The 114,509-nt window shown below is 67.9% G+C and carries 107 protein-coding genes (2 of these 107 cut by a window edge); 60 read left to right on the forward strand and 47 right to left on the reverse strand.

Annotated elements, in window-relative coordinates:
- The 4 genes from D0C15_RS03130 to D0C15_RS03145 form a co-directional block, all read right to left on the reverse strand.
- Positions 1-1,724 carry the 5' portion of a GmrSD restriction endonuclease domain-containing protein gene (locus D0C15_RS03130; protein WP_116040798.1) on the reverse strand. The gene continues 550 nt to the left of window position 1, outside the view, so 1,724 of the gene's 2,274 nt are visible here — the first part of the coding sequence; its start codon is at positions 1,722-1,724; its stop codon lies off the left edge, out of view.
- Between the two features lie 336 nt (positions 1,725-2,060).
- Positions 2,061-3,308, reverse strand: a complete 1,248-nt coding sequence (kynU, locus tag D0C15_RS03135; RefSeq protein ID WP_116040799.1) for a kynureninase — start codon at positions 3,306-3,308, stop codon at positions 2,061-2,063.
- Between the two features lie 23 nt (positions 3,309-3,331).
- A complete protein-coding gene (locus tag D0C15_RS03140) occupies positions 3,332-4,171 on the reverse strand; it encodes an MBL fold metallo-hydrolase (RefSeq protein ID WP_116040800.1) in 840 nt (279 codons plus the stop codon).
- A complete protein-coding gene (locus tag D0C15_RS03145; protein WP_116040801.1) occupies positions 4,168-5,538 on the reverse strand; it encodes an APC family permease in 1,371 nt (456 codons plus the stop codon). Before D0C15_RS03145 ends, D0C15_RS03140 begins: the two co-directional genes overlap by 4 nt.
- Positions 5,539-5,704: 166 nt before the next feature.
- Here D0C15_RS03145 and D0C15_RS03150 point away from each other — a divergent pair, with 166 nt between their 5' ends.
- Positions 5,705-7,333, forward strand: a complete 1,629-nt coding sequence (locus D0C15_RS03150) for a PucR family transcriptional regulator (RefSeq protein WP_162829881.1) — start codon at positions 5,705-5,707, stop codon at positions 7,331-7,333.
- A gap of 68 nt (positions 7,334-7,401) precedes the next feature.
- Here D0C15_RS03150 and D0C15_RS03155 read toward each other — a convergent pair whose 3' ends face one another.
- Genes D0C15_RS03155 through D0C15_RS03180 form a run of 6 tightly spaced genes read right to left on the reverse strand, consistent with a single transcriptional unit; the run spans position 7,402 to position 12,621 of the window.
- Complete coding sequence (locus D0C15_RS03155; RefSeq protein ID WP_116040803.1) at positions 7,402-8,436, reverse strand: amidohydrolase family protein; 1,035 nt, start codon at positions 8,434-8,436, stop codon at positions 7,402-7,404.
- Between the two features lie 34 nt (positions 8,437-8,470).
- Positions 8,471-9,049, reverse strand: a complete 579-nt coding sequence (locus tag D0C15_RS03160) for a 3-hydroxyanthranilate 3,4-dioxygenase (RefSeq protein WP_116040804.1) — start codon at positions 9,047-9,049, stop codon at positions 8,471-8,473.
- Positions 9,050-9,054: 5 nt separating this feature from the next.
- On the reverse strand, positions 9,055-9,489 hold the full coding sequence (locus D0C15_RS03165; protein ID WP_116040805.1) for a RidA family protein: 435 nt from the start codon (positions 9,487-9,489) through the stop codon (positions 9,055-9,057).
- Positions 9,486-10,280 (reverse strand): 2-keto-4-pentenoate hydratase, encoded by a 795-nt coding sequence (locus D0C15_RS03170; protein ID WP_116040806.1) that lies wholly within the window; start codon positions 10,278-10,280, stop codon positions 9,486-9,488. The genes D0C15_RS03165 and D0C15_RS03170 overlap by 4 nt, the downstream gene beginning before the upstream one ends.
- Positions 10,277-11,092 carry a 2-keto-4-pentenoate hydratase gene (locus tag D0C15_RS03175; protein WP_116040807.1) on the reverse strand — a complete coding sequence of 272 codons (816 nt, stop codon included), beginning with the start codon at positions 11,090-11,092 and terminating at the stop codon, positions 10,277-10,279. The genes D0C15_RS03170 and D0C15_RS03175 overlap by 4 nt, the downstream gene beginning before the upstream one ends.
- Positions 11,089-12,621, reverse strand: a complete 1,533-nt coding sequence (locus D0C15_RS03180) for a 2-hydroxymuconic semialdehyde dehydrogenase (protein WP_116040808.1) — start codon at positions 12,619-12,621, stop codon at positions 11,089-11,091. The genes D0C15_RS03175 and D0C15_RS03180 overlap by 4 nt, the downstream gene beginning before the upstream one ends.
- 114 nt (positions 12,622-12,735) lie before the next feature.
- On the opposite strand from D0C15_RS03180, the gene D0C15_RS03185 reads away from it, so the two are divergent.
- The 3 genes from D0C15_RS03185 to D0C15_RS03195 all read left to right on the forward strand — a co-directional run bounded on the left by D0C15_RS03185 (position 12,736) and on the right by D0C15_RS03195 (position 16,149).
- Entirely contained in the window at positions 12,736-13,551 is an 816-nt protein-coding gene (locus tag D0C15_RS03185; protein WP_245975536.1) for a lipase family alpha/beta hydrolase, read from the forward strand.
- 266 nt (positions 13,552-13,817) lie between these two features.
- Positions 13,818-14,897: a hypothetical protein gene (locus tag D0C15_RS03190; protein ID WP_116040810.1), complete on the forward strand. Its 1,080-nt coding sequence runs from the start codon at positions 13,818-13,820 to the stop codon at positions 14,895-14,897.
- Between the two features lie 124 nt (positions 14,898-15,021).
- The gene (locus D0C15_RS03195) at positions 15,022-16,149 is read left to right on the forward strand and encodes a glutathione-independent formaldehyde dehydrogenase (protein WP_116040811.1); all 1,128 of its coding nucleotides are present in this window, start codon (positions 15,022-15,024) and stop codon (positions 16,147-16,149) included.
- Between the two features lie 25 nt (positions 16,150-16,174).
- Here D0C15_RS03195 and D0C15_RS03200 read toward each other — a convergent pair whose 3' ends face one another.
- From D0C15_RS03200 to D0C15_RS03220, 5 genes are all read right to left on the reverse strand, one after another.
- Entirely contained in the window at positions 16,175-16,972 is a 798-nt protein-coding gene (locus tag D0C15_RS03200) for a class I SAM-dependent methyltransferase (RefSeq protein ID WP_116040812.1), read from the reverse strand.
- On the reverse strand, positions 16,969-18,249 hold the full coding sequence (locus tag D0C15_RS03205; RefSeq protein ID WP_425455357.1) for an RNA polymerase sigma factor: 1,281 nt from the start codon (positions 18,247-18,249) through the stop codon (positions 16,969-16,971). The genes D0C15_RS03200 and D0C15_RS03205 overlap by 4 nt, the downstream gene beginning before the upstream one ends.
- Entirely contained in the window at positions 18,246-18,593 is a 348-nt protein-coding gene (locus D0C15_RS03210) for a YciI family protein (protein ID WP_116040814.1), read from the reverse strand. The genes D0C15_RS03205 and D0C15_RS03210 overlap by 4 nt, the downstream gene beginning before the upstream one ends.
- Positions 18,594-18,762: 169 nt before the next feature.
- Complete coding sequence (locus tag D0C15_RS03215) at positions 18,763-19,923, reverse strand: hypothetical protein (protein ID WP_116040815.1); 1,161 nt, start codon at positions 19,921-19,923, stop codon at positions 18,763-18,765.
- A gap of 230 nt (positions 19,924-20,153) precedes the next feature.
- Entirely contained in the window at positions 20,154-20,786 is a 633-nt protein-coding gene (locus D0C15_RS03220) for a TetR/AcrR family transcriptional regulator (protein ID WP_116040816.1), read from the reverse strand.
- Between the two features lie 215 nt (positions 20,787-21,001).
- On the opposite strand from D0C15_RS03220, the gene D0C15_RS03225 reads away from it, so the two are divergent.
- The 3 genes from D0C15_RS03225 (at position 21,002) to D0C15_RS03235 (ending at position 24,621) form a co-directional block, all read left to right on the forward strand.
- Positions 21,002-21,805 (forward strand): SDR family NAD(P)-dependent oxidoreductase, encoded by an 804-nt coding sequence (locus D0C15_RS03225; RefSeq protein WP_116040817.1) that lies wholly within the window; start codon positions 21,002-21,004, stop codon positions 21,803-21,805.
- Positions 21,806-21,841: 36 nt separating this feature from the next.
- The gene (locus D0C15_RS03230) at positions 21,842-22,963 is read left to right on the forward strand and encodes a DUF5938 domain-containing protein (protein ID WP_116040818.1); all 1,122 of its coding nucleotides are present in this window, start codon (positions 21,842-21,844) and stop codon (positions 22,961-22,963) included.
- 80 nt (positions 22,964-23,043) lie between these two features.
- Positions 23,044-24,621, forward strand: coding sequence for an acyl-CoA synthetase (locus tag D0C15_RS03235; protein ID WP_116040819.1), 1,578 nt, complete (start codon positions 23,044-23,046; stop codon positions 24,619-24,621).
- Between the two features lie 20 nt (positions 24,622-24,641).
- On the opposite strand, the gene D0C15_RS03240 is transcribed toward D0C15_RS03235, so the two are convergent.
- Both D0C15_RS03240 and D0C15_RS03245 read right to left on the reverse strand, forming a co-directional pair.
- The gene (locus D0C15_RS03240; RefSeq protein ID WP_116040820.1) at positions 24,642-25,910 is read right to left on the reverse strand and encodes an HNH endonuclease signature motif containing protein; all 1,269 of its coding nucleotides are present in this window, start codon (positions 25,908-25,910) and stop codon (positions 24,642-24,644) included.
- 184 nt (positions 25,911-26,094) lie between these two features.
- Positions 26,095-27,255 (reverse strand): type I restriction enzyme HsdR N-terminal domain-containing protein, encoded by a 1,161-nt coding sequence (locus tag D0C15_RS03245; RefSeq protein ID WP_116040821.1) that lies wholly within the window; start codon positions 27,253-27,255, stop codon positions 26,095-26,097.
- Positions 27,256-27,429: 174 nt separating this feature from the next.
- Between D0C15_RS03245 and D0C15_RS03250 the strand changes: the two genes are divergently transcribed.
- Together D0C15_RS03250 and D0C15_RS03255 are read left to right on the forward strand one after the other, a co-directional pair.
- Entirely contained in the window at positions 27,430-27,936 is a 507-nt protein-coding gene (locus tag D0C15_RS03250; protein WP_116040822.1) for a DinB family protein, read from the forward strand.
- Between the two features lie 363 nt (positions 27,937-28,299).
- Positions 28,300-28,839, forward strand: a complete 540-nt coding sequence (locus D0C15_RS03255; protein ID WP_116040823.1) for a hypothetical protein — start codon at positions 28,300-28,302, stop codon at positions 28,837-28,839.
- Positions 28,840-28,878: 39 nt separating this feature from the next.
- Here the strand turns inward: D0C15_RS03255 and D0C15_RS03260 are convergent, their stop codons facing one another.
- The 3 genes from D0C15_RS03260 to D0C15_RS03270 all read right to left on the reverse strand — a co-directional run bounded on the left by D0C15_RS03260 (position 28,879) and on the right by D0C15_RS03270 (position 32,461).
- On the reverse strand, positions 28,879-29,637 hold the full coding sequence (locus D0C15_RS03260) for an AraC family transcriptional regulator (RefSeq protein ID WP_116040824.1): 759 nt from the start codon (positions 29,635-29,637) through the stop codon (positions 28,879-28,881).
- An 80-nt stretch (positions 29,638-29,717) separates the two neighbouring features.
- On the reverse strand, positions 29,718-31,427 hold the full coding sequence (locus D0C15_RS03265) for a prenyltransferase/squalene oxidase repeat-containing protein (RefSeq protein WP_116040825.1): 1,710 nt from the start codon (positions 31,425-31,427) through the stop codon (positions 29,718-29,720).
- Positions 31,424-32,461 (reverse strand): UbiA family prenyltransferase, encoded by a 1,038-nt coding sequence (locus D0C15_RS03270; RefSeq protein WP_162829882.1) that lies wholly within the window; start codon positions 32,459-32,461, stop codon positions 31,424-31,426. The genes D0C15_RS03265 and D0C15_RS03270 overlap by 4 nt, the downstream gene beginning before the upstream one ends.
- A 126-nt stretch (positions 32,462-32,587) precedes the next feature.
- Between D0C15_RS03270 and senA the strand changes: the two genes are divergently transcribed.
- Both senA and senB read left to right on the forward strand, forming a co-directional pair.
- Positions 32,588-33,877 (forward strand): selenoneine synthase SenA, encoded by a 1,290-nt coding sequence (senA, locus tag D0C15_RS03275; protein ID WP_116040827.1) that lies wholly within the window; start codon positions 32,588-32,590, stop codon positions 33,875-33,877.
- The gene (gene senB, locus D0C15_RS03280; protein WP_245975538.1) at positions 33,874-34,839 is read left to right on the forward strand and encodes a selenoneine biosynthesis selenosugar synthase SenB; all 966 of its coding nucleotides are present in this window, start codon (positions 33,874-33,876) and stop codon (positions 34,837-34,839) included. Before senA ends, senB begins: the two co-directional genes overlap by 4 nt.
- Before the next feature lie 67 nt (positions 34,840-34,906).
- Here senB and dxs read toward each other — a convergent pair whose 3' ends face one another.
- From dxs to selD, 3 genes are read right to left on the reverse strand one after another with little or no spacing between them, the layout of a single operon-like run.
- The gene (dxs, locus tag D0C15_RS03285; RefSeq protein ID WP_116040828.1) at positions 34,907-36,811 is read right to left on the reverse strand and encodes a 1-deoxy-D-xylulose-5-phosphate synthase; all 1,905 of its coding nucleotides are present in this window, start codon (positions 36,809-36,811) and stop codon (positions 34,907-34,909) included.
- A gap of 15 nt (positions 36,812-36,826) precedes the next feature.
- On the reverse strand, positions 36,827-37,888 hold the full coding sequence (locus D0C15_RS03290; protein WP_116040829.1) for a polyprenyl synthetase family protein: 1,062 nt from the start codon (positions 37,886-37,888) through the stop codon (positions 36,827-36,829).
- A gap of 31 nt (positions 37,889-37,919) precedes the next feature.
- Positions 37,920-38,993, reverse strand: coding sequence for a selenide, water dikinase SelD (gene selD / locus D0C15_RS03295; protein WP_116040830.1), 1,074 nt, complete (start codon positions 38,991-38,993; stop codon positions 37,920-37,922).
- 242 nt (positions 38,994-39,235) lie between these two features.
- Between selD and D0C15_RS03300 the strand changes: the two genes are divergently transcribed.
- On the forward strand, positions 39,236-39,901 hold the full coding sequence (locus D0C15_RS03300) for an ArsR/SmtB family transcription factor (RefSeq protein ID WP_116040831.1): 666 nt from the start codon (positions 39,236-39,238) through the stop codon (positions 39,899-39,901).
- 3 nt (positions 39,902-39,904) lie between these two features.
- On the opposite strand, the gene D0C15_RS03305 is transcribed toward D0C15_RS03300, so the two are convergent.
- From D0C15_RS03305 to D0C15_RS03320, 4 genes are read right to left on the reverse strand one after another with little or no spacing between them, the layout of a single operon-like run.
- Complete coding sequence (locus D0C15_RS03305) at positions 39,905-40,489, reverse strand: TorD/DmsD family molecular chaperone (RefSeq protein WP_116040832.1); 585 nt, start codon at positions 40,487-40,489, stop codon at positions 39,905-39,907.
- The gene (locus D0C15_RS03310; protein ID WP_116040833.1) at positions 40,486-43,032 is read right to left on the reverse strand and encodes a molybdopterin-containing oxidoreductase family protein; all 2,547 of its coding nucleotides are present in this window, start codon (positions 43,030-43,032) and stop codon (positions 40,486-40,488) included. Before D0C15_RS03310 ends, D0C15_RS03305 begins: the two co-directional genes overlap by 4 nt.
- A 10-nt stretch (positions 43,033-43,042) precedes the next feature.
- Positions 43,043-43,951 carry an NrfD/PsrC family molybdoenzyme membrane anchor subunit gene (nrfD, locus tag D0C15_RS03315; protein ID WP_116040834.1) on the reverse strand — a complete coding sequence of 303 codons (909 nt, stop codon included), beginning with the start codon at positions 43,949-43,951 and terminating at the stop codon, positions 43,043-43,045.
- A gap of 9 nt (positions 43,952-43,960) precedes the next feature.
- On the reverse strand, positions 43,961-44,572 hold the full coding sequence (locus D0C15_RS03320) for a 4Fe-4S dicluster domain-containing protein (protein ID WP_116040835.1): 612 nt from the start codon (positions 44,570-44,572) through the stop codon (positions 43,961-43,963).
- A 262-nt stretch (positions 44,573-44,834) separates the two neighbouring features.
- On the opposite strand from D0C15_RS03320, the gene D0C15_RS03325 reads away from it, so the two are divergent.
- The 3 genes from D0C15_RS03325 (at position 44,835) to D0C15_RS03335 (ending at position 48,587) form a co-directional block, all read left to right on the forward strand.
- The gene (locus tag D0C15_RS03325; RefSeq protein WP_116040836.1) at positions 44,835-46,013 is read left to right on the forward strand and encodes a cytochrome P450; all 1,179 of its coding nucleotides are present in this window, start codon (positions 44,835-44,837) and stop codon (positions 46,011-46,013) included.
- 91 nt (positions 46,014-46,104) lie between these two features.
- Complete coding sequence (locus D0C15_RS03330) at positions 46,105-47,409, forward strand: cytochrome P450 (protein WP_116040837.1); 1,305 nt, start codon at positions 46,105-46,107, stop codon at positions 47,407-47,409.
- Complete coding sequence (locus D0C15_RS03335) at positions 47,406-48,587, forward strand: cytochrome P450 (RefSeq protein ID WP_116040838.1); 1,182 nt, start codon at positions 47,406-47,408, stop codon at positions 48,585-48,587. The genes D0C15_RS03330 and D0C15_RS03335 overlap by 4 nt, the downstream gene beginning before the upstream one ends.
- A gap of 18 nt (positions 48,588-48,605) precedes the next feature.
- On the opposite strand, the gene D0C15_RS03340 is transcribed toward D0C15_RS03335, so the two are convergent.
- The 5 genes from D0C15_RS03340 to paaI form a co-directional block, all read right to left on the reverse strand.
- On the reverse strand, positions 48,606-49,646 hold the full coding sequence (locus tag D0C15_RS03340; protein ID WP_116040839.1) for a flavin-containing monooxygenase: 1,041 nt from the start codon (positions 49,644-49,646) through the stop codon (positions 48,606-48,608).
- 115 nt (positions 49,647-49,761) lie between these two features.
- Positions 49,762-50,331: a helix-turn-helix domain-containing protein gene (locus D0C15_RS03345; protein WP_116040840.1), complete on the reverse strand. Its 570-nt coding sequence runs from the start codon at positions 50,329-50,331 to the stop codon at positions 49,762-49,764.
- 141 nt (positions 50,332-50,472) lie between these two features.
- A complete protein-coding gene (locus D0C15_RS03350; RefSeq protein WP_116040841.1) occupies positions 50,473-51,087 on the reverse strand; it encodes a TetR/AcrR family transcriptional regulator in 615 nt (204 codons plus the stop codon).
- A gap of 22 nt (positions 51,088-51,109) precedes the next feature.
- Positions 51,110-52,447, reverse strand: coding sequence for a phenylacetate--CoA ligase PaaK (gene paaK, locus D0C15_RS03355; protein ID WP_425455358.1), 1,338 nt, complete (start codon positions 52,445-52,447; stop codon positions 51,110-51,112).
- 5 nt (positions 52,448-52,452) lie between these two features.
- On the reverse strand, positions 52,453-52,848 hold the full coding sequence (gene paaI, locus D0C15_RS03360) for a hydroxyphenylacetyl-CoA thioesterase PaaI (protein ID WP_116040910.1): 396 nt from the start codon (positions 52,846-52,848) through the stop codon (positions 52,453-52,455).
- Positions 52,849-52,959: 111 nt separating this feature from the next.
- On the opposite strand from paaI, the gene D0C15_RS03365 reads away from it, so the two are divergent.
- The 7 genes from D0C15_RS03365 (at position 52,960) to paaE (ending at position 59,912) form a co-directional block, all read left to right on the forward strand.
- Complete coding sequence (locus D0C15_RS03365; RefSeq protein ID WP_116040843.1) at positions 52,960-53,868, forward strand: 3-hydroxyacyl-CoA dehydrogenase family protein; 909 nt, start codon at positions 52,960-52,962, stop codon at positions 53,866-53,868.
- Positions 53,869-53,966: 98 nt separating this feature from the next.
- Positions 53,967-56,003, forward strand: coding sequence for a phenylacetic acid degradation bifunctional protein PaaZ (gene paaZ, locus D0C15_RS03370; protein ID WP_116040844.1), 2,037 nt, complete (start codon positions 53,967-53,969; stop codon positions 56,001-56,003).
- The gene (paaA, locus tag D0C15_RS03375) at positions 56,000-56,959 is read left to right on the forward strand and encodes a 1,2-phenylacetyl-CoA epoxidase subunit PaaA (protein WP_116040845.1); all 960 of its coding nucleotides are present in this window, start codon (positions 56,000-56,002) and stop codon (positions 56,957-56,959) included. The genes paaZ and paaA overlap by 4 nt, the downstream gene beginning before the upstream one ends.
- Entirely contained in the window at positions 56,952-57,248 is a 297-nt protein-coding gene (gene paaB / locus D0C15_RS03380; RefSeq protein WP_116040846.1) for a 1,2-phenylacetyl-CoA epoxidase subunit PaaB, read from the forward strand. The genes paaA and paaB overlap by 8 nt, the downstream gene beginning before the upstream one ends.
- Positions 57,249-57,263: 15 nt before the next feature.
- Positions 57,264-58,133, forward strand: a complete 870-nt coding sequence (gene paaC, locus D0C15_RS03385) for a 1,2-phenylacetyl-CoA epoxidase subunit PaaC (RefSeq protein WP_116040847.1) — start codon at positions 57,264-57,266, stop codon at positions 58,131-58,133.
- A 5-nt stretch (positions 58,134-58,138) separates the two neighbouring features.
- Positions 58,139-58,639, forward strand: coding sequence for a 1,2-phenylacetyl-CoA epoxidase subunit PaaD (paaD, locus tag D0C15_RS03390; RefSeq protein ID WP_116040911.1), 501 nt, complete (start codon positions 58,139-58,141; stop codon positions 58,637-58,639).
- 190 nt (positions 58,640-58,829) lie between these two features.
- Positions 58,830-59,912, forward strand: a complete 1,083-nt coding sequence (paaE, locus tag D0C15_RS03395) for a 1,2-phenylacetyl-CoA epoxidase subunit PaaE (protein WP_116040848.1) — start codon at positions 58,830-58,832, stop codon at positions 59,910-59,912.
- A 51-nt stretch (positions 59,913-59,963) separates the two neighbouring features.
- Here the strand turns inward: paaE and betT are convergent, their stop codons facing one another.
- Positions 59,964-62,075, reverse strand: coding sequence for a choline BCCT transporter BetT (betT, locus tag D0C15_RS03400; RefSeq protein WP_116040849.1), 2,112 nt, complete (start codon positions 62,073-62,075; stop codon positions 59,964-59,966).
- 272 nt (positions 62,076-62,347) lie between these two features.
- On the opposite strand from betT, the gene D0C15_RS03405 reads away from it, so the two are divergent.
- Positions 62,348-62,782 carry a DUF6314 family protein gene (locus D0C15_RS03405; protein ID WP_116040850.1) on the forward strand — a complete coding sequence of 145 codons (435 nt, stop codon included), beginning with the start codon at positions 62,348-62,350 and terminating at the stop codon, positions 62,780-62,782.
- Between the two features lie 15 nt (positions 62,783-62,797).
- Here the strand turns inward: D0C15_RS03405 and D0C15_RS03410 are convergent, their stop codons facing one another.
- From D0C15_RS03410 to hisD (D0C15_RS03420), 3 genes are read right to left on the reverse strand one after another with little or no spacing between them, the layout of a single operon-like run.
- A complete protein-coding gene (locus D0C15_RS03410; RefSeq protein WP_116040851.1) occupies positions 62,798-63,631 on the reverse strand; it encodes a nitrilase-related carbon-nitrogen hydrolase in 834 nt (277 codons plus the stop codon).
- A gap of 25 nt (positions 63,632-63,656) precedes the next feature.
- Positions 63,657-64,871, reverse strand: coding sequence for an ester cyclase (locus D0C15_RS03415; protein ID WP_116040852.1), 1,215 nt, complete (start codon positions 64,869-64,871; stop codon positions 63,657-63,659).
- Positions 64,872-64,885: 14 nt separating this feature from the next.
- A complete protein-coding gene (gene hisD, locus D0C15_RS03420; protein ID WP_116040853.1) occupies positions 64,886-66,205 on the reverse strand; it encodes a histidinol dehydrogenase in 1,320 nt (439 codons plus the stop codon).
- 72 nt (positions 66,206-66,277) lie between these two features.
- Between hisD (D0C15_RS03420) and D0C15_RS03425 the strand changes: the two genes are divergently transcribed.
- The gene (locus D0C15_RS03425; protein WP_116040854.1) at positions 66,278-67,186 is read left to right on the forward strand and encodes a LysR family transcriptional regulator; all 909 of its coding nucleotides are present in this window, start codon (positions 66,278-66,280) and stop codon (positions 67,184-67,186) included.
- Positions 67,187-67,214: 28 nt separating this feature from the next.
- Here the strand turns inward: D0C15_RS03425 and D0C15_RS03430 are convergent, their stop codons facing one another.
- The 5 genes from D0C15_RS03430 to D0C15_RS03450 all read right to left on the reverse strand — a co-directional run bounded on the left by D0C15_RS03430 (position 67,215) and on the right by D0C15_RS03450 (position 72,831).
- Positions 67,215-68,219, reverse strand: coding sequence for an ester cyclase (locus D0C15_RS03430; RefSeq protein WP_116040855.1), 1,005 nt, complete (start codon positions 68,217-68,219; stop codon positions 67,215-67,217).
- A 39-nt stretch (positions 68,220-68,258) separates the two neighbouring features.
- On the reverse strand, positions 68,259-69,599 hold the full coding sequence (locus D0C15_RS03435) for an ABC transporter substrate-binding protein (protein WP_162829883.1): 1,341 nt from the start codon (positions 69,597-69,599) through the stop codon (positions 68,259-68,261).
- 53 nt (positions 69,600-69,652) lie between these two features.
- Positions 69,653-70,546 carry a carbohydrate ABC transporter permease gene (locus D0C15_RS03440; RefSeq protein ID WP_211323070.1) on the reverse strand — a complete coding sequence of 298 codons (894 nt, stop codon included), beginning with the start codon at positions 70,544-70,546 and terminating at the stop codon, positions 69,653-69,655.
- On the reverse strand, positions 70,543-71,463 hold the full coding sequence (locus tag D0C15_RS03445; RefSeq protein ID WP_116040857.1) for a carbohydrate ABC transporter permease: 921 nt from the start codon (positions 71,461-71,463) through the stop codon (positions 70,543-70,545). Before D0C15_RS03445 ends, D0C15_RS03440 begins: the two co-directional genes overlap by 4 nt.
- 345 nt (positions 71,464-71,808) lie before the next feature.
- Positions 71,809-72,831: a LacI family DNA-binding transcriptional regulator gene (locus tag D0C15_RS03450; RefSeq protein WP_116040858.1), complete on the reverse strand. Its 1,023-nt coding sequence runs from the start codon at positions 72,829-72,831 to the stop codon at positions 71,809-71,811.
- A gap of 227 nt (positions 72,832-73,058) precedes the next feature.
- Between D0C15_RS03450 and D0C15_RS03455 the strand changes: the two genes are divergently transcribed.
- The 12 genes from D0C15_RS03455 to D0C15_RS03510 all read left to right on the forward strand — a co-directional run bounded on the left by D0C15_RS03455 (position 73,059) and on the right by D0C15_RS03510 (position 85,198).
- Complete coding sequence (locus tag D0C15_RS03455) at positions 73,059-74,198, forward strand: cupin domain-containing protein (protein WP_116040859.1); 1,140 nt, start codon at positions 73,059-73,061, stop codon at positions 74,196-74,198.
- Positions 74,195-74,884 (forward strand): alpha/beta fold hydrolase, encoded by a 690-nt coding sequence (locus D0C15_RS03460; RefSeq protein WP_116040860.1) that lies wholly within the window; start codon positions 74,195-74,197, stop codon positions 74,882-74,884. The genes D0C15_RS03455 and D0C15_RS03460 overlap by 4 nt, the downstream gene beginning before the upstream one ends.
- 31 nt (positions 74,885-74,915) lie before the next feature.
- Entirely contained in the window at positions 74,916-76,238 is a 1,323-nt protein-coding gene (hisD, locus tag D0C15_RS03465; protein WP_116040861.1) for a histidinol dehydrogenase, read from the forward strand.
- Entirely contained in the window at positions 76,235-76,990 is a 756-nt protein-coding gene (locus tag D0C15_RS03470; protein WP_116040862.1) for an SDR family NAD(P)-dependent oxidoreductase, read from the forward strand. Before hisD (D0C15_RS03465) ends, D0C15_RS03470 begins: the two co-directional genes overlap by 4 nt.
- A 2-nt stretch (positions 76,991-76,992) precedes the next feature.
- Positions 76,993-77,745: an HpcH/HpaI aldolase family protein gene (locus D0C15_RS03475; protein WP_116040863.1), complete on the forward strand. Its 753-nt coding sequence runs from the start codon at positions 76,993-76,995 to the stop codon at positions 77,743-77,745.
- A 124-nt stretch (positions 77,746-77,869) separates the two neighbouring features.
- Entirely contained in the window at positions 77,870-78,817 is a 948-nt protein-coding gene (locus D0C15_RS03480; protein WP_116040864.1) for a threonine ammonia-lyase, read from the forward strand.
- A 53-nt stretch (positions 78,818-78,870) separates the two neighbouring features.
- Positions 78,871-79,545: a TetR/AcrR family transcriptional regulator gene (locus tag D0C15_RS03485; RefSeq protein WP_245975539.1), complete on the forward strand. Its 675-nt coding sequence runs from the start codon at positions 78,871-78,873 to the stop codon at positions 79,543-79,545.
- A gap of 46 nt (positions 79,546-79,591) precedes the next feature.
- Positions 79,592-81,160, forward strand: coding sequence for an ArnT family glycosyltransferase (locus D0C15_RS03490; RefSeq protein ID WP_162829884.1), 1,569 nt, complete (start codon positions 79,592-79,594; stop codon positions 81,158-81,160).
- Positions 81,161-81,179: 19 nt separating this feature from the next.
- On the forward strand, positions 81,180-81,716 hold the full coding sequence (locus D0C15_RS03495) for a PH domain-containing protein (RefSeq protein WP_116040866.1): 537 nt from the start codon (positions 81,180-81,182) through the stop codon (positions 81,714-81,716).
- A gap of 80 nt (positions 81,717-81,796) precedes the next feature.
- Complete coding sequence (locus tag D0C15_RS03500) at positions 81,797-83,251, forward strand: PH domain-containing protein (protein WP_116040914.1); 1,455 nt, start codon at positions 81,797-81,799, stop codon at positions 83,249-83,251.
- Positions 83,252-83,313: 62 nt separating this feature from the next.
- Entirely contained in the window at positions 83,314-84,375 is a 1,062-nt protein-coding gene (locus D0C15_RS03505; protein WP_116040867.1) for an aminotransferase class V-fold PLP-dependent enzyme, read from the forward strand.
- Between the two features lie 37 nt (positions 84,376-84,412).
- The gene (locus tag D0C15_RS03510; RefSeq protein ID WP_245975541.1) at positions 84,413-85,198 is read left to right on the forward strand and encodes a hypothetical protein; all 786 of its coding nucleotides are present in this window, start codon (positions 84,413-84,415) and stop codon (positions 85,196-85,198) included.
- Between the two features lie 20 nt (positions 85,199-85,218).
- Here D0C15_RS03510 and D0C15_RS03515 read toward each other — a convergent pair whose 3' ends face one another.
- Entirely contained in the window at positions 85,219-86,157 is a 939-nt protein-coding gene (locus tag D0C15_RS03515; protein ID WP_116040868.1) for a ferritin-like domain-containing protein, read from the reverse strand.
- Positions 86,158-86,497: 340 nt separating this feature from the next.
- On the opposite strand from D0C15_RS03515, the gene rimP reads away from it, so the two are divergent.
- From rimP to rbfA, 6 genes are all read left to right on the forward strand, one after another.
- Positions 86,498-87,028, forward strand: a complete 531-nt coding sequence (gene rimP / locus D0C15_RS03520; protein ID WP_116040869.1) for a ribosome maturation factor RimP — start codon at positions 86,498-86,500, stop codon at positions 87,026-87,028.
- Complete coding sequence (gene nusA, locus D0C15_RS03525) at positions 87,025-88,074, forward strand: transcription termination factor NusA (protein WP_116040870.1); 1,050 nt, start codon at positions 87,025-87,027, stop codon at positions 88,072-88,074. Before rimP ends, nusA begins: the two co-directional genes overlap by 4 nt.
- Positions 88,075-88,097: 23 nt before the next feature.
- The gene (locus D0C15_RS03530) at positions 88,098-88,391 is read left to right on the forward strand and encodes a YlxR family protein (RefSeq protein WP_162829885.1); all 294 of its coding nucleotides are present in this window, start codon (positions 88,098-88,100) and stop codon (positions 88,389-88,391) included.
- Positions 88,392-88,566: 175 nt separating this feature from the next.
- Entirely contained in the window at positions 88,567-91,569 is a 3,003-nt protein-coding gene (infB, locus tag D0C15_RS03535; RefSeq protein ID WP_116040871.1) for a translation initiation factor IF-2, read from the forward strand.
- 85 nt (positions 91,570-91,654) lie between these two features.
- On the forward strand, positions 91,655-91,948 hold the full coding sequence (locus D0C15_RS03540) for a DUF503 domain-containing protein (RefSeq protein ID WP_116040872.1): 294 nt from the start codon (positions 91,655-91,657) through the stop codon (positions 91,946-91,948).
- Between the two features lie 24 nt (positions 91,949-91,972).
- Complete coding sequence (gene rbfA / locus D0C15_RS03545) at positions 91,973-92,485, forward strand: 30S ribosome-binding factor RbfA (protein WP_116040873.1); 513 nt, start codon at positions 91,973-91,975, stop codon at positions 92,483-92,485.
- Positions 92,486-92,541: 56 nt separating this feature from the next.
- On the opposite strand, the gene D0C15_RS03550 is transcribed toward rbfA, so the two are convergent.
- Together D0C15_RS03550 and D0C15_RS03555 are read right to left on the reverse strand one after the other, a co-directional pair.
- Positions 92,542-93,249 carry a GAF and ANTAR domain-containing protein gene (locus D0C15_RS03550; protein WP_116040874.1) on the reverse strand — a complete coding sequence of 236 codons (708 nt, stop codon included), beginning with the start codon at positions 93,247-93,249 and terminating at the stop codon, positions 92,542-92,544.
- 64 nt (positions 93,250-93,313) lie between these two features.
- Positions 93,314-94,399 (reverse strand): TRM11 family SAM-dependent methyltransferase, encoded by a 1,086-nt coding sequence (locus D0C15_RS03555; protein WP_116040875.1) that lies wholly within the window; start codon positions 94,397-94,399, stop codon positions 93,314-93,316.
- A gap of 25 nt (positions 94,400-94,424) precedes the next feature.
- On the opposite strand from D0C15_RS03555, the gene D0C15_RS03560 reads away from it, so the two are divergent.
- From D0C15_RS03560 to D0C15_RS03615, 12 genes are all read left to right on the forward strand, one after another.
- Positions 94,425-95,420: a DHH family phosphoesterase gene (locus D0C15_RS03560; RefSeq protein ID WP_116040876.1), complete on the forward strand. Its 996-nt coding sequence runs from the start codon at positions 94,425-94,427 to the stop codon at positions 95,418-95,420.
- Positions 95,417-96,766: an MATE family efflux transporter gene (locus tag D0C15_RS03565; protein ID WP_211323072.1), complete on the forward strand. Its 1,350-nt coding sequence runs from the start codon at positions 95,417-95,419 to the stop codon at positions 96,764-96,766. Before D0C15_RS03560 ends, D0C15_RS03565 begins: the two co-directional genes overlap by 4 nt.
- Before the next feature lie 166 nt (positions 96,767-96,932).
- Positions 96,933-98,255, forward strand: coding sequence for an MFS transporter (locus D0C15_RS03570; RefSeq protein ID WP_116040918.1), 1,323 nt, complete (start codon positions 96,933-96,935; stop codon positions 98,253-98,255).
- 68 nt (positions 98,256-98,323) lie between these two features.
- Complete coding sequence (gene truB, locus D0C15_RS03575) at positions 98,324-99,238, forward strand: tRNA pseudouridine(55) synthase TruB (protein ID WP_116040877.1); 915 nt, start codon at positions 98,324-98,326, stop codon at positions 99,236-99,238.
- A 64-nt stretch (positions 99,239-99,302) separates the two neighbouring features.
- Entirely contained in the window at positions 99,303-100,280 is a 978-nt protein-coding gene (locus tag D0C15_RS03580) for a bifunctional riboflavin kinase/FAD synthetase (RefSeq protein WP_116040878.1), read from the forward strand.
- Positions 100,281-100,460: 180 nt separating this feature from the next.
- Positions 100,461-100,940 carry a helix-turn-helix domain-containing protein gene (locus D0C15_RS03585; RefSeq protein ID WP_116040879.1) on the forward strand — a complete coding sequence of 160 codons (480 nt, stop codon included), beginning with the start codon at positions 100,461-100,463 and terminating at the stop codon, positions 100,938-100,940.
- Positions 100,941-101,150: 210 nt separating this feature from the next.
- Complete coding sequence (gene thpR, locus D0C15_RS03590; RefSeq protein ID WP_245975542.1) at positions 101,151-101,681, forward strand: RNA 2',3'-cyclic phosphodiesterase; 531 nt, start codon at positions 101,151-101,153, stop codon at positions 101,679-101,681.
- A gap of 215 nt (positions 101,682-101,896) precedes the next feature.
- A complete protein-coding gene (gene rpsO / locus D0C15_RS03595; RefSeq protein WP_091676530.1) occupies positions 101,897-102,166 on the forward strand; it encodes a 30S ribosomal protein S15 in 270 nt (89 codons plus the stop codon).
- Between the two features lie 246 nt (positions 102,167-102,412).
- Entirely contained in the window at positions 102,413-104,704 is a 2,292-nt protein-coding gene (locus D0C15_RS03600) for a polyribonucleotide nucleotidyltransferase (protein WP_116040881.1), read from the forward strand.
- Positions 104,705-104,792: 88 nt separating this feature from the next.
- Complete coding sequence (locus D0C15_RS03605; RefSeq protein WP_116040882.1) at positions 104,793-106,154, forward strand: M16 family metallopeptidase; 1,362 nt, start codon at positions 104,793-104,795, stop codon at positions 106,152-106,154.
- Complete coding sequence (dapB, locus tag D0C15_RS03610; protein WP_116040883.1) at positions 106,151-106,960, forward strand: 4-hydroxy-tetrahydrodipicolinate reductase; 810 nt, start codon at positions 106,151-106,153, stop codon at positions 106,958-106,960. The genes D0C15_RS03605 and dapB overlap by 4 nt, the downstream gene beginning before the upstream one ends.
- A complete protein-coding gene (locus D0C15_RS03615; RefSeq protein WP_116040884.1) occupies positions 106,957-107,403 on the forward strand; it encodes a hypothetical protein in 447 nt (148 codons plus the stop codon). The genes dapB and D0C15_RS03615 overlap by 4 nt, the downstream gene beginning before the upstream one ends.
- Positions 107,404-107,455: 52 nt before the next feature.
- Here D0C15_RS03615 and D0C15_RS03620 read toward each other — a convergent pair whose 3' ends face one another.
- Complete coding sequence (locus tag D0C15_RS03620; RefSeq protein WP_116040885.1) at positions 107,456-107,935, reverse strand: hypothetical protein; 480 nt, start codon at positions 107,933-107,935, stop codon at positions 107,456-107,458.
- A gap of 84 nt (positions 107,936-108,019) precedes the next feature.
- On the reverse strand, positions 108,020-108,541 hold the full coding sequence (locus D0C15_RS03625) for a YqaA family protein (RefSeq protein WP_116040886.1): 522 nt from the start codon (positions 108,539-108,541) through the stop codon (positions 108,020-108,022).
- Between the two features lie 146 nt (positions 108,542-108,687).
- Between D0C15_RS03625 and D0C15_RS03630 the strand changes: the two genes are divergently transcribed.
- Positions 108,688-109,215: a GtrA family protein gene (locus D0C15_RS03630; RefSeq protein ID WP_245975543.1), complete on the forward strand. Its 528-nt coding sequence runs from the start codon at positions 108,688-108,690 to the stop codon at positions 109,213-109,215.
- Here D0C15_RS03630 and D0C15_RS03635 read toward each other — a convergent pair.
- Entirely contained in the window at positions 109,181-109,741 is a 561-nt protein-coding gene (locus D0C15_RS03635; RefSeq protein WP_116040887.1) for a GNAT family N-acetyltransferase, read from the reverse strand. The genes D0C15_RS03630 and D0C15_RS03635 overlap by 35 nt on opposite strands.
- Positions 109,742-109,855: 114 nt before the next feature.
- Here D0C15_RS03635 and D0C15_RS03640 point away from each other — a divergent pair, with 114 nt between their 5' ends.
- The 5 genes from D0C15_RS03640 to D0C15_RS03660 form a co-directional block, all read left to right on the forward strand.
- Entirely contained in the window at positions 109,856-110,812 is a 957-nt protein-coding gene (locus tag D0C15_RS03640) for an EamA family transporter (RefSeq protein WP_116040888.1), read from the forward strand.
- Positions 110,809-112,035, forward strand: a complete 1,227-nt coding sequence (locus tag D0C15_RS03645) for a winged helix-turn-helix domain-containing protein (RefSeq protein ID WP_116040889.1) — start codon at positions 110,809-110,811, stop codon at positions 112,033-112,035. The genes D0C15_RS03640 and D0C15_RS03645 overlap by 4 nt, the downstream gene beginning before the upstream one ends.
- 80 nt (positions 112,036-112,115) lie before the next feature.
- Positions 112,116-112,892 carry an IclR family transcriptional regulator gene (locus tag D0C15_RS03650; protein ID WP_116040920.1) on the forward strand — a complete coding sequence of 259 codons (777 nt, stop codon included), beginning with the start codon at positions 112,116-112,118 and terminating at the stop codon, positions 112,890-112,892.
- 271 nt (positions 112,893-113,163) lie between these two features.
- On the forward strand, positions 113,164-114,438 hold the full coding sequence (locus tag D0C15_RS03655; protein WP_116040890.1) for a hydroxyacid-oxoacid transhydrogenase: 1,275 nt from the start codon (positions 113,164-113,166) through the stop codon (positions 114,436-114,438).
- 24 nt (positions 114,439-114,462) lie between these two features.
- Positions 114,463-114,509, forward strand: the start of a protein-coding gene (locus D0C15_RS03660; protein WP_116040891.1) for an MFS transporter. The gene runs 1,324 nt beyond the window's last position; the window shows 47 of its 1,371 coding nt (coding positions 1-47); the start codon lies at positions 114,463-114,465; its stop codon lies beyond the right edge, outside the window.

Raw genomic sequence — 114,509 nt, forward strand, 5'->3', positions numbered from 1 at the left:
ATCACCTTGGCCATCAGGCTGCGGCGCTTCTCCAGGAAGGTCGCATAGTCCAGCTGCTCCCAGCCAATCGGCAGGGCATGCCAGTAGTTGTGTTGCTTCCATCGTCCGGGCGAGAGCTGTGCCCGCATCCCTGGCAGGTACTCGAGCGGATCCTTCGCGGCGGCCCCGGCGTTGTCCGGCCAGTCCAAATAGGCCATATTCGCTATGGCGTTGACCTGCCTCGACTCGGTGTAGCCAAGGCCGGCGAGATGTTTCTTGGGGAACAGGTGGTGGCGTTCGATGGATCGAGGGGCACTCGTGCCGGGGGAGGTGAGGTCGCGAATCCGCTGGTCGCTGAAGAGCAGTTCCGCGTCCAACAGGTTGAGTGCAGCCCAGTAGGCGTATAGCGCTGGCGAGCGCGACGCCGAGGTGTCGAGGCTGCCGGGGAGCTGGATCTCCCAGAAATCACCGGTGAGGTTGGCCCGCACGATCCGATCGAGTTCGGCGCAGAACGCCTCGCCGTCGCCGGCAGGCAGGTCGCCAATCCTGGCCAGGTCCGATTCGATCTGGCTCTCCGGTGAGGAGGTGTAGCGCCTCGTGGTGTGCGCCATGAAGAACCAGCGAGCGATGACCTTGCGGAGGGTCTTGACATCGAGGCGGAAGTCGCGGCGCCCGATCAACCACAGGATGTAGGTGTACACGAGGGCGTTCTCGGACGTGACCATGCGCTTGTTGCGGAACCCTGAGTGCGCGATGGCCTTGAGAAACTCGTGCCAGTTGGTGAGGTCGAGAACCTGATCCTGCGCCTCACGGAGGCGCTCGAACTGTTCGGCACGACGCTCGGTGCTCACCGTTGCGGTGTCGAGGTCCTTCCCCCGCAGGATGTTGTAGATGTTGCTGAGACGCCCGCGGCGGAAGGCGAGACCCACCCCCGCGCGCAGCAACTGGTCGGGGCTGGGGTCGATGAACGGATTCGTCGGCGAAGGTCCGGGAATGCTCCGGTCGACCGCCGCGCGTGCGAACTGCTCCAGCTGCCGGCGCCCTGACTCCCAATGCACGGACATCAGGGTGAGGATGAAGTCCGCCTGGTTGAGCTGCACGCCCTCGGAGTTGATCCGGACGAAGATCTCCGCGACGTTCTCCTCGTTGGCGATATCCGTCAGTTCGACTACCTGGAAACGGAAGTTGGCGAGGTTGCTGACCCGGTGGATCCTCCCTTGGAGGAGGTCGTCCTCCTCATCCGTGAGTGGCGCAACGCGGGCGGTTTCGAGGCGAGCGACGTAGTCCTTGATTGATCTGAGGAGGCTTCCCTCGAACAAGGCTGTGATGTCGGGGATGAGCTCGGGATCGCGCTTTGAGGTGGCGTCAGCGACCTCGAATGTCTCATCGGAGGGCCGGAACGCGATCTGGATCCGCTTCTCCTCGAAGTTCTTGGTCAGGATTTTCCGACCGGTCAGCACGGCGTACAGGGACGTCAGTCGCTGCTGGCCGTCGACGATCAGAAGTTTGGGAACCCGGTCGTGCTTATCCCCGCCGACCGGCTTGGTCCCGACCTCCGCACCGGTTTCCCACAGCATCAGGGTGCCGACCGGGTACCCCCGGTACATCGAGTCGAAGAGGTCACGGACCTTCGTCGACGACCACACGAATGGGCGTTGGATGTCCGGCAGCGCCAAGTTCCCGTGCTTGATGTCTTCGACGAGATGAGTCAACGAGTAGCCGGTGTCGCGGTACAGGGTCGTCATGCCCGGTGATCCTAGATTGCAGCCCGACTGACTGGGACCGCCGCCAGCGTGTTTCTGGCGGACCCGCGACAACTCGGAATCAAAACGCACGGACACCCTATTGACCTAATGCAGGAGCTCATCCGCACCGGGTGACGTGTCACCGTGGGTTGGTTGCTGGCTTAACCCGGACCAAGCGAATCACAGAGTCGTTCAGTGTTGTCGGCAGCAGTTCCCGGCTCGCGCTCGATCGTCGGCTGGAGCAGGTCCTCGCTCATCCATCACCCCCATGAATAGGGCGGAAGCCTAGCAACAGGCGCAGGGCGTAAGTCCACTCCGGACGGCCGCCTGTCTGGCTCAGGTGACGGCGGCGCGGACCTGGTAGCGCTCGTCGCGCCAGGCCTGCGTCGCCAGGACCTCGCGGAGGACCTGCACGGCGTCCCACACGTCGGTGAAACCCACGTACAGCGGGGTGAAACCGAACCGCAGCAGGTCGGGGGCGCGGAAGTCGCCGATGATTCCGCGCTCGATCAGCGCCTGCATCACCGGATAGCCATCGGCGTGGCGCAGCGCGACCTGGCTGCCCCGTTCCCGGGCATCCCTCGGCGACACGACCTCGACTCCGTGCTCGGCGCACTCCCTGTCGACGAGTGCGATGAACAGTTCCGTCAACGCCTCGCTCTTGGCGCGCAGCTCGGCGAGGTCGACCCGGTCCCAGACGTCCAGGCTCGCCTGCAGCGGCGCGTAGGAGAGCAGTTGCGGTGTGCCGGCCCGGAACCGTCCGATACCCGGCGCGGGTTCGTAGCCGCCGACGAACGCGAACGGGTCGGCGTGCCCGTGCCAGCCGGACAGTGGCTGCCTCGCCTCGTTCTGGTGCTTGGTGGCGACGAACGCGAACGCGGGTGCTCCCGGCCCCCCGTTGAGGTACTTGTAGGTGCACCCCACCGCGAAGTCGGCCGCACAGTCCTCGAGGTGCACGGGTAGCGCTCCCACGCTGTGGCACAGGTCCCATACGACCAGCGCCCCGTGCCGGTGCACCTGCTCGGTCACCGCCGCCATGTCGTGCAGCCGCCCTGTGCGGTAGTCGACGTGGCTCAGGACCACCACCGCCACGTCGTCGTCGAGCACATCGTCCAGCCCCGGTTGCCCATCACCGATGAGCCTGCGCTCGTAACCCTCGAGCAACCCCGTCGCACCCTCCATCACGTAGAGGTCGGTCGGGAAGCTGCCCGCCTCGGCCACGACCACCTTCCGGCCAGGGCGCATACCCAGCGCCGCTGTGAACACCTTGAACAGGTTGACCGAGGTCGAGTCGCACACCACCACCTCACCGCTGCCCGCGCCGATCAGCGGCGCCAGCCGGTCGCCGAGCGTGAGCGGCAGGTCGAACCAGCCCGCCTCGTTCCAGCTGCGGATGAGGCCCTGCCCCCACTCGACGTCGACCATCTCCCGCACCCGGGCGCGGGCCCGCCGCGGCAGGGCCCCGAGCGAGTTGCCGTCGAGATACACCACACCGTCGGGCAGGACGAACTCGTCCCGCAGCTGCCGGAGCGGGTCCGCCTCGTCGAGCTGCTCGCACTCCGAGCGGGTCCTGGGAACGTTCACACCGATACCTTTCACGTCAGCGATCAGATTGTCAGCAGGTCGTGTCCGACGACGACCTCACCGTCGAACCCGGCGGCAGCGCGTTCGCGCCAGGTCTCGTCGGGGATGTCGGCGTCGGTGGGCACGAAATGGGACAGCACCAGCTTCTGCACGCCCGCTGCCCGCGCGAGCCCGCCCACCTGGTCGACGTCGGTATGGCTGGCGAGGAGGTGTTCGCGCAGCGTCCGGCCGTTGAATCGCGACACCATTTCATCGACAGCGGGCAGGTACATCACCTCGTGCACCAGCACGTCCGCACCCTGTGCGAGACGGACCAGGTTCTCCGAGGGGGCGGTGTCGCCGGAGATGACGATCGAGCGGTCGGCGGTATCGAACCGGTACGCCAGCGCCGTCCTGATCGGCGGGTGGTGCACCAGCGTCGCGGTGACCCGGACGTTGTCGTCCTCGTGCACGACCCCGCCCAGTTCGACGTCATGCGGCACCACCAGGTCGTCCAGCGGGGGTAACCCCTCGTCGCCGATCCGGGTGTCGATGTCGAACCGGTTCATGGCGAAGAAGTGCTTCGTCATCTCCGCCAGTGGCGGCGGCCCGTACGCGTCGACGGGGTGCTCGAGGTTGGCCGCCCAGGCGAGCAGGAACAGGTTGCCGTAGTCGGCGTTGTGGTCGGAGTGGTGGTGGGTGAGGAACACGCCCCGCAGCGAGCTCAGCGGAACTCCGGCGTGCACCAGCTGGCGCGCGACCCCGTTCCCGCAGTCGACGACGTAGGCGGCGCCGTTGACGACGACGACCTGTGCGGGGGCGCTTCGGGTTCGTTTCGGGGCGGGCCCGGCGGCGGTGCCGAGCAGGATCAGGTCGGTACTCACAGTGCTCCTTCCATGGTGGCCGGCTGGGCGTGGCGGGCGCGCAGGACCGCGGCGACGTGGCGCCGCCTCGCCAGCCACAGCCCGAGGCCGAGTGCCAGCCACACCACCAGCGCGACGGCGATCGACGTGGTCACCTTGGTCACCAGCAGGTAGGTCTGCGCCGCGAGCACGCCGGTACCCAGCACGGCGATGACGAGGTGGGTCCTGGCCCCGAGCTTGAAGGGGGCCGCGGCGTGCAGGTCCGGATAGCGGCCGCGCAACCGGTACGAGGCGATGATGATGATCGCCAGCATCGGGCCTGCCGCGATGGACGACGCCTTGGCGATGCCTTCGAGACTGAGCCCGAACAGCACCGGCAGCACACCGATCACATACAGCAGGAACAGTAGCCAGTGCGGCGTTCCGAACCGTTGGTTGACCGCCCCGAGCCGCTTCGGCAGCCAGCCGTCTCCCACTGCCGCCAGCACGGGTTTGGTCGCCGTGAGCAGCAGGGCGTTGAGCGCTCCGACGACCGCGACCACGGCCCCGCCGAGGACGAAGAACGCGAACCCGCCCGAGGGCAGCAGGTGCTGGGCGACCACCGACATCGGCTTGCCCGCCACCTCGGAGACCGGCAGCACGCCGGTCGAGACGATCGCCATGAACACGTAGAGCAGGCCGGCCATGGCGGTACCGCCGATCACCGCCAGCGGGATGTCTCTGCCCGGCCGCTTCATCTCGTGCCCGATCTCGGCAACATAGCTACCACCGGTGGCGGCGAAGGTCAGCAGTGCGGCCGCCGCGACGAAGTTCTCGATTCCGTTTGGTGCGACATCGGCGAGAACCTCCCAGTGCACCTGGGGCACGCCGACGAAACCGTAGAGCAGGAACGCGGCCAGCATGACGACGGAGAGGCCGATTCCCAGCCGGTTGGAGAAGGTGGCGCCGAAGAGGTTGGCGAGGAAGAAGATCGTCATCACCGCGAGCGCCATGGGCGCGACGGGAACCGAGGGCAGCAGCGCGTGTACCGAATTGGCCGCGGCCAGTGCGAGCAGGCTCAGCTGGATGGTGACGAGGATGGACAGCCACATGGTGGCGAACCCGGTCGACGGTGAGAGCAACCGCGCCGCATAGCTGTAGCGGCCACCGACCAGGGGCATGGCGCTGCCGAGCGCGACGATGGGTAGCGAGTAGACGATCACGGCGACGGTCGCCAGCGCGTAGGCCAGCGGTGTACCGCCCCCGGTGAGTCCGATGGAGATGCCGGTCAGGGCGACTACCCCGGCGCCGACGACGCTCTGGAAGGAGACGCCCAAAGCTTGCAGCAGTGTGATGTCGCGTTTGAGATGTCGCTCTACGCCCAGCGGGGATTGTGCGGGAGATGCCATGTCGACCTCACTGTCCTGTGGCGAGTGTCCGCAAAAGGTGTGCCTCAGCGTGGTCGGCGAGCAGCCGTGGCGAAACGTGGGAGAGCACGAAGGCGCGGCACTCCTTTCGTTGCAGAACACCAACACGTCCCATTATCCGGGAAGGTCGGGGGGTTAGGCTGACACCGTGCCCGAAGCAAACCAGGACCACGTGCGGCTTGACCGGATAGTGGACACGCTCGGACAGTCCCTGGTGTCCCTGGCGGCGCCCCCGGACGGTGAGTTCGCCGAGGTGACGACGATCGTCATCCATGACCCGCATGATGCCCCCGACTGGCCCGCGGGCGCGCTCCTGTTCGCGGTCGGTCTGCGCGGGCCCGTCGCCGTGGCGGAACTGTTGCGGCGGGCAGGAGAGCGGAACCTCGCAGGCGTCGTGGTGAAGGCGCCCGCCCCGGTCGACAGGACCGTTCGGGCCGCGGCCGCCGAGAGCGGGGTGGCTGTCGTGGAACTCGCGCACGACGCCTCGTGGGCCTACCTGTCCGACGCAGTACGGGCACTGCTGGCAGCGGGGCGGCTCACCCCGGCCGACACCCAGCTGTCCGGGCTCGCGGCGGGGGACCTGTTCGCTGTGGTCAACGCGGTGAGTGCGCTCCTCGGCACGGCCGTGTCGCTGGAGGACCGCACCTCACAGGTGCTCGCGTGGTCCGCCCGCCAGGAGGAGGTCGACCAGGCGCGGATCGAGGGCATCGTCGGCAGGCAGGCTCCGCAGTGGCTCACGCACTCGCTGAACTCTCGCGGCGTCTTCCGCGCGCTCGACGCCAGCCAGGAGCCGATCTACGTCGAGTCGATCTCGCCGGGAATGCTGCCGAGGATGGCGATCGCGGTACGCGCCGGCGCCGAGGTGCTCGGTTATCTCTGGGCGGCCGTGCGCGAACCGTTCCCGGCAGCTGTCGCGCGGGAGTTCCTGGAGATCTCCAAGGTCGTGGCGATCCACCTGCTGCACTACCGGGCCCGCCTGGACGGCCAGAACACGTTACGCGCCGACCTCGCCGCGAGTGTGCTGCACGGCGGCGAACAGGCGGGGGACGCCGCGGCACGGCTAGGCCTCGCGGGCGGCAAGATCAGCGTGCTCGCCGCACAGACCGTCCAGGAAGGACTCGATGTGGCCGGCGAGGTCGCCCTGCGACGCATCGCGGACTCGTTCACCGTGCACCTGGCCGCATTCCATTCCAGGGCGGCCGGAACCGTCGTCGGTGAAGTGGTCTATGTCCTGCTGCCGTGGCCGTCCGCCATGACCGTCGCCGAGGTACGGACTCGCTCGGCGCAGCTGGCGACCGACTTCGCCGCCCGCCTCGGGGAGCGCGGTGACGTGGTGCTGGCCGTGGGTGGAGTGGCGGACGGCCCCGACCAGGTCGAGTACGCCCGGATCGAGGCCGAGCGCGTTTTGCGGGTCCTGCGCGAACAACCGGACGCGCCCCGGGTCGCGGCCCTGGCCGATGTGCAGCTACCCGCCCTGATGCTGCGGCTGGCCGACCTGTTGCGGGCCGACGGGCAGCGGCTACGGGGCCCTGTCGAGACACTCGCCCGCCACGACGCCGAGCAACGAACGCGGTTCACGGACTCGCTGCGGGCCTACCTCGACGCCTTTGGCGACGTCAACGCCGCGGCCCGTCGGATGCACGTGCACCCGAACACCTTTCGCTACCGGTTGCGCAGGCTGTGTGAGCTCAGTGGCCTGGATCTCGCCGATGCGGACGCCCGCCTGCAGGCCCACGTGCACCTGCGCATGATCCAGCTGGCGGGCGAGGACATCTGACGAAGATCGAGTTCACTGTGGATCGATGACCTCGTGCACCGGGACGTCCGAGTCCTGCGCCAGCGGTCCTACGTGCTGGTCGCGGCGGTGGCCGGTCGTGGTGCGCGGTCCTCGATACCGAAGAACCGCAGGGCGTTCTCTCCGAGGATGCGGTCCCGGTCCGCGCGGGTGAGGTGGTCCGCGGCGCGCACCAGCTCCCCGGGGTGCTCTTCGCCGAGCGGGAACGGATAGTCGCTGCCGAGCATGATCCGGTCGGTGCCCATCACCTCAGCGAGCAGCCGGAAGGCGCGCGCGTCGAACACCGCGGAGTCCAGGAAGAAACGGTCCAAGTAGGACGAAGGTGGTTGCGCCGAATCCGCCCGGACGATGTCGCGGCGCCGCCACGCGTTGTCCGCCCTGCCCAGTAGGTAGGGGAAACTGCCGCCGCCGTGGGCGAAGCAGAGCCGGAGGCTGGCGGGCAGCTGCTCGAAGGCGCCGGACAGGATCAGGCTCAGGATCGTCAGCTGCGTTTCGGTGGCCATCCCCACCAGCCAGGGCAGCATGTAGCGGGACATGCGGTCGCCTTCCAGCATGTCCCACGGGTGCACGAAGACGGCCGCCTCCTGCTGTGCGCAGTGGGTGAGGAACTCTCTGATCGCGCCGTCGTCGAGGCCGCGGGTGCCCACGTGGTTGCCCAGGTGCACCCCGACATGGCCCGTGGCGAGTGCCCGGTCGAGCTGCTCGCAGGCCCGTTCGGTGTCCTGCAGCGGAACCTGGCACAGCGGCACCAGCCGGGTGGGGGCCTGTGCGCAGAAATCGACGATGCGCTGGTTGACCAGTTCGCACCAGTCCGCCGACCGGGCGGGGTCCTCGGCGTAGCCGAACATGATCGGGGTCGAGGACACCACCTGGATGTCGACACCGGTGCGGTCCATCTGCGCCACGCGCACGGCCGGGTCCCACAGCGGCGCGTCCACCGGCCGGTAGTCCGCCGCACCGCTCATCATCATGCCGCTGCCGCCCGGGTCGACGCGCAGCCAGGGGCCGTCGGTGTCGTGCAGGATGCGGGACTCTTCCTGCGAGAGCGTGGGAAAAACGTGGGCGTGGACGTCGACAACAGTCACTGGAGTGCTCGGTTTCCTTCCGCTATGGGATTCGTCAGCGCCCAGCGGCGGGTTCGGGTACCGGCCGCAGCGCCTCCGGCCATTCCCGGCCGGGATGCACCACACCGCAATGCGGGCAGGTGCGCTGTTTCTCGTCGGAGTAGAAGGCCGAGAACACCGGCGGCAGATCGTCCACGATGGACTCCAGCTGCAGTTCCGAGCGGTGCACGAGGTGATGGCAGGACATGCAGTACCACTCGACTCCGTCGAGCGAGCCCTGCGGCCTGGCGTGCTCCACCACCAGGCCGATGCTGCCCGCCTCCGGCCGCTGGGGGGAGTGGCGCACGTGCGGCGGCAGCAGGAACACGTCGCCCTCCCGGATCTGGATGTCGACCGGCGGCGTCCCGTCCTCCTCCATCACCCGCAGCACCATGTTGCCCTTGAGCTGGTAGAAGAACTCCTCCACAGGATCGTCGTGGAAGTCGGTGCGCTGGTTGGGGCCACCGACGACGGTCACCATCAGGTCGGCGTCCTCCCAGATCTGCACGTTGCCCACCGGTGGCTTCAGCAGATGCTCGTGTTCGGCGATCCAGGCCGTGAAGTTGAACGGTGTGAGCACGTTTTTCGACACCATGGTCGTCATCCCTTCCGATGCGCAGGAGGCAGGTACGCCACACACGCGATCTCGATCAGCAGGTGTGGGTGGGGCAGCTGGTGGACCGCCACGGTCGTGCGGGCGGGACCGGTCTCGTCGAAGTAGGCGGCGTAGACCTCGTTGTAGCCGCCGAAGTCGTTCATGTTCACCAGGTAGGTGGTCACATTGACCACATCGGACAGATCCCCGCCCACGGCGGCGAGCACATCGCGGATGTTCCCGATGACGGCTCTTGTCTGCGCGCGGATGTGCAGATTGGTGGTTCCCAGCTCGTCGACCTCGACACCGTCGAAGCTGTTGTCGGGGCGGCGCGAGCTGGTACCGGAGAGGTAGACGAAGTCGCCCGCTCTGCACAGATGCGGGAAGCGGCCACGCGGGCGCGCCTTTCCGGCCACCGTGACGGCCTGCGATTCGGTCATGTCCTGCCTCCTTCGGTCGTCACCTCGACGTCGCCGAGCCTGCCTGTGCGGACGGCGATGTGCCTGCCCGGTTCGAGCGGGACTGCCGCGGTGGCCGCACCGGCGAGGATGACCGAACCGGCTTCGAGTGTCAGGCCGGCAGCGCCCGCCAGGCGCGCGGCCGACACCACGGAACGCAGTGGATGACCGAGGATGGCCGCGGAGCTGCCGACCTCGGCGATGCGACCGTCCACCTCCAGCACCATGCCGACGTTGGCGAGGTCGCCTGCGAGATCCAGTCCCGTCGCCGCCCGCCATGGTCCGACGCCGAACGCGGCTGACGACGAGTTGTCGGCGACGACGTCGGCAAGGGAGAAGCGGAAGTCGCGGTACCGCGAGTCGATGATCTCGTAGGCCGGGGCGACCGCCGCCACCGCGCGAGCGGCGTCGGCAGTGCCCACCAGCCCGTCCAGGGTGCGATCGAGAAGGAAGGCCACCTCCGGCTCGATCCGGGGATGCACGAAATCCGCGACCGCGACGACATCGCCGTCGGGCCGTCGCATCGCGTCGGTGAGCCTGCCCCAGATCAGGTCGTCCACGCCCATCTGGCGCATCTTGGCCTTGCTGGTGAAGCCGAGCTTGACGCCGGCCATCCGCTCACCGCGGTCCAGCCGCCGCCGCACCAGGCACTCCTGCACCTCGTAGGCGCTCGCGACGTCCAGCGGCGCACGCTCGGTGAGCTGCGGGACGGGACTCGCGTTGAGCATCGCCTCGTCCAGCACGGCCGCGAGCTTTTCCCGATCGTCGGTCATGATGTGGCCTCCTCTCGGGCGAAGGCGGTGCGTACGCTGCCCAGCCCCTCGATCCGGGCTTCCAGAACGTCGCCGGGGCCGACCTCGACCATGGGGCCGAGGGCTCCGGTCAGCACGGTGTCGCCCGCGCTCAGCGGCCGCCCGACCCGCACGAGGGTGTCGGCGAGCCACAGCGCCGCGTTCAGTGGGTGACCGAGGCAGGCCGCTCCCGCGCCCGTCGCCACCTGGTCCCCTCGCCGGTGCAGCGCCATGCCTGCCAGCCGCAGGTCACCTGCCCGGTGCAGCGGAGTCGGGGTGGAGCCGAGTACGTAGAGACCGCAGGAGGCGTTGTCGGCGACCGTGTCGACGAGGCTGATGTCCCAGCCGCGGATTCGGCTGGCCACGATCTCGATGGCGGGCAGCACGAAGGCAACGGCCCGCAGCAGGTCCGCCACGGTATGCCGCTCGTGGGTCAGGTCGTCCTGCAGCACGAGGGCCACCTCGGCTTCCGCCTTGGGCTGCAGCACGGCACCGAACGGGACCTCGGCCCCGTCCGGCACGGCCATGTCGGCGAACAGCATCCCGAAGTCGGGGGTGTCCACGCCGAGCTGGCGCTGCACGGCCTGTGAGGTCAGCCCGATCTTGCGGCCCACGAGCCTGTGTCCCTCGGCCTGCCTGCGTGCGGTGAGCCGCTCCTGCACCGCGTATGCGGTGTCCACATCGGACACGATATCGCGCACGGGGTCCACCGGCTGGTACTCACGGTGGGCCCGTTCCAGTCGGCTCACCGCCTCGGAGACGGCATCGTCCGCGTGATGGGTCCCGGTCGTCACAGTTTCACACACACATTCACTGGTTCGGAGAAGAAGTCGAGAGAGTGCTCGCCGCCCTCGCGGCCGATACCGGAGGCCTTCACGCCGCCGAAGGGAGTGCGCAGGTCACGCAGGTTCCAGCAGTTGACCCAGACGATCCCGGCCTCCAGTTGAGGGGCGACGCGGTGTGCCCGGGACAGTGAGGACGTCCAGACTGTGGCGGCGAGACCGTACTTACTGTCGTTCGCCAGCCGCACGGCCTCGACCTCGTCGTCGAAGGGAGCCACGTGGCATACCGGGCCGAAGATCTCCTCGCGGACCGCGCGGGCATCGGGCGCGAGCCCGGTGAGCACGGTCGGCTCGACGAAGAATCCCCTGTCACGCTCGTCGCCGAAGCGTGGTGCCGCACCGCCGGCATGCGTTTTGGCGCCCTCGCGCTCGGCGAGCCGGTAGTAGTCGAGAACCTTGTCCCGGTGTTCGGCGGAGACCAGCGGGCCCATGTCGGTGCCGTCCTGCTCCGGACGCCCCACCCGTAGTGCCCGGGCGCGCTCGGCGAGCGCGGCGACGAAGTCGTCGAAGATGGCGCGCTCCACGTAGACCCGTTCGGTACACAGGCAGACCTGACCGGCGTTGGTGAACGCCGAACGGACCGTGCCGTCCACGGCCGCGTCGAAGTCGGCGTCGGCGAAGACGAGGGCGGGGTTCTTCCCGCCGAGTTCGAACGACACCGGAGCGAGTCGCTCGGCGACCGAGCGCATGATGGCGGTTCCGGTGGCGGACTCGCCGGTGAACGCGACCGCGTCGACGCCGGGATGGCCGGTGAGCATGGCCCCGGCGCTGCCCTCGCCGAAACCGTGCACGAGGTTGAACACTCCCGGCGGTACGCCGACCGTGTCCATCACCTCGGCGAGCAAGGTGGCCGTGGACGGGGTGAGCTCCGAGGGCTTGGCCACCACGGCGTTGCCCGCGGCGAGCGCGGGAGCGACCTTCCAGGTCAGCAGTAGCAGCGGCAGGTTCCACGGAGCGACTACGGCCACCACGCCCAGCGGGCGGCGGACGGTGTAGTTGAGTGCTCCCGCACCGTCCGGTGTCGGGGAGGTGAAGCTGCGCTCGGGTCGCCCCCACACCAGATCCGCGTAGGCGCGGAAATTGGCCGCCGCACGAGGAATGTCCACCGTGCTGGCCAGTGACACCGGCTTGCCGGTATCGGCGACCTCCGCGGCGACGAACTCGTCGAACCGGTCCTCGATGCCATCGGCGATCCGGCGGAGGAGGGCACCACGCTCCTCAGCCGTGCTGCGGCCCCAGTCGCCGGTGACAGCATCCCTGGCGGCCCGGACCGCGCGGTCGACCGTACCGGCGCCCGCCTCGGGAACCGCCCCGACGACGGTGCCGTCGACCGGGTTCACCAGCGGAAATGTCGTGCCTTCCCGATCGAACCGGCCACCGATGTAGTGTGCCGGCCCGCTCCGTGGCGCGGCCTCGGCTTCCCGCACGCCCACCACCTCCTTCTCAACGCTCGTGCTGACGATCCTGACGGCGAAGGGCATGTCTGGGAAATACTTTCCTCGCCTGCGGACATGCCCATATGGCTATATCTCAAGATGGAGAGGGCCGACTGCGCTTGATGCGAGGAGAACCGGAAGCGCACGAGGTGTTTCTCGATGGGCGACAGTTACTTATGTTGCTGCATTCGTGCCACTCTCGGTAACGATAAGATAACAGGCAGAACCGTGAATCCGGGTGATCGTTGGGATCGGCAGGGCTGTGATCGACGTCATGGCCTGATGGATAAAATCGACCGAAGGAATGATATGCGCAGAGTTCGCACCACTGTAGTTGGCGTACTGGCTGCCATCTTTTCGTTGACAGCAGCTGTGGTCCCAGCCGCCGCTGCCCAGCACAATCCTGTGATTTTCGTGCACGGATGGATGGGAAGCAGTTCGAACTGGGATGCGATGATCGCGGATTTCAAGGCCGACGGATACTCCGACAGCGAACTATACGCTTGGGATTACGACACGGCGCAGTCGAACAAGAACACGGCTGATGAGTTCATCGCCGTCGTGAACGACATGCTCGCCCGGACCGGGGCCAGCGCCGTCGACGTCGTCTCACACTCGATGGGCGGGCTGAACACCCGCTGGTACCTCAAGTTCAACAACGGCACGGCCAAGGTCGACGACTGGGTGTCCCTGGGTGGTCCTAACCATGGCACCACTTCGGCGGACGCCTGCTACACCACCTCCTGTTACGAGATGCGAATTGGATCCGATTTCCTGAGCGATCTCAACGCGGGCGACGAATCGCCGAGCGGTACTGTTTACGGGACCTGGTGGTCACCCTGTGATGAGACCATCAACCCCGACGAAAGTGTCGTTGTCGATGGCGCCAAGAACACCAAGACGGCCTGCATTTCTCATACGGGACTGCTTAGTGATGAAACTGTCTCTCGGCAGGTGCGCGACTTCGTGGCGTAACGGTGGAACGATCCAGTTGATATCTTCCGGGATCATTCTTCGGTAGTTCCTGTTTCGGGTTTGGTCGTCGATAAAGCGCGAGGAGCGCGTGGGTCACGGGTGTCTTGAAAATGCCCTGACGTCACGCGCTCCTCGGTTTCGTCGAATCCAGAAATGGCCTAGGTGAGAGAAACCGGCGCTGAGCCGGCGGTGAGCGAGATATGCTGGTTCTCCACTGGGGGCTCGCCGGACGGGCCTGAGCTTGACCTCCGCCCGAGAGGAGAGCGATGAGTTATTCCGTTCCCGGTCCAGGGCACGAAGGCGGCTTCTTTCGCAGGAAACGGGAGCAGACCGAATCAGTGGTCGCACAGGCCCGTCAGTCCGCCGACCAGCTCTCGGCCGGAACGCGTCCGCCGGACAGGGAGGCGGTCAGCCATCGTCCGGCACGGGAGGAGGAGCGCCGGACCTTCCGCGAACCGCCTGTGCTGGATCGCCTGCTCGAGCACGAGGGGATCCGGTCGGCCGCGCACGCTGCTGGCGATCTCCGGCTCGCCGACCGTGCGCTCGTGGACGTCGTCGGCGATCTTGACGAGCTGCTCGACAGCGCGGCCACCCACCTGCGCGGGACCGGGCGTGGCAGGTCGCGGCAGCACGTGCAGGAAGCACTGCCACATCTCGTGGCGATGTCCGGGGTGGCCGCGCTGCCGCTCGCGGACGTGGCCGAGTTCCTCGGCCTGCCCCGTGAACAGGTCGACGAGGTGTTGCGGACGCTGGCACGAAACGGGGGTATCAGTCCAGCGGAACGGCACCAGGCGCTGCGAAATGTGGAGTGGCTGCGCGAGCAGTTGCGGCAGGTGGAGGTCACCAAGAACCACTCGCTGCTGGAGCGGGTGCTCGAATTCGTCTCGAAGTTCGTGTTGTTGTGGGTGGTCACGATCGCCTCGGCGGCGTCTGGTGCGTTCGCCGTCGAGGAGCCGGTGGTCAAGGAAGTCATCAAGACCGCCGTTGTGGGACTGGTCGCCGCGGCACTGCAACTCGCGGCCAACCACGCACTCGGCGAGCGCGCTAAACGTGACCGGGCGACTGTGGCCGGCAACGCTCACGCCGCACTGCTGGCGGACCTGCCCCAGGCGCACGCCTTATGGGACGCCCCTGCCTACGACGGTGAGCACGTTGTCCTCCGAACCAGGATCGGGATCCGCTGCTGCGTCGCCCGAGTCGCGTCGATCCCGCTGGACTGGCCGGACAAGCGGCGATACTGGGACCTTCTGGACGCGGTCAACGCCGCACTGAACGAGGAATCGCCCGCAGACCTGGCGCGGTTGCTGCGCACCCTCGCCGCGCTGCGCCCGCCCGCGCCACGCTGAACCTGAAATCGCAGGTGTGGCAGGCCCGATCGGGGCGATCAGACGAAGCAGCAGTGTTCATGCATGTTTACTCCCACTCCGGGGTAGCCGGATCAGAACAATTCCGACATCTGAGGAGTGTGCGATGCGAGCGGTGGTGTACCAGGGGCCCAACGACATCCAGGTGCAGCAGGTCGAGGACCCGCGGCTGGAAGATCCTACGGACGTCATCGTGCGGATCACGACGACCGCCATCTGCGGTTCTGATCTGCACATGTACGAAGGGCGCACCGTTGCCGAGCCGGGCATCGTCTTCGGCCACGAGAACATGGGTGTCGTCGAGGAGGTGGGCTCAGGTGTGGCGAGCGTGCGTAAGGGCGACCGCGTCTGCCTGCCGTTCAACATCGCGTGCGGCTTCTGCCGAAACTGCCTCGCCGGCAATACGGGTTTCTGCCTGACCGTCAACCCCGGCTTCGCCGGTGGTGCATACGGTTACGTCGGCATGGGCCCGTACAAGGGGGGACAGGCCGAGTTCCTGCGTGTTCCCTTCGCGGACTTCAACTGTCTCCAGCTGCCCCGCGGCGAGGAGCACGAGGACGACTTCGCGATGCTCGCCGACATCTTCCCGACCGGGTACCACGCGACGGAGCTCGCGCACGTGTCACCGGGGGAGACCGTGGCTGTCTATGGAGCCGGACCGGTCGGCCTGATGGCCGCGTACTCGGCCATGCTGCGCGGCGCGTCCGAGGTGTTCGTGGTGGACAAGGTGGCCGACCGGCTGCGCCTCGCCGAGGAGATCGGTGCGATCCCGATCGACTTCAGCAAGAGCAGCGCGCCCGAGCAGATCCAGGAGCGCACCGACGGCGGTACCGACAAGGGCATCGACGCTGTCGGTTATCAGGCCACTGTTTCCGGTGGCGAGGAGCAACCCGCCGTGGTGCTCAACGATCTGATCGAGACCGTGCGACCCACCGGCACCCTGGGCGTGGTCGGGCTCTACCTGCCGAACGATCCCGGCGCGCCGAGCGAGGACGCCCAGCAGGGCAAGCTGCTGATCAACATCGGCCGCTACTTCGAGAAGGGCCTGCGGATGGGCAGCGGCCAGGCCAACGTCAAGTCCTACAACCGGCACCTGCGTGACCTCATCATCGCCGGAAGGGCGGAGCCGAGTTTCGTGGTGTCCCAACGCAAGCCGCTGGATGAGGCCGCCGACGCCTACGCCCGCTTCGACCGGCGCGAGGAGGGCTACTCCAAGGTGGTTCTCACGCCGTGATCGATCACCAGGGCCAGCTGTCCAGTCATCCGCGGGCGACGATGTGACGCGCGGATGGCCGGTGATGCCATTCGCCGGCCGGAGACTCGCGGAGGAACTCCGCGCGCAGCCGGCTGACGAACGCGTCCCCGCGTTGGTCGGCCAGTGGGCGCAGCGGCCCGGAGCGCGTGTGGGCGTCGAAAAAGGTCGCCGCGTCCGGGTGTGACATCGGGAAGGACAGCTGCTCGTCCCGTTCGATCACGGTTCCCAGCGCGGCCAGGGACGGTACGAGCCGGTCCTCCCAGGAGCTGTCGCCGGAGGAGGGTTCGTGGCGCCGGACGACCTCCGACAAGCGCGCGAACGGTCCGTCGGCCTCGATGGACCGGGGCCAGAAGAGCACGGACAGCCGTCCGGTCGGACGCAGGTTCCGCGCCCACGCCTGGATGGCCATATCGGGTTCGGGAAGTTGCTGGAGACCGAACACCGACACCACGGCGGCGCTCCTGCCCAACCCGTGGGCCGCCGGTGTCGACGCGTCGCCCTCGACGACACTCACCCTCGGGTACCGAGTGGCTCGCTCCCGAGCCCGGCGGACCATACCTCGGGACAGGTCGATACCGATGATCTCGCGGTCGGGTAGGTGCTCACTCAGTGCGTCCAACTCGGGCAACGTGCCACAGCACGGCACCAGGACCGGGCCGTCGGGCAGGGGGCGCGCGGTGATCGCCCGGACCGCCGCGTCAACCCAGGGAGCGAAACGTGGGACGTAGTAGGCCTCGTAGCCCTTGGCCGCTTCGTCCCAGCCCTGTGCCAGTCGCGCGAGCCGCTCGCTGTGGCCGGTCACAGCGCGGCCGCCAGCTTTCGTCGCAGGAGTGCGCGTTCAGGTTCGGTGCCGGCCAGTTCGATCGCCTGGCGATAGGCCGAGGCGGCCTCGCCGTCCCGGCCGAGCCGGTGCAACAGATCGGCGCGGGCCACGGCGAAGGGGTAGTAACCGCGCAGCAGTGGTTCGTCGGCCAGTTCGTCGAGCAGCGCGAGGCCAGCCAGCGGTCCATCGCGCATAGCGATGGCCGCCGCCCGGTTCAGCGCGACCACCGGGGACGGCGCGAGTGTGAGCAGCACGTCGTAGAGTGCCACGATCTGCGGCCAGTCGGTGGTCGCGAGATCCGCGGCCTCGTCATGCAGGGCGGCGATGGCGGCCTGCACTCCGTACTCGCAAGGTGGACCTCCGGTCAGCGCGACGGACACCAGGCCACAACCCTCCTCGATCATCGGGCGGTCCCAGCGGCCGCGGTCTTGTTCGTCGAGCAGGACCAGCTCACCATCCGGTCCGGTGCGGGCGTCGCGCCGGGCGTGGATGAGCAGCAGCAGCCCGAGCAATCCGGCGACACCGCGCTCCGCCGGCAGCAGACGGCGCAGGATCCGAGCCAGCCGGATGGCCTCCTCGGCCAGGTCGAGCCGCTGTAGGTGCGGACCTGAGCTGGCCACGTAACCCTCGTTGAAGATCGAGTAGACCACCTGGAGGACTCCGGGCAACCGCTCCGGCAACTCGTCCGCGCCGGGCACCCGGAACGGGATCCTGGCCTCGCGGATCTTCCTCTTGGCCCGCGTGATCCGCTTGGCCATCGTCGCGGGCGGAACGAGGAAGGCCCGAGCCACCTCGGGCGTGCTCAACCCGGCCAAGTAGCGCAGGGTCAGTGCTCCGCGGTCCTCGTCCGCGAGCGCGGGGTGGGCGCAGGTGAAGAACAACTGCAGCCGCTCGTCCGGCAGATCGCCGCCCGCATCCGCGGCCGGCACCGCGCCCTCCCGGTCAGCCTCGACCTGCAGGATGGCCAGGCGCGCGGCGTAGACCTGGTCTCGGCGCAGCCGGTCGACGGCTTTGCGCCGTGCGGTGGTCATCAGCCACGCGCCCGGCTGAGGTGGTACGCCGTGGACGGGCCAATGCGACAGCGCAGCCTCGATCGCCTCCGACGTCACCTCCTCGGCGAGGTCGAGATCGCCGAAGCGTCGGACGAGGGCCGCCAGCAACCGGCCGCGTTCCTCGCGGAACACCTCCTCGACCGACGCCACCGGTGTCGCGGCCGGTACACCGGCGCCGGCGGTCCCCTCGCCCGGCACGCTCAAGCCCCGAAGTCGGCGATCGGCCGGACGACGATGGAGCCGCCACGTGCGCCCGGGCAGCGAGCGGCCCAGTCGAGCGCCTCGTCGAGGTCCGGCACATCGATCACGTAGAAGCCACCGAGAACCTCGCGAGTCTCGGCGAACGGCCCGTCGGTCACGGTCCGCTTGCCGTCCTGGCCGACCCGCACGGCCGTCGCGGTGACCAGATCTGCCAGCGACTCCCCGGAGACATGGATCCCTGCCTCCCGCACTTCCTTGTCGTAGGCCATCCAGTCCTCGACACCGCAGCCGGCCGCGCCACCGTTCTCGTCGACGTCATCGGCCATGATCAGCAACATGTACTTCATGGTGGGCTCCTGTTGTCTCATTGTCGCTGTGCGGCAGGTCCGCCGCACGACATAACTACGAACGGGAGGCAGCCGAATGGACATGCGCCCGAGAATTTCTTCCGCGGCCTGGTGGCGGCGATTCCGGCGTGACCTCGGTAGGCGCCCGGCCGGTGACCGTGCCCGTCCCTCAGATCGCGTAGCTCCAGCCGGTCAGTGCATAGGCGCTGTACCAGGATCCGAGCGCGATCGCGGCCGCGACACCGGCGATCATCGTCGAGCGTCTGCGTCCGGCGAGTTCGAGCGCGATCGGTATGAGCAGGACGAACATCGCGGGTAGCAGGAACCGGGGCTTGGCGAACGGCAGACCCGCCGTTCCGGCGACCAGCAGGACTACACCTGCTCCGTAGACGATCAGCGGCCAGGGAAGTCGCAGCCGGACGGCGGCCACGGCCAAGCCCACGGCGCCGAACAGGACAAGCACCGAGCCGACGTCCATAACGGACTCACCCGTCGCCAGGGTGCGTGTCACGAATTCCGCGGTTTCCCGGCCCCAGTCCCAGCGGGTGTTCCAGCCACGCGCCTCGATGTCCTGCCAGCCGGTGACGCTGGCCGTTCGCTGCGCGACGTAGGCCCAGAATCCCAGTAGACCGAGCGGGGCGAGTGCGGCTCCCGCCAGTGCCCTGCCGCGGTCCTGTCCACGCCACGCGGCGACGAGCGCTGCCAGTACGACCGCGACGATCAGCACGGTGGCGGTCGACCGGACCAGACCCGCGAGCAGACACAGGCCGCCTGCGGGCAGCCATTGGCGTTCGAGCAAGAACACCAGGCACCACACAGCACAGGCCGCGAACAGCGCCTCGGTGTAGGCCATGGACAGGGTGATCGCCAACGGCGCACCGGCCCACAGCGCCACCAACAGCAGTCCTACCCGCGGCCGTGGATCGATCTGCCGCGCAAGGCGGACGAGCCCGCAGGCGGCGACCACTCCGGCCCCGGTACTGACGAGCAGTGCGGCGAACTCCAGACCGACACCCGGCAGGGTGCCTACGCCCGCGACGATGGCCGGATACAGCGGGAAGAACGCGAGCGTCGCGGCGGGGAACACCCGCCCTTCCGCATCCAGCACCGGCTCCGGGAACCGGTCGTAGCCGTACTGCGCCAGCTGGAGGTACCACTGGCCGTCCCACGCGGTCAGCCGTTCGAGGAGGTCTCGGTCGTGCCAGGCTGCCGCCATTGCGAGTACTGCCACACCGACGAGTCGCACCAGCAGGTAGAGCGCGATCGCCCGCGTGTAGTCGCTGCCGAGTACCGCACGTAACCGTGTCGGTTCGGCCGTACTGACGGTCACCGGCAGCTGGTATCCAGGAGGACGGCGGGGATGGCCGTCAAACCGGCACCGGTCGTCGCCGTCGGCAGCGTCGTTGTCGCTCGTTGCATTGCCTTCTCCCCGTTCATCGCCGTCCGAGACGCGCCCGCACGACACTCGTGGGCTGCGATGCTCGCGTCCGAAGTTATCACCAGTAGTCACCTGGACGGTGGACACGGCAGGAGTGTGGCCAGGGCGACGGGCCGCGGCCCTCAGGCCGCGACGAAGCGCTCGAGCAGTTGTTCCACGTTCGATCTGAGGTCGCCGGGAGCTGCCGGATCCCCGGCCACATGCTTGAACAGGGCCCGCTGGAAGACTCCGTCGAAGATGGCGTACGCGGTCGCGGGGGACACCGTGCAGGGGGTTCCGGCCAGTTCGGCGTACCGACTGACGACGTTCCAGATCATTCTTTCGAGGTTCTGGTCGATCTCCACGACGTCGTCGCGAAACGACTCCTCGAACAGGCTCTGGTTGCGCAGGTCGTACCACAACTTGTGCAGCGGACCCTCGTGTAACAGCGTGTCCGCCATCGCCGCGCCGAAGCCGAGGCGAAGTTCGTCCGTGGAACTCGCCGTTTCGACGATCTCGTCGTATCGCGTGACGCATTCCGCCTTGTACTGCCGGACGGAGTACGTGATCAGGTCGACCTTGTCCCGGAAGTAGTAGTGCAGGACCCCATGGGAGAACTCCGAGTTCTGCGCGATCTCACGCAGGCTCGTCCTGGCATAGCCGAGGTCGGACAGCGTCTGCAGGGTGGACGCGGCCAGCTGCGCACGCCGGTCGGCGAACTTGTCGACCTGCCTGCGTGCGATCCGGTCGTGGCTCCTGCCGGCTACCTGGGTCACTTGCCGTCGGCCTTTCCGCTCGCACCCTGCGAGCCCGCCCGGAGAGTCTATCCCGCCGAGTCCCTCCCTACGGTAGCAAGTCTTGACAGTCGTCCAAGAAAGTCTTGACGACTGTCAAGATATCGCGCACGCTATGTCCCACGCCACATCGGCGACGGGGTCGGCGGCAGCGAATTCGCGCACCTCGGTCAGCCATCTCAAGGAGGAGATGCTCGATGAACGTTCACGATCTGACCGGGCGCACCGCGCTGGTGACCGGAGGAGCGTCGGGACTCGGCGCCGGAATGGCGCAGGCGCTCGCCGATGCGGGAGCCGCCGTCGCGATCGCGGATCTGCAGGCCGAAGCCGGCAAGGCGACGGCGGACGCGATCACGGAAGCTGGCGGCACCGCCAGGTTCGTTTCGCTGGACGTCGTCGACGACGCGGCCTGGGAGTCGGCGATCAGCCAGACGGTCAGCGAACTCGGCGGCCTGGACATCGTGGTCAACAACGCCGGTGTGGAGATCTCCGGGCTGGTCGTCGATCTGGATCCGGACGATGTACGCCGAATGCTCGAGGTGAACGTCCTCGGTACGGCGCTGGGACTCAAGCACGCGTTCCGGGCCATGCGCCCGGAAGGTGTGGCGGGCAACGGGGGAGCGGTGGTCAACATCTCCTCGGTGGCCGCGACGATCGCCTTTCCGGCGATCAGTGGCTACTCCGCGACGAAATCGGCGGTGGAGCGGCTGACAAAGGTCGCGGCCGCGGAGTCCGGCAAGCTCGGCTACGGCGTCCGCGTCAACTGTGTCTATCCCGGACTCGTGCCCACGCGCATGGGCATGCGACTCGCGCAGGACATGGCGGACATCGGCCTGTGGCCCAGCCCGGAGGCGGCGGTCGGAGACGTCATCGGACTGACTCCGCTCGGCAGGCTCGGCGAGGTCGCCGATATGGCCGACGCGGTCGTCTTCCTGGCCTCGGATGCCGCCCGTTTCGTCACCGGCGCCGGTCTTCCGGTCGACGGCGGAATGGGCATGTGAACCACACCTCCGGCACTCTCCTCGAAAGGCTTCCCAATGAGCACCAGTAAGCCCGTTGTCGTCTACGGAGCCTCCGGTTACACCGGCAGGCTCGTGTGTGAGTACCTCCGCGAACTCAACGTCCCGTTCATCGCGGCAGGAAGGGACAAGGCCCGGATCCACGATGTGCTGAGCAGGATTCCCGGCATCGAGACGGTCGATCACGAGGTGGTCGAGGTCGAGCACGCGGTCGGGCCGCTGACCGAACTGTTCAGTGGCGCCAAGGTGGTCAGCAACATGGTGGGCCCCTTCATCAAGTACGGACCCGAGGTGGTTCAGGCGAGTCTGGACGCGGGCTGTCACTATCTCGACACCACCGGCGAACAGGACTGGGTTCTCGACGCGCAGAACCGGTGGAGCACGGCGTTCGCCGAGCGGGGGCTGTTGCTTTCGCCCGGAGTCGCGCAGATGTACACGACAGGTGAGATCGCGGCCAACATCTGCCTCGAGACGCCAGGTCTGGACACATTGGACATCGCGGTGCTCTGGAAGGGGTTCCCCACCTACGCGTCGACCCAGACGATCTTCACCATCCTCAAGGCGGACTGGTTCTATCTCGAGCAGAACGAGTACCGGAAGTGGGACCCCTCGACCGCGAGAGAACTGTGCGTACCCGGCGCTCACGAACTCGCCGTCGCGGTGCCGTGGGGTGGAACGAGCCACCCCGTGTGGTTCAAGGATGATCCGCGAGTGGCCAACGTCAAGGTTCTCGGTGGCGTTCATGACCGGGCCGTGATGCAGGGCGTGATCGACACGGTGGCGATGTTCGAGGAGAAGATCAGGCCCCTGCCACCGGAGCAGCAGGAAGCGGCGCTCGCCGACATCGCGGGCTCGGTACAGGCGGGTATGCCGCCACGGGAGAACCCGCGCATCAACACCTCGATGGACTCCGTCCACGCCTCGGGCCCGCTCGGCCGCGCGCACTGTGTGATTCACGGCAACAGCAACTACAAACAGACCGGCCTGCTACAGGCACACGCGGCGTATTCGCTGATCCAGCAGGCGCCGAAACGAGCCGGTCTCGCCTCCGCGTGCCAGGCATTCGGTCACCGCGAGCTGCTGGGCGTGCTGAAGAGCTTCGGACTGGTGCTCGACCCGGTGCTCACCGTCCACAACTGACCTGTCGACGGCACTCGCACAGCGGCGATGCTGTGCGAGTGCCACATTCTCCCGCCAGTACTCGAGCCGAGGAGCTCCCGGTGCGTCTGACCGACTATCTCGACAAGGGCGCCTCGCTCGGCGCGGACGCCCCATGCCTGACGACAGAGGGACACTCCCTGTCCTACGGTGAGGTTCAGGAGCTCTCCTGGAAGGTCGCCCGAGCGCTGGAGCGGTCCGGCGTGCGGCAGGGAGACAAGGTCGCGATCCTGTCCGGGAACGACCCGACGGCCTTCTCCTGTGTCTTCGGGATCGCTCGTGCGGGTGCCGTCTGGTGTCCGGTCAATCCACGCAACGAGGCGGTGGAGAATCGGGACCTGCTCGACCTTTTCGACTGCACCTGCCTGATCTTCCAAGGAACGTTCGCCGCGCTGGTCACACAGATCATGCCGTGGTTGCCGAAACTGAAAACCCTCGTCTGCCTCGACGACCAGGTGCCGGGAGCGACCTCCTTCGGCCACTGGCTGGACGGTGTCCCGGGAACGCCGTGGGAGCGCGTGCCGGTGGACGACATCGCGATGATCGTCGGGACCGGGGGCACCACAGGCAAGCCCAAGGGCGTGATGCTCTCCGGGCACAACCTCGAGACGATGTCCGCGCTGACCCTGATGAGCTATCCGTTCCCGGACCGTCCGGTGTACCTGGCGATCGCTCCACTCACCCACGCGGCGGGCGTGCTCTGCTTCCCGATCATGTCCCTCGGCGGTGAGATCGTCATCATGCCGAACCCGCGGCTCGACACCTTCCTCACGCTGATCGAACGGCACAGGGTCACGCACACCTTCCTGCCCCCGACGCTGATCTACCTGCTTCTCGGGCACGAGGGACTCGACTCGGCGGATCTCGGTTCCCTGCGGTGCTTCTGGTACGGAGCGGCACCGATGTCGGCCAGCAGGCTCGAGGAGGCCATCGAGCGGATCGGGCCGGTGTTCGCGCAGCTGTTCGGCCAGACCGAGGCGCCGATGATGATTTCCACCATGGCACCGGCGGACCACTTCCTCGCCGACGGTTCCCTCGCGCGGTCGCGGCTCACGTCGGCCGGGCGGCCCACTCCGCTGGTAACCGTCGCGATCATGAACGAGCAGGGCAGGCTGCTGCCTGCCGGGGAACGTGGCGAGATCGTCGTACGGGGCCCACTGGTCATGGCCGGCTACTACAAGGACACCGAAGCATCCGAGGACGCGGCGCGATACGGCTGGCACCACACCGGCGACATCGGTTACCTCGATGAGGACAACTATCTCTTCATCGTCGACCGCGCCAAGGACATGATCATCACCGGCGGGTTCAACGTGTACTCGGCAGAGGTCGAGCAGGCACTGCTGGCCCATCCGGCCGTGCAGGACTGCGCGGTCATCGGGCTGCCCGACGACAAGTGGGGCGAACGGGTGACCGCCGTCGTGCAGCTGTATCCGGACCGGCCCGCGACCGACGACGAGATCCGCCGCTTCGTGCGGGACCGGGTCGGTGGTGTCAAGGCTCCCAAGCAGGTCGAGTTCTGGCCGGACCTGCCGCGGTCGAAAGTGGGCAAGGTGCTCAAGAACGACGTGCGGACAACGCTTCTCGGCTCAGGTGTGTCTGCGCAGGATCGCCAGCCGCATGACGATGAAGACCAGTAGCAGGGCGCCGAGTCCGTGCCCTAAACCGACGGTATGCGTTCGCGGCTTGCGTGGCGTTGGCTCGGTACGCCTGGACCGCGTCGGCTGGCTGGATGGTGTGCGGTGTTGCGGATGGGTCGTTGCTCGGGATCCAGCCATTCCGGTGGGATGAACTCGGGGGTGCCGTGGCGGATACGGACGGTCCAGCCGGTGTGGTGGAGTTCGCGGTGGTGCTTCGCGCAGACAAGGATCATATTGTCCAGATCCGACGGTCCATTGTAGAGCCAGGATATGACGTGGTGAACCTGGCACCACTTTGGGCCGCGTGTGCATCCCGGCCGGACACAGCCCCGGTCGCGGATCGCCAGCGCTCGGCGTTGGGCGGCATTGGCTAGGCGTGCACTGCGCCCGAGGTCGAGCACCTCGCCCTGGGTGCCGAGGACCGCGGGCAGTACTTTCGCTTCACAGCACCAGCGGCGGAGCTGGCTGATGCTGGTGTAGCCGGAGGCATTCAGCATCGCGGTTTCGGCACGCTGTTCGAGGTCCGCGAGCGACACGGTGACGGTCACGATGGCGCGTTCGCCGCCGGTGGTGGGCAGGTCGTCGGCGCGGGCGGTGCGGCTGATGATCTCGGCGAGGGCGTCTCCCTGCCGCTGCGCGGTACTGCGCGGGTCCCTTGTGCCGTCGGTATCGGCAGAGTCGGGCTTGGCCAACGGGTGCATCACGCCTTCGAGCTCGGCGGCGGATTCGGCGTCCAGCTGGCCGGTGAACATGTACTGCCCGTCGCGGCGGTAACGGCCGTGGAACTCCCGATACGGCCCCGCCCGGCGTTCCCCGTCCTTCGGTGGAGCCTTCTCGACATCCCAGTGACCCAGGATCTGTTGTCCGAGTTTCTCCACGGCGACGGCGTTGGCCTGGCGGGCTAGTTCGACCAGGGTGTTCTCGGTGGTGAGCCGCTCGGCTTCGGGGAGGGTGTCCGGGGCTTGGGCGAGGACCTTCTGGATCTGCGTCACCTGCGCGACACCGAGTTCCCCTGCCCGCAGGGCCTCGTCCACCAGCGGCATGGGAGTGATCGCCTGCGCAACACGCGCTTTGGCCTCTCCGCGAGTCAGGTGCAGTGCCATCATCAACAACGACACCGTGCCGGCATACCCCTGCGCCGTGGCCGCGCCACGCTTCTCCGTCTCGGCCACCAGCTCCAGGATGCGTCCGTACTGCCGACGCAACACTTTCTCGGCCGCGAGCAGACCACCGAGCAGCTCCCCCTCGGAGAGCCGCCACGCGGGAATCACCTGCTCGTCAACGTCCATGCCATCGACGCTACTCGAACACCCGTTCTACCGGCGGCTTCGTAGGCAAGCGGTCGTCAAGGCTCGATAAGCGGCAACTTCTGATCGCCTCCACTGCGCACCTCGCGTCACCGCCCGTCGCACTTTCCCGGGAAAGTGCCCTATTCAACCGGCATAGACGGTCGGGTAGAGAAGGACGGTTGGGCTACAAAGCGGGCGAGTCAACTGTTGTAGGTGCAGGCATGTCCTTGCTCATGTACCGCGAAACGGTGGCTCGCAAGTAGTCGGCATGCTTGTATATATCCTCGATAGCGGTGATCGAAATGCGAGTTTCGACCTTGTTCTCGTCGAACACACCTATGTATTTTTGTGAGCGGTTGAACCAGAGTCGGGCGATTGGCTTCCGGTTGTTGTCGTCGAGGAGAACGCCAAAGTAGGTCTTTGTGTCGCGAGACGTGATCCGGGCGGCGGAAGTTTCGCTGCAAGTGATCGCGCGAACGACTCGATATCCTTCGAGTTCCTCCTCGGTGGTTTTGACGCCATCGCTTCTGTCGATCGTTGTGGCTTCGTCTGCCGCCGTAGTTCCTGACTCTTGTTGGATCGATCCGCCACTTGGGTTCTCGTCGTTGGAGACGCTGACGTACGCGTCAGGGCCGCCAAGGGCGTTCTTCAATCGATCATTCACTTGTTCGTTTAGAAACTGCCTTGCGGCAATTGTTACGAGTGGAAGAAATTGGTCACGTACACGCTGCGTAAACGATCCCTCGTATACTCGGGTAGTAAGAAATCTTACCCAGTCGTCCTCGGGTTGCTTGAATTGAGATCCAAGAATCTTCTTCAATTGGCCGATGTACTTGAGTTCCCCTGCGGCACTAATGACCGATTCCAGGTCAAATGACTCCTTTGTGAGCTTCGCCAATTCCGGCAGAAGCGTGTCGTCAATATCAGAAAAATTCAGGACGAGAAAGGGTTTGGCGTCCATTCTGTTGGGCGCGTCGATGTCGGTGTAGAACTCATAGATCTCGCCATTGGTGAGTACTGCGATCCTTGCATTTGTTACCGAGAAATATCGGTACAACTGCGAGGCGTGTTCAATTCGGAGCGGGTCATTAACTTTTTTTACTTCGACCAGTACTTGAACCTGTCCTTCGTGTGCGATGGCGTAGTCTATTTTCTCTCCCTTTTTTGTTCCGACATCCGCCGTGAATTCCGGGATCACCTCGGCGGGGTTGAAAACGTCGTACCCTAGTACGGTGCTGATGAAGGGCATGACAAAGGCATTCTTCGTCGCCTCCTCTGTTTCAATAGTTGCCTTGTGCTTCCGAATCTTCAGGGCTAGCGCTTGCGCGCGCTCCGCGATGTCCACGTCGAAGCCTTTCTGTCCGAGCGTTGGGCCTGTGCATCCTGCAGAAAGAGACCGACCGTCCCGGTAGGCTTCTCTATGCTCTTCGATGTCAGATCGGCCACGTGCGATCAGGTGTTACCTGAGTCGGTCCTGGCCTGCCCGTAGCGGTATCGCGTTACCTCAAAGGAGTCGTCCGTGACAACAGAACGTGTCGGCCCGCCGTTGCGGGCGGGGGAGCGGGAGACGCTGCGTGCCTATCTCGACTTCCATCGGGCCACGCTGGCGATGAAGTGCGACGGACTCTCCGACGAGTGCCTGCGCAGGCAGTCGATGCCACCGTCGACGTTGTCCCTGCTCGGCCTGGTGCGGCATATGGCCGAGGTGGAACGCACCTGGTTCCGCCGGGTGATCAACGCGGAGGACATCCCGTTCGTCTGGTCGGACAACCGGGATTTCCAGGCGGCGTACGACGCGAGCGCGGCCACCCGCTCGGAGGCCTTCGACGCCTGGCAGGCCGAGGTCGAGCACTCGCGCCGGATCGAGCAGGCGGCGGTGTCGCTCGACGTGACCGGTCATTTCCCGAACTGGGGCGAGGATGTCTCGCTGCGACTGGTGATGCTGCACCTCATCCACGAGTACGCCCGGCACAACGGGCACGCCGACTTCCTGCGCGAGGGCATCGACGGCACCGTGGGCGCCTGAAGCAGGTCGTCGCGCCCGGTACGGAACGTGAACTCGTTCAGCCTGCGATGGGGACGTCGTCCGGGAGCAGGTCCCGCTCGAACTCGGTCGCGAACCTGGAGTCGCCGAGGGCCTTGCGCGCCGCTCGGGTAATCCGGTCGACGTCTCCACGCTCGACGCGGGCCGTGGGACGCAGGGGTGGCCCAGCCTGTTCGAGACGATCAGGAAGCCGGCGTAGGTACCGCGCCGGGCGCAGGGTGACTGCCGGGCGTACCGAGCGGTGCGTAGACGAGGTGTCGTGTCAGGGCGGACGACCATCCGGACGGCGAGGCGAAGACTCGTTGCCGGATGAGTTGTCCGCCCACGACGCGAGGGATCACCGCCATGCGACAGCAGATCGCCGCCCCACACGCGCCTCGCATGCCCCGGCTCACGCCAGGGGTGCGTAAGGCCGTGGTCATCCTGCACGTCATCTCGTCGGTGGGCTGGCTGGGTCTCAACCTCGGCACGCTGACCTTCTCGGTCATCGGGCTGACCACCTCCAGCGCGGACCGTCAGCACGCCGCCTTCGGGGCCCTGGCGATGCTCGGGGAGTCGTTGCTCATCCCGATGAGCCTCACCGCGTTCGGTACCGGCCTGGTGCTCGCGTTCGGTACGCGGTGGGGACTGGTGCGGTACTGGTGGGTCCTCGTGAAGTTCGTGCTCACCCTGATCGCGGTGGTGCTGATCCCCCTCTCGCTGCTGGCGGGAATTCGCGAGGTCGCCGACACCGTAGGCGGTGCGAAACCGGGTGAGTTGATCGACCTCGGCGCCGGAGCCGCCGATCTCGTCGTCGCCGGTTGTGTCTCAACGGCCATGTACACCACCAGCGTCGTGCTCTCGGTCCTCAAACCCCGGCGACGCACCCGGTGGGGACGAAACTGATGTCGCGCGCTTTCCCGGGAAAGTGCGCGGGGGGAGGGGTCAGCGGTGGGTGCGGTGGGTGCCGGGGGTGTGGCCGAAGGCTCGGCGGAAGACGTCGATGAACGCGCTGGCCGATGCCCAGCCACATTGGTGCGCGACCGTGGTGACCGGTATGTCCTCGGCCAGTAGGCGCAGGGCATGGTGCAGTCGTAGTTGTGTGCGCCATTGCGGGAAGGACATGCCGAGTTCGGCCCCGCAGAGCCGGATGAGTGTGCGGTCGCTGACGCCGTTGGCGGAGCCGAGCTGTGCCAGGGTGCGGTCGTCCGCCGGATTCTCGCGCAGGACGGCGCAGACGGCCACCAGACGGGGATCCTTCGCCGCGGGCACGTGAACCGGTTGCAGCGCCGAATGACGGAGCCGATCGAGCAGTACGGCTCGAAGTCTCCGGCGTTCGGCGGCGGGGCCGCCGGGATCCGTGGTGTAGGCGATGACCAGTTCGCGCAGCAGCGGGTCGACGTTGATGACCGCGGGCTGGGTCAGGCGCAGTGGATTGTCGCGCACCGGGAGTCCGACCAGGTGCAGATCGGTCTCACCGTAGGCGCGATGTTCGTGGACGGTATGGGCCGGTATCCAGATCGCTCGCGAGGCCGGCACGACCCAGCTGCCCGCGCTGGTGGTCACCGAAAGGACACCGCGACCGGCGTACACGATCTGGTTCTCATCGTGCCAGTGCGCGTCCACTTCCGTGCCCGCCGGCATCGGGCGGATCCCGGTCGTAGCACTCGGCGAATGGCGGATTATCGACACGATAATCGACATTAGCGCAATCGCGACGAGCCACCACCGGGCGGTTTTCAGGCCGGCGAAGGGCGTCCATGTCCACGTCGACGATCAGGGGTTCATGCCCGGACACTCGAGTTCCGCAGCCAGCGGGCCAGAGCCCGCAGTGCGTAGGCGTGTGCGATGAGGTCGTCGCTGTAGTAGAGGGTGTCGTAGTAGAGGCCGACTCCCTGCGGCCGCCAGGTGCCTTCGTCGTTCTGCTGGTCGACCAGCCAGCCGACGGCCGCGGTCAGCTGCCGGTCTTCGGCTGGGAATCCGGCAGTGAGCAGCGAGAACAGCGCCCACGCCGTCTCCTCCACGGTTCCGCCGTCCGGCGGGCCTTCCACCACCTTCGACGGCCAGGCGCCGTCCTCGCGCTGGTGATCAAGCAACCACCGTGCAGCCGCTCGTGCGACCGGGTGGCCGGGCATGCCGAACTGGGCATAGGTCTCCAGCACTTTCGCCGTGCCGTGTGTTCGATCGCGGAACCACAGTGACGAGAAGGAACCGTCCGCTGCCTGGTTCCCCTCCAGGTACGCCGTGGCGCGGTTCAGCGGCGAGCGCCCGCCAAGGCCCGCACCGTAGTCGTGGAAGGCCATCAGTACGTGAGCGGTCACTCCAGGACACGGTCCATCGTGGATCATCGTCGAGTTGCGCATCCACTCCGACCATGAGCCGTCCCGGTTCTGCATACCCAGTAGCCAGCGCAGTCCATCCGCCGCGGCGCGGTCGTCGCGTTTCGCGCCGAGCCGGGCGAGCGCGGACAGCACCACCGCCGTGTCCTCCGATTCCGGCCAGCCGGACGGTGCCGCCCACGCCCAGCCGCCAGGCGGCATCCGCAGCGGGCGAAACGGCGTCTGCCACTGGGTCGAGAGCAGCCAGTCCCTGGTGGGGGCCAGCCGTGGTTCGGCCGCGACGTCCTGGCATTCGGCCAACGCGAGGACCGAGTACGCGGTCACCGAGATTTCCAGGTCCCGATCGATGGGCCAGGAGCCATCTGGCCTGATCGTGGACAGCAGGAAGTCGAGGCAGCCACGCTGGATGTCGGCGCCGACGTTCTCGCCCGCGATGCGTAGCCCACTGAACACGAGCGCGCACATCAGCGCGCACTCCTCGATTCCGCCATTGGGGCCCATGACCTCGCGCAACCAGCGCAGCGCCTTCGGTTCGGCGAGCCTGCGCGCCAGCGTGCTCAGCCTGCCGGTCCGTAGCACCCGAGACTGTGCGATGCCGATGCCGAGCACGCCGGGCAGGACGATGGAGGCCCGGTTGCGCAGGGCGCTCGGCAGCAGCATCACCTCCAGCGGCTGAGCAGGTTGGGTGTCCACGGGGCGAAGGCCCTCCATCGCCCACACGATCGGGACTATCTCCCGCCAGGTACGCGGTCCTCCGTCATCCAGCGGCGGAGTGATCACCGACTCGCCACCGTGGCGCTCGATGAACGCCATCCCTTCGTCGATGCAGCGGCGTGACCCTTCCGGGTCCAGTACGGAGAAGGCGGCGACGGCGAACGCGGTGATGTGCTCGTTACTGGGCGGATCGGCGTCGACCAGGCTCCATCCACCGTCCGGCCGCTGGTTCTTCCGTAACCACGCGAGTCCGGCCTCGATCTGATCGCGGTAGGCGTCGCGGCCCGCGCGCCCGAGCGCCAGTAGCCCGATCGCGGTGGAGATGGTGGACGAGGACATTCTGTCGGTCCAGCCGCCGTCCGCGCGTTGCCTGCGATACAGGTAGTCCCTCGCGTTGTCGACGGCCGTCACGGCCCGCGCGTGCAGGCGTTCGGCGTTCACGCCGCACTCCGTGCGCGCCAGCGCCTGCTCGGTTCATAACTCCCGCGCATCAGCAGCAGCGATGAGGCGATCGTCGCGACGACGAACGGCACCAGCAGACCCACGCCCCACCAGAACCCCGCCGCACCCGCGACGACGGCGCAGCCGAGGACGAGCCGCTCGATCACGAGCACCTCGTGTGATTTCAGTGCCGGAATGCGGGCGATCGGCCGCGAAGCGCGCAGCAGCATCGCGGCGGAGAACAGCGCCATGCCGATCGCGATCGTGAGCAGCGGTGCGTACGCGCCGGTCGCGAATCCTGGCAGTAGCGCGGCTGGGTGACCGATCGCGAGTGCCATCCAGGCCAGGTGCAGCGCTGACATCAGCCACAGCGACGCCTTCTCCCCGTGCCGGACCGGGAAGGTGCGGTATCCGCCTTCCCGGTCACCATCGGCATCACAGATCGCGCCGACGACGTTCGAGGCCGCGTCATGCAGACCGAACACCAGCGCGACCGGGAGCAGTACCCACGAAGGTGAGTCGGTGGTGGCGAAAGCCCCGACGCCGAAGGCGCACATGGTGATGGCGCCCCGGGACAGGTTGCCCCAGACTCCCCGCGTCTTCAGGAACTTGCTGTAGGCCAGCCCGAACGACCAGGCGAGTGCGACCAGCGCCAGGTTCACCGGGTTCAGTGCCACCGCGATGACCATGCCCAGCAGTGCCCAGACGACCATGCCGTTGCGCGCGGTACCGGCGCTCATCCGGCCGGAGGGAATGGGCCGTTGTGCCTTGGTCACCTTGTCGAGTTCGCGGTCGAAGTAGTCGCCGCCGTACATCGCGGCGAACCAGCCGAAAGTAGGTGCCGCCCACGCGCCGAGCAGTTGCCAGCCGGACCACGTGCCGGAGGCCAGTACTGCTCCCGCGACACCCACCAGTCCGGAGTAGAAGACGAGGTCGGGCCTGCCCACCTCGAGGTGGGTGAGCAGGCGGTCCCTGAGCCGATGTTGGTCCACAACCGACGAGTCCATCCGCACCCCAGGTTCTCGTTGCGTCATCGGACCTCGACGAGCAAACCATATCAACCTCCCTAATTCCATAGAACTATGAAATTTTCGAGGAGGGCCTGACAGGTGCCGCTCGCTGTGCTTTCATCACAGCACCGACAAGGAGGGGATCTGGCGATGACAGCTCTCGAAAACGACGTCCTCGCGGGCTGGGCAGTGGATGCGGCAAACCGCGTCGTCGAGCTTGTCGACGACCTGACCGATGAGCAGATGATCGGGCCACTGTTGCCGACCGTGAACCCGCTGATCTGGGAGATCGGGCACATAGCCTGGTTTCAGGAGATATTCGTGCTCCGGCGGGCCTGCGGGCACGAACCGATCCTGCCGTTCGCGGACGCGATTTACGACTCCGGCGCGATCCCGCACGACACCCGCTGGCGACTGATTCTGCCCTCGCGGGAGGAGACCGTCTCCTACGTCCGAACCGTTGCCGAACGGGTGGCCGACGCGGTGCTCACCCGGGATGCGACCGACGTCGCCCGGCACTTCGCCCGATACACCGTGCACCACCACGACACGCATACCGAGGCGCTCACGTACACCCTTCAGACGCTCGGCCTGCCGTTGCCGAAGCTGGCCGGGCTCACCGACTCCGCCGTGGCTACGCCGATCGAACAGGCCGAGGTGGCCCACGGCGACGTGCAGCTCGGTGGTGGAACGTTCGTTCAGGGTGCGTTGCTGGCCGATCCATTTGCCTACGACAACGAGAAATGGGCTCATCCGGTCCGGGTGGAGCCCTTCGCCATGGCCAGATCGGCCGTGACCCAGGCCGAATTCGCGGAGTTCGTCGAGGCTGGCGGTTACCGGACCCCGTCGGTGTGGTCCGACGGCGGAGCCTGGCTCACGGAAACCGGTGCGGCGCACCCGCTGTACTGGCGACGCGCGGCCGACGGCCGGTGGCAGCGCAGGCACTTTGACCGATGGGTGGACCTCGAACCGGACCTGCCGGTGAGCAATGTCTGCTGGTGGGAGGCCGACGCATTCGCCAGGTGGGCAGGAAGGCGGTTGCCCTCGGAGTCGGAATGGGAGTTCGCGGCCACGACGAAACAGCCGCGGACCGCATATCCGTGGGGGCGGGCACTTCCCGAACCGGACCAGGCCGCGACGGACTGGCGCTCGCGTGGTCCCGTGCCGGTGTCGGCCTGCGCGGCGGGGGACACACCCGAAGGCGTTCGCCAGCTGTTCGGCAACGTGTGGGAGTGGACGGCCAGTGACTTTCTGGGCTATCCCAACTTCGAACGCGATGCCTACCACGAGAACTCCGAACAGTTCTTCGGCGCCCGGAAGGTGCTGCGCGGCGGGTCGTGGGCGACCAGAGGCCGGTACTTGCGCTCCACCCTGCGCAACTACTTCATCCCCGAACGCAGGGACGTGTTCGCCGGCTTTCGTACCTGCGCGCTCCGGTGACCTCGATCCTGCTGGTGAGCCCGGCGGCGCCGGACACCACGCTGGGCAACGGTGTCACCGCGCGGCGCTGGGAGCACATACTGCGCGATCTCGGCCACGGCGTGACGACAGGCGAGGGCTATCTGCCGGGCCGCTACGACGCACTGGTGGCGCTGCACGCCGGAAAGAGCGGCGCCGCCGTGCGGGCGTTCCACGCGGAGAATCCCGGATCGCCTGTCGTGGTGGCGCTGACCGGGACCGATCTGTATCCCGACCTCGCCAGTACCGGGGTCGATCCCGAGGTGCTCCGGCTCGCGAGCCGGATCGTGGTGCTGCAGGCCAACGGTGTTCGCCAGCTCGAAGAGGAGCTGCGTCCCCGTGCGCGAGTGATCATCCAGTCGGTGCCGCCAGTCCGGCATGTTCCGGTCGGCGGGGCTGAGTTTCCCGTCGCGGTCCTGGCTCACCTGCGACCGGTCAAGGACCCGTTGCGTGCGGCGGCGGCTACTCGGCTGCTGCCCGAGGGATCGCGCGTCCGGGTGCGGCACGCGGGCCAGGCGCTCGATCCCCGGCTGGGTGCCGAGGCGGAGGCCGAAACGGCGGCCAACCCGCGCTACCAGTGGCTGGGCCCGCTGCCCCGGCCACAGGCGCTGGACCTGTTGGCGGGCAGCAAACTGCTGGTCCTCACCTCCCGGCACGAGGGCGGCGCGAACGTGGTCTCCGAAGCGCTCGCCGCCGGAGTTCCGGTCGTTTCCAGCGATATTCCTGGATCCACGGGGCTGCTCGGTGAGGACTACCCCGGCTATTATCCCTGCGGGGACACCGCCCGGCTCGCCGCACTGCTGGCGAAGCTGGAAGCCGATGAGGACGGCAGCTACCGGGAGCTCACCAGCCGGTGCGAGCGGTTACGCGAGCTGGTCGACCCGGAGCGGGAACGTCGCGCGTGGGCCGAGCTGCTCGCCGAGCTCGCAGCCGGTGATGGCTGAGGGGACCGCCACGAGACCATCGAAGTCGAGAACGAGCCCTTGGGCCGCCCCTGGATCAGCGGACATCTCATGCGGACTGAGCGGGTGACCGCTCTGCGTCCGTCGTTCTGCCGAGCAGGTCGAGCAGTTCGGCGGCGACGGATTCGGCGGTGAGCCCGAAATCGGCGAGCAGTTGCGCCCGCTTACCGTGCTCGGGAAACTCGGCCGGGATGCCGAAGTTGCGCACTGGCGTCTGATCGTGGTGGTCCCGCAGGAATCGGGCAACGGCGTCACCAACCCCGCCCGCCCGGCTGTTGTCCTCCACCACGGCAACGGCGTGGTGGCCCGCGACGGCCTCCAGTAGTGCGGGATCCAGTGGGCGCACCCAGCGTGGATCCACGACCGTGCACTCGACGCCCCGGGTCCTCAGCCGTTGCGCGGCCTCGACGCACAGCCCGGCCATCGGGCCGATACCGAGCAGCAGCACGTCACCGTGAGCCGAACCGGCGAGGACATCCATCCCGCCAAGCCTGCCGATCGCGTCGAGGTCGGTTGGGACGGGGCCCTTCGGGTAGCGCACCACAGTCGGCCCTTCGTCGACGGCGACGGCCTCTCGCAACAGTTCCCGGAGCCTGGTCCCGTCCCGGGGAACGGCGACGGAGAGGCCGGGAACCACCTGCAGCACCGACAGATCCCACATGCCGTTGTGGCTGGGGCCGTCGTCCCCGGTCACGCCAGCGCGGTCGAGTGCGAAGGTGACGGGCAACCGGTGCAGCGCCACATCCAGCAGGACTTGGTCGAACGCCCGGTTCAGGAACGTGGCGTAGAGCCCGACCACCGGGTGGAGCCCGCCCATGGCAAGCCCTGCGGCGGACGTGACCGCATGCTGCTCGGCGATGCCTACGTCGAACACCCGGCCGGGAAACCGCTGGGTGAACGGGGCGATCCCGGTGGGGTGCAGCATCGCCGCGGTGATCGCGACGACATCCTCGCGCCGTGCGCCCAGTTCGACGAGTTCCGCGCCGAACACCGAAGTCCAGGAGGTACCGGGTTTGCGCAGCTGCGCGCCGGTTTCCGGATCGTACGGCCCGGGCCCGTGCAGGCAGTCCTCCGTGTGGTTCTCGGCAGGGGCGAACCCACGTCCCTTGCGCGTGACACAGTGGACGATCACGGGCTCGCCGAACGCGCGTGCGCCGCGTAGCGCCCGTTCCACCGCATCGAGGTCATGGCCGTCGACCGGCCCGACGTACTTGATTCCGAGGTCCTGGAACAACGACTGCGGAACCAGCAGGTCCTTCAGTCCCCGTTTCGCCCTGCGCAGCAACTCGTAGGCCGGCCTGCCGATTCGGGGCGCCCGCGTCACCGTCGAACGCACGGTGGCCAGCGCGCGTTCGTACCGGTGGGACAGACGCAGTGCGGCCAGATGTTCGGCGAGCCCACCGGCGGTGGGGGAGTAGGACCGGCCGTTGTCGTTCACCACGACGACGACCGGACGGTCCCGTGCGGCGGCGATGTTGTTCAGCGCCTCCCAGGCCATGCCGCCGGTGAGCGCGCCGTCGCCGATCACGGCGACGACCGCGCGGTCGTGCTCGCCACGAAGCTGGTGCGCCTTGGCGAGACCGTCCGCGTAGGACAGTGCGGTGGAGGCGTGGGAGTTCTCGACAAGGTCATGCGGGGACTCGTCCCGGCTCGGGTAACCGGACAGCCCGCCCCGCTGACGTAGCATCGCGAAGCCGGCGCGGCGCCCGGTGAGCAGCTTGTGCACATAGGTCTGGTGGCCGGTGTCGAAAAGGATCCGGTCCCGGGGAGACGCGAACACCCGGTGCAGTGCGATCGTGAGTTCGACACAGCCGAGATTCGGTCCGATGTGGCCGCCGGTCCGGGCGACCGCGGAGATCAACTCTGTCCTGATCTCCCCGGCCAGTGCCGCGAGTTGGTCGCCGGTCATGTTCCGCAGGTCTTCCGGGCCGCGCACCGCGTCCAACACCGTCATCGGCTCCGATCCTTGTCAGTGGTCGCGGGAGACGACCAGATCAGCCACCCAGCAGAGGGTCTCGCGGCTCGCGGTCGCGGCGAGACCGTCCAGTGCCGCGCGCGCCCGGAGCGCGTGATCGCGGGCGATCGCCGCCGCGGAATCGATGGCTCCGGTGCGCCGCAGGAGATCCTCGACGAGCACCATCGCCTCCTGTGGATCGGCGGCGGAGGTCATACATCGGCGGATCATCTCGCGCTCGTTCCCGGTCGCCCCGTCGAAGGCGAGAATGATCGGCAGTGTCATCCGCGCGTTCTGCAGGTCGCTGGTACCGGGTTTCCCGGTGGAGCCGGAGTCGCTGAGATAGGCCAGCAGATCGTCATGGATCTGGAAAGCCATCCCCAGGTGGTCACCGTAGGCCGCGAGTCTCGCCACCTGCTCCCGGCCACCGCCGCCCATGATCGCTCCGCTCTCGCAGGCGCCCCTGAAGTACGCGGCCGTCTTGAGCCGTGCCACTCGCAGGTACGCCTCCGCGTCGAAGCGCAGGTCCCTGGACAACTCCGATTCCAGGCTCTGGCCCCGGCAGAGGTCCAGGCCGGCCCGCGCGACGGCAGCCAGCGCGGAGACGACCCGGTCGTCGGGTACACCTGCCTCCCGGCAGTCCGCGAGGCTCGCGAACAGGTCGAAGATGAGCGCGTCCCCGGCGACGATTGCGTCCGAGGTACCGAACTTGTGCTGCACCGAAGACCGTCCGCGCCGGAGTTCGTCACGGTCGATGATGTCGTCGTGGATGAGGCTGGCGACGTGGCCGCATTCGGCACCGACGGCCGCGGGCAGAACGCGGCCGACCTCGCCGCCGACCGCCAGTGCCGACTCGAGCAGCAGCATTGGCCGGAACAGTTTGCCGGTCGGGACGAGCGCGTAGTGACAGATGGTGCCCAGCAGGCCCTCTTCCGACGCCCAGCGCTTCGACAGCGCGGTACCCACGAGGGTGCTCAGCCGCCTCAGGCCTTCGGTCTGCGGAAGTTCTCGATAGGCGGAGCGGGGCGCCTCGGTCGTGGTGTCCCGCCTGCTCGCCTCCGGCAAAACTGTGCTCATCGTCGCCCTCGCTTCGGTCGGTACCGCCGCGCTACGGCGCGGCTCTCACGGTGATGCGCCCTGGTGTCCCTTCGGTGACCCTGCCGATCACGGCAGCAGGCAGGTCCTTCGCGCGCAGGCTCGCGACCACGGGATCGGTGTCGACTCCGGCGGGCACGGCCATCAGAAGCCCACCCGAGGTCTGGGCGTCGTGCAGCAGGATGGCCGCCTCGGCGGAGACCCCTGCCTCGACGTCCACGTGTTCGGCGAGATGGCTCGCGTTCGCCTGGGTACCGCCCGGAACGAATCCGTGTGCCACGGCGTCCGCGGCCCCGGGCAGCAGCGGCACAGCGGACGCGTCGATCGTCGCGGACACACCACTGGCCCGCGCCATCCGGTGCAGATGGCCGAGCAGCCCGAAACCGGTGACGTCGGTGGCCGCTGCCACACCGGCGGCCGCGGCGATCTCACTGGCGGCCGCGTTCAATGTGGTCATCGAGTCGACAGCGCCCTTCATGACGTCCGCACTCGCACCGTCGTTCTTGATGGCGGTCGAGATGACGCCCGTGCCGATCGCCTTGGTCAGTACCAGGCTGTCGCCCGGGCGGAGAGAATCGATCTGGAAAAGCCTGTCTGGATGGGCGATCCCGATGACCGCCATGCCGTACTTGGGGATCGGGTCGTCGATGGTGTGCCCGCCGACGACGAGACAGCCGGCGTTCGTCGCGACCTCCGCGCCACCGCGCAGGACGTCGGCGAGCAGTTCCATCGGCAGGTCCGCGCCCGGCCAAGCAGCCAGGTTGACGGCCATGATCGGTCGTCCGCCCATGGCGTAGACGTCGGAGAGCGCGTTGGCCGCGGCGATCCGGCCCCAGTCGCGGGGATCGTCGACGATGGGCGTGAAGAAGTCCGTGGTCAGGATGAGCGCACGGTCCTCGTCGAGCCGGTAGACCGCCGCGTCGTCACCCTCCACGGCGCCGATCAGCAGGTCACCCGAGGCGGGTACCAGGTCGGTGCCGAGGGAGGCGAACATGCCTTCCAGCTTGTCGAGCGGGAGCTTGCACGCACACCCCGCTCCACGCGACAGCGACGTCAGTTTGACCACGGGCTGGATAGATGCGCTCATTTAAACTCCACTACTGCATGGAATATCGTCTCACTTCGAGACGCTAGCAGCCTCGTGCCGCTGACGTAAGGATGCACGGGATTCAACTTCTTCCCGTCTGTCACGTGGCGCATCCGGCCAGCCGCAAGCAGTTATCCCGCAGGTGCGGCAGCCGGTGGATAACGCGACTGTCCTAGTCTCCTTAACCCGGATGGGTGCTTGTCGCTCTGTCAACCGGGACAAGTCCATGAGAAACTGGAGTAATGTCCAGTAGCGCACGGCCAAAGGACGCGGTGTTCGAGCAGTTCGCCCGCGTCGGAAAGGCGCTGGCCAGTCCCAAGCGCCTCGAACTGATCGACATCCTGGCCCAGGGCGAACGCAGCGTCGAGTCCTTGGCGCAGGCGACCTCGCTGAAGCTCACCACCGCCTCCGCGCACCTGCAGGCATTGCGCGGCGGTGGACTCGTGGCCAGCCGCAAGGAGGGCACTCGCGTCTTCTACCGGCTTGCCAGTGACAAGGTGATCGAGGTCTTCGCCGCACTGCGCGCCGTAGCCGTCGAGCATCTCGCCGAGACCGACCGGGCGACCCGTGAGTTCCTCGGCGAGGACGGTGTCGAGGCTGTGGGCAGGACGGATCTGCTCGACCGCGTGCGAACAGGACGTTACGTGCTGCTCGACGTCCGTCCGAGGGCGGAATTCGAGTCGGGACACATCGACGGCGCGGTTTCTGTTCCGCTGGAAGAACTCTCCGACCGTCTCGCGGACCTTCCTGCCGATCTCGAGATCGTGGCGTACTGCCGCGGGCAGTACTGCGTTCTCTCCTACGACGCCGTGCGGTTGCTGCGCGCGAAAGGGCGACCGGCTCGCAGGCTCGACGGTGGCATGCTCGAGTGGTTGCTGGAACGGCGGCCGGTCGCGGCCGGAACCTGAGGCTCAGCAGTTCTTCGCGTCCTCCTCGAGCAGGGACCCCAGTACGGGCAGCACCGACGTGTAGGGAGCACACCGTGCCTCGGCACCGAGACGATGCAGCACTGCCGGGGCCCAGGGCGCGATGTGGTCCAGCAGCAGGCTTCGCACCGCCGGATCGCTGTGCGCGTCACCCGGCCCGGCCGCATCGCGCTCGACACGGCGATAGAGGCAGCTGAGGGCGGCGAGTTCGACGGCGAGGTGATCGTGGCCGAGCAGCCGTAGCGTGCCGATCGACCCGACCTGCAGGCCGTTCTCTGCCAGGAACCGCTCCAACTCGCGCTCCGAGGTGGAGCGCAATCTGGCCGTGCTGCGGTGCGCGGAGGCGTACGGCAGGCAGACCGGCTCCGGTCCGATGAGGAGCCTGCAGTACTCGGCGGCCAGATCCTCGATCGCCTGGTGCAGTGCCTGCCCGTCGCATCGCTCGGTAAGGCCGCGCCCGGCGAGTCGTTCGTACAGCGGAGCGTCGATCTCCACCGCCAGCAGCCTGGCTCCGAGGGTGTAGATGTCGGCCTTCGCGAGCAGTTCGCGACGCGTTTGCCCGCCGATCATCGGTCCACCTTCCGGATGCGCACGAGGGTGTCGTTGAAGGACTGTTGTCCGGTCGTCGGATCGGGGTAGATGGGGATGAGGTCGTTCTGCGGCACACTCAACGCGTCCTGCCACCACGGCAGGCCACCCTGACTGCCGGGAGCGTGTCCTGGCAGCACCGCCGTGTCCGCGCCGTTGGTGGCGATGGGACCACCTCGCGAGCGTCCGTTGTTGTGCCCGATCGCCAGTACGACTGGATGCACGCCCGCGGTCAGGTGGACACGTGTGCGCAGTGAGCCGAACTGGCTGCCGTCGCCGTTGGGAACGAACGGGTCCTGCGGCCGGAAGCTGGTCACGTCGATCCAGTCGCCTTCGGCGAGTCCGAGCGCACTGGCGACGTCCCGGTTGATCCAGGCCGGGTTGCTGTGCTCGATCTCCTGCAGCCACGCCGACTGCCCCGTGCGGTGACCGTTGTGCACGTTGTACTTGTAGCTGATCATGATGAACTCGTCGTCGGCGAAGTCCCGGCGGTGATCGGGAATCGGGTCGTAGACCGGCAACGGCTGCACCTCGACCCCGGCCTGTCTGCCCTTGTCGGCCGCGAACTCGCTGTACACCTCGATCTTGCGTGACGGTGTCTCGAACCCGCGTTTCACCACCCCGTTCACCATGACACCGACGGTGTTGGGTTCGCCCGTTCGCCGGTCCACGCCCCGGTGGACGATCCCGGTCAGCCGGTCGGTGGTGGTGCCCTCGAGTTCGGTGGAGTCGAGCTCGCGCTCATAGGGCTGGTAATTGGGCAGTTTCGCGGGATCCTGCCAGATGCCGTTGGTGCGCATGTGCTCGAAGCCGCCGGGCACCGGGGCGAAGTACTCGCGGAAATAGTCCTCCACCGTGTCCCAGGGGAAGTACGCCTCCATTCCGCCACCGATCCGGCGGGCGAGCTCGGGGAAGATCTCCCGTAGATCCTTGGCCTCGCCCATGGGCGGGACCACCGGCTGCCGCAGGCCCACGTAGTCCACCAGGCCCTGGGGCGGGCGCGAGTCGATGTCCCATCGTTCCAGGTAGGTGGTCCACGGCAGCACGATGTCAGCGAGGTGGGCGGTCTCGGAATTCATCACGTCGATGCAGACGTGGAACGGAATCAGCTCCTCGTCGGCCAGCACGTCCCGGACGAGGTTGGCCTCCGGCCAGGACCAGGCCTGGTCACAGTTGTAGCTGAGCAGGGCGGATACGCGTTGCCTGCGCTCCTTGATCCACAGGTAGACGATCTCGCCGACCTTCATCTTCTTCCACGCGTTCGCGAGCGGCCAGTCCTTGGCCTCGGCGATAACGCTGCGGGCGGTCGGCTTCGGCGGCACCGGCTCCGGCTCGGGCAGGAACTCCTTGTCCCAGGAGGAATACGCCGACCAGCACCAGCCGCCGGGCTTGCCGACGTTGCCCACGAGCGCGTTGAGCATGGTGATCGCCCTGTCGTTGTAGTACCCGTTGCGGTGCGCGGACGAGCCACGATTGCTGATCGTGGTGCAGCGCGGTGCGGCCGCGGCGAACTCCCGCGCGATACGCCGGATGGTTTCGGCCGGTATCCCGCTTTCCTGTTCCGCCAGCTCCGGCGAGTACTGCTGTACGTGCTCCGCATAACGTTCGGCCGGGATGTTGCACCACGTGTCGAACCACCGCTTGTCCCACAACCGCTCGGAGCAGATGACCTGGGACATGGCGAGCGCGATCAGACCGTCTGTGCCCGGCTTGACGCAGAACCACTCGTCGGAGAGGGCCGCGGTGTTGGACAGCCGGGCGTCGAAGGTGACGATCCTGGCGTCGTTGCGTTTACGGGCCCGCATCATCCGGATCGCGACCGGAATATGGCCCTGGTGTGCCTCCGCCCAGTTGCTGCCGAAGTTGAGTACGTACTTGCTGTTCTCGTAGTCGCCGAGGTCCCAGTCCGATTCGCCGATCATCGTGGAAATCGCGGCCCGCCGATTACTTGAGCAGAGCGCACGGTGATTGAAGGCCGATGGCGTGCCATAGGCGTTGAGGAATCGGGACACGATGTCGGTGGAGCGGTTGCGGCCCTGTTGGAAGACGAACTCCTGTGGCCTGCCGCTCTTCCTGATGTCGCCGAGTCGTTCGCTGATCTCGCTGTACGCCTCATCCCAGGAGATCCGGCGCCATCGGCCTTCCCCTCGGCGGCCGACGCGTCTCATCGGGTAGAGCAGCCGGTGCGGATCGTACAGAACGGATGGGCCCGCGACCGCTTTCGCGCACACTGACCCCTGGCTGTTGGGGTCCTGCGGGTTCCCGGTTATACCGGTGAGCCTGCCGTCGCGGACCGTCGCGATGATGCCGCATGCGGTGGTGCACATCTGACACATCGACGCCACCGTATGCGAGTCCGTCGGATCCGCGGTCGCGCTCCCCGCAGTGCTGTCCTGCGCCTCGTGGACGAGGTCCGCCGCCGTCAGCCCGGCGACGGCGGCGCCCGCGAGACCACCCAGACGAAGCACGTCCCGCCGGTTCACCGTCCACTGGTGCGGATTTTCGGTGCGAGACTGCTGGTTCATCGCGCTCCTCTCACGGGCCGGTGGCGAAGATCAGGTACCGGACGGCGGCCATTCCCACGATCACGGACGCGGCGCTGAACAATCGAATCGTTCTGCCTGCTCTCGGCAGCGCCAGCCCCGGCGCCGCCAGCACCAGGCCGGCTCCCACGGCGCCGCCCCAGAGAAGCACCGCGCCGGAACCGCTCGAAAGGTAAGTGCCGACCTGCTGGCTCAGCACGGGATTCTGCGCGACCGCGAGCCATTCGAACAGCCCGGCGACCAGATACAGACCGAGCAGGGCCAGTATCGCGGCCCGCGATCCGGCCAGCGGCCCCGCGGAATCAGCCGGCGGTGCGTACAGTTGCAGCACCAGAAATCCAGCGGCACCTATGAGCAACGTGGTCGTGAGGTAGATCAGCGCCGCACCACTACTGCTCGCCAGCGGCGCGACCCACGTCATGGACAACACCGAGACCGGGTACAACGCCAGCGCGAGACTGGTCAGCACGAGTGCGACGCGGAGTGCGCCTTCGACCCCCCGGGTGAGGCGATCCGCCGGTACCGGGCCCTGACCATCGCGTGGCAGGTGCCGGGTCAGGTAGAGGTCGGCGATCAGCAGGAAGATCTTCACCGCGAGAATCTTCCCGCCGAGCGCGATCGGTGAGCCGAGGTTGTCGAATCTCGTGAGCATCAGGAAGAAGCGTTCAGGCCTGCCGAGATCCACCACCAGCAGCAGGCCTGCTCCGCAGGCGGCGGCGAGCGCGATCCACGAGGTCCTGCGCAGCACGCCGCGGTCCAGTCCCGGGTAGGTGGCCCTCGACCACTGCGCGGCCAGCGTCAGTCCACTTGGGACCGCGACGAGCACGAAGTAGATCGCCAGCAGCGGCCCCCACGGGGAGTCCGGCAATGGGTGATTGAGCTGCTCGCCCAGTCCACTCATCGTCGTTCGCTACTTGCCGGAAAGATCGTTGTCTTGTACCACCTGCACGCCGTCGGCCTCGATCAACGGAAGCGCCCGGCGCGGATCGACGTAGAAGACCCGCGGTTTCGTGTTGGCTGCCGGCTTCCACACCTCGACGTCCTCGGTCGCGACCCTTCTGCTGATCTCGCTGTCCTCGGCATCGAGATCGCCGAAGACCCGGCATCCGGTCGGGCAGGCGTCGACGCAGGCGGGTTGCTGCCCCTGCGAGGTGCGGTGTTCGCAGAACGTGCACTTCTGCGCCACGTTCTTGTCCGGGTCCTCGTAGATCGCGCCGTATGGACAGGCGGACATACAGAAGCGGTTGAGGTTGCAGTCGCCCTCGTCGATGGTGACCTCCCCGTTCGGGAGGCGGACGATCGCGTCGGTGGGGCAGGCGTCCAGGCAGGGCGCATCCTCACATTGGTTGCATAGCACCGGAATGAAATGCCGGGTAGCCGTGGGGTACTCCCCGTCCTCGACGTATTTCACGGTGTCCCGGAAGGCGCCGAGCGGGACGTCGAATTCCGCCTTGCACGCGACGGAGCAAGCGTGACAACCGATGCAGGTGCTGAGATCGATGAGCATTCCGAAGCGCGCCACGTGCACTCTCCCCAGAGCCGTAGTCGACAGCGGTGTCCGAACCCGTGCCCGAGAACCAGGACGATGATCGAGTACTCCACTGCCGAGTGGAATTCAGACCGTAACCGGGTGCTCGCTGTGTGTCCAGGCCTCGTCAGAGGGCTGTCGGTAGTGGTATTGACGTCCGCCGCGTTCTCCAACGTTCTATCGAATTATGGGCGACTTGTGTTCTACTTCCTGCCAGTTGGTGTGATCTGTCCAGGCCCGTCCCGGAGGAGTCGCGTTGACCGCAGCCGGAGCAGTTCGCTTTCCCCGCCCACTGACACCGGCGGGTGCGCCGGCGCCGCAGCTGCTCGAACTGGCCAGACAGCGTCCGGTACTACGGGTCGTCGGCCCTGGTGGTGGCGCGGCCTGGCTCGTCGCCGGCGACGCCGAGGTGCGTGAGGTCCTCGCCGACGCCGCCCGGTTCACCAGCGTCACCGATCCTGGTGTCGACGAGCGAGCAGGCTCCGCGGCACTCATGGTCGGGATGGATCCGCCGGAACACAGCCGGCTGCGCAAGTTGGTGGTGAAGGCGTTCAGCGCCCGTCGCATCCAGGCGATGGTGCCGGAGATCGAGCGGATCGTCGCGGGCCTGCTCGACGAGATGACGGCGAGCGGGCCACCGGCCGACCTGGTGACCTCGCTGTCACTTCCCCTGCCGTTGGCGGTCATCGGGCGAATTCTGGACATCCCCGAGGCGGATCACGGCCGGCTGCACGAGTGGTCCAGTGTGTTCATCTCGCTGACTGCGCACACCTCGGAGGAGATAACGACAGCGCTGGAGCAGATGAACTCCTACATCGCGGATCTCGTCCGAGAGAGGCGTGCGGTGCCGGGCAACGACCTGGTGTCCGACTTGATCCGGGCGCGCGACGGCCGCGATGCCCTGTCGGAGAGCGAACTCGCCGGGACCATCCTGCTGCTCGTGCTCGCGGGGCACGAGACCACAGCCAAAGCGATCACCCGCGCAGGCGTCGTGCTCGGGCCCTCGGGGGCGCTGCGCCAGGTCGCCGAGGGACATGTGCCCGCGGCGCAGGTGGTGGAGGAGGTGTTGCGGTGCCAGTCGCCGATCGACACCGGGCTGTTCCGGTGGGCCAAGGTCGACACCGTGCTCGCTGGCGTCCAGATCAAGGCGGGAGAACAGATCTTCGTCAGTCTGCAACTGGCGAATCTGGATCCGTCAGCCCGCGTGGAGCCCGATCGGTTCGATCCGTCGCGGCCCGACGCCCGGCACCTGACGTTCGGCCATGGCATTCATCTCTGTCTCGGGGCGGCGCTCGCCAGAGCCGAGCTGACCACCGTTGTCAGCGCGCTCGCGCGGCGGCTGCCGGGTCTGCGGCCCGCGGTGCCGGTGGAGGAGCTGTGCTGGTCGGTCGGGGCCATGCTCAACGCCCCGGTTTCGCTGCCGGTCACCTGGTAGCGGCGGATTCGGCGGTTGACGACGTTCAGAGGCGGCCATACTCTGACGTTCCTCCATAGAATAATAGATAATCTGGGTGGGAGTGGTTCGGATGAGCCTGATCGAGCAACGGTTGTACCCGGGCAAGAAGGTCGAGGACATCCCCGAGTTCGTCAACGCGGGCCCGTCCGCCGTTGACATATTCGCCGACGACGCGAAGATGGCCGATCCCTATCCGCTGTACCGCCAGGTGCTCGCCGAACGCCCAGTGCACCGCACGGGACAGGCGCTCGTCCTGACCAGATATGCCGATGTCGCGGCGGCCCTGCGGCATCCGAAACTGAGTACCGACGACCGGCACGGCACCGTGCAGCAGGATGTCATCGCCGCTGGCGAACTGGCGCCCGAGATCGTCGCGTCCATGGAGGATCACTCGTTCCTGCACCGGGATCCGCCCGACCACACGCGGTTGCGCGGCGTCATCTACGACTCCTTCACGCCACGGCGCATCGAACGGCTACGGCCGATGGTGCAGAGGTTCGTGGACGACTTCCTCGAGCGGGTGGCCCCGGCCGGCGGTAGCGAACTGATCGCCGATCTGGCGTTTCCGTTGCCGATCACCCTCATCTGCGAGATTCTCGGGATTCCCGCGGCGGATCACCTCAAGGACGTGGCGTGGAAACGGGCCCAGCTCTGCTGCGACTTCGAACCACCGGCGATCGCGGGCGCCTGCGCGAGCTACAGCCACGGTGTGCAGGTGGATATGAGCGCCTACTTCGACGCACGCATCGCGGAGAAACGCATCGAACCGGGCGACGACCTGCTCTCCGCGATGATCGAGGCGGAACGCCGAGGTGAGCTGACCGCGGAGGAGATCAACTCCACGTGCAGGTTGCTGGTGATCTCCGGGCACGAGACCACGGTCGGCCTGATCGCGAACGGGATGCTTGCGTTGCTGCGCAACCCGGACCAGTTGCGGCTGCTGCGGGAGCACCCGGAACTCGCCGAGTCGGCCGTGGAAGAGGTGCTACGTTTCGACCCGCCGATCCAGTTCACCCGCAGAGTGGTCGTCGACGACGCTGAGGTCAACGGTATTCCGGTCACCAAGGGCCAGATGGTGCTGCTGTTCCTGGCCGCGGGCAATCACGACTCCGCGCGTTTCGCCGCACCGGAACGCTTTGACATCACCAGGACCGAGAACCACCACCTCAATTTCGGTGGGGGCATCCATTTCTGTCTCGGGGCTTCACTGGCCCGGCTGCAGGGTCAGGTCGTGCTGGAGACGCTGACCCGCAGGCTCATCGACCCGGCGCTGGCCGCGGATCCGCCCCCGTACATGCCTAACGCGGTGCACGCGCTGGAGACCCTGCCGATCACCTTCGGTGGCGTCGCGCCGATCGGCGAGGACCACGGATGAGTCGCACGGCACAGGAACTGGTGTTCCCACGGCCGTTGACTCCGGAGGGCGCGCCGGACCCACTGTTACTGGAGATGGCGCGCACCAGCCCGGTTCTGCGCGTCATCGGTCCTGGAGACAGCCCGGCGTGGCTGGTCGCCGGCGAGGCGGAGGTGCGTATCGCACTGTCCGAACCGGATCGGTTTACCAGTGTTCCGCCCGCGAATCTGGACGATCAGCGTGCCTATGCTGTTCCGCTGGTCGGTATGGATCCGCCGGAACACACCAGGCTGCGCAAACTCGCGACGAAGGCGTTCAGTCCACGCAGGATCGCGTCGATGCAGCCGACGATCGACAGCCTGGTGGCCTCGCTGCTGGACGACCTGGTAGCGGCAGGGCCACCGGCGGACATCGTGTCGGCGCTGGCGTATCCGCTTCCGCTCGAGGTGGTCTTCGGGATGCTCGGCGGGATTCCCGAGGAGGTCCGGGCCGATCTTCGCCGTTGGACCGACATCTTCACCTCGTTGGACAGCTCGTCGTTCGAGGACATCGGCTCCGCGGTCGCGGAGTTCCACGCTTGTATGCGTGAGCTGATCCTCCGGCGCCGTAGCGAGCTCGGCGACGACCTCATGTCGGATCTCATCAGGGCGCGCGACGAGCGTGGCGCGCTCAGTGAGGAGGAACTGATCGGCACGATGGGCCTGCTCATCGTGGCCGGGTACGAGACCACCGCGAAAGTCATCAGCAGGGCAGTGATGACACTGCTCGTATCCGGTACCTGGCGGGAACTCGCGGCGGGCACCCTTCCCGTGGGCGACGCCGTCGAGGAGGTGCTGCGGCACCAGTCGCCGAACACCGCGATCTGCCGTACGGCGAAGGTCGACACCGAACTCGGCGGCGCGCGGATCACCGCGGGCGACGCGGTTTACATCAGCACTCACCTGGGCAACTTCGATCCCACGACACGCGCCGATCCGGGCACGTTCGATCCCGCGCGTACCGATACCGGGCACACCACATTCGGCTACGGACTGCACTTCTGTCTCGGTGCGGCCCTGGCCAGGGCGGAGTTGTCCACAGTGTTCACCGCCCTGCCCGCGCGACTACCGGGGTTGCGCCTGGCCACCGGACTGGCCGAACTCGAGTGGAACGTGGGTTCCTGGCTCAACGCACCGAACTCGGTGCCCGTCACCTGGTGACCGGCACCCACGCCAGGGTCAGGCGAGATGGCGCATGAGCTGCCGGGTCTCCCTGTCCACGCCGTTGATCAGTGCTGAGTTCAACCGGTTCTGCCATGGCAGTCCAAGCCAGTACAGGCCGGGCACTGGTGAGATCCCCCGGGTCTGTTGTGGACCGCCCTGCTCGTCCAGGGCATTGTCCACTTTGAGCCAGTCGTAGTGCGGGCGGAAGCCGGTGCACCAGAGGATGTTGTCGAAGGTATCCCGCGAGCCGTCCGCGAAGACGACCTCGCGCCCCGCGCAGTCGGTGACCCGGTGCGGAACGTGCCGGACGACGTCCTGGTCGACGAGCTTCTTCAGGTTGAATCCGATGACCGTGTCGGCGTAGGGGCGCGCGTACCGGGAGACCCAGGCATCCTTGTCCGCGCGCAACATGCCGGTCAGGTGCATGAACCAGAACAAACTCACGCCGGCGATCGTCTTCGGGGCGTACGCGATCGGTCCGCTGCTGGCGATCGTGACGCGGCGACCGGTGGACAGCTCCTCCGCGATCTGCGCGGCCGAGTTGCCTCCGCCGACCACAAGGACGTTGCCTGGTCCCAGATCGTCCGGACGGCGATAGTCCTGGGAGTGCAACTGGCGCACCTCGGGGCCGAGTTGCTGGGCGCAAGCGGGTACCTGCGGTGTGTGAAACGGCCCTGCCGCGATGACGATCGCTCTGGCGGAAAGGATCTCCTCGTCGCCGGTGACGACGAAGACGCCGTCCCGCGATTCGAGGTTCTGTACCCGGAAATCGTTGCGGACCGGGAGGTCGAACTGGTCGCGGTATCGCTGGAGGTAGTCGGCGATCTCGTCTTTCGCCGGGTAGTACCGCATCTCGCCCGGGGCTTTGAGGCCGGGAAGGTTCACGAAAGGGCGAGGGGTGAACAGTTCGAGGGAGTCCCAGCGGTCACGCCAGACGTCGCCGGTTCGCGATCGCTCGTCGAGGATCGCGAACTCCAGTCCCGCCTGCCGCAGCCGGTACCCCATCCCGAGGCCGGCCTGTCCACCGCCGATGACGATGACGTCCAGTGGCTCCATACTCCGTTCGTGCCCTTCCGGTCGAGCGGTGCTGACGGTCTCCACTGGCGAATCTAGACCACGGGGAAAATCTATTCCAGTAATTCGAGGAATAGTGTACTTTCGGCCCGTTTGGCTATCGGCCGACCGCGGGCTTCGCCCGCACGTGCATGCGTTCCCCCTGCGGGCCGAACAAGCTGAGTATCTCCACCGGGGCGTCGCCCGTGCTGCCGAACCAGTGTGGCAGCCGGGTGTCGAACTCAGCGGCTTCGCCGACCTTGAGCACGATGTCGTGCTCGGCGAGCACCAGGCGTGCTTTCCCGCTCAACACGTACAGCCACTCGTAGCCTTCGTGCGTTCGCGGGTCGGGTTCGCACCGGGTGCGGTCGAGGACCATTTTGAACGCCTGCAGCCCGCCGGGCTGCTGAGTCAGGGGCACCACGGTCATACCGGTGCGTTTGACCGGCTTCAAGCGGACGCGTGGATCGCCGACTGGCGGCGCGCCGACCAGTTCGTCCAGTGGTACCTGGTGTGCGTGGGCGATCGGGAGCAGTAGCTCCAGGCTGGGCTTACGCTGTCCGGACTCCAGCCTGGACAGCGTGCTGACCGATATCCCGGTGATCTCGGACAGTCTGGCGAGCGTGCACTCGCGCTGCTGGCGGATGTGTTTGAGTCGTGGCCCAACCGCGGCCATCACGTCTTCCATGATCCTATTGCAGAAACGGCAACGGGATTTGTCAAGTCTGGACCCGGAACTGCCAACTCGGGCCCGGGAACTGCCAACTCGGGCCCGGGAACTGCAAACTCGGGCCCCGGAACTGCCAAGTCGGGCCCGGGAACTGCAAAGTCAGGGATGGGGGGTGCGGATGCCGTGGAGGGCGATGGTGGTGACGGTGTCGGCGATCTGGGTCGGGTTGGTGCCGCGGCGGGGGCGGTACCACTCGACCAGGGAGTTGATCATGCCGAAGAGGAGGCGGCTGGTGGTGGCCGGGTCGATGTCGGGGCGGAGGTCACCGTCCGCGGCGGCCTGGGTGACGAGTTCGCTGACGAGGTGGTCGATATGCCTGCGCCGGGTCAGGGCCGCGCGCTCGACCGGGGTGTTGCCGCGGATGCGCAGCAGGAGGGTGACGAAGGGGAGCTGGTCGATGAGCACGGTCACACTGCGATGGATGAGGTGCTCGAGCCGGTCGATGGCCGGGCCCTGGGTGGAGTGGGCCTCGGTGGCGACCGTGTAGAGGGTGTCGAGTGCGCGGTTGGTGGCGAGCCGGAGTAGTTCCTGTTTGCTCGGCACGTGGTGGTAGATGGCGGATTTGGTGATGCCGAGCTTGCGGGAGAGGTCTTCCATGCTGGTGCCGTCATAGCCGCGTTCGTTGAACAACGTGACGGCGACCTGGAGGAGTGACTCCAGGTCATAGCCAGGACGGCCACGGCGGGCCGGTCTGCTGGACGGGGCGGCGGTCATGTCAGGAGTATCCAGAATCGGTTCAGGCTTCGGTACGCCGGTCGACGACCCTGCGCATTTTGCCCATCGACCGCTCCAGGCTGTCCGGGTCGACGACCGACACCTCGACGGACACTCCGACGCCGTCCTTGACCCTTGCCGCGATTTCCTCGGCCGCGGCGGCCCTGCGACCTGACGGGGTGTCCGGCCGGGCCTCGACCTGCACGGTCAGGTGGTCCATCCGCCCCTTGCTCGTCCGCACCAGCTGAAAATGTGGAGAGAGTCCCTCGACCCGCAGCACGATCTCCTCGATCTGCGTCGGGAACACGTTGACCCCTCGCAGAATGATCATGTCGTCGCTGCGGCCGGTGACCTTCTCCATGCGCCGGTAGGCGGGCCGTGCCGTGCCGGGCAGTAGCCGGGTGAGGTCCCGGGTGCGATAACGGATGATCGGCAGCGCCTGCTTGGTGAGCGAGGTGAACAGGAGTTCGCCGCTCTCGCCGTCCGGCAGCACGTCCTCGTCGATCGGGTCGACGACCTCCGGGTAGAAATGGTCCTCCCAGATGTGCAGGCCGTCCTTGGTCTCCACGCATTCCTGGGCGACGCCGGGGCCCATCACCTCGGAGAGTCCGTAGATATCGACCGCGTCGATATTCATCCGGTCCTCGATCTCGGCCCGCATCTGCTCGGTCCAGGGTTCGGCACCGAAGATGCCGACCTTGAGTGAGTTCGCCCTCGGGTCGACGCCCTGGCGTTCGAACTCGTCCAGCAGGGTGAGCATGTAGGAGGGAGTCACCATGATGACCTCGGGTTCGAAGTCCGTGATGATCTGCACCTGACGCGCGGTCATGCCACCGGACGCGGGAATCGCGGTGCAGCCGAGCTTCTCCACCCCGTAGTGCGCACCGAGTCCTCCGGTGAAGAGGCCGTAGCCGTAGGCGACGTGCACCTTCTGGCCGGGACGGCCACCCGCGGCACGGATCGAGCGCGCCATCACCGTCGCCCAGGTGTCGATATCGCCCTCGGTGTAGCCGACCACGGTCGGTTTACCGGTGGTACCGCTGGAGGCGTGGATGCGCCTGACCTGGTCCTGCGGCACAGCGAACATGCCGAACGGATAGTTGTCCCGCAGATCCTGCTTGGTGGTGAAAGGGAACTTCGACAGGTCCTCCAGTGACCGGCAGTCCTCCGGCCGCACTCCGGCCGCGTCGAACTTCCTCCGGTAGAAGGCAACGTTGTCGTATGCGTGCCGCAGTGTCCACTGCAGACGCTCCAGTTGCGTGGCTCGCATCTCGTCCCGGCTGAGCCGCTCCGCTGGTTCGAGTTCGGCAGGGGACGGCGCCGCACCGAGGCGCCGTGTCGTCGAGGCTTCGCTGTCGATGGTGGTCACCTGGTATCGCCTTCTCGTGCAATCGTGCGGCTGCGTCCGCGGAACTCCGCGACCACTTCCCGGCCTGTCGCGGACTCTCGGTACACGGTCACGTCGTAGATCCCGTTGCGCCCGTATCGGGTGCGTTCCTCGGCCACGGCGGTGAGTTCGTCGCCCAGCCGGGCGGCGGCGACGAACGAGATCTCGGCGCCGGAGGCCACGGTCATCGGCCCGTGACTGTTGCACGCACAGGCGAACGCGGTGTCGGCCAGCAGGAAGAGATAGCCGCCGTGGGCGATGTCGTGCCCGTTAACCATGCTCGGGCCGACCTGCATACGTGCGCTCGCGCTGCCGTCGCCGGCGTCGAGCAGTTCGATCCCGAGCGATCGGGATGCGGAGTCGGCCGCGAACATCACCTGTGCCGCGCCACGGACATCGTCTGGCACCCGCGCAACCCTCCCTTGCCGACTGACCGAATGGACGGTTAATAATGTTGCCGCTCAGTAAAGGCAGCACCGGTAGTGATGTCAAGAGACGGCCGGCGACTCGGTCTACGCCGGAATTGGAGGGGCAACGTGAGTTCAGTAGTGCCGGAGAAGGTCGGCGTCGTCGGCGGTGGCCGGATGGGTGCGGGGATCGCCCAGGTCTTCGCCGCCACGGGAGCGAAGGTGTCGGTGGTGGAGGGAGACACCGCGTCCGCCGATGCCGCGTTCGAGCGAATCCGGTCTGGACTGAACAGGGCGGCCGAGCGGGGCAAGCTCGATGTTCCCGTCGAGGAGGTTCTCGCGCGGGTCGAGATCATCACCGATCCCGAGTCGCTGCCCGGTGATGCCGGTCTGGTCGTCGAGGCGGTTCCCGAGCGGGCGGACGTGAAGGTGGCGGTCCTGACGGCGGTGGAGCGGGTGGTCGGGCAGGACACGGTGCTGGCCACGAACACCAGTTCACTCTCGATCGCCGAACTGGCCGCGGCCCTGAGTCGTCCGCAGCGGTTCCTCGGCATGCACTTCTTCAACCCGGTTCCCGCGTCGCGACTGGTCGAGGTGGTCACCGGTCCGGAGACGGCCGAAGGCGCCAGGGAGGACGTCCTCGGCTGGGTCGGCGCGCTCGGCAAGACCGCCGTCACCGTGCGCGACTCGCCTGGCTTCGCCACCAGCAGGCTCGGGGTGCTGCTCGGCCTCGAGGCGATCCGGATGCTGGAGGAGGGTGTCGCCGACGCCGAGTCGATCGACACCGCGATGGAGCTCGGCTACCGCCATCCGATGGGCCCGCTGCGGTCCACCGATCTGGTCGGCCTCGACGTGCGGCTGGCGATCGCCGAGTACCTCCACCGCACGCTGGGTGAACGGTTCGCGCCGCCGCGGTTGCTGCGGGACAAGGTCGGCCGCGGCGAGCTCGGTCGCAAGACGGGGCAGGGTTTCCATCGCTGGGAGTAGCGCCGCGCATGCGATTGCGGCCTTCCGTCGCCGGCGTACTGGCGTTACCATGACTTCCTGAACGTTCGGTTGGTAATTAATCTGGGAGGTCGGATCCGATGGCAGCAGTACTCTCGAGCTATGTCTCCGGTGGCTGGCAGGCCGCCGGGAACGAGGGCTCGCCGCTGCACGATGCGGTGACCGGTGAGGAGGTCGCCCGGATCTCCTCGGCCGGTATCGACATGGCCGGCGCACTGGAGTACGGGCGCCGCGTGGGCGGACCCGCGCTGCGCGAGCTGACGTTTCATCAGCGCGCCGCGCTGCTGAAGGCGCTGGCCTCCCACCTGCGCGAGCATCGGGACGAGCTGTACGAGCTGTCCGCCCGTACCGGCGCCACACCCGGGGACTCCAAGTTCGATGTGGACGGCGGGATCGGCGTCCTGTTCGCCTACTCCAGCAAGGGCAAACGCGAGCTGCCGAACGACACGGTCTACGTCGAGGGCGCGGTCGAGCCGTTGTCCAAGGGCGGGACGTTCGTCGCCCAGCACATCGCGACACCGCTGCACGGCGTCGCGGTGCAGATCAACGCCTTCAACTTCCCCGTGTGGGGCCCGCTGGAGAAGTTCGCCCCCGCGTTCCTGGCTGGCGTGCCGAGCCTGATCAAGCCGGCCAGCCAGACCGCCTATCTGACAGCTCGGCTGGTCGAGCTGATCATCGAGTCGGGAATCCTGCCGGAGGGCGCACTGCAGTTCGTCTGCGGGAGCGCTGGGGACCTGCTCGACCACGTGACAGGGCAGGACCTGGTGTCGTTCACCGGTTCGGCGTCGACCGCGCAGAAGCTGCGCGCGCACCCGGCCATCGTGCGGGGCAATGTGCGGTTCAACGCCGAGGCCGACTCGCTCAACTGCTCGATCCTCGGGCCCGACGCCGTCAAGGGCACGCCGGAGTTCGACCTGTTCGTCAAGCAGCTGGTTACCGAGATGACGGTCAAGGCGGGCCAGAAGTGCACGGCCATCCGCCGTGCCCTCGTCCCGGCCGAGGCCCTCGCCGACGTGGCCGAGGCCGCGAGCGAACGGCTGGCGAGGGTGACGGTCGGGCATCCGGCGGCGGAGGGCGTCCGGATGGGCGCACTGGCCAGTTTGGAACAGCGCGAGGAGGTCCGGCGCTCGCTCAAGGCGCTGCTCGATGTCGCCACGGTGGTATACGGCGATCCCGAGCAGGTCGAGGTGGTGGGCGCGGACGCCGAACGCGGTGCCTTCCTCTCCCCGGTACTGTTGCGGGCCGACGATCCGGAGCGCGCCGAGGTCCACGAGGTCGAGGCGTTCGGTCCGGTCTCGACCCTGCTGCCCTACACCTCCACGGCGCAGGTCGTCGAGCTCGCCGCGCGCGGGCAGGGCAGCCTGGTCGGCTCGGTGGTCACCGGCGATCCGGAGTTCGCCCGCGAGATCGTGCTCGGCGTCGCGCCGTGGCACGGCAGGTTGCTGGTGCTCGACACCGACAACGCCAAGGAGTCCACCGGGCACGGTTCGCCGATGCCCCAGCTCGTGCACGGTGGGCCGGGCCGCGCGGGTGGCGGCGAGGAGATGGGCGGCATCCGGGGCGTGCTGCACCATATGCAGCGAACCGCCGTGCAGGCCAGCCCAACGGTGCTCACTGCCGTTACCGGTCGCTGGGTACAGGGGGCGCCCCGGCAGGAAGGTGTACACCCGTTCCGTAAGTCGCTGGCCGAGCTACGCATCGGCGACTCGGTGACGGCGGGCCCCCGTACGGTCACGCGGTCCGATGTGGACCACTTCGCGGAGTTCACCGGGGACACCTTCTACGCACACACGGATCCGGAGGCGGCTGCCGCCAATGAGCTCTTCGGCGGGATCGTGGCACACGGCTACCTGGTGGTGTCCTTCGCCGCCGGCCTGTTCGTCTCGCCGGAACCCGGCCCCGTGCTGGCGAACTACGGACTGGAGAACCTGCGTTTCCTCACGCCGGTCAAGCCGGGGGACGCGTTGACCGTGACACTCACCGCGAAGCAGATCACTCCCCGGGAGAACGCCGACTACGGCGAGGTCCGCTGGGATGCCGACGTGACCAACTCCGACGGCGACTCGGTCGCCAAGTACGACGTGCTCACGCTGGTGACAAAGGAGGCCACATCGTGACCGCCACGTTGCCGGAGACCGAGCTCGAACGGTACTTCGAGCACACGATCGAGCGGGACCAGCGGCTGGAACCACGGGACTGGGTTCCCGAGGGTTACCGCAAGACGGTGGTCCGCCAGATCGCGCAGCACGCGCACTCGGAGATCATCGGCATGCAGCCCGAGGGTGCCTGGATCACCCGCGCACCCTCTCTGCGTCGTAAGGCGATCCTGCTGGCGAAGGTTCAGGATGAGGCCGGGCACGGGCTCTACCTGTACTCGGCGGCCGCGACTCTCGGGGCCGACCGGGCCGACCTGACCGACAAGCTGATAAGTGGCAGGCAGAAGTACTCGTCGATCTTCAACTACCCGAGTCTCACCTTCGCCGATGTCGGCGTGATCGGCTGGCTGGTAGACGGTGCCGCGATCTGCAACCAGGTGCCGCTGTGCCGCAGCTCCTACGGCCCTTATGCCAGGGCGATGATCCGCATCTGTAAGGAGGAGTCCTTCCATCAGCGACAGGGCTACGAACTCCTGATGACCATGATGCGCGGCACCGAGGCGCAGCGAGCGATGGTGCGGGAGGCGACAGATCGCTGGTGGTGGCCGTCGCTGATGATGTTCGGCCCGCCCGACGCGGACTCGCCGAACACCGAGCAGTCGATGGCGTGGAAGGTCAAGCGGCATACCAATGACGAGCTGCGGCAGCGATTCGTCGACATGTCGGTGCCGCAGGCGGAGGCACTCGGTGTGACCCTGCCGGATCCGGACCTGAAGTGGAATCCCGAGCGCGGCCACTACGACTTCGGCGCGATCGACTGGGACGAGTTCAAGAACGTGTTACGGGGTAACGGTCCCTGCAACGCGGAGCGCATCGCCCACCGGCGGCGGGCGCAGGAGGACGGTGCCTGGGTCCGTGAGGCGGCAGCCGCCCACGCGGTCAAGCAGGCGGAGCTGAAAGGGGCAAGGCATGAGTGAGCCGGTGCGGCATGACTGGCCGCTCTACGAGGTGTTCGTAAGGGGCAAGCGTGGACTCAACCATGTGCATGTCGGGTCATTGCACGCCGCCGACGACCAGATGGCGTTGCACCACGCCCGGGACCTGTACACGCGGCGCAACGAAGGCGTGAGTATCTGGGTGGTCAGGGCAGCTGACATCACCGCGTCGAGCCCGGACGAGAAGGACCCGTTCTTCGCGCCCAGCGGGGACAAGGTGTACCGCCACCCGACCTTCTACGACATCCCCGACAACGTTCCCCACATGTGATCGGGGTGCCGAAAAATGTCTTTTGACAATGCCTACGAGGCGATCACCGAGGACAGCGACTCGTCGCGCTGGGCCTTCGGGACCGGATTCGACGACCCTTTGTCCGGAGTGGACACCACGGTCCCCGACGGCGTGGACGCGGCTCAGCTGTCCGCGTACTGCCTGATGCTGGCCGACGACGCGCTCGTCATGTCCCACCGGCTGCAGGAGTGGTGCACGAATGCTCCCGAGCTGGAGGACGAGGTGGCGATCGCCAACATCGGCCTAGACCTGCTCGGGCAGGCGCGGCTGTTGCTGAGCAGAGCGGGCAAGGCCGACCGGTCCGGCCGGGGTGAGGACGACCTCGCGTTCTTCCGCGAGCAGGGCGAGTTCCGTAACGTCCGGCTCGCCGAACTCGGTGGCGGCCACTTCGGACACTTGATCGGCCGGCTGCTGGTCTTCGCCACCTGGCGGCTCGCGCTGCTGCAGCGGCTGACCAGCTCACCGGACCCGGTGCTCGCCGCGATCGCCGCGAAGGGGGTCAAGGAGCTGACCTACCACCGGGACTACGCGGCCCAATGGACGGTGCGCCTCGGCGACGGCACCGAACTCTCCCACGAGCGGATGCAGGCGGGCCTGGACGACGCCTGGCCCTACGTCGAGGAACTGTTCACCACACACCCGGTAGAGGCAGCGGTCGGAGTGGATCCGGCCTCGGTCCGGGGCGAGTTCGACGAAGTCCTGGCGCAGGTGTTCTCGGCCGCGAAGCTCACCTGCCCCGAACATCCGGCAATCGCCGGTGTGGGCGGGCGAACAGGGCGTGACGGTGTGCACACAGGACAGTTGAGTCTGCTGCTTGCCGAGATGCAGAGCGTCGCACGGGCTCATCCGGAGGGAACCTGGTGAGCACCATGATCGGTAAACGCACCGCGCGGGCCGTGGCCGAGACGGTCACAGATCCCGAGCTGCCGATGTTGACCCTGGCCGATCTCGGCGTGCTGCGGGAGGTGCGGGAGCAGGACGACCTGGTCATCGTGTCCATCACCCCGACCTACTCCGGCTGCCCAGCGATGGACACGATGCGCGACGACCTGGAGCACGCGCTACTGGACGCGGGGTACGCCAAGGTCGAGGTGCGGACGGTACTGCGGCCGGCCTGGAGCACGGACTGGATCACCGATCGGGGCAGGCGCAGACTCGCCGAAGCCGGCATCGCTCCGCCAGGGGCGGCACCTCGCCACAGCGGAGGGCCGGTGCCACTCACCCTGAACGCGCCGGTGGCCCGCGTGGCCTGCCCGCAGTGCGGATCGGTCGACACCGAGGAGGTGTCCCGGTTCAGTGGTACGGCCTGTAAGGCGCTGCGCCGCTGCCGATCCTGTGCCGAGCCCTTCGAACACGTGAAGGAAATCTAGTGACCGACATACACAACGCGACCCACACGCACAACGCGACCGACATACGCAACGCGATCGACGGAGGCCACCGCCCCCAGTCGCACTTTCCCGGGAAAGTGCGCGGCGGTGAGGCTTCCCGTTCCTGGTCGTGGGCTTGTCCTTCGGCACTTTCCCGGGAAAGTGCGATCGTGACGGGGAGCCGGACACAGTGACCGCAACGATCCCGTCCCGGCTACGCGGCGACTTCCACCGGCTCACCGTGGCGGACGTCGAGCCGCTGTGCGACGACGCCGTGGCGGTCACCTTCGACGTACCCGCCGGCCTCGCCGACGCGTATGCCTTCCGGGCGGGCCAGTCCCTCACCCTGCGGCGGTTCGTCGACGGCAGGGAGGAGCGGCGGTCGTACTCCATCTGCGCGCCGGAGGGCGCGGCGCCACGGATCGGGGTACGGGAGGTGCCTGACGGCTTGTTCTCCTGCTGGCTGGTGCACGAGGTGCGGCCCGGTGACGAGATCGAGGTGGCCACCCCCACCGGCAACTTCACCCCGGACCTCGACGTGGCGGGCCATCACGTGCTCATCGCGGCCGGTTCCGGAATCACCCCTGTGCTGTCCATCGCCGCGTCGGTACTGCGCGATCCGGCCTCCACGGTCACCGTGCTCTACGGCAACCGGCGCACGGACACGGTGATGTTCGCCGACGAGCTGGCGGACCTCAAGGACCGGTACCCGGCCCGGCTCGAACTGGTGCACGTCCTGTCCAGGGAACCCCGGGAGGCGGAGCTGTTCACCGGACGCCTGGACGGGGAGAAACTGCGCGCGCTGCTGGCGTTGCTGCCGGAGGCGACACGGGTGGACCACTGGTGGCTCTGCGGCCCGTTCGGCATGGTCGAGGACGCCCGCGACGTGCTCCGAGAGTCTGGTGTGGACGGATCGAAGGTGCACCGGGAGCTGTTCTACGTGGACGACGTGCCACCCGAACCGGTACGGCACGAGGAGGCACCACTCGACGGCGAGACCACCGATGTGACTCTGATTCTGGATGGCCGGTCCACCACGATGGCCCTGCCGCGTGATCGGGCGGTCCTCGACGGCGCCCAGCGGTTCCGACCGGACCTGCCCTTTGCCTGCAAGGGCGGGGTGTGTGGCACCTGCAGGGCGAAGGTCACCTCGGGCAGTGTGCGGATGCGCCGCAACTTCGCGCTCGAAGAGGCCGAGGTACAGGCAGGGTTCGTGCTCACCTGCCAGTCGCTGCCGACGACGGACGAGCTGACCGTCGACTACGACTCCTGAGCCACCCGCACCGGTCGCCGCGCGGCAAACGCGCGACGACCGGTGCGGAAGTCACTCGGCGTTCTCGGTCGCGTCCGAACCGTTGCCCGGCAATGCGGAGCCGTTGATCGAACCCCGGTGCAGGCGCAGGAACTCGAGGTGGCGTTCGTACTGGTCGAGGATGTCCCCGATGAGCTGGTCCTTGCTGTAGCCGAGGACGTCGTAGTCCTGTCCACCCTCGGTCAGGTACACCTCGAAGCGGTAGTAGGTGTCCTGTGTGCTCAGTGAACCGACCGCGAACGCGGGCGTCTCCGCCTCCGAGGGCCAGATTCGGTAGCGGAACTCCTCCTCGCGTCCGAGGGCGACGGCCAGGTCAAGATGCGGAAGGCCGAGCTCGGGGACCATTTCCTCGGTCACCACGGCGTCCGCGCCCTGTGCCCGAAGCTCCTCGGCCACCTCCTCGAACGCCGGTCGTGCGGAATCCTCCACGAATCGGGACGTGGCGCGTTTGCCCGGGTAGCTCATCACCCGTGCGAGACGTTGCTTCCAGGTCCGCGACACCCCGCGTCCCTCCACAGTGGTCCGCTCGGACAGTGAGGAAGGCAGTGTCGTCTTGAAGCTCTCCTCGCGGGACCGTTCGACGCGCAGTGCCTTGTAGAGGCCCCACATGATCAGGAACATCACGAAGGAGAACGGCAGGCCCATGATGATGGTCGCGCTCTGCAGGGTCGGCACGCCGCCCACGAGCAGCATCGCCATCGTCAGCAGGCCGATCGCGGCTGACCAGAAGATCCGCAGCCACTTCGCCGCGTCGGTCCTCGGCGTTTTCAGGTACGAGGTGAAGTTGCCCATCACCAGCGAACCGGAGTCGGCGGAGGTCACGTAGAACAGCAAGCCGACGAAGGTGGCCAGCCCGGCGCTCAGCGTGACGCCCGGATACTGGTCGAGCAGCGAGTAGAACGCCTGTTCCGGCTGATTCATCGCCGCCTCGCCGAACTGGGCGTTGCCGTTCATCACGACCCGCAGTGCGCTGTTACCGAAGATCGACAGCCAGGTGAGGGTGAACAGGAACGGGATGACCAGGGTCGCGGCCACGAACTGGCGGATCGTGCGGCCCCGCGAGATGCGGGCGAGGAACAGGCCGACGAACGGCGCCCAGGCGATCCACCAAGCCCAGAAGAACAGCGTCCACGCGTTGAGCCACTCGGTCGGCCGCTCGAACGCGAAGGTGTTCAGGGTCATGTCGGCGAAGCCACTCACGTAGTCACCGATGTTCAGCACGATGGCGTTGAGCAGGAAGATCGGGTCCTCGCTGAACAGAATGAACAGCATCAGGCCGATCGCGAGCACGACGTTGAGTTCTGACAGCCGGCGGATGCCCTTGTCCACACCCGCCACGGCGGAGACCGTGGACATCAGCACGGCCAGCACGATCAGGCCGATCTGGGCCGCTGTGCCCTCCGGGATGCCGAAGAGGAAGTTCAGGCCGTAGTTGAGCTGGACTACGCCGATTCCCAGTGAGGTGGCGATACCGAAGATCGTGCCGAGTACCGCGGCGATGTCGACCGTATGCCCGATCCTGCCGTGGATCCGCTTGCCGAAGATCGGATACAGGGCCGAGCGAATGGTCAGGGCGAGGTTGTAGCGGTAGGCGAAGTATCCGAGAGCCATGCCCATGAGCGCGTACATCGCCCAGCCGGTGATGCCGTAGTGGAACAACGTCCACACCAACGCCTCGCGCGCCGCCTCGATCGTCTCACCTGGGCCGACCGGTGGCGCGAGATACTGGGTCACCGGCTCGGCGACGGAGAAGAACATCAGGTCGATGCCGATTCCGGCGGCGAACAGCATGGCGCCCCAGGCGAACAGGCTGTAATCCGGCTTGGAGTGCTGCGGCCCGAGTTTCACCTTGCCGTAGCGCGAGAGCGCGATGAAGACGACGAACACCAGGAACAGCGTCGCGGCGAGGAAGTAGTACCAGCCGAAGCCCTCGGAGATCCAGGAAACGACGGTGCCGATGGTCTCCGACGCGGCGTCCGGAGTGATGATCGCCCAGATGGAGATCACGAGAATGCAGATGGACGATCCGAAGAAGACGACCGGATTGATCCGGTTCTGCTTCTCCTGGGAAGGCCCGTCGTCCCCGGGACCCGGTCGTTCCTCGGTCTCTTCGGTCGTGGTCACGATCTCTTCCCTTTCGGTCCGGCGTCGTTTCCGAAATCGCGCGTGTCGGCGAAGGTCCGTTCCGGTCGCAGCGCCCGGCGCGGCCGCGGTTTCCACTCGCGTGTGGACACATGCGGCCTGCCGCGGGCCGGAGCGGCTGTCCGCTCCGGCCCGCGGCGTGGTCGGGCACAAATGCTACATCGGGGACGTCCAGGTGGCCGGGTACCGCGATGCCGGGTGGCCCGGCGCACAAGGTATGAGGCGCGGGGGACACCGCCGGTCATACTGGCGGCATGCGGTGGCATCCGGTCCGGAATCTGACCAACTACCTCATCGGAGATTGGCTGGTCGAGCGGGAGATTCTGGGTACGTCCGGGATCGGGATCGGTAGCTTCAGCGGTACGGCCGTATTCCAGGCCGTGGACGATGAGCTGGTGTACCGCGAGGACGGGGTGCTCGACCTCGGCGCGCACCGAGGACCAGCCACCCGCGTTCTGTACTACCGCCCGACCGGGCCCGCCCGCGCGGCCGTCCACTTCGAGCACGGTGGCTTCTTCCACGACGTCGACCTGAGCACCGGTTGGTGGCAGACGGAACACCCGTGCCGCGCGGATCAGTACCTCGGCGAGTACCACGTACTCGGACCCACGCGCTGGCAGCAGAGGTGGCGGGTGACCGGCCCGGCGAAGGACCACACCATCGTCACCGACCTCCGCCGCCCAGCGTGACCGGCTCACCGCGAGCTAGGCGGGACCGCGTGGTTCCTTCGGCGACGTGAGCGCGGTGTACAGGCCGGGTCGGCGATCCCTGAGCAGGTCGGCGTGCGCGGTCAGCGACTTGTCCCTGGCGAGCTCCATGTCCACGTCGGCCGCGGCGAGACCGTCCTCGCCGGGTTCGTCGAGCACCCATCCGTCTTGCCCGATCAGGGCGGTTCCCTCCGTCCACCGCACACCGCGTTCTGTGCCAGAACGATCACAACAGGCGACAAACACCCGGTTCGCCCGGGCGGCGGCCATCGCGAGCAGGAGTTCCGGTGCTCGTTCCCCGGCCGGCCTCGGCAGCAGAGGCCAGTTGACCGGAGCGGCGATCAGGTCGGCACCACGAAGGGCCAGGCTGCGAGGCATCTCGGGGAACTCGAGGTCATAGCAGATGAGAACGCCGATCCGGCCCATCTCCGTCCGCACGACGGGCGGCTCTTCGCGCCCGGGAGCGAACACGGTTTTCTCCCGGTCCCACAGGTGGGTCTTGCGGTAGACGGCCACGACCCCCGACCCGTCCACGACCGCGGCACTGTTGTAGAGCAGACCGTCGGCGCCCAGCTCGCAGAATCCGCCGATCACCACGCCGCCTCTGGCCGCGGCGGACCAGCGCGCGAAGAGCGGATGCTCCGGCGTCACGGCCACCTGTCTGGCCTGCTGCTGCGACTCGAAGACGTAACCGGAAGTCGCCAGTTCCGGCAGTACGACGACCCGGGCACCACGGGCCGTCGCGCTGCTGACGGCCGCGACGGTCAGACTCTCGTTGGCGGCGAGATCACCGAGCTTGGGCGCGAGCTGGGCACAGACGATTCTGGTCATCGCGGTTCCCGCAAGCTGGGGTGTCTCACGACACATCCGCCAGCGGTGTGTCGCACAGCAGCTGCGCGAGTACGTCGAATTCGTTGAACAGAGACCACTCCTCGATGATCCGCCCATTGGCGAAGTACAGCTGCGAGATGCCCCAAAGGTGCACCCGGCGGCCGGTGGGTTTGCCGTACAGACCGTAGCCGCGATGAGTTCCCACACCGGACCAGCGCACGGAAGCGCTGAACCCTTCGGCCTCGTTTCCCATCCAGTAGACCTCGTCCACCTGAACGCCGAGGTCCGGGAAGGTGGCGAGCAGACCTCGTGCCATCCCCCGCACCGCGGAACGGCCGTAGCCATTTCGGTTGCTGGTGCCGTGCCAGCGCACGTTCGGCGCGTATGCCCGGTCGACGGCACTGAGATCGCGGCGGTTGAAAGTGTCGTGGAACAGGGCACGCACCACGTGGTCCACGTCGAACGCACGACCGCGAGGGGCGGGGTAGGGCTCGGGCTTGCGGCCTCCGGTCAACCTGTCCGGCTCGACCAACTGACGCTCGGTCAGTGGCGCGATCCCACCCTCGTTTCCGTATGTTCGCGCGGCCTCTGCGACGTTGATGCCGAGCTGCGAGAGTTTGGCCGCGGTGTTGTACAGCACCCACTCCTCGAAGATCTCGTTCTCCCGCACCACACAGTTCGCGATGACCCAGGTCTCGAGTTTGCGTCCCGTTGGCGGGCTCCAGCGCCACGGACCGGTGTGATGGCCGATGTTGATGGCCCGGTGGGAGGTGACGAATCCCTGGTCCTCGTCGCCGGCCCAGATGACGTCATCGGCAAAGTGCCGGCAGTCGGGAAACGCGTTGATGCTCTGCATCGTCCCGTTCACCAGTTGCTCGACGCCGTACTTGAAGCCACTGTCGTCGTACAACCTGCAGCCGGGACTGTAGGTGTCGTAGATGTAGCCGACGTCCTGGTCCTCCCAGATGCGATGAGTGATGCGGACGATGTAGTCGATGATGTCTGTGTAGGTGTCCTCGAACCCGCGCATTGGCTGCCTGCGCTCGCCCACTGCGGTACCGGGACGGTCAGCACCGCTGCCAGGACGAATCGAGATGGTGTGGTCGTTCGGCATGGTTCGCGCACCGGGAGCCATGGTGCCGCCTGGAGTTGAGGCTGGGCCGGCTGTCGCGGAGCTGTGCGTCGGCTGGGCTTCGGGCGACACGGACTCGCTCGCGGCCTGTTCGGCGGATTTCGCCATCTGTTCGGTCCTCTCTACGCGTGGTGTTCGGCAAGCCGGAGGGTGGCCGTCGCCCGGTGTGCCGCCATGCCCTCGTACTCGGAGATGACCTCCACAGCTTCGGCCGCCGCGGGAGTGGCTTCCCGGGTAACCCGTTGGTAGGTCAGCGGTTTCAGGAATCGGGAGACGGAGAGACCGGCGCTGTGCTTGGCGCCACCCGCGGTCGGCAGCACGTGGTTCGTACCCGCCATTCCCTTGTCCGAGTAGGCGACCGTGCTCCACCTGCCGAGGAAGATCGATCCGTAGTTCCGCAACGCGCCAAGGTAGTAGTCGTCGTCACCGGTCTGGATCTCCAGATGCTCCGGCGCGAGGTCGTCCATGAGTGCGACGGCGGTGGCCGCATCGCGGGCCCACGTCACCGAGCCGAAGTCCCGCCATGCCGGGCCGGCGATGTCGCGGGTCGACAGAGTCTCGAGTTGCCGGTCCACCTCGGCGATCACCATCTCGCCGAGGCGCTGTGAGGTGGTGACGAGTGCGGCGGGGGAGTCCTTGCCGTGCTCGGCCTGACCGAGCAGGTCCGCGGCGACCAGCCTTGGGTCCGCGGTCGCGTCCGCCAGAACGGCGACTTCGGACGGTCCGGCGAGCAGATCGATCGCCACCGTACCGAACAACTGCCGCTTCGCCTCCGCGACGAAGGCGTTACCCGCGCCGACCAGCATGTCCACTGGCTGCTCGCCGAGCAGCCCGAAGGCCATCGCCGCCAGGGCCTGGACTCCGCCGAGCACATAGCTCCGGTCCACTCCGGACAGATGTGCCGCGTAGAGCACGGCCGGATCCGGTTTGCCGTCCTTGCGCGGTGGTGTGCAGGCGAGCGTGGTCGGGACACCTGCCGCCTTGGCCACGCCCACCGTCATGAACGCGCCTGCCAGCAGCGGGAAACGGCCTGCCGGCAGGTAAGCCCCCACTCGTTCGACGGGCACGTACCTGTGCCCGGTGACGAGTCCCGGCGCCAGCTCGGTTTCGAAGTCCACGAGGTGCGCCCGCTGCGCACGGGCGAACCGGCCGGTGCGATCGGCACCGAGTTCCAGTGCGGCCCGCAGCTGAGGAGTCAGGTCGTCGCCGCTGCCGCGGAGCTCGGCTGCTCCGACCTCGACATCGGACCGTTCCCAGCCGTCAAGTTCCTTGGCGTACCTCAGGACCGCGGGCATGCCCTCCCGCTCGATGGTGCTCAGCATCTCCGAAACTCGGTCGATGACGGCGGGATCGCGTTGCGCGGCTGGGGCGTTCACTGCGGGGGCTTTGAGTAACCGGTACGAACCGTCGAGTTCGGCCAGTCGAGATGGCGTGTATCGCATGGGACTGACGCTAGATCCGGATTGGACAAAGGACAAGGTTGCCAAGTCTTGCGATTAGCATAGGGTTTCCCTATGACGTTGAAACAACTGCGGGCCTTCCTGCTCGCGGTACGCATGGGCTCGTTCACCGCCGCCGCTGCCGCGATGCGTGTCTCCCAGGCATCTGTTTCCGAGCTCATTCGGAAGCTGGAGGACGAGCACGGCACACCCCTGTTCACCCGCAGCGGCAGGACGCTCGTGCTGACTGCCGCGGGAACCGCCCTCCTGCCCTACGCGGAACAGGCGGTCGCCGCGGCCGACGACGGTGTGCGGGCACTGCGCTCCGTACGCTCGCTCGAGGGAGGCGTCGCGACGTTCGGCCTGCTGCGCAATGCGGCCTACTACCTGTTGTCCGATCTGGCCCAGCACTTTCACGAGCGATACCCCGAGGTGCGCATACGGCTTATCGGGCTGAACTCCGTGGAGGTCGCGGCAGCGGTCTCGGCGGGCACGATCGAGGCGGGCCTTGTCGTGCTGCCGATCGAGGGTGACGGTCTCGCGGTGACACCGTTGCTGCGGGACGAGGTGCTCTATGCCAGCGCCGCGCCGGATCGGGTCAGCGCTCCCGTGTCGATCGAACAGGTCGCCCGTTCGCGGCTGATTCTGTACGACGCGCACTACGGTTGGCGGGACCCCACCCGGCGGCAACTCGCCGACCGCGCGCAGATCGCCGGGGTGAAGCTCGAGCCGTGGATCGAGGTCGAACACGTCGAGTCGGCGCTGAGTCTGGTTGAGCGGGGCATCGGTGACACCCTGGTTTCCAGGGCGGTCGCCGAAAGTCCGGCCTGCCCGCGGACGGTACGTACGACCAGTTTCACGGAGCCACTGCACGACACGATAGCGTTCGTGCGGAGGACGGGAACAGTACTCTCGCCCGCGACCCGTGAGCTTGCCCGGCTGGCTCAGCACATGCTCCTCGCTCGCGAAGGCAAGGCGCGGTGACGAGAGACCCCTTCCTGGCAGCTTCGACTCAGCAAGAGGGGATTGCCTCCTGGCCTTCGTCCCGGGCCCGCAGGATCTGCGCGAGAATCGCGATCTCGTCGTACACGCGCCACTCCCGGACGATCTTTCCTTCCCGCAGCAGGAACTGGGAGGAGCCGAGTACCTGAACGGGACAGTCGTTCACCGGCCCGTACGTCGGCGTTCCGCAGTACGTGCCCCGCAGCCACCACGTCAGCCCCACCCGCAGGCCGCCATGCGGCGCCGAGTAGTTGCTCACCACATCGCGAACCTCGATGGTGGCGTCGGGGAACGGCGCGAGAAGGTCGAGCAGGCTCTGCTGATACCCGGCCGGTCGGGTCAGTGTGCGGTGCCGTGAGGTGTGGCAGGTGACATCGCGTGCGACGAAGTCAGTAGTCAGGTCGAGTCTGCGCTGGTTCCACACCTCGTCGACAAGCCGCAGCACCTGTGCGCATTCGTCACGGTGCTGATCTGGCCGCACCCCCGAATCACCCTGATCGAGCAAGTCCGCGTCGAGTGGTGCGTGCGGTTCCCAGCCGGAGAAGGCCAGGCCACGCGCGACCTCGACCGGATCGAGTCCGAGCTGCTGGACGACCGCGTACTCGTCGCGCACCACCCATTCCTCCACCATGACGCCCTCGCGGTAGAGACAGTTCGCGATGGTCCTCGAGGCGAAGTCCTTTCCGGTCGGCGGGCCGTAGGCCGAGATTCCGGTGTGCGTGCCAGAGCTGAAGACCCGATGGGAGCTGAGAAAGGCGTCGTCGCCTCGTTGCTCCCACACGACATCCTCGGCCTGTCCGATCCTGTCGGGAAAGGTGCTGATCTTCATCAGCGTGCCGCGTACCACCGGCTCCACACCGTGGACGGTGCCGTACGCACCGTGCACCACGGAGTCGGGCGCGTAGTTCTGCCTGATCAGGCCGATTCCACGCTGGACCCAGATCCGGTCGGTCCATTCGGTGATGAACTCCTCGGGATCGCGGTAGGGGGCGTAGGCGGACTCGGACAACGTCATCTGATTCTCCCTGTCACTCATGCGCACAACCGTTGCCCGCTAGCGTTCGAGTGCCCGGATGTTCGCCGCGGCCTCGTTCAGGGTGGCCCGTACCTCTGCGCCGTGCGCCATCTTGTTGATCGCGACCTCGAGCTCGTCCTGGATCTGCGGCCAGTCGATCGTCATGGGAATGGTTCGGCCGTTGCGCAGTGACGACTCCTGTAGCCGCGGCATCCCGAAATTGGCGTCATTGACCTGCTCGTCGAGCATGTTCTCGGTATGCACCACAACACTGGTGGCCGCGGCGGGATCGGACTTGTCCAGCGCGATCGCCCGTTCGACCGATGGATGAGACAGCCATTTCAGGTACTCCCAGGCCGGTCCCTGCTTCTTTGATGTGTTCAGGATGCCCATGAGCCAGGTGTAGCCGTAGGTGATGGTCGGTTTTCCCGCCCAGCCGGGAAGCGAAGCGACGCCTAGGTTGTTCGCGACCTCGGGGGAGGTCTTCTCCGGATCGGTGAAGTCGTCGATCTGCCACGACCAGGTCAGTACGGTGTCCGCGGCGTTCTGCTCGAAGGACTGCGTGGCGTCCGTCTCGTTCCAGTTCGCCGACTCTGGCGGCGAGTAGCCATCCCTGATCAGGGAGATGTACTTCTCTGTGGCCTCGACCGCCTCCGGGCTGGTGAAGGCGGGCGCGCCTTTCGCGTCGAAGACGTCGGCGCCGTTGCTCCACAGCATGGAGAGCCAGGTGTAGAGATTCTGTCCGCTGCCTCGACCGTACTGCCCGGCCATCGGGTGCCGAGCTCCCGTGCGTTTCAGCTCAGCGAGCTGCGCGGAGTACTCGTCCCAGGTTTCCGGTGGTTGGAGGCCGAGTTCGGCGTAGCGGTCCTTCCGGTAGAAGAGGTTGTAGGAGAAACCACGGAACGGCAGACCGTAGACACTGCCCTCCTCGCCCGCGGCTGCTGCCTGCTGGAACGGCGGTGGATAGTCCGTTATGGATCGGCCGGCCTTGTTCAGTGCGCCATCCAGGCGCTGCAAGCCGATCTTGGCCGAGGCACCGTAGGCGTCGGGCCAGGCGACGAGGTCGTAGGTACCGCCGCCGATGGCGCTTTCCGCCACGATCTTCTGCAGATACGAGTCGTAGGGAATGTTCGCCCACTCGACCGTGATGCCCGTGCGTGGCGTGAACTCGGTTCTTGTCCGCTCCCGCAGGGCCATGAACTGTGCCGTCGTGTTGCAACAGATCAGCAGTCGGATGTGCGTGCCGTCGTGAGGTTTTCCCTGTACCAGTCCCAGGTCGTCCACCGGACCGCTCCGGATGGAGCTCTCCAGGTCCTCGGGCTCGAAGCCGCCGCCACACGCTCCCGCTAGCATCGTCGCCGCCAGTGACAGGGCGATCATGATCGAGGAGCGTCGACGCCGGCGTCCGTGCGGTCCGGGCAATCCGATACGGCTCATTTGACGGCTCCCATCGTCATTCCCTGCGCGAAGTGCTTGCGTACCAGCAGGGCCAGGATCAGCATCGGCACCATGACGAGCAGGCCCGCTGCCGCCATCTGGCCCCAGGCGACTCCTTCTGGCCGCACCAGTGTCATCAGTCCGACAGGAAGGGTGGAGGCCTCGGTCCTGGCGAGGAACGTCGGGAACAGGAACTCGTTCCAGGAGAGCAGGAACGAGAAGACCACGGACACGAAGATCCCCGGCGCCGCCAGCGGGGTGATCACTCGCCAGAGCAACGTCACCTGTGAGCAGCCGTCGAGCCGCGCGGCCTCCTCGATCTCGATGGGCAAACCGTCCACGAATCCCTTGAGCAACCAGGTGATGTAGGGAACGACAAGAGAAAGGTTCACGATGATAAGTGCCGCGTGGGTGTCGATCATCCCGAGAGCGCGGAACAGGGTCAGGAACGGCAGGGCGATCGCGACACCCGGGATGAACTGGGTGGCCACGATGGCCAGCAGCAGGCCGCGGTGACCGGGAAACCGGTAGCGGGAGAAGGCGTAGGCGGCGAGCAGAGCCAGTGGAACCGAGATGAGCGTGGTGATGACACCTATCACGATGCTGTTGAGGATCGGCCGGACCAGGTCGTTGTTGCCGCCCAGGATCTGGCCGAAGCTCTCGAGCGATGGGCTGAAGACAAGGGAGGTCGAGAAGACCTCACCTTCCGGTTTGAAGGCGGTGACCGCCAGCCAGAGGATCGGAAACAGAATGAAGAACAGGATGGCCAGAGTGGACAGTGCCCGGAGTGCGCCGCCCAGAGTTCGTAGCGCACCGTGGTTCGGTGCTGATCGCGGTGCCGGTCGTCGTTCTGTGCCGGCCGGTGCCGGATGGGTCGCCAGTTCGGTCACTTCTCCTCCTGCTTCGACATCGCGATCAGGTACGCCACCGCGAGCACCCCGAGTACGAGCACGATGAGCCACGACACGGCGGATGCGTATCCGATATCGAGAAAGTTGAATCCCTGGGCATAGGCGTAGAAGTTCATCGTTTCGGTGGCTCTGCCCGGACCGCCGCCGGTCGTGGTGACCACCTGGTCGAATACCTTCACCGAGAACACGGCCTTCAGGAACACCACGATGAGAATCAGCGGGCGGAGTAGGGGAAAGGTGACTTTCCAGAACTCCTGCCACGGGTTCGCGCCGTCGACTCGGGCGGCCGCCCGAATCTCCGGAGAGATGGAGCCGAGTCCACCGAGGAACATCAGGGCGATCAGCGGTGCCCATCCCCAGACCTCCGTCAGCACTAGAACGAACAGTGCCCAGAAGGGGGAACCGAGCCAGTCGATGTCCTCTGTGAACGGAAAGATCGAGTTGATCATCCGGTCGTAGACGCCGTAGTCCGGGTTGAGCATGAAGCGCCAGGAGAAACCCTTGAGGGCGGGAGCGACCGCGAACGGCAGAATCAACAGGGCTTTCGTGAACGCGCTCAACCTGGTGGCCCGGTTCAGGATGAGGGCGATCCCGAGCCCGAGACCGACGGACAGGACCACGGAGAGAACGGTGAACTGCGCCGTGACGAGCACGCTGTTGAAGAAGGTTTCATCGCCGAAGGCTCTGCTGTACTGGTCGAGCCCCACGAACTCCTGTGGGCTCCGTGTCTCGTTGAGCCGCCAGTGCCGGAAGCTGTTGATCAGCGCGGAGATCAGTGGATAGACGGTGGTCAGGCCGATGGCCAGCAACGCGGGAGCTAGATGCAGGTACGGCACGCCGACGCGCTGCAGGGCGCCACGTCCGCGACTTTGACCCGTTTTCGCCGGGGCGGTCATCGGAGCACCCCCCGCGCGGCCGCGGCGGCAGACCCGAGGCGCTCGTCGCCCGCGTGGTGATTGGCTTCCGGTCGTCTCATCAGCACGATGGACTCCTCCGTGACAGCTTGCGTCGACTGCGTGAATTTTCGGGAGTGTATGCGTATGTATGGCGGCGTCACAAGGGGGCCGGGCACTAGTTCGCGCTCTTCGCTGGCCGGATGCAGACGGGCGGAGGGCTCCAACTGCGGAAACAGGCTCGGTGCCCGTGCGGCCACGCTGTCGAAAGCCCGTATCCGGGACAGTACGGGTTGCGATCGAGTGGTTACCCGCGGCGATAGAAAATACGTATTCAGGTGCGCTGCGCTACTGGCGCGCGGATACCGGTGCTGCGGTGGTGGCGCGGATGATGAGGCCAGGTTCGAGCACGATGCGCCGGGAGGCCTGTCCGTCCGGCCGCGGGCCGTTCGCGGCGATGCGTTCGACCAGCAGACGGGCCGCGGATGCCGCCATCTCGCCCAGGTCATGACCAACCGTTGTGAGCTGGAAGCTTTCCCACGCCGACATGGGGATGTTGTCGAAGCCGATCACGCTCAGTTCGCCGGGGACGTCGATGCCGTGGCGCAACGCGGCATTCAAAGTTCCCATGGCCATGACGTCGTTGCCGCAGAACACGGCGGTGGGGCGAGGACGGGCGGCGAGAAGTTCCGTCAGGCCCTGGTAGCCGGTATCGAAGTCGAATGTGCCGTGCCGGGTCAGTTCGGCAGGCAGTCCGATTCCCGCGTCGGCGAGTGCGAGCCGGAAGCCCAGTTCGCGATCCCGGCCGGTCGTGGTGTTCTCCGGGCCGAAAAGGCCCGCGATGCGCCGATGCCCCAGTTCGACCAGATGCTGTGCCGCGAGCCTGCCGCCGAGGGTGTTGTCGACCGCCGCGGCGTCGCCCGTGGCGCCGCCGCTCTCGCGGTTGAGGAACACGAACGGCAGTCCTCTTCGGTCCAGGTCCGCGGGGAGGACGGAGCCGATCGTGCTGGTCAGCAGGACCACACCATCGATCGAGCCGTCGAGTAGCTGAGCCGAAGCCATCTGGGAGTCCGAGCGCTCGGTGAAGACGAGCATCCGGTAACCGTGCTTCTCGAGTTCGTCGTGCAGGGGTCCGATGAGGTGTGGATAGAACGGGTTGGTGAGGTCGGTGACGACGATGCCGACCCGCTTGCTGCTCCTGGTGACCAGGCTGCGGCCGGCCTCGCTCGGTACATAGCCCAGCGCTGCGGCTGCCTCCTGCACCCTGTCCCTTGTGGCGGGGGAGACGCGGGGGTCGCCGCGCAGTGCGCGGGACACCGTCGGCTGGGAAACGCCGGCCAGTCGTGCCACGTCGTTGCTGGTGATCGGCATTCGGCCCCCGCTTGGTCGGCAGTGATCTGTGCATACGAATCGTAGCGCCCCTGCGGCGGCTCGCCCGTCCTGGTGGTTGTGTCGTGTCGCTCCGGAAGGCGTATCTGGATTGGACCCCATGTAGGACGCCGCTGGGCTCGGGGGAAGGGGGGAGTGCTTGACAGCCAGGGTCCCGCTCCGCGTATTGTGCATACGTATAAATCGTGTCGATCGCAGTAGGAGAGCACATGACTGCAGACGTGGTGGTCACCGCCGAAGAACTCGGCCGTCGTACCGTCCGGCGCAGCGACTTCGTTTCCTGTAACCAGGCCTTCATCGACTGCCGGACGCCGGGGTCGGACAAGAAGGAGAACTACTCGATGATCGGCCGCGGCGTCTCGCAGAGCGCCGGGCAGGTGGTCAACCTCGAGGAGGAGCACGGGTTCAACATCGGTGCCGCAGCGATGCCGCACGGAGTCACGAACAACCTGCACCTGCATTTCACAGCCGAGGTCTTCCTCTGCTTCCGTGGGGAGTTCCTGCTCCGCTGGGGCGTCAACGGCGACGAGGGTGAACTCGTGTTGCGGGAGGGCGATATCGCCTCGCTGCCGAGCTGGATCTTCCGCGGCTTCACCAACATCGGATCGGACGATGGCTGGTTGTTCACCGCACTCGGCATGGATGACACAGGAGGCATCATCTGGAGCCCCTCGGTGCTGGAGGAGGCGCGGGGGCACGGTTTGTACCTGACCGCGGACAACCAGTTGATCGACACTGTCGCGGGAGACGAGCTTCCGGAGGACGACGCGCTGATCAGCCCCGTCTCCCCTGACCAGGTAGCCGCGCTGCGGAGTTACTCAGCCGAGGAGATGCGCAGGCGCGTTGTGACCACTGAGGACATTCCGTGGTCGCGTGATGCGTTTCTCGACAGGCATGTTCCCGGTGGGGGAGCCGAACTGGGGCCGGTGATCGGTTACGGCATGACCGAGCATCTCGGGCACGACCCGGCGATCTTCAACCCGCATGGACACAACCTCGCCTGGTTACGCGCCAGGCCCGGCGCCGGCGTACTCACCCATCGGCAGCCCGAGAAGCAGGTCCTGATGGTCAAGGACGGGGAGTGGGAGGTCACTCTCAACCGCACCGACGAGGTCAGTGTCCGGCTGGGCCCGTGGGACATCCTGTCGGTGCCACCAAATGCCTGGCGCTCGATCCGGAACGTCTCGGACAGCACGGCGACCATGGTCGTGATCAACAGCGGCGACGGGCGGACACGCATCGAGTGGGACCCCGAGGTCGTCAAGGCAGCGGCTGACGCGGGCGATGCGGTGGACCACAACGGGTATGTCGCTCCCCGCGCACTCGTTCCGAGGCCGCTCGCCGGATGAGCACTCCGATCGTTCTCGTCCCCGGCATGTTGTGTGATCAACAGTTGTTCTCGGGTGTTCGCGAACGGCTCCGTGGGCGAGTACTGGATGCGCGGATCGACGCGACCAGCATCGGCGAGATGGCCGATCAGGTGCTGTCCGCGACCGACAGTGATTTCGTGTTGTGTGGTCTCAGCCTCGGCGCGATCGTCGGCTTCGAGGTGCTGCGCAGGGCACCGGAGCGGGTCGCGGGATTCTGCGCCGTATCGACCAATGCCGCCGCGCCGACCGAAACCCAGTTGGCCGCATGGCGGGACATGGGCGAACGAGTCCGATGTGGAGACTTCGCCGGAGTGGTCAGCGGGCAGCTCCTGCCCGCGATGTTCGCTTCGCCGGAACCGGGACGCGAACTGGAGCGGGAGTTCACCGGCATGGCCGATCGCCTCGGACCGGATGTGCTGTGCGACCAGTTGTCCGCGCAGGCGACCAGGGAGGACGCGACACGATGGCTGGGCGATGTCCGCTGTCCGACGCTGGTCCTCTGTGGAAGCCGCGACGCACTGTGCCCGCCCCGGTGGCACAGGGACCTCGCGGAAACGGTGCCGGGCGCGGTCCTGCGCATCCTGCCTGGTGCGGGACATCTGCTCCCGCTGGAACGCCCCGCACTCGTCGCCGAACTGCTCAACGAATGGGATCCGGTCGCCTGACCATGTCCCCGAAACGTGAAATGGGATTGCCATGCCAGAAGCACTCAAGAACGCGGTCGTGACCGGATCGGACCGGCGCGGGCGCGACGACGTCACGGAGCGAGTGGCGGCCATCATCGACGACATCCGGGAACGTGGTGACGTCGCCGTGCGGGAGTGGTCACAGCGATTCGACTCGTGGTCTCCGCCCTCGTTCCGGCTCTCGCCCGGACGTATCGACGAGATCGTCGCCGAGGTTCCGCGTCAGGTGCTGGAGGATATCGAGTTCGTCCAGGAACAGGTGCGGACCTTCGCCCGCCACCAGTTGAACTCGATGACCGAGTTCGAGGTGGAGACCCTTCCCGGTGTGCGCCTCGGCCAGAAGCACCTACCCATCGAAACGGTGGGCGCCTATGTTCCCGGCGGGCGGTATCCGCTGACCGCGTCCGCGCATATGACCATCGTGACCGCGAAGGTGGCGGGTGTGGAGCGAGTGGTGGCGTGCACACCACCGATCCGCGGCGAGGTTCCCGCCGCGACGGTGGCCGCGATGCATCTCGCCGGAGCCGACGAGATCCACCTGCTCGGCGGGGTGCAGGCCATCGCCGCGATGGCGGTGGGCACCGAGTCGATGCAACCGGTGGACCTCCTCGCCGGCCCGGGGAACGCCTACGTGGCCGAAGCCAAACGCATGTTGTTCGGGGAGGTGGGCATCGATCTCTTCGCCGGCCCCACCGAGATCCTGGTGATCGCCGACGAGACCGCCGATCCGTTCGTCGTCGCGGTGGACCTGCTGTCCCAGGCCGAGCACGGCCCGGACTCACCGGCGGTCCTGATCACGACGTCACGCCGGCTCGGTCTCGAGGTGCTCGAACACATCGAACGGCTGCTACCGGGGATGCCCACCCGGGACTTCGCCGAACCCGCATGGCGTGACCACGGGGAGGTTCTGCTGGTGGAGTCGATGGACGAGGCGTTCACCGTGGCGGACAGCTACGCCAGTGAACACGTGGAGGTGCTCACCGCCGATCCGCGGCAGGCGCTGACCCGGATGCGCAACTACGGTGGTCTCTTCCTCGGCGAGGGAACGTGTGTGTCGTACGGGGACAAGGTGATCGGTACCAACCATGTACTTCCGACCCGTGGAGCGGCCAGGTACACCGGTGGCCTGTGGGTGGGAAAGTACCTCAAAACGGTGACCTACTCGCAGGTCGTGGACCCTCAGGCCAGCGCACGTCTCGGCGAGGTCTGCGGCCGGGCGGCGCGAGTCGAACTGTTCGAGGGACACGCGCGGTCCGGCGATGTGCGAGCCGCCAAGTTCACCGGTGCGCCACTCGCGTGGAACGCGGCCGATGCGGCCGAGGCCGCCCGGTGATCGCGGGCCGGACGGCGCTGGTGACCGGGGGCGGCAGCGGGCTCGGCAGGGCGATCACGGTCGCACTGGTGAGCGCGGGCGCCGAAGTCGTCGTGGTCGGCCGGGACCGGGCCAAGCTGGCCGAGGTCACCGGCGAGTTCGGCGGGATGGTCCGGGCGGAGGTCTGCGACGTCTCGTCGGCCGATTCCGTTGCCGCGCTGCAGGAGTCGCTGGCGGGCCGGGAGGTGTCGATACTGGTCAACAATGCCGGTGTGCCAGGGCCGGTGGCGCCGCTGGTGGACATCGACCCGGAGTCCTGGGACGACGTCTTCGACGTGAACGTGCGCGGTACCTACCTGATGTGCAGGGCGCTGCTCCCCTCGATGATCGAACGCGGGCACGGCGACATCATCAACGTCGCCTCGGTCTCGGGTAAGCGCCCCTTGGCCCGTCGAACCCCGTACTGCGCGTCGAAGATGGCGGTTATCGGTCTCACGGCCACACTCGCCGCGGAAGTCGGCCCGCTGGGGGTCAGCGTCAACTCGTTGTCGCCGGGACCGGTGGACGGCGAGCGGATGCGGCGCAACTTCCGGCTCGAGGCCGAACGAACGAGTACCAGCTACGACGAGGCCGAGCGCGCCTTCGTCGGCCGCTCGGCTCTTGGCCGGATGATCACCGAGCAGGAGGTGGGGGCGGCGGTGGTCGCCATGCTGCAGATGCCCGGTCTGTGCGCCGCGGACATCGACCTCTCGGCGGGGATGGTGGCTCGGTGACGATGAAGCCGAGGCTCGCGGCGGGAGAACGGTTGTTCGGGGTGCTCGTTCGCCAGCCCGCCGAGGAGCTGGTGGAGATGGCCGGATTCGCCGGGGTCGACTACGTGGTCATCGACTGCGAGCACGGCCCTGCCGACGTCGTGGCCCTGCGCAGGCACATCACCGTGGCGCAACTGCACGGGATGGACGTTCTCGTTCGCGTCGGCCACGACGAACCCGCGCTCGTGCAGCGCGCACTCGACCAGGGCGCGACCGGGGTGATCGTGCCGCATGTGGACACCCCCGAGCAGGCGGCCACCGCCGTGGAACACGCGCACTACCCTCCGCTGGGCTCGCGGGGTTTCGCCACCTACGGCAGAGACGGTGGTTACGGCACGGTGGCCGGCCTGGACCACCTCGAAGGCCGGGCCGACCGCACGGTGGTGGTCGTGATGATCGAGTCGCGGCTGGGCTGCGAGAACGCCGAGCGGATACTGGCCGTATCGGGCGTAGACGGAGTCATGGCCGGACCTGCCGACCTTGCGGTCTCGCTCGGACTGCCGGGTGAAGCGGGACACTCGCGGGTACGGAGTGCGTTGGACGGCGTGCATGAGCACGCCGCACTCCTCGGCCGGTTCAGGATGGACATCGTGCCCGGACCAGCCGAGGCCAGGGCCGCCTTGGCAGCCGGCGCCGGGCTGGTCGTGATCAATCTCAGTCACGTGCTGATGGGTGTGTTCGCCAACCTGCGCGAATCCAGCGGATTCGGCCGGTGAGTCACGTGCCGGCCGCGCGGGCCGACCGGGCGACCAGCCGGGCCAGCTCGGGGTGGCAGTGATGATCGGCCGGGTGGATCGTGGGAGGTGACGGCTGGAACCGCGACCACTGGGAGGTCACCACATGTCCGCCTCTTCGACCATCCGGTCCGTGCGCCGCCCGGACCGCGCCGAGATCGACCGGGCGCGCGAGGTCGTCCGCGCCCACCTGCGCCCGACGCCGCTGCTGCCAGGGCGCGATATGACACTCAAACTGGAGTCGATGCAACCGACCGGCTCGTTCAAGGTGCGGGGTGCGTTCAACGCCGTATCGCGCACCCCCGAGGACGTCCCGATCGTCACGGCATCCGCGGGCAACCACGGTCTCGGTATCGCGTACGCGGCACGTCAACTGGGGCGCCGCGCGACCGTGGTGGTCGCGGAGAACGCGTCCCCGGTGAAGGTCGCCGCCCTGCGCGACAGCGGAGCCGAACTCGTACAGGTGGGCCACAGCTTCGACGACGCGGAGGCGCACGCGCTGGAACTGGCGGCGCGTGGAGCCCATTTCGTTTCGCCCTATAACGACCCGGATGTGATCGCCGGGCAGGCCACCCTCGGCCACGAACTGGAGTCCCTGCTCGACGAACCACTCACCGTGGTGTGCGGGGTCGGTGGCGGCGGCCTCGTTTCGGGAGTGGCGCTGTGGGCGGCCGCGCACCGGAACGTGCGGGTCGTCGGGGTCGAGGCAGAGGGATCCACGGCCATGGCGTCATCGGTGCGGGCAGGTGAGGTCGTGCGGATCGATATCGGCCGCACGATCGCCGATGGGATCGCGGGCAACCTCGAACCGGGCTCGGTCACCGTGGGCATGGTCGCCGACCTGGTCGATGATCTCGTCACCGTCAGCGAGGCCGATCTGCGGGCCGGCATCCGTTACCTGGCCACAGAGCGCGGCGTCGTCGCCGAGGGCGCGGGTGCCGCGGGCGCGGCTGGTGTGCTCGCGGGTGCCGTGCCGCGGCGCGGCAGGACTGTCGTGGTGGTGTCGGGCCGGAACATCGCGCTGCCCGCGCTCGCCGACGTGCTGGCGGAGTAGTACGCGGGCGGGACCAGCGGGGCGCGACCGGACGACGGCCTAAGCTGGCAGTTATGTCTGGCGTCCGAGGTGGAGTGAACGGTGAGCGGGGTGGCAGCCGCACCGGCCGTACCCAGGAAGAACGCAGCGCGGCGATGCGTCTGCGGTTGCTGGACGCCACCATCGACTGCCTCGTGGAGTACGGATACGCCGGAACCACGACAACCAAGGTGGCCGATCGCGCCGGGGTGACCAGGGGAGCGCAGGTACACCACTTCCCGACCAAGAACGATCTGGTGGTCTCCGCGATCAGGTACCTGGCCGCGCGGCGCACGGAACTGGCGTTCGGCGAGCTGGACCGGTTGCGCGAGTCGGCCGACCCGATCGGTGACGCACTGGATCTGCTGTGGGAGATGCACCAGGGGCCGGTCTTCTCGGCGACCGTGGAGCTGTGGGTGGCGTCCAGGACCGATCCGGAGTTGCGCGGTCACATGTCCGTCACCGAACCGGTCGCGACCGGCAGCCTGGTGGAGTTCGGCAAGGTGCTGCTGCCCGACCACGCGACCCACCCGGAGTTCCTGCACGCGGTCTACACCGCGATGGATGTGGTGCGCGGCATTCTCATCGCCAGCTGGGCCACCAAGGACAAGGCGGAACTCGACGCCCGCTGGGCACGGGCCAAGCGCCACCTGCGCATCCTGTTCGAATGCCTGATGGCGGAGGCGAACTCGACGGCCGCCCTCCCGTGACTTCCCGGTCAGGTGCGTCCTACGACGTGCTGACAGACTGTGGCGGGTGAGGGACGCACCAGTGGACTCGGCCACCCAGGAAGGGTCTGGGCCGGACACCTTGCCGGACACGCGGGACAGGCGCGATGCGGCGCCGGTGGGTGCGGCCGCGCTGCCCCCGCTGGCGAGAGGGCCCGTGTTCGCGGTCGCCGGTGCCGTTGCCGCCGTTCTGCTCGCCACCAGCGGCCGGATCGGCTACTTCGGTGACGAGCTCTATTTCCTCGCGGCAGGAAAGTTCCACCTGGACTGGGGCTACGCCGATCAGCCGTGGCTGCTCCCGCTGCTCGCCAGGGGGATGGACACGGTCCTGCCCGGCTCGGTGGCCGGACTGCGTCTGCCCGCCCTGGTGGTCACCGTGCTCGGAGTGGTCCTCACCGCACTCATCGCCAGAGAACTGGGCGGTGGACGCAGGGCACAGGTACTGGCCGCCGCGGCGTACGCGATCTCCCCGCAACTCCTTGGCTCCGGACACCTGCTCGCGACCTCCACGATCGACCCTTTCCTCTGGACGTTGACGACCTGGCTCGTCGTGCGCTGGGTCAGGACACGAGCCGACCGGCTGCTACTCGCCGCCGGTCTGGTGACCGCCGTCGCGATGCAGGGCAAGTTCCTGATCGTCTTCTTCTGGGTCGCCCTCGGCATCGTCGTGCTGGTGACCGGGCCCCGCGATCTCCTGCGCAGGCCCGCACTCTGGCTGGGCGCCGCCGTGACCGTGCTGGCGACGCTGCCCACGTTGTTCTGGCAGGCCCGCAACGGCTGGCCCTACCTGGACATGCAGGAGGTCGTGGCCGAACAGGTGAACCGTTTCATGGGCGGCCCGGTCGCCTTCGTCCCGCTCGCGGTGCTCTTCGCCGGGCTGCTGGTCGGCGCGTTTCTCGCCTGCCACGGTCTATGGCAACTACTGCGTGATCCCGGCCTTGCCCCTTACCGCTTTCTCGGCTGGACTGTCCTGCTGGTTACGGCGATCTTCGTCGTCACCGTCGGCCGGTACTACTACGTCGCGGGGTTGTACGGATTGCTGTTCGCGGCTTCCGCGGTGCGTATCGAGCGGGTCCGTCCCGCCCGGTGGTGGCGCTGGGTGCCGACCTGGCCGGTCTACGCACTGTCAGCGGTACTGGCGATCGTGGTCGCCCTGCCAGTACGCCCGGTCTCGACCGTCACCACCACGGACTTCGTCGCCAGCGGCAGTCTCGGCTGGCCGCAACTGGCGGACACGGTCGCGGCCGCGCATCGGGGCCTGCCGCCGCGGGTACGCGACGGCGCGGTCGTGGTCACCGAGAACTACTGGCAGGCCGCGGCGCTGGAGGTCTACGGCCAGGAGCGCGGGCTGCCGCCGGTCTACAGTCCGGAGCGCGGCTACTGGTACACCGGAAGACCACGGTCCGGCACCGAGGACGTGTTGTTCGTCGGCTCCGATCCCGAGTACCTCGCCCGGTACTTCGGTGAGGTGCGGCAGGTGGCGACAGTGCGGCTCGACGCCAAGCCGGACAATGTGAACCAGGGGGTGCCCGTCTGGCACTGCCGGTCCCCGGTACAGGCATGGCCGGGACTGTGGACCGCACTGCGCAGAATGTAGGACTGTCCTATAGGGACGAATGAAGGAGAAGGGGAACCCGGTGCCCGAATCGACGGTGGGGGACAGCACGGAGTTGCGGCTGCGGCCGCCGAGGAACAAAGTGGACAGCCGGGCCGTCCGGTGGTGGCTGGTCCAGACCGTGTTGCTGGTCGTCGTCCCCGTTCTCGTACTGACAGTGCTGGGTCTCCTGCTTCCCGGCGCACAGGTCGTGCTGTGGCTGTGCGCCGGTGGGCTCGCCGTGGCCGGACTACCGCTGGCGATCCTGTTGCCGTTCTGGTGGTACCGGGTGCACCGGTGGGAGGTGACCGAGAGCGCGGTCTACACCCGCACCGGCTTCTTCTGGCAGGAGTGGCGGGCGGTGCCGATGTCGCGCATCCAGACCGTCGACACCCAGCGCGGGCCGTTGGAGCAGGTTTTCGGCCTTGCGACGGTGATCGTCACCACGGCCTCGGCGAAAGGCGCGGTGCAGATTCAGGGGCTGGACCACCAGCTCGCCGGTGATCTGGCACAGCAGCTCACCGAGACTACCCAGGCCACCCCCGGGGATGCGACGTGAACACCGAAGTACCTGCCGAGGACGCGGCACAGGACTGGCGCAAGCTCGACCGGCGCACGGTCGTGGTGACCGCGCTGACGATGGCGGGAGTGGCCGTGGCGGCCGGGTTTCCCACGGGAGTCGCGGTATCGGGCGGGACCTCTGTCTGGACGGCCCTTGCCTGGATCGTGCCCGCGGCACTCCTGCTGATCGCCGGTGGTGCGCTGGTGGACGACATCCGCTGGCGGCGCACGAGATATCGGATCACCCCGGACCGGGTGCATCTGCACACCGGCATCCTGGTGCGCAACCGTCGTTCACTTGCCAGGCACCGGATCCGCAGCGTCGACATCGTCGGTAAGCCACTGTTGCGGATCTTCGGCCTGGTGCAGGTCAAGATCGGCACAGGCGAACGCGCTGGTGCGGGTGAGGGGTCCATCGACCTGCATCCGGTCACCCGCGCCGAAGCCGAGTGGCTGCGCCGCGAACTGCTCGACCGCGGCCCGGAGGGCGGTGCGGCCACGGCCGAGGACGGCCAGGCGCGCAACGGGTCACTGGCCGAGTTCGACATCGGCTGGATGCGCTTCGCCCCGATGTCGTTTCTGACGCCCGCGCTCGGACTGGCCGCGTTCGGCGCCGTCATGCAGGTCGCCGAGTGGTTCGGTCTGCAGGGCGGCGTGATCGACTGGACCACCGCGCTGATCCGCCAGCTCGCGCTCGCCATCGTGATCGGCGGACTGGTGCTGACGGCGATCGTGGTCGGCGTGGTCGGCTCGATCGCGCTGTTTCTCGAGATGTGGTGGGGATTCCGGCTCGAGCGTGAGCCGAGTGGCACCCTGCGGGTGCGCCGGGGCCTGCTCACCACTCGGTCGATCTCGCTGGAGGAGCGCCGGCTGCGGGGCGTGGACGTGGTCGAACCACTCGGGCACCGCCTGGTCGGTGCCGCGCGGGTGGACGCGATCGCGACCGGTCTCGTGCAGCAGAAGGAGAGCGAGAAGACCGACCACAAGACGCTGCTGCCGCCCGCACCCAGGGCGGAGGCCGACCGGGTCGCGGCGCTCGTGCTCCGCGAGCAGCGGGCACCGACGGCGGCGGTCGGGCTGCGCGTACATCCGATCGCGGCCAAATGGCGCAGGCTGCGCTGGGCTGTCCTGACCGCGCTGGTGCCGGTGCTCGTGCTGTTCGTACTCGGGCTGCTGTTCACCCCGGTGCTGTTGCACCTTGCCTGGATCAGCGCGCTTGTGCTGTTCCCGATCGCGGTGCTGCTCGGCCGCGACGCCTACCGCAATCTCGGCCACGGCCTCACCGGGGACTATCTCGTGACGCGCAGCGGAACCATCCGGCGCAGTACCGCGGCGCTGCAACGGCGGGGGATCGTCGGGTGGACGGCGTCCCAGACGATCTTCCAGCGCAGGGCTGGACTCATCACGCTGACCGCGACAACGGCGGCGGGCGGTGGTGCCTACTCGGCAAGGGACATCGGCCAGAGCGAGGGCCTGGCATTCGCCGAGGAAGCCGTGCCGGACCTCTTCGGGCCGTTCCTCGAGCGTGGCTGAACCCGCCGGGCGAGCGCGGCGGCGCGGGCGACCGGAGCTCCGCGCCCAATAGGGTCGGTTCCATGCGCACTGCCTTCGGAGCCCAGTTCGACGTGCCCACCGGCTATCTGAACACGCCCAGCATCGGCGTGCCCTCCAGCGAGATCGCCGGGACGGTCGCGGAGTCGGTAGGGCGGTGGGGAGCGGGAATGGACGATCCTCCCGACTTCGACGCGGCTGTCCGGACCGCGCGGGATGCCTTCGGCAGGCTGGTCGGCGTTCACGGTGAGCACGTCGCGACGGGCGCGACGGTCTCGCAGCTGGTGTCGATGGTCGCGGCGGGCCTGCCGGACGGAGCCAGTGTGCTCGCCGTACGCGGGGAGTTCACCAGCGTGACCTTCCCGTTCGCGGCCCTGCACTCGCGGGGCGTCACGGTCACCGAGGTGGAGCCGGCCGAACTGCTCACGCACGTCGCGGCGCACGACCTGGTGGCGGTGAGTGTGGTGCAGTCGGCCGACGGTGCCGTCGTTGATCTGGAGGCCCTGCGGGCCGAGGCCGCCGCGGCCGGGGTGCCCGTGCTGCTCGACGCCACCCAGGCCGCGGGCTGGCTGCCGCTGCGACTGGACTGGGCCGACTGGGTCGTGGGCGCAGGCTACAAGTGGCTGCTCGCACCGCGCGGTGCGGCCTGGCTGGCGGTGCGCCCGGACGCGCTCAGCAGGACAGCCCCGCTCGGGGCCAACTGGTATGCGGGTGCCGAGCCGTGGCAGAGCGTCTACGGCCTGCCCTTGCGGCTCGCCGACGGCGCTCGCAGGCTCGATCTCTCCCCGTCCTGGATCGCGCAGGTGGGCGCGGCGGTCGCGCTGCCGTACCTGGCGTCGCTGGACCCCGAGACCGTGCGCGCGCACTGCGTCGGGCTTGCCGACCTGTTGCTGCGCGGGCTCGGCCTGCCGCCGAAGGGCAGCGCCATAGTCTCGCTCGGCGCGGATGAACTCGGCGGAGCGGGCGGGGGCGACCTGAGCGGCACTGGCCAACGGCTGGCCGCCGCGGGGGTGCGGGCCAGTGTGCGAGCCGGACGGGTCAGGGTGGGTTTCCACCTGTACAACACGACCGAGGACGTCGAACTCGTACTGGATGCCATCTCCTGAACACCTGACCCCTGGGAGTCCAGTACGGTCACTGCCCGTGGCTGGAACGCAGTATTTCCCCAATCCGGGTGAACGCCGGGACAACGGCATGGCTGCCGCTGGTGGCCGGGACAGCCGGGACAGCATGGACAGCACCGCTCCGCTGCCCCGGGTGCCCGCGGGCCCACCCGCACCGCCACCGTATGGCGTTCCCTCCGGTCCGGCGGGTGCCGTCCCGGTCGCGCCACGGGGACCCGCCGGGCCGGATCGGCAACTACCCCGGCTCACACCGATCACGGCCGCGGCGCTCGTCGCGATCGCCCTGGTGTCCGGCCTGCTCTGGTGGGTCATCCGGCATGATTCGGGCGGCTCGGAGCCGGAGGCGGTCGCTCAGGACCCGTTGACCAGCGGACAGTTCCGGTACGAGGTCGTCGCCGGGCCGGAGAACACCACCGACTGTGCCGCCAACTCGTACGGAAAGGTCGAGGACTGGTTCGCCGAGCACTCCTGTGACGGCCTGTCGCGCGCGCTCTACGTGACCGAAACCGGTGGGCAGCGCGCACTGGTCTCGGTGGTCCAGGTGACCATGTCGACGCCCGAACTGGCCCAGCAGCTCAAGGTGATCACCGATACCGACAACACCGGCAACGTCAACGATCTGGTGCGCGACGGCACGGCGAACATCCCGGGCGCACCGGAGGTCGCCGGAGGCGAGTACGACTCGAAGGTCGACGGTGGCGAGGTCACGATCGTGGAGGCGCGGCTCTTCGACGACAGCAGCGACCGGGCGTTGCTCTCCCGGATCACCGAGGACGCACTGCGCCTCGGCGGTGTGGGCGGCTGATCGCCGGTGCGGCCCGCTGCTCAGGCCGCGGCGCCGGGGAGGGCCACGGCGGCGGGCTGCTCGTTCGCCTCGGCCCGCCAGCTGGTGCCCCTGGTCGCCGAGGCCAGCAGCGCGTGCGCGGCCATCGTCCGCAGGGGCGCGTCGTCGGTGCGGACCAGTACTCCGTGCCAGGCCCGCGCGGCGTCGGACTCGGCGACGGCGACCACCGCGACCGCGGAGGCCTGATCGGTCACGGGTGTCGCGGGCACGTATGCGGGTTCGGCCGGTTCCGGCGTCGCGCCCGCCGCGGTCAGTACGCGCTCGGCCGCGTCGCGCCGTTCCCGGTGTGCCGCGGCGCCCTCGTCCAGTCCCTTGGCGAAGTCGTCCGGCAGGAACGCGCTGACCAGACCGTAGATCCAGACCGCGGCGTGCTCGGCGGCCAGCGCCTGCTGCAGCGCGGTCGTCGCCTCCGGTTCCACGGTGCCGGTGGTGACCGGGTCAAGCGGGTCCGGCTGGCCCGCCCCGAGCTTCGGCGACAACTGCTGCACGGCAGCACATCCCGCGGCCACCGAGCCCAGCAGGCCCGCACGGTGCCGCGGCGCCTGCGGTAGCAACTCCAGGGCACTCTCGCGGGCGGCGGTCAGTCGCTGCTCCAGCGCCGGCAGGTCAGCCGCCTCGGCGGGCTGCGTGCCCTGCGGCTCGCCCTCGGCCGACGGCCGGTTGGCCCGTTGCACCTCACGGCGCAGGGCGCTCGCGTGCTCGGCGCGCACCTCGGCTACCCGCCCGGCCGCCGCACCTTCCGCGCCGCCGAGCCTGCCGGCGAGTGTGCGTGCCGCCTCGGCGTCGGCCTCGGCCTGTTCCAGCAGGGGAACCAGCGGGTCGGGGTCCTCGGGGTAGCCCGGGCCGCAGGCCGCGAGCGGGACAGCGAGGCCCGCGGTGAGCAGGGCGGCCCGCAGCACGTCACGCCGGGTGCGGGGCATCGGTCGATCTCTCCATCCAGCCGTCACATCGGCCCATCCTGCCAGGTGAGGTCCGGCCGCCGGCGCCCGCGCGCGACCGGCACCGGGTATCGCACTTTCCCGGGAAAGTGCGATATGGCGCGCGTGCAAGGACCGCGCTTTCCCGGGAAAGTGCGAGATCCGCGGGCTTGCGCCGACGTTCGGCCGGGCTTGCGCCGACCTTCGGCCGACCACCGGCGCTCGCGCAGACAGGCAAGATAAGCTGGACCATCACCAACCAGATGGCGGCAGGGACGCACGACCGGCAACATGTCGGCGGACGGACCGGCCACGTACCGCAGCCGAATAGGGGAGCATCACGGTGGCAGGAGAAGTCGCCAGCCGGCTGGAACCGATCGTGGCCGAGGCCGTCGCGGCCGCCGGTTTCGATCTCGACGGCCTCGACATCCAGCAGGCGGGCCGCCGCAAGCTGGTCAAGGTCGTGGTGGACGGCGACAACGGAGTCGGCCTGGACGAGGTGGCCGACATCAGTCGCGCCGTGTCGGCCGTGCTCGACGCGCACGACGAGCTGATCGCCGGGGCCTACACACTCGAGGTGACCTCGCCGGGTGTGGACCGGCCACTGGCCAAGCCAAGACACTGGCGTCGCGCCCGCTACCGGCTGGTCCGCGTCACCCCGGTGGAGGGCGCCGAGTTCGTCGGCAGAGCGGGGGACGCGGGCGAGAGCTCCGTCCGTCTGCTGGTCGACGGTTCGATCCGCGAGCTGCCCTACCGCGAGGTGGCCAAGGCCGTCATCGAGATCGAGTTCCGGCAGCCGCCGGTCGAGGAGCTCAAACTGCTGGACAACGACACACAGGACCAAAACGGGCGAAACCAGGAGGAGTCGAGGTGAACGTCGACATCGCGGCGCTGCGCGCGATCGAGCGGGACAAGGAGATCCCGTTCGACACGGTGCTCGATGCCATCGAGACCGCTCTGCTGACCGCCTACAAGCACACCGAGGGTCACCAGCCCCGGGCCAAGATCGACATCGATCGCAAGTCGGGCTATGTCCGGGTGCTGGCGCACACTCTGGACGAGAACGGCGAGATCGCCGAGGAGTGGGACGACACCCCGGAGGGGTTCGGCAGGATCGCCGCCACCACCGCCCGGCAGGTCATCCTGCAGCGCCTGCGCGATGCCGAGCACGAGCGCACCTACGGCGAGTACTCCGCCAAGGAGGGCGAGATCGTCGGCGGGGTGATCCAGCGGGACACCCGGGCGAACGCCAGGGGCGTGGTGGTCGTGCAGATCGGTGACACCGAGGGCGTGCTCATGTCCGGCGAGCAGGTACCCGGCGAGTCCTACGAGCACGGCAGCCGGATCAAGGCGTATGTGCTCGGCGTCTCCCGTGGCGCACGAGGCCCGCAGATCATGCTGTCCCGCAGCCATCCCAACCTCGTCCGGAAGCTGTTCGCGCTGGAGGTGCCGGAGATCGCCGACGGCACGGTGGAGATCACCGCCGTCGCGCGGGAAGCCGGTCACCGGTCCAAAATCGCCGTGCGGTCCACGATCTCGGGCGTCAACGCCAAGGGCGCCTGCATCGGTCCGGTCGGGGCCAGGGTCCGAAACGTGATGAGCGAGCTGGCCGGCGAGAAGATCGACATCATCGACTTCTCCGAGGACCCCGCACGCTTCGTCGGGAATGCGCTCTCGCCCGCGAAGGTTGTATCCGTACGCGTCGTCGACGAGCGGGCCAAGACCGCGCGAGTCGTGGTGCCGGACTTCCAGCTTTCGCTGGCGATCGGCAAAGAAGGCCAGAACGCCCGCCTCGCCGCCCGGCTCACCGGGTGGCGGATCGACATCCGCAGTGACGCCGCACCGGACGGTGAACCGGTGCAGACGGAGTCGCCCCACACCGACTCAGCACAGGCCGCGACAACCGGTTCGGCTGAGTGAGGGGTGACGGTCTAGACTTGTCGGTGGTTCAACGTCCGAAGCGGGCTGCCGTACGCCGCGAGCACGGAGAGTATCCGGTTCGCACCTGCGTGGGGTGCAAGCAACGGGCGCTGGCCGGCGAGCTGCTCCGAGTGGTCGCGGAGGACGGGCGAGTGGTCGTCGACGAGCGTCGACGGTTGCCGGGCCGGGGTGCATGGCTGCATCCCGATGCCGGGTGCCTGACCAAGGCTGAACGGCGGCGAGCGTTTCCCAGGGCCTTACGGACTACTGGGGTGCTCGACGTCTCGGCCGTGCGGCATCATCTCGAGCAGTCGTAACGAGGTATCGCCAGGCGATACGGGCAGTACGGATCCGGGAACTTCCCGGATCTGGTCGGAATCAAGGAAGCAGGTCGACCCGTCATGAGTCAGCCGTGAAGCTGAAGCCATGAACGCGCGACGATAGGACGAGGTCTGCGGGTCTAGCCGCCGGCCTCACCAGTTGAGGAGAGCAGTGGCAGGCAAGGCCCGCGTACACGAGCTTGCAAAAGAGCTCGGAGTAACGAGTAAGGACGTTCTCGCCAAGCTGAAAGAGCAGGGCGAGTTCGTGAAGTCGGCATCATCCACGGTCGAGGCACCCGTTGCCCGCCGCTTGCGTGATGCCTTCCCCGGTAAGGAATCCAAGCCAAGCAGGTCCGGTGGCAAGAAGCCGTCGGCACCCACATCCCAGGCGCCGCAGGCACCGGCGGAGTCCCAGTCGGCTCCGGCGGCTCCGGCAGCACCGTCGGCACCGTCGGCACCGAGCCCTTCGGCTCCGCCCGCACCGTCGGCCCCTTCGACCCCGCCTTCGGCCGACGCGCCGAAGCCCGGACAGTCGCAGGCCCGTCCCGCGGCGAAGCCCGGCCCCAAGCCAGGACCGCGTCCCGGTCCGGCAGCCCCCACTCCGCCGGCCCAGCCGGAGCCGGAGCAGGAGGCTCCCGCGGCCAAGGCGACTCCGCAGCAGGAGACTCCGCCCGCGCAGCAGGGTGGCTCCGGCGGCGCGGTCGTGCCGCCGAAGCCGCAGGGCCCGAAGCCCGCAGGCCCGAAGCCCGGCCCGCGTACCCCGCGGGTCGGCAACAACCCGTTCGGCGTCGGTGCGGGTTCGCCCCCGCAGCGTCCGGCCGCGCCGCGTCCCGGTGGCGGTCAGCAGGGTGGCGAGCGTGGCGGCAATGCCCGGCCAGGCGCAGAGCGTCCGGCAGCTGGTCCCCGTGGCGGCGGTAACGCGCCAAGCGGCAACCGGCCGACTCCCGGCAACATGCCGCCGAGGCCGAACCCGGGCATGATGCCCACCCGTCCGGCCCGTCCCGCGGGCGGACCCGGTGGCGGCCGTGGCGGACCCGGTGGTCCCCGTGGTGGTCCCGCGGGCGGTCCCGGTGGCGGCCGTGGCGGACCCGGTGGTCCCCGTGGTGGCGGCGGCGGTGCCGGTGGCGGTTTCCGCCCCGGTGGCGGTGGCCCTCCCGGTGGCGGCGGTGCCGGTGGCGGTTTCCGTCCCGGTGGCGGTGGCCCCCCCGGTGGTGGCGGCTTCCGTGGCCGCGGTGGCGGCGGTCGTGGCGCCACGGCAGGTGCCTTCGGTCGCGCCGGTGGCCCCTCGCGGAAGGGGCGCAAGTCGAAGCGGCAGAAGCGCCAGGAGTACATGGAGAACATGCAGGCGCCCAGCGTCGGCGGCGTTCGCCTGCCCAAGGGTGGCGGTGAGACGATCCGCCTGGCGCGGGGAGCCTCGCTGACCGACTTCGCCGACAAGATCGACGCCAACCCGGCAGCGCTGGTGCAGGTGTTGTTCCACCTCGGTGAGATGGTCACCGCGACCCAGTCGGTGTCCGACGACATTCTCGAGCTGCTCGGCTCGGAGATGAACTACCGCGTGCAGGTGGTCAGCCCCGAGGAGGAGGACCGCGAGCTGCTGGAGACCTTCGACCTCACCTACGGCGAGAACGCCGGTGACGAAGAGGACCTGCAGGTGCGGCCGCCGGTCGTGACCGTCATGGGTCACGTCGACCACGGTAAGACCCGCCTGCTGGACACCATCCGTAAGACGAAGGTGCTCGAGGGCGAGGCAGGTGGCATCACCCAGCACATCGGTGCCTACCAGATCGAGACCGACCTCGAGGGCAACTCGCGGCTGATCACCTTCATCGACACCCCTGGTCACGAGGCGTTCACCGCCATGCGTGCCCGTGGTGCGAACTCGACCGACATCGCGGTGATCGTGGTGGCGGCCGACGACGGTGTGATGCCGCAGACGGTGGAGGCGATCAACCACGCCCAGGCGGCCAAGGCGCCGATCGTGGTCGCGGTCAACAAGATCGACGTCGAGGGGGCCAACCCCGACAAGATCCGCCAGCAGCTCACCGAGTACAACCTGGTCGCCGAGGAGTACGGCGGCGACACGATGTTCGTCGAGATCTCGGCGAAGCAGGGTGTCAACATCGAGGGCCTGCTGGAAGCGATCCTGCTGACCGCCGATGCTGCCCTGGACCTGCGGGCGAACCCCGACATGGAGGCCCAGGGTGTGGCGATCGAGGCACACCTGGACCGCGGTCGCGGTCCGGTCGCCACGGTGCTGGTGCAGCGCGGCACGCTCCGGGTCGGTGACTCGGTGGTCGCGGGTGACGCCTACGGCCGCGTCCGGCGGATGGTTGACGAGCACAACGAGGACGTGACCGTGGCGACGCCGTCGCGGCCGGTTCAGGTCATCGGGTTCACCTCGGTGCCCGGTGCCGGTGACACGTTCCTGGTGGTGGACGAGGACCGGGTGGCACGGCAGATCGCCGAGCGCCGCCAGGCCCGGATCCGCAACGCCATGAACGCGGCCAAGCGCAAGCGCGTCAGCCTCGAGGACCTGGACTCCGCTCTCAAGGAGACCTCGACCCTCAACCTGATCGTCAAGGGTGACAACTCGGGTACCGTCGAGGCGCTCGAGGCATCCCTGGTGCAGCTGGAGGTCGGCGACGAGGTCGAGCTCAACATCGTGCACCGCGGCGTCGGTGGCGTGACCGAGAGCGACATCGACCTGGCGACCGCGTCCGACGCGATCGTGTTGGGCTTCAACGTGCGAGCACAGGGCAAGGCGACCGAGCGGGCCAACCGCGAGGGCGTCGACGTCCGGTACTACACGGTGATCTACCAGGCGATCGAGGAGATCGAGCAGGCCCTGAAGGGCATGCTCAAGCCGGAGTACGAAGAGGTCGAGCTCGGCAAGGCGGAGGTCCGCGAGGTCTTCAAGTCCTCCAAGATCGGCACCATCGCCGGTTGCCTCGTCACCTCCGGTCAGATCCGGCGCAATGCCAAGGCTCGTCTGCTCCGGGACAACGTGGTCGTCGCCGAGAACCTGCCCATCAACTCGCTGAAGCGGTTCAAGGACGACGCGGTGGAGGTCCGTGAGGGCTTCGAGTGTGGTCTCACGCTCGGTAGGTACAGCGACATCAAGGTCGACGATGTCATCGAGACCTACGAGCAGCGCGAGAAGCCACGCGTCTGACAGATATCGGTAGCGGCCGGGTGTCCACTTCGGGCACCCGGCCCACCCACCGGTACAGCACGAAATCACGCTCAGGTGAGGTTCCTTGTACGTCGGTGCTCTCGAACTCGACCTGCTTCTCGGCGACGTCCGGTCGCTGAAACAGAAGCGGTCGGCGGTGCGGCCACTGGTGGCCGAGATCCGGCGAAGGTTCGAGGTTTCCGTGGCCGAGGCAGGGCACCTCGATCTGCACCGGCGCGCCCTGATCGGAGTGGCGGTCGTCGCGGCGGACGCCACGCACGCGCGCGAGGTACTGCAGAACTGCGAGCGACTGGTGGCAGCCAGGCCTGACCTGGAGCTGCTGTCCGCCCGGCATCGGTTACTCGGGCCGGACGACTAACTCACTAGCTGAAAGGGGTGCCCCATGGCCGATCAGGCTCGTGCACGCAGGTTGGCCAAACGGATCGCGCAGATCGTCGCGTCCGCACTGGAGCATCAGGTCAAGGATCCCCGGCTGGCGACCGTGACGGTCACCGACGCGAGGATCACCGGCGATCTGCGGGACGCCACCGTGTACTACACCGTTCGCGGTGAGACGCTCGACGCTGTGCCCGACTACGCGGCGGCGGCAGCGGCACTGGAGTCCGCTCGCGGAGTTCTGCGTACCAAGGTCGGGGAAGGAACCGGGGTGCGGTACACGCCCACCCTCGAGTTCGTCGCGGACCGGGTGCCCGAGGACGCCAAGCGCATCGAGGACCTGCTCGCCAAGGCCAGGGAGGCCGACGCGGAGGTGGCTCGCCGGGCGACCGGAGCCGAACCCGCGGGCGATCCTGATCCGTACCGCGTGCCGCGTACGGACGACGAGGACCTGGCCGATGAGGACGCCGACTCCGCCATCGAGTCCGATTCCGACAGTGACGCGGATTCTCGCGCCTAGGTTTCGCTCGATCGCCGCGATGGTGGCGATCGGGAGTACGGTCCCCGCCTGCTGAATCAGCGAGTACTCGGGATTTCGCCTTTGGTGCTGATGGTGCGGGCGATTTCGCGCAACTTGATGTTGTGGTCCTGCGATGCTTTGGTCAGTGCGGCGAATGCCTGTTGCTCGGTGAGGCCATGCCGCTCCATGAGAATTCCGAGCGCCTCTCCGATTTCCTGCCGGGTGCGGATCGCCTCGTGTAACTGCGCTTCGTTGCGGGCACTGGCCAGCGCGACCGCCGCGTGGGAGGCCAGAATCCAGCCGACGTGTTCGGAGAGGTCAGTGAAGGCACCGGGCTGAGACGAGTAGAGATCGAGCGCGCCGAGATCGTCCTCACCGTCGGTGAAGAGCAGAAACCCCATCATGCTCGCGACCCCGAGTTCGCGAGCCTGGGGCACATACCGCGGCCACCTGTGCTCGGTACTGGTCAGGTCGGCGATCCGGAAAGCTTCTCGCTTGTGGTACGCGGCATCGAAACAGGGGCCTTCCCCGAGCTCGCCCTGCAGCCGGTCCGAAGCGCGGACCACGTTGTCGGTGAGCGCCATCGTCAGGACCCTGCCGCCACGCAGGACCAGGACGCCCGCGGCCTCGCAGCCTTCGACCTGGTCCACCGCGTGGGTCACGATCCGGTCCAGTGTCTCCTGAACAGAGCCCTGGTACAGCAGGTCGCGGGCCATATGCGCCATCGAGGTCGCGAGGTCTTCCCACTCTCGCCCCTCCGTCATGACACCACTCCCCGAATCGCCCTGCCGTTCGTTTGCCACCCTGCCACAGCCCGCGACGGGCGGCTCAGCGCGCGGATTGGTCCCGGTGCGTTTCACCACGTCCCTCGTGCGGGACTTCCTTCACCGCGACGATCAGGTCGCGCAGGATCGCCTGGTCCACGCGGTGTTCGAGCTGGTCGTAGGGGCCGCCGGCACGGACCCGCAATCCCGCACCGGCGAGGATCTCGGTGAGTTCCTCGCGTTTGGCGACGTTCGTGTTCCAGGAGATCCCGATCGCGCCACCGGGGCGCAACACCCGGGTCCACCCGGGTACCGCCGCGGCCAGCAGTTCCCGCGGGCTGCGCACCGGCCCCGAACCAGCGGCCCGGCTGCCGTGCTGCACGCCGTAGGGGGCATCGGTGACGATCACGTCGACGGAGTCCCGCTTCAACAGCTGGTCGATGGTCAGTGTGTCGCAGTTGTAGTAAGTGAGGCTGCGCGTTTCCCCGGCCTTGTACCGCTCCTTGGTCAGGCCGAACTCGATGTCCAGCTTTCGGCCGAGGCGCACCTTGTTACGCCGCACCGCACCCGCCTCCGCGCTGTGCTTGACCCGCTTGGTGCGCAGCCACGTCTTCACGAACTGCTCGTAGGCCTCGAAATCCCGGCCGTCCACCTCGAACCCGGTCGCGTCGCAGCCGTACATCATCGCGTGATTCAGGGTGGTACCTCTGCCGCACAACGGATCGAGCACGTGCGCCGGCGCGTCGCGCAACGTCGTGGCGCGACCGGCGGCCAGCAGGGTGATGTTCAGCAGCAGCTTGGTGAACAGCTCGTTCGTCTTGCCCGGGTACTTCTGGATGGTGAGCAGGTCCGAGTCGAACCACGCCAGCGGGCTGGTGCGGATCGGGCGCAGGAGCGCACCGGCCACCTCGAACAGCACGTACATCGAGGACAGATCGGACAGATGCGCGACATCGTCCTCGGTCAGCGGGTGCTCCGTCGCGAAGGTGACGTACTCCGTCCCGGCGATCTCGCGCTGCTCGATCTCGGTCACCGGCTGGGACAGTGCGGTGTCGCCGAGTATCTCCAGTTCGGCGCGGAGCAACCGCGGTGACACGTCGTGGTAGACGCGGTTGGCTGCGGGCAGGATGAGGATCGCGTACTCGGGCATCGGGAGAGAAGCGTAGCTTGCAGTCGTGAGCACTCTCGCCCTGGACGACCTCGCCCGCGCCGCCGCGCTGCTGCGCGAGGCCACCGACGTGACCCTGCTGGCCCACATCCGGCCCGACGCCGACGCGCTCGGGAGCGCGCTCGCACTGGCCCAGGTGCTGGCGCACCGGGGTGCCACGGTGCGGGTCAGCTTCGCCGAACCCGCGACCGTTCCGGAGAGCCTGCGCGGACTCGATCCGGGGCTGTGGGTCCCCGCCACCGAACTGCCCGATTCGGAGCCGCTGCTGATCGCGCTGGACTCGGCGAGCCCCGCCAGGCTCGGTGCGCTCGGGGAACGGGTCGACAGCACCAAACGAGCCGGGGGCCGGGTGCTGGTGATCGACCACCACGCATCCAACACGTTCTACGGCACCGACCACGTTGTGGACGACACCGCGGAGGCCACCGCCGTGCTCGTGCTGCGCCTGCTCGACGAGCTGGGTGCGGACCTCGACGAGCCCGTGGCGCGCTGTCTTTACGCGGGTCTGGTCACCGACACCAGCGGTTTTCGCAGGGCGACACCGCAGACCCACCGGGTGGCCGGACGGCTGCTGGCGGCCGGCGTGGACCCGGACCGCGTCGTACGCGAGGTGGCCGAGGAGCGCCCATTCGGCTGGCTGCCGATGCTGGCGCGGGTGCTCAGCGCGGCGAGGCTGGACACCACAGCCGCTCGCGGCCTCGGCCTGGCTCACGCCGTGGTGACCGAAGATGACGCCGCGGGTGTTCGGCTGGAGGAGATCGAGAGTGTGATCGACGTGGTTCGCTCGGTCCGGGAGGCCGAGGTGGCCGCCGTGTTCAAACAGTCGGGCCCCGCACAGTGGACCGTGTCCCTGCGGGCGAAGTCGCGAATAGATGTGTCCTCGGCCGCCCGCGCACTCGGTGGCGGCGGGCATCGTCTCGCCGCGGGTTGCACCCTCGACGGTACGGTCGAGCAGGCACTGCGGCAGGTACGCACCGCACTCGCGGAGGCCCCGCTGCTGTGACTCGCGAGGCTGTGACACCCGAGCATTCCGCAACCGGCCGGGTGGCGCCGAAGCGCGTGCTCGGCCTTGCCGTGCCCGCGCTCGGAGTGCTCGCGGCGGAACCGTTGTACGTCCTGGTCGACACCGCCGTCGTCGGCCATCTCGGCGCGCTGCCGCTGGCTGGGCTGGCACTCGGCGGGGTGCTGCTCACACTGGTGTCCACCCAGCTCACATTCCTGTCCTACGGCACCACCGCCCGCACGGCCCGGCTGCACGGTGCCGGTCGCAGGGCGGAGGCGGTCAGCGAGGGTGTGCAGGCGACATGGATCGCCATCGCGGTCGGCATCGTCGTGCTGCTCGCCGGTCAGTTGCTCGCCGCGCCGGTGGCCAGGGGACTTTCCGGGGACGCGCAGATCGCCGAGCAGGCGGCTTCCTGGCTGCGGATCGCCCTGTTCGGCGCGCCGCTGATCCTGATCACGATGGCGGGCAACGGCTGGATGCGTGGCGTGCAGGACGCGGTGCGTCCGCTGCGCTACGTGCTCGCGGGTAACGGCATCTCCGCCGTGCTCTGTCCGATCCTGGTCTACCCGGTGGGCTGGGGGTTGGAGGGATCGGCTGTAGCCAACGTAGTGGCCCAGGTGATCTCGGCGGCACTGTTCCTCAACGCGCTGCGCCGGGAGCGGGTGCCGCTGCGCCCGGACCTGCCCGTCATGAAGGCACAACTCGGGATGGGCCGGGACCTGGTGCTGCGCAGTCTCGCTTTCCAGGCCTGCTTCGTCTCGGCCGCCGCCGTGGCGGCCCGCACTTCGACGGCGGCCGTCGGCGCGCACCAGGTGGTGCTGCAGCTCTGGACGTTTCTGGCGCTGGTCCTGGACTCGGTCGCGATCGCGGCGCAGTCCCTGGTCGGGGCCGCGCTCGGCGCGGGCTCGTCCCGGCAGGCCCGGGGTATCGCAGGGCAGATCACCCGGTACGGACTGGTGTTCGGCTGTGTACTGGGAATCGTGTTCGCCGCGGTGTCGCAGGTGCTGCCGCGTGTGTTCACCACAGATCCCGGGGTACTGGCGGAGATTCCGAACGCCTGGTGGTTCTTCGTCGCGCTGCAGCCGGTCGCGGGGATCGTGTTCGCATTGGACGGTGTGCTGCTCGGTGCGGGCGACGCGGCGTTCCTGCGCACCGCGACCCTCGGCAGCGCCGTGCTTGGCTTCCTGCCGCTGATCTGGGCGTCGCTCGGTTTCGGCTGGGGGCTGGCCGGAATCTGGACCGGGCTGTCGGTGTTCATGCTGCTGCGCCTGGTCGCCGTCGTCGTGCGGTGGCACTCGGGGCACTGGGCCGTGGTGGGTGCGGTCAGGGGCGTGAGGACCACCTGACCAGCACGTGAGCAATCGCACTTCGATAACGGGTATGTTTCGGCGTTGCGTAGCCGATACAACTAATGAGCGGTGCGGCAACGCCGGCGCCCGCGACCCGTCCTCATCCGTCGCCATCCGTCGCCGATGTCGTCCTCACCGAAGGAGTGCCGTGCCCACCCAGTCGATGTCCCAGCGAGCGACCGGTCGCTCCTGGGCGATCTGGCTGACCGGAGCCACCGTCTACCTACTCGCCGTCTTCCACCGCACCTCGTTCGGCGTCGCCGGGCTGGAGGCGCTCGACCGGTTCGGCGTCGGAGCGGCGGCCCTCGGCACGTTCACCGTGTTGCAGGTCGGCGTCTACGCCGCCATGCAGATTCCGACCGGGCTGCTGGTCGACCGGTTCGGTCCGCGTGCGGTACTCACCACCGCACTGCTGGTGCTCGGAGCCGGCCAGGTGCTGCTGGCGACCGCGCAGTCGTACCCCGTCGGCCTGCTGGCCAGGGGAGTGCTCGGGCTGGGCGACGCCCTGACGTTCGTCAGTGTGCTGCGGCTGATCGCCGCACACTTCCCCGCGCGGCAGTACGCCGTGGTCACCTCGTTCACCACCGCGATGGGTTACGTCGGCAACCTGGCCGCGACTGTCCCGCTGACCCTGCTGCTCGCCGGCCCTGGGTGGACCCCCACGTTCCTGATCGCCGGGATCGTGACCGTCGTCTTCGCGATCGCGGTGAACCTGCGGGTGCGGGACACCCCGCTCGGCGTGGCTCCCGTGCGGACCTCGGCGGGCGGGCCTCGTGCGGTGGGCGCGCAGGTGGCCGAAGCGTGGCGGGTGCCCGGCACCCGGCTGGGATTCTGGCTGCACTTCAGCACGATGTTCGCGCCGAACGTGCTGACCCTGCTGTGGGGTCTGCCGTTCCTTGTGGACGGTCAGGGGCTGGCGCCGAAGTCGGCGAGCGCCCTGCTGACCGTGTTCGTCTTCGGGTCGATGGTTGGCGGCCCGCTGGTGGGCACCCTGATCGGGCGTCATCCCTCGCTGCGCCTGCCACTGGCCGTCGGCTACCTCGGCGGCGCCTCGCTGGTCTGGGCGACACTGCTCGGGTGGCCGGGCACGATCCCGATCGCGGTGCTGGTGCCGAGCTTCGCGTTCCTTTCCCTCGGTGGGCCCGTTTCGATGATCGCGTTCGCGCTGGCACGCGACTACAACCCGCTGCGGCGGGTCGGTACGGCCACGGGCGTGGTCAACGTCGGCGGGTTCGTCGCGACGACGGTGTCGGCGCTGGCGATCGGAGTACTGCTGGAGTGGACAGGGGAGTTCCGGATCGCCCTGCTGGCAGTCATCGGACTCCTGGCGTTCGGTGCGTCGCGCATGCTGGTCTGGTGGCGCAGGACCAGGGCGCAGTTGTTCGCCGCTCAGGCGCGCGGTGAACAACTACCCGTGCGGATCCGGCGCAGGCGCTGGGATACACCGGACCGGGAGCGGCGCACGGTCAGCGCGGCCGCCGCGTAGCACGCGGCCCTGGCCGGCAGTTCGACGTGTGTGCCCGAGCACGTGAGCGCGATGGATACAGTGCGCGCGTGTCTCGCCAGCAACAGTCGCGTAAACCCGCCCCTCCGCCCGGTCTGCTGATCGTCGACAAGCCCGCGGGGATGACGTCGCACGACGTCGTCGCCAGGGCCCGGCGGATCATGGGCACCCGCAAGGTCGGGCACGCGGGCACGCTCGACCCGATGGCGACCGGCGTGCTGGTACTGGGCATCGAGCGGGCCACCAAACTGCTCGGGCATCTGGCGCTCGACCGCAAGACGTACCTCGCGACGATTTCCCTCGGCGAGGCGAGGACCACCGACGACAGCGAGGGTGAGGTGCTCACCCGGGCGGAGCCCGCCGAGGTCGCCGCCGTCGGCGACGCGGCGATCCAGGCGGGGATCGCCGAGCTCACCGGCGACATCCAGCAGGTGCCGAGCGCGGTCAGCGCGGTGAAGGTGGACGGCAAGCGGGCCTACGCCCGCGTGCGCGCTGGGGAGGAGGTGGATCTGCCTGCCCGGCCCGTTTCGGTCTACCGGTTCGACCTGCTCGGTGTGCGGCGCCAGGAGGGCGCGCTCGAACTCGACGTCATGGTCGAGTGCTCGTCCGGCACCTACGTCCGGGCGCTGGCGCGGGATTTCGGCGCCGGACTTGGTGTCGGTGGCCATCTCGTCGCCCTGCGCCGGACCACGGTCGGGCCGTTCACACTTGCCGCGGCACGGACGCTGGAGAAGCTGGAGGAGGAACCCGCGCTCTCCTACGATCTCGGCGCCGCGGTCGCCGCCGCTTTCGCGCGCAGGGACGTCGATCCGGCCACCGCGCGGGCCATTCGTTACGGCCAGCGGATTCCGGCGGCGGGTATACCCGGTGTGTACGGCGTCTTCGATCCGGACGGTCGCGTACTCGCCCTCGCCGCCGATACCGAGAACGTGGCCCGAACGGTCGTCGTCCTCGCCCCGGCCTAGAGTTTCAGGGGTACGACACACAGTGGTCTCTGCTACGACAGTGGTCTGACGCAAAGGTGGTTCGGTGCAGCGTTGGCGCGGATTGGCGGATCTTCCCAGCGGTTGGGGACGATGCGTCGTCACGATCGGAGTGTTCGACGGGGTTCACCGTGGTCATCAGGCGCTGATTCGCCGGACCGTCGAGACGGCGCAGTCACGTGGGCTGCCCAGCGTGGTGCTCACCTTCGACCCGCACCCGTCGGAGGTCCTGCGCCCCGGCAGTCACCCTGCGCAGCTCACCACGTTGCGGCGCAAGGCCGAACTCGTCGAGGAACTGGGCGTCGACGTCTTCGCCGTCCTGCCGTTCACCCTGGAGCTGTCCCGGTTGCCCGCGCACGAGTTCGTGCACGAGGTGCTGGTCGACCGGCTGCACGCGGCGGTCGTGGTGGTCGGGCAGAACTTCACCTTCGGCGCCAAGGCCGCGGGCAACATCGAGTTGCTGCGCACACTGGGCACCCGCTTCGGGTTCGTCGCCCACGGGGCACAGTTGCAGGGCCGCACACTCGCCGACGAAACCGCACAGGAGGAGGACACCTCGGCGGAGATCACCTTCTCCTCGACCTACGTTCGCTCCTGCATCGATGCCGGTGATGTCGGGGCCGCGGCCGACGCGCTGGGCCGTCCGCACCGGCTGGAGGGCATCGTGGTGCGCGGCGAGGGCCGAGGGCATGACCTGGGGTACCCGACGGCCAATCTGTCCACCCCGCGCTTCGCCGCGATTCCGGCCGACGGGGTCTACGCCTGCTGGTTCACCCGGCCGGCCAAGCCAGGGGACCGGCTGCCCGCCGCGGTCTCCGTCGGGACGAACCCGACCTTCTCCGGCCGTGAGCGCACGGTCGAGGCCTTCGTGCTCGACGTGGACGAGGACTTCTACGGCCAGCACGTCGCGCTGGACTTCGTCGGAAGGCTGCGCGACCAGGTGCGCTTCGACTCCTCCGACGCGCTCGTGGCGCAGATCGACGACGACGTCGCGCGGACCAGGGCCACGCTGGGGTCCGGCTGAGCCTGCCGCCGAGCGGCGCCCCCGCGCCCTGGTCCCGTTGGCGGTGCGAATGCGAACGGCTGGGTGATTCGGCCACGGTCGGCGCGCGCTACCTGGCAAGATGCTCGGCAGCGGCCGCCCGCTCGTAATGTGCCCGGACGGGGCCGTTCGCGCATTCGCTGTCTAGGGGAGCAGGAAAAGGTGGAGGACCAGAAGATCGTCCAGCGCAACATCGCACTTCAGCGGGAGTGGTACGGGGAGCCACTGGGCGACCGGGTCCGCAGATTGGTGGTGGCGTTCGACGTCTCCCAGGCCTTCCTCGCCGAGGTGCTCGGCATCAGCGCCCCGATGCTGAGTCAGGTGATGAGCGGCAGACGCGCGAAGATCGGCAACCCGGTCGTACTCGCCCGGATGATCATGCTCGAACGCAAGATCCTCATTCCCGCGGTCGCCGCCGGTAACCGGGAGGCGATGCAGACCGCGCTCGAGGACGTTCGCGATGCCAGGCCCACCGTCGGCCGGGACACCGTCCCCGTCGGAGCGGGCGCCGACGATCGGGCTGTGCTCGCCGTGCTGCGGGAGGTCGCCGAGGACGAGAACCTCGGGGACGCCGCGGATCGGCTCGACCCGGACTTCCCCGCCATCGCGGACCTGCTGCGCAGGGCGGGCAAGAACTCCTGAGGTGAGCGGCGTGCTGATCGGCGGGCGCGAAGTTCCCCAATGTGGCTTTCGGGAACTTAGACGTCCCCAATGTGGCTTTCGGGTACTCCAACGTCCCCAATGCCACATTGGGGAACTCCAACGTCCCCAATGTGGCATTGGGGACGTGTCGCCGGGGCGGGGTGGCGCCGTCGTGGCGTGCGGACTCGGGCGGCATCCGAGGACGTTGCGGTGAGTGGCGTGCGGTTGTTCAGTGCCCTGGTGCCTCCGGCTGACGCGGTGCGGTCGCTGCGGGAGGCGCTGGATGGCGTCCCCGGCCACGCGGAGCCGGGAGCGGCCGGTCTGCGCTGGATCCCGCCGCACCAGTGGCACATCACACTTGGCTTCTACGGAGCCGACGATCCGCAGGTCAGAGCGGATCACCTCGGTACGACGCTGGCCGGGTTGACCGCACGCGAGGTACGGCTCACGGGGTCCGGCACGTTTCCCGGCGTACTATGGGTGGGAGTGGACGGAAACCTGGGCGAGCTGGCTACCGCTACCAAAGCCGCCACCGAAGCGGAGTCCGGCGACCGGCCGTTCCACCCGCATCTCACCATCGCGCGGCACCGGGACCGGCTGGGGTCCGAGAACGTTGCCAACGCGCTCGCGAGATACCGAGGGCCCTCGTGGACGGCGAGCGAGGTCGTGCTGTTCGCCAGTGAGCCGGGGCCGCAGTACACCCCGATCGAGCGCTTCGGCCTTGTCGAGCACATGCGGTAATTACGTGGCTGCTACGCTCGATAGTTGGGTCCGGCTGCAGTCCGTGGCGGCCGTGACCGACTCACCCGGCGTGAACGATCGTCCGGGCCGCACGGCACAGAGAAGAACGACATTCACAGCGAGCGTCAGCTTGTACTGGCGATCGACGGTGGGCCCGAGGTTTGCCCGAGGCGCCTGTGTGTGAACCGTTCTTCTGAGACAACAAGGAGTACAGCGTGGCTCTGTCCACTGACGAAAAGAAGTCGATCCTCACCGAGTACGGCGTGCACGACTCGGACACCGGATCGCCCGAGGCCCAGGTGGCCCTGCTGACCAAGCGGATCATCGGTCTCACCGAGCACCTGAAGACTCACAAGCACGACCACCACTCGCGTCGTGGTCTGTTGTTGCTGGTCGGCCGTCGCCGTCGGCTGCTCAACTACGTGATGAAGGTGGACATCGAGCGGTATCGGGCGCTGATCCAGCGCCTCGGCCTCCGCCGATGAGCTGAACCGAGGGGGAGTGGCCACCGGGTCGCTCCCCCTCGGTGCATCACCGCAGGAAACACAGCAAGACACGAGTTAGACGAAGAAAACAGGGCGAGCGCACCGCGCGCGAGGACAAGTTCGCCGGTCCTCGGTAGTGGCTCCCGGGTCGAACCCGGGGGCTTCGATCGAAGACCGGCCTCGTTCCTCGGGCGTGCCCCAAAGGGTGGGGACAGCGTTGCCCGAGACGATGAGGAGAAACACCATATGACCGACGCAAGCGGAACAACCGTGCACGAGACCGAAGCCGTGATCGACAACGGCCGGTTCGGCACCCGCACGGTCCGCTTCGAGACGGGCAGGCTGGCCAGGCAGGCCGCCGGATCCGTCGTCGCCTACCTGGACGACGAGACCATGCTCCTGTCGGCGACCACCGCCTCGAAGCACCCGAAGGAGCACTTCGACTTCTTCCCGCTGACGGTGGACGTCGAGGAGCGGATGTACGCGATCGGGAAGATCCCCGGCTCGTTCTTCCGCCGTGAGGGCCGCCCCTCCACCGACGCCGTCCTGACCTGCCGGCTGATCGACCGCCCGCTGCGCCCGTCGTTCGCCGACGGACTGCGCAACGAGATCCAGGTCGTCATCACCGTGCAGAGCCTGGACCCGCAGGACCCCTACGACGTGCTGGCCATCAACGCCGCTTCGGCGTCCACCCAGCTCAGCGGCATCCCGTTCTCCGGCCCGATCGCCGGCGTCCGCGTCGCGCTGATCGAGGACCAGTGGGTCGCGTTCCCGACCTGGGAGCAGCTGGAGAAGGCCACGTTCAACATGGTCGTCGCGGGCCGCGTGGTCAACGACGCCGGTGACGTCGCCATCATGATGGTCGAGGCCGAGGGCAGCGAGAACACCCTCGACCTGATCGCCGCCGGTGCCAAGGCGCCGAACGAGCAGGTCGTGGGCGAGGGCCTGGAGGCGGCCAAGCCGTTCATCCGGGTGCTGTGCGAGGCGCAGCAGAAGCTCGCCGACGTGGCCGCCAAGCCGACCGCCGACTTCCCGACGTTCCCGGCCTACCAGCCGGACGCCTACGAGGCCGTCGCCGCGATCGCCACCGACGACCTGACGAAGGCGCTGACCATCGCGGGTAAGCAGGACCGCGACACGGCGACCGACGAGGTCAAGGCGGATGTGCTGGCCAAGGTCGGCATCGGTGAGGGCGAGGCCTTCGCCGGCCGGGAGAAGGAGATCGCCGCCGCCTTCCGTTCGCTGACCAAGCAGCTGATCCGCCAGCGGATCCTGCGCGACAAGGTCCGCATCGACGGCCGTGGCCTCACCGACATCCGGCAGCTCGCCGCCGAGGTCGCCGTGATCCCCAGGGCGCACGGTTCGGCGCTGTTCGAGCGCGGCGAGACCCAGATCCTGGGTGTCACCACGCTGAACATGCTCCGCCTCGAGCAGCAGATCGACTCGCTGTCCCCGGTGACGCACAAGCGCTACCTGCACCACTACAACTTCCCGCCCTTCTCCACCGGTGAGACCGGCCGGGTGGGAACGCCGAAGCGTCGCGAGGTCGGGCACGGCATGCTCGCCGAGCGCGCACTGGTGCCGGTGCTGCCGAAGCGGGACGAGTTCCCCTACGCGATCCGTCAGGTCTCCGAGGCCCTCGGCTCCAACGGTTCCACCTCGATGGGCTCGGTCTGCGCGTCCACGATGGGTCTGCTCAACGCCGGTGTGCCGCTGAAGGCGCCGGTCGCGGGCATCGCCATGGGCCTGGTCTCCGACGAGTTGGAAGGCGCTGACGGGAAGTCGGAACGTCACTACGTGGCGCTGACCGACATCCTCGGCGCAGAGGACGCGTTCGGCGACATGGACTTCAAGGTCGCGGGCACCAAGGACGTGGTCACGGCCCTGCAGCTGGACACCAAGCTGGACGGCATCCCGTCCGAGGTGCTCGCCGCCGCACTGAACCAGGCCAAGGACGCCCGCCTCGCGATTCTGGACGTCATGTCCGAGGCCATCGACGGCCCGGACGAGATGAGCCCATACGCGCCGCGCGTCACCAGCGTGAAGATCCCGGTCGACAAGATCGGTGAGGTCATCGGGCCGAAGGGCAAGATGATCAACACCATCACCGAGGAGACCGGCGCCGACATCTCCATCGAGGACGACGGCACGATCTACGTCGGTGCGGCGGACGGCCCCTCGGCCGAGGCCGCGATCGACCGGATCAACGCGATCGCCAACCCGCAGCTGCCCAAGGTCGGGGAGCGCTTCCTCGGCACCGTGGTGAAGACGGCCGCGTTCGGCGCGTTCGTCTCGCTGCTGCCGGGTAAGGACGGCCTGGTGCACATCTCCAAGCTGGGTAACGGCAAGCGCATCAACAAGGTCGAGGACGTCGTCAACGTCGGTGACAAGCTCCGCGTGGAGATCGCCGACATCGACAACCGCGGCAAGATCAGCCTGATCGTGGTGCAGGACGACCAGGCTCCGGCCGAAGGTGCTGCCACCGAAGGTGCTGCCGCGGAGGGTGCCGACACCGAGACGGCCGACGCCGCTCAGTAATCCCGGTACCACCGCAGCAATCCGACGAACGACCCGTCACTCGCCTCGCGGGGAGTGACGGGTCGTTCGTCGCAGGAGTAGGGACACGATGGTTCGACAGATTTCCGGGCACGAGCAGCCCGTGGGACGCACGCGGACACTCGAATCGGCCACCGACGGGGCGCTGGTCAAACGCACTGTCCTGCCAGGCGGCCTGCGGGTGATCACCGAACGGGTGCCGGGCTCGCGTTCGGCGACCGTCGGCCTGTGGGTCGGTATCGGATCAAGGGACGAGCATCCGAGCGTGGCCGGGGCGGCGCACTACCTGGAACATCTGCTGTTCAAGGGCACCGGACGACGTGATGCCCGGCAGATCGCGGAGGAGATCGACGCGGTCGGCGGCGAGTTCAACGCGTTCACCGCGAAGGAGCACACCTGCTACTACGCGCAGGTGCTCGACGAGGACCTGCCGCTCGCGGTGGATCTGGTGTCCGATGTGGTCTTCGGCGCCATATGCGCGGATTCCGATGTGGAGACCGAACGCAGCGTGGTGCTCGAGGAGATCGCCATGCGCGACGACGACCCCGAGGACCTGCTGCACGAGGCTTTCGTCGGCACGATCCTCGGCGAGCATCCCCTCGGCAGGCCGGTGCTCGGTTCCGAGAAGTCGATCACTCAGATGCGACCGAGTGCGCTGCGGTCGTTCTACAAGAAGCAGTACACCCTGCCTCGTATGGTGCTGTCGGTGGCGGGAAACATCGACCATGCGCAGGTACTTCGGCTGGTGCGGTCGGCACTGAAGCCGTATCCCGCCGGTACGGGCACGCCGTTGCCGCCGCGTGTGGGGCGGGGCCGGGTCCGCTCGAAGACCGCGCTGACCCTGCACACCGACGACACGGAGCAGGCGCACGTGATGCTCGGGCTGCGGGCACTGGCCCGGCACGACGAGCGCCGTTTCACACTGGCGGTACTCAACGCAGCACTGGGCGGCGGGATGAGTTCGCGACTGTTCCAGGAGGTGCGGGAACGCCGAGGGCTCGCCTACCAGGTCTACTCCTCGGTCGCCTCCTACGCCGAGACCGGCCACCTTTCGGTCTATGCGGGCTGTCAGCCGGAGCGGCTCGGCGAGGTCGCCGGGGTGCTGCGCGAGGTGCTCGAGCAGGTCGGCGAGCACGGGTTGACCGAGACCGAGGTCGTTCGGGCGAAGGGACAGCTGCGGGGTGGCCTGGTGCTCGGGCTGGAGGACACGGCCTCGCGAATGTCGCGGATCGGCAAGAACGAGCTCAACTACGGTCGCTACCTCGGAGTGAACGACACGATCGCGCGGATCGACGCGGTCACCACCGAGGAGGTATGCGTGCTCGCCAAGGATCTGTTGCGGCGGGTGGGTATTTCCGCGGGCGCGGTGGTCGGCCCGTACGCTCACTCTGACGACCTGCCCGACGACCTGCACGAGGTGATCGCGTCATGACCCAGTCCGAGCCGGCCGAGGCGACAACGGCGGGAGCCGCGGCGCAGCGTGGTACGGACAACCCGATCCGCGTCGGCATCCTCGGGGCGCGGGGAAGGATGGGGGCGCAGGCCGCGAAGGCCGTTGAGGCAGCCGCAGGCATGGAGGCCGTGGCGCTGGTCGACGCGGGCGACGCGATGTCGGAGATCGCCGAAGCCGGCGCCGAGGTGATCATCGACTTCACCCACCCCGACGTGGTGATGGACAACCTGCGGTTCGCGGTCGAACAGAACATCCACGCGGTTGTCGGGACCACGGGCTTCACCGCCGAACGGCTGGACACGCTGCGCGAGTGGCTGCGGCCCAAGCCCGAACTCGGCGTGCTGATCGCGCCGAACTTCGCGCTGGGCGCGGTGCTCGCGATGCGGTTCGCGCAGCAGGCGGCCCGGTTCTACGAATCGGCCGAGATCATCGAGTTGCACCACAACCGCAAGGCGGACGCGCCTTCGGGCACCGCGGCCCACACCGCGAGGCTCATCGCGCAGGCCAGGGCCGCGGCCGGGCTGGAGCCGGGCGCGGACGCGACCACGGCGGAGCTGGATGGTGCTCGCGGGGCATCCGTCGACGACGTGCGGGTGCATTCGGTGCGGCTGCCAGGGCTCGTCGCGCACGAGGAGGTCCTCTTCGGCGGGGAGGGCGAGACGCTGACCATCCGGCACGACTCGATGGACCGTTCGTCGTTCATGCCTGGTGTGCTGCTCGCCGTGCGGTCCGTGCTGTCCAGGCCGGGGCTGACCGTCGGCCTGGAGAATGTGCTCGACCTGTGAGAACTCGCAACATAGCGCTCCTGCTCACGGCCGCGGTGGCGGTCTACCTCGTGCTGCTGGCCGGTCGGGGGATCGCCCTGTTGCGCACCGGAGAGCTCGTTCCCGTGCTGCTCGGGCTGGGCGTGCTGCTGTTACCGCTGCTCGGTGTATGGATACTGGTCACGACCTGGCGATCGGGCACCCGGATCCAGCGCCTGTCGCGGCGGCTGGCCGAGGAAGGCGCACTGCCGGACGTCTCGGACCTGCCGCGCCGTCCGTCCGGGCGGGTCGACCGTGCGGCCGCCGACTCCTGGTTCGAGGAACGCAGGGCCGAGGTCACCGACGCACCGGAGGACTGGCGCACCTGGTACCGCCTCGCATACGCCTACGACGTCGCCGGGGACCGCACCCGCGCACGGGAGACCATGCGCAGGGCCGTGGAACTCGAGGCCCAGGACCACTGACAGCGCGCGAGCACCCCTCGCACTTTCCCGGGAAAGTGCGAGGGGTGGCTGGTCATTTCGGCGGTACGGCGACGATGTGTGTGGCTCCGCCCCATCCGTTGGCCATGTCTCGGGCCTGCACCTCGACCCGATCGGTTCCGGACGGCACTTCCAAGCCGGTCAGGCTGCGGGTGAAGGGTTGTTCACCGGCGTGGTCGTGGGCCAGTTCGCGCACCCCGAACACGGTGCGGCCGTCGACAGAGCGCACGCGGAACGCATCGGCGTAGCGCTCGGGGGAGTCGTACGGCGAGCTGATGGTGGCCGCGACGGTGAGCCCATCGGGTTCCCGAGAGATGGTGGCGTCGAGGACGTCGGGAAAGCGCTGCTCGCTCGCGCCGGCCGACGGTGACTCACGCTCCGCGGCGGATGAGGTTTCGGTCGGCGGCGGATCGTTGGCGGCGCATCCGCCGAGTGCCAGACCGGTGGCGAGGACGGCTCCGACCCCGAGCCGGGAGCGTCGCCACCTGGGACCGAGGGTCGTCGTGCTGCCCATGTTCACCCCTGTTCCTGTGCGGATGTGGTTCGGGTTGGAACCCGGCTGCCGCCATCGAACCCGCGGCTCCAGGATGCGGTCAGCTCACAGATGTAGCCAGCCGGCGAACAGGGCGGGCGCGGCAGCGAGCGCGCTGAACCGGACGAACCGGCCGAGCAGCCCGGCCGCGAGGAAAGTGGACATCGGCATCCGGACCAGTCCGGCGAGCACCGTGGTGGCCATGAAAGGCGGCAGGCCGACCACGGAACTGACGCCGTAGGTTCCGGTCATCCAGTGTGGGTGGCGGTGACACCGTTCCCGCAGTGCTTCGATCCAGCGCCGGACTCTTTTGGTCCGCGCTCGCCAGCGGTCGCGGCGCTCGGAAGGAGGCCGCTCGCGGTGCAGCCGGTCGTGCAGGAAGTTCGGCAGCCGGATGGAACCCCGTGCGGCCAGGTAGTAGAAGAGTTTTCCGGCGATCTGACCCAACGCCACCACCGCGCCGACGGCGAGCCAGGGAATCCCGGGATCGCTGGTGACCAAGCCGATCACGAAGACCTCGACACTGATGAGGGGAACCAGCGCGGAGCCGAACGCGACGCCCAGCGTCACGCACAACCAGCCGAACATGTTCCTCCCTGTGCAGCGCCAATTTTCCACGCTAGCAGTTGTTTCTGGGAGAAAACTGAGTCCAGAACCTGATCGCGGCGGACATCGCCACCAGATGATCACCTACTGGTCGGCGGCCGGACATCTGGCGCTGCCAGCCTGATCCGGTGAGCTTTCCGCTTCGGTTCACGCGGTTCTGTGCCGCAGTGGTGCGACGCCTGCCGTTCGGGCTGGGTGCGGTGGTGCCGCCGGAGTTCTTCGGTTTCGTACTGATCAACACCGCGACCTTCGGTGTGGACCTGCTCCTGCTCACGATCTTGCACGGTTGGTGGGAGGTGCCGATCGCACTGGCCATCACCGGGGCCTACGTCATCGCCTTCGGGCTGAGCTTCGTACTCAACCGCGGCCTGAACTTCCGCTCACACGCTCCGGTGGGACGCCAAGCGGCGCTGTACGCCGTCGCGATCACGGTGAACTACGTGGCGTTCATCCTCGGGGTCGGCAGCGGACTCGAGGCGCTCGGTGTGCAGTACCACCTGTCCCGGATCCTGGCCGGCGGGTGCGAGGGCCTGTTCATGTACAGCGCGATGCGCTGGGTGATCTTCCGCGAACGCCCGGCAACCGCGGGATCCGCGCTCCCGGGAAGCGCCAATCCCGCGCTTACTCCGTCAGGTGGAGGTCGAGACCACCGGTGAGGCGAATCTCCCGGATCGTCTTCTCGCCGGTGTCGAGCACCCGTACCGTTTTGTCCGGATGCCAGTCCGCGCGGCGGTAGAAGGCGAGGGATGCGGAGTCGGCCTGCGCGACCCACGCGACCGCCCGCTGCGCCCCTGCCGAACGCAGGCCCGCCGCCGCCGTGGCGAGCAGCCTGCCGCCGTGTCCGCGCCGGCCCCAGCGTGGCTCCACCAGCAGGGTGGCGACAAGACCGACTTCACCCGCGTCCTCGGGCAGGCTGCCATCGGCGGCGGTCACATCCTCCTCCGGCGCCAGGCCCGCCACACAGAAGCCGACGGTGAAGTCTCCCTCGGCAGCCACGTACACGTCCGTTTCGGGATGCGTGATGGCGGCGGCCCAGCGTTGTTCGATGCCGTCCGAGTCCAGTTCTCCCAGTGCTCGTGGCCCGAGCATCTCCGCGTAAGCCGTGCGCCAGGTATCCCGCTGAATCCGGGCGATCTCGGGGACGTCCTCGATGGTCGCGCCGCGAACCTCGGCAGTGCTCATCCCCGCAACCTACGTGGTCGGCGAGCCGCTGCCGACGCCCGGTGCCGGAGAGATCCGCCCTTCTCCCAAAGTAACCACTGTAATTATGTCGGTGGTTCATGGCATGGTGCCCGTATGGGCAACAGAACGTGGCCGGTGTGGGCCGCTCTCGGGATCGTTTACGTCGTATGGGGATCGACCTACCTCGCAATTCGCTACCTGGTCGGCTCCCTGCCACCGCTGCTCGCGGCGGGTCTGCGCTTCTCGATCGCGGGCGTGATCCTGCTGGTGCTGGTCCGGGTGTTCGCTGGCCGGGGCGCACTGCGGATGACGCGCGCGCAGTTCGGGTCGGCGATCGTGGTCGGCCTGCTGCTCGCCGGTGGTGGCCAGGGGCTGCTAACCGTGGCCGAGACGCAGGTCGCCTCCGGGGTGGCCGCCCTGCTCGCCGCGTCCATCCCCTTGTTCGTGCTGAGCCTGCGGCGGCTACTTGGCGAACGTCCACCGGCCGTGACGCTCTTCGGGGTGCTGCTCGGTCTCGTCGGTCTCGCGGTGCTCGTGCTCTTCGGCGGGCCGTCGGAGGGAGCGCACGGTTCGGCCTGGTGGGGCCCCTGGATCATGCTGATCGCCGCGTTGAGCTGGTCCGTCGGCACGGTCGCCACGACGCGCCTGCCGATGCCCGCCAACTCGTTCGCCGCAACCGCCGTCGAACTGTGCGCCGGCGGCTTCGCGCTGAGCTTCGTCGGTCTCGGTGCGGGCCAGCGTGTCCGGTTCGCGGAGGTGACGGCCGAGTCGTGGATCGCGCTGGTGTACCTCATCGTCGCGGGTTCGCTGATCGCGTTCACCGCCTACGTGTACGTCCTCGATCGGCTCCCGGTCTCCACCGTCGCGACCTACGCCTACGTCAACCCGGTGATCGCCGTGCTGCTCGGGGTGTGGATCGCGGGTGAGCACATCGGCCCCGCCCAGTTCGCCGGTGGCGCGCTGGTGCTGGCCGCCGTTGTGGTCGTGGTCAGGTCGGAACGGCGTGTCCGGCGTGCGGCGGCGAAAGTGTCGGTCCCCGCTGGCACGATGGCGGGATCATGCGAGAAATGACCGGGCTGACAGGACCGAAGGTGGGGATCTCCGTCGCGCGCCGTACCGCGTTGGCGGCGCAGGGGTTCGCCGATCCCCGCCCTGTTTCGACACCCAACAGGCGGCATCTGCAACGCGTGTTGTCCCGCGTGCAGGTCATCCAGCTGGATTCGGTGAACGTGGCGGTACGCGCGCATTATGCGCCGCTGTTCGCGCGACTCGGGTCGTACGAGCCCGCGCTGGTCGACGACGCCGCATGGACGCCGTCGCCGCGCCGTCCCCGCCTGCTGGTCGAGTACTGGGCACACGAGGCGAGCCTGGTGCCGGTCGAGGACTGGCCACTGCTGCATTCCGGGGCCAAGCCACGAGGCTGGTGGCGGGGCTACCACCAGCTCATCGACCGCACCCCGTCTCTGGTCGACGACGTGCTCGCCGCGGTGAAGGAGTTGGGGCCGATCGGTGCGGGGGGCATCGAACGCGAACTCACCGGCGCTGCCCGCCGGGTCCCCGGCGCCTGGTGGGACCGCTCGGAGGTGAAGAAGATCTGCGAGTGGCTGTTCGGCATGGGACAGCTCACCACGGGCACCCGGCGCGGCTTCGAGCGTCTCTACGACCTGCCGGAACGGGTTCTTCCCGCAGACGTGCTGGCGCGCCGGGTCGACGCGGCGGAGGGTGCCCGGGAGCTGACCGCCCGCGCGGCCACGGCGTTCGGTATCGCGACCGAGCCCGACCTGCGCGACTACTACCGCCTGAGCCCGCAGGCCAGTAAGCAGGCGGTGGCCGAACTGGTGGAGCAGGGCGTGCTGGAACCGGTCCAGGTTCCCGGCTGGCGGCAGCAGGCCTACCGGCACATCGACGCGAGGGCACCGCGCCGGATCACCGGCCGCGCTCTGTTGTGCCCCTTCGACCCGCTGATCTGGGAGCGGGACCGGACCGAGCGGTTGTTCGGCTTCCACTACCGCATCGAGATCTACGTTCCCGAACCGAAACGGGTGTACGGCTACTACGTGTTCCCGTTCCTGCTGGACGGTGACCTTGTGGCCAGGGTCGACCTCAAGGCCGATCGGGCGGCGGGAGTGCTGCGCGTGCGAGGCGCGTTCGCCGAGCCGGGAGCGGACCGTGTCCGGGTGGCCGCCGAGCTGGCGGCGGAGCTTGGCTTGATGGCCGCGTGGCTGGAGCTGGACGGCGTGGTCACCGAGGAGCGCGGCGACCTCGCGGTCGCGTTGCGCGCACACACCCACTGACTCTCCGTATGGCGCGGGTAACCTGAACTCGCTGGTGACGCGCGCGAGGAGAAGGGTCAGGTCCGTTGGCGAAGAAGGAGATGCAGGCTCCAGCCGGCACCCAGGCCATCGGCAGAGCGCTGGCCGTGCTGAAGCTGATCGCGAACAACTCCGCGGAGCTGCCCGGATCGGAGATCGCCGCGCAGCTGGGACTGTCCTCGGGCACTGCCCACCGGGTGGTCCGGGCGCTCATCGCCGAGGGCCTGGTCGCGCACAATCCGCGGACGGACAGCTACTACCTCGGTGCCGGAATGATCCTGCTCGGTCAGGCGGCGCAGCGTGGGTTCGGCTTGGACAAGGCGTTGCCGGTGCTGGAGCAGCTCAACGCCGAGACCGAGGAATCGGTCAACCTCACGGTTCGTGAGGGCCACGAATCCGTTGTGATGCTGCGCGTTCAGTCGGCGCTGCCGCTGCGTTTCGAGCAGCACCCCGGAGCCCGCTTTCCGCTCTACACCACCGCTTCCGGCAAGGCGATCCTGGCGCATTCGTCCGATGCCGAGGACTACGTGAAGGCGCTGCCGCCGACGTTGTCGCGTCTTACGGAACGGACGTTGACGAGCCCGGCGCAGTTGTCCGCCCAGCTCGCCGAGATCCGCACTCGCGGGTACAGCATCGACGAGGAAGAGAACGTGGCGGGCGTGCGCTGTGTCGGCGCACCGATCCTCGACTCCGATGGTCACGCCCAGGCCGCACTGGTCATCCAGGTGCCGACCGTGCGGATGCCGGCGAAGCGGATGCGCGAGCTCGGCGCCCGCGTGGTGACGGCGGCCAAGGAAGTCGCCCAGTTCGTGCCGGTCGACCGCATCATGTCCCGCTGACGGAGCACGTCTCCGACCCCAGCCACCCAGACCCGCACTTTCCCGGGAAAGTGCGATGCCCCGCGCGTGCAACTACCGCACTTTCCCGGGAAAGTGCGAGGTTGGAAACGGCGCTTCCGCGGGTACCGGAACCACGCCTTTTTCGCGTGCTGAACAGGCATTTTCGACTCCCGCCTCGTTTTGGGGCTTCACAAATCGTGTGACACGTCTTACCGTTCCTCCCCACATAGTGGTTACAACCCCCACATAGTGTCAACGAACGGAGCCGTCGATGTTGCCGGATATCCACGCGAACGAGAGCGTTTTCACCTGGGCCGCCCCACCGTTGAAATTCGGTGTCGGAGCGATCGACGAGATCGGCGCCGAAGTCGCCGCGCTCGGAGCCGGCTCGTGCCTGGTGATCACCGACGCCGGGGTACGCGAGACAGGTTTTCCCGACCGGGTCAGGGAGAACCTGCTCGCGGCGGGCGTGAAGTCGGAGGTATACGACGGTGTCGGTGTCGAACCGACCGACCACAGCATCGCCGAGGCCGTCTCGTTCGCGAAGCAGCGGGACTGGGACTGCTACGTCGCTGTCGGCGGCGGCTCCGCGATGGACACGGCGAAGGCCGTCAACCTGCTCACCACGCACCCCGGAGAGTTGCTGGACTTCGTCACGCCCCCGATCGGCGCGGGTACCGCCCCCTGGCTCCCGGTCAAACCCCTGATCGCGGTGCCGACCACGGCGGGCACCGGATCCGAGTCGACGACCATCTGCGTCATCGACTTCCTGGGTCTGCACCTCAAGGCCGGAGTCAGCCATCCGCGCCTGCGACCGGCGCTGGCCGTCGTCGACCCTCGGGTCACCGTCAGCCTGCCGCCCCAGATCACCGCCGCCAGCGGAATGGACGTGCTGTCGCACGCGCTGGAGAGCTACACGAGCGTGCGCTTCGACGCGAAGCCCGCCCCGGAGGACCCAATGCGGCGCCCCGCGTTCTGTGGCGCCAACCCGATCAGTGATGTCTGGTGCGAGATGGCCCTGTCCCTGGTGGGCAAACATCTACGGCGGGCGGTGTTGAACGGGCGCGATCTCGAGGCCAGGACACAGATGGCGCTCGCCTCCACCTATGCGGGTACCGGCTTCGGCAACGCGGGGACGCACCTGCCGCACGCCAACGCCTATCCCGTCGCGGGTGCGGTGAAGAACTACCGGGCCGAGGGGTACCCCGAGATGCCCATGGTCCCGCACGGGCAGGCCGTGTCCGCGACCGCGGCCGCCGTGTTCCGCTGGACCTACCCGGCCGACCCGGCGCGCCACCTGCGCGCGGCGGAACTGCTCTCCGGTCGCACGTTCACCGGAACCGACGGCGCCGACGCGTTGCCACAGGTGTTGACGGAGCTGATGACCGACATCGGCATGCCCGCCGGACTGCGGAGCTTCGGCTACAGCGAGTCCGACGTAGACACCCTCGTGGACGGCACGCTCAAGCAGACCCGTCAGCTGGCCGTCGTTCCCCGGCCGCTCGATCGCGCCGCCGCCACCCACATCTTCCGCCAGTCCCTGTGAGCGAGCACTCGTCTGGAGCCCATCATGGAAAACTCCCCAGCCCCGCTCGAATCCGCCGATGACGTCCAGAG

The sequence above is a fragment of the Amycolatopsis palatopharyngis genome, assembly GCF_003385185.1.
Lineage (GTDB): Bacteria > Actinomycetota > Actinomycetes > Mycobacteriales > Pseudonocardiaceae > Amycolatopsis > Amycolatopsis palatopharyngis.

What these genes read in the sequence shown, in the direction of transcription:
- D0C15_RS03145 (WP_116040801.1), bottom strand. Translation starts at nt 5,538, where the DNA reads ATGGCATCTCCCGCACAATCCCCGCTGGGCGTAGAGCGACATCTCAAA.
- D0C15_RS03160 (WP_116040804.1), bottom strand. Translation starts at nt 9,049, where the DNA reads ATGGTGTCGAAAAACGTGCTCACACCGTTCAACTTCACGGCCTGGATC.
- D0C15_RS03165 (WP_116040805.1), bottom strand. Translation starts at nt 9,489, where the DNA reads ATGACCGAATCGCAGGCCGTCACGGTGGCCGGAAAGGCGCGCCCGCGT.
- D0C15_RS03170 (WP_116040806.1), bottom strand. Translation starts at nt 10,280, where the DNA reads ATGACCGACGATCGGGAAAAGCTCGCGGCCGTGCTGGACGAGGCGATG.
- D0C15_RS03180 (WP_116040808.1), bottom strand. Translation starts at nt 12,621, where the DNA reads ATGCCCTTCGCCGTCAGGATCGTCAGCACGAGCGTTGAGAAGGAGGTG.
- D0C15_RS03185 (WP_245975536.1), top strand. Translation starts at nt 12,736, where the DNA reads ATGGGCGACAGTTACTTATGTTGCTGCATTCGTGCCACTCTCGGTAAC.
- D0C15_RS03190 (WP_116040810.1), top strand. Translation starts at nt 13,818, where the DNA reads ATGAGTTATTCCGTTCCCGGTCCAGGGCACGAAGGCGGCTTCTTTCGC.
- D0C15_RS03195 (WP_116040811.1), top strand. Translation starts at nt 15,022, where the DNA reads ATGCGAGCGGTGGTGTACCAGGGGCCCAACGACATCCAGGTGCAGCAG.
- D0C15_RS03210 (WP_116040814.1), bottom strand. Translation starts at nt 18,593, where the DNA reads ATGAAGTACATGTTGCTGATCATGGCCGATGACGTCGACGAGAACGGT.
- D0C15_RS03225 (WP_116040817.1), top strand. Translation starts at nt 21,002, where the DNA reads ATGAACGTTCACGATCTGACCGGGCGCACCGCGCTGGTGACCGGAGGA.
- D0C15_RS03230 (WP_116040818.1), top strand. Translation starts at nt 21,842, where the DNA reads ATGAGCACCAGTAAGCCCGTTGTCGTCTACGGAGCCTCCGGTTACACC.
- D0C15_RS03240 (WP_116040820.1), bottom strand. Translation starts at nt 25,910, where the DNA reads ATGGACGTTGACGAGCAGGTGATTCCCGCGTGGCGGCTCTCCGAGGGG.
- D0C15_RS03255 (WP_116040823.1), top strand. Translation starts at nt 28,300, where the DNA reads ATGCGACAGCAGATCGCCGCCCCACACGCGCCTCGCATGCCCCGGCTC.
- D0C15_RS03260 (WP_116040824.1), bottom strand. Translation starts at nt 29,637, where the DNA reads ATGTCGATTATCGTGTCGATAATCCGCCATTCGCCGAGTGCTACGACC.
- D0C15_RS03270 (WP_162829882.1), bottom strand. Translation starts at nt 32,461, where the DNA reads ATGACGCAACGAGAACCTGGGGTGCGGATGGACTCGTCGGTTGTGGAC.
- senA (WP_116040827.1), top strand. Translation starts at nt 32,588, where the DNA reads ATGACAGCTCTCGAAAACGACGTCCTCGCGGGCTGGGCAGTGGATGCG.
- dxs (WP_116040828.1), bottom strand. Translation starts at nt 36,811, where the DNA reads ATGACGGTGTTGGACGCGGTGCGCGGCCCGGAAGACCTGCGGAACATG.
- D0C15_RS03290 (WP_116040829.1), bottom strand. Translation starts at nt 37,888, where the DNA reads ATGAGCACAGTTTTGCCGGAGGCGAGCAGGCGGGACACCACGACCGAG.
- selD (WP_116040830.1), bottom strand. Translation starts at nt 38,993, where the DNA reads ATGAGCGCATCTATCCAGCCCGTGGTCAAACTGACGTCGCTGTCGCGT.
- D0C15_RS03300 (WP_116040831.1), top strand. Translation starts at nt 39,236, where the DNA reads ATGTCCAGTAGCGCACGGCCAAAGGACGCGGTGTTCGAGCAGTTCGCC.
- D0C15_RS03305 (WP_116040832.1), bottom strand. Translation starts at nt 40,489, where the DNA reads ATGATCGGCGGGCAAACGCGTCGCGAACTGCTCGCGAAGGCCGACATC.
- D0C15_RS03310 (WP_116040833.1), bottom strand. Translation starts at nt 43,032, where the DNA reads ATGAACCAGCAGTCTCGCACCGAAAATCCGCACCAGTGGACGGTGAAC.
- nrfD (WP_116040834.1), bottom strand. Translation starts at nt 43,951, where the DNA reads ATGAGTGGACTGGGCGAGCAGCTCAATCACCCATTGCCGGACTCCCCG.
- D0C15_RS03330 (WP_116040837.1), top strand. Translation starts at nt 46,105, where the DNA reads ATGAGCCTGATCGAGCAACGGTTGTACCCGGGCAAGAAGGTCGAGGAC.
- D0C15_RS03335 (WP_116040838.1), top strand. Translation starts at nt 47,406, where the DNA reads ATGAGTCGCACGGCACAGGAACTGGTGTTCCCACGGCCGTTGACTCCG.
- D0C15_RS03340 (WP_116040839.1), bottom strand. Translation starts at nt 49,646, where the DNA reads ATGGAGCCACTGGACGTCATCGTCATCGGCGGTGGACAGGCCGGCCTC.
- D0C15_RS03345 (WP_116040840.1), bottom strand. Translation starts at nt 50,331, where the DNA reads ATGGAAGACGTGATGGCCGCGGTTGGGCCACGACTCAAACACATCCGC.
- D0C15_RS03350 (WP_116040841.1), bottom strand. Translation starts at nt 51,087, where the DNA reads ATGACCGCCGCCCCGTCCAGCAGACCGGCCCGCCGTGGCCGTCCTGGC.
- paaI (WP_116040910.1), bottom strand. Translation starts at nt 52,848, where the DNA reads ATGTTCGCGGCCGACTCCGCATCCCGATCGCTCGGGATCGAACTGCTC.
- D0C15_RS03365 (WP_116040843.1), top strand. Translation starts at nt 52,960, where the DNA reads ATGTCAAGAGACGGCCGGCGACTCGGTCTACGCCGGAATTGGAGGGGC.
- paaZ (WP_116040844.1), top strand. Translation starts at nt 53,967, where the DNA reads ATGGCAGCAGTACTCTCGAGCTATGTCTCCGGTGGCTGGCAGGCCGCC.
- paaB (WP_116040846.1), top strand. Translation starts at nt 56,952, where the DNA reads ATGAGTGAGCCGGTGCGGCATGACTGGCCGCTCTACGAGGTGTTCGTA.
- paaC (WP_116040847.1), top strand. Translation starts at nt 57,264, where the DNA reads ATGTCTTTTGACAATGCCTACGAGGCGATCACCGAGGACAGCGACTCG.
- paaD (WP_116040911.1), top strand. Translation starts at nt 58,139, where the DNA reads ATGATCGGTAAACGCACCGCGCGGGCCGTGGCCGAGACGGTCACAGAT.
- D0C15_RS03405 (WP_116040850.1), top strand. Translation starts at nt 62,348, where the DNA reads ATGCGGTGGCATCCGGTCCGGAATCTGACCAACTACCTCATCGGAGAT.
- D0C15_RS03410 (WP_116040851.1), bottom strand. Translation starts at nt 63,631, where the DNA reads ATGACCAGAATCGTCTGTGCCCAGCTCGCGCCCAAGCTCGGTGATCTC.
- D0C15_RS03415 (WP_116040852.1), bottom strand. Translation starts at nt 64,871, where the DNA reads ATGGCGAAATCCGCCGAACAGGCCGCGAGCGAGTCCGTGTCGCCCGAA.
- hisD (WP_116040853.1), bottom strand. Translation starts at nt 66,205, where the DNA reads ATGCGATACACGCCATCTCGACTGGCCGAACTCGACGGTTCGTACCGG.
- D0C15_RS03425 (WP_116040854.1), top strand. Translation starts at nt 66,278, where the DNA reads ATGACGTTGAAACAACTGCGGGCCTTCCTGCTCGCGGTACGCATGGGC.
- D0C15_RS03430 (WP_116040855.1), bottom strand. Translation starts at nt 68,219, where the DNA reads ATGACGTTGTCCGAGTCCGCCTACGCCCCCTACCGCGATCCCGAGGAG.
- D0C15_RS03435 (WP_162829883.1), bottom strand. Translation starts at nt 69,599, where the DNA reads ATGATCGCCCTGTCACTGGCGGCGACGATGCTAGCGGGAGCGTGTGGC.
- D0C15_RS03445 (WP_116040857.1), bottom strand. Translation starts at nt 71,463, where the DNA reads ATGACCGCCCCGGCGAAAACGGGTCAAAGTCGCGGACGTGGCGCCCTG.
- D0C15_RS03450 (WP_116040858.1), bottom strand. Translation starts at nt 72,831, where the DNA reads ATGCCGATCACCAGCAACGACGTGGCACGACTGGCCGGCGTTTCCCAG.
- D0C15_RS03455 (WP_116040859.1), top strand. Translation starts at nt 73,059, where the DNA reads ATGACTGCAGACGTGGTGGTCACCGCCGAAGAACTCGGCCGTCGTACC.
- D0C15_RS03460 (WP_116040860.1), top strand. Translation starts at nt 74,195, where the DNA reads ATGAGCACTCCGATCGTTCTCGTCCCCGGCATGTTGTGTGATCAACAG.
- hisD (WP_116040861.1), top strand. Translation starts at nt 74,916, where the DNA reads ATGCCAGAAGCACTCAAGAACGCGGTCGTGACCGGATCGGACCGGCGC.
- D0C15_RS03475 (WP_116040863.1), top strand. Translation starts at nt 76,993, where the DNA reads ATGAAGCCGAGGCTCGCGGCGGGAGAACGGTTGTTCGGGGTGCTCGTT.
- D0C15_RS03480 (WP_116040864.1), top strand. Translation starts at nt 77,870, where the DNA reads ATGTCCGCCTCTTCGACCATCCGGTCCGTGCGCCGCCCGGACCGCGCC.
- D0C15_RS03485 (WP_245975539.1), top strand. Translation starts at nt 78,871, where the DNA reads ATGTCTGGCGTCCGAGGTGGAGTGAACGGTGAGCGGGGTGGCAGCCGC.
- D0C15_RS03495 (WP_116040866.1), top strand. Translation starts at nt 81,180, where the DNA reads ATGAAGGAGAAGGGGAACCCGGTGCCCGAATCGACGGTGGGGGACAGC.
- D0C15_RS03500 (WP_116040914.1), top strand. Translation starts at nt 81,797, where the DNA reads ATGGCGGGAGTGGCCGTGGCGGCCGGGTTTCCCACGGGAGTCGCGGTA.
- D0C15_RS03505 (WP_116040867.1), top strand. Translation starts at nt 83,314, where the DNA reads ATGCGCACTGCCTTCGGAGCCCAGTTCGACGTGCCCACCGGCTATCTG.
- D0C15_RS03515 (WP_116040868.1), bottom strand. Translation starts at nt 86,157, where the DNA reads ATGCCCCGCACCCGGCGTGACGTGCTGCGGGCCGCCCTGCTCACCGCG.
- rbfA (WP_116040873.1), top strand. Translation starts at nt 91,973, where the DNA reads ATGGCCGATCAGGCTCGTGCACGCAGGTTGGCCAAACGGATCGCGCAG.
- D0C15_RS03550 (WP_116040874.1), bottom strand. Translation starts at nt 93,249, where the DNA reads ATGACGGAGGGGCGAGAGTGGGAAGACCTCGCGACCTCGATGGCGCAT.
- D0C15_RS03555 (WP_116040875.1), bottom strand. Translation starts at nt 94,399, where the DNA reads ATGCCCGAGTACGCGATCCTCATCCTGCCCGCAGCCAACCGCGTCTAC.
- D0C15_RS03570 (WP_116040918.1), top strand. Translation starts at nt 96,933, where the DNA reads ATGTCCCAGCGAGCGACCGGTCGCTCCTGGGCGATCTGGCTGACCGGA.
- D0C15_RS03600 (WP_116040881.1), top strand. Translation starts at nt 102,413, where the DNA reads ATGACCGACGCAAGCGGAACAACCGTGCACGAGACCGAAGCCGTGATC.
- D0C15_RS03605 (WP_116040882.1), top strand. Translation starts at nt 104,793, where the DNA reads ATGGTTCGACAGATTTCCGGGCACGAGCAGCCCGTGGGACGCACGCGG.
- dapB (WP_116040883.1), top strand. Translation starts at nt 106,151, where the DNA reads ATGACCCAGTCCGAGCCGGCCGAGGCGACAACGGCGGGAGCCGCGGCG.
- D0C15_RS03620 (WP_116040885.1), bottom strand. Translation starts at nt 107,935, where the DNA reads ATGGGCAGCACGACGACCCTCGGTCCCAGGTGGCGACGCTCCCGGCTC.
- D0C15_RS03625 (WP_116040886.1), bottom strand. Translation starts at nt 108,541, where the DNA reads ATGTTCGGCTGGTTGTGCGTGACGCTGGGCGTCGCGTTCGGCTCCGCG.
- D0C15_RS03635 (WP_116040887.1), bottom strand. Translation starts at nt 109,741, where the DNA reads ATGAGCACTGCCGAGGTTCGCGGCGCGACCATCGAGGACGTCCCCGAG.
- D0C15_RS03640 (WP_116040888.1), top strand. Translation starts at nt 109,856, where the DNA reads ATGGGCAACAGAACGTGGCCGGTGTGGGCCGCTCTCGGGATCGTTTAC.
- D0C15_RS03645 (WP_116040889.1), top strand. Translation starts at nt 110,809, where the DNA reads ATGACCGGGCTGACAGGACCGAAGGTGGGGATCTCCGTCGCGCGCCGT.
- D0C15_RS03650 (WP_116040920.1), top strand. Translation starts at nt 112,116, where the DNA reads ATGCAGGCTCCAGCCGGCACCCAGGCCATCGGCAGAGCGCTGGCCGTG.
- D0C15_RS03655 (WP_116040890.1), top strand. Translation starts at nt 113,164, where the DNA reads ATGTTGCCGGATATCCACGCGAACGAGAGCGTTTTCACCTGGGCCGCC.